Annotated in this window: 80 protein-coding genes, 1 tRNA gene and 1 riboswitch; of the genes, 41 read left to right on the forward strand and 40 right to left on the reverse strand. The window is 61.9% G+C overall.

What is annotated here, in order from left to right; all coding sequences use genetic code 11:
- Together EFD55_RS27535 and EFD55_RS27540 are read left to right on the forward strand one after the other, a co-directional pair.
- Nucleotides 1-555, forward strand: a 555-nt coding sequence (locus EFD55_RS27535) for an electron transfer flavoprotein subunit alpha/FixB family protein (RefSeq protein WP_148102912.1), incomplete at its 5' end; no start/stop codon positions are given.
- Between the two features lie 148 nt (nt 556-703).
- The gene (locus EFD55_RS27540) at nt 704-1,585 is read left to right on the forward strand and encodes a 3-hydroxybutyryl-CoA dehydrogenase (RefSeq protein WP_125849432.1); all 882 of its coding nucleotides are present in this window, start codon (nt 704-706) and stop codon (nt 1,583-1,585) included.
- 451 nt (nt 1,586-2,036) lie between these two features.
- On the opposite strand, the gene tlpA is transcribed toward EFD55_RS27540, so the two are convergent.
- Complete coding sequence (gene tlpA / locus EFD55_RS27555; RefSeq protein WP_125849435.1) at nt 2,037-2,699, reverse strand: thiol:disulfide interchange protein TlpA; 663 nt, start codon at nt 2,697-2,699, stop codon at nt 2,037-2,039.
- Nucleotides 2,700-2,725: 26 nt separating this feature from the next.
- Between tlpA and argH the strand changes: the two genes are divergently transcribed.
- The 4 genes from argH to EFD55_RS27575 all read left to right on the forward strand — a co-directional run bounded on the left by argH (nt 2,726) and on the right by EFD55_RS27575 (nt 8,570).
- Nucleotides 2,726-4,129, forward strand: coding sequence for an argininosuccinate lyase (argH, locus tag EFD55_RS27560; RefSeq protein WP_125849439.1), 1,404 nt, complete (start codon nt 2,726-2,728; stop codon nt 4,127-4,129).
- A gap of 155 nt (nt 4,130-4,284) precedes the next feature.
- On the forward strand, nt 4,285-4,479 hold the full coding sequence (gene lptM, locus EFD55_RS27565) for an LPS translocon maturation chaperone LptM (protein ID WP_125849442.1): 195 nt from the start codon (nt 4,285-4,287) through the stop codon (nt 4,477-4,479).
- A gap of 11 nt (nt 4,480-4,490) precedes the next feature.
- A complete protein-coding gene (lysA, locus tag EFD55_RS27570; RefSeq protein ID WP_125849445.1) occupies nt 4,491-5,759 on the forward strand; it encodes a diaminopimelate decarboxylase in 1,269 nt (422 codons plus the stop codon).
- A gap of 165 nt (nt 5,760-5,924) precedes the next feature.
- Nucleotides 5,925-8,570 (forward strand): TIGR02302 family protein, encoded by a 2,646-nt coding sequence (locus EFD55_RS27575; RefSeq protein WP_125849448.1) that lies wholly within the window; start codon nt 5,925-5,927, stop codon nt 8,568-8,570.
- A 39-nt stretch (nt 8,571-8,609) separates the two neighbouring features.
- Here the strand turns inward: EFD55_RS27575 and EFD55_RS27580 are convergent, their stop codons facing one another.
- The 3 genes from EFD55_RS27580 to EFD55_RS27590 all read right to left on the reverse strand — a co-directional run bounded on the left by EFD55_RS27580 (nt 8,610) and on the right by EFD55_RS27590 (nt 10,424).
- Nucleotides 8,610-8,969 carry a response regulator gene (locus tag EFD55_RS27580; RefSeq protein ID WP_003543311.1) on the reverse strand — a complete coding sequence of 120 codons (360 nt, stop codon included), beginning with the start codon at nt 8,967-8,969 and terminating at the stop codon, nt 8,610-8,612.
- 126 nt (nt 8,970-9,095) lie between these two features.
- Nucleotides 9,096-9,638 carry a hypoxanthine phosphoribosyltransferase gene (gene hpt / locus EFD55_RS27585; protein WP_038691597.1) on the reverse strand — a complete coding sequence of 181 codons (543 nt, stop codon included), beginning with the start codon at nt 9,636-9,638 and terminating at the stop codon, nt 9,096-9,098.
- A gap of 132 nt (nt 9,639-9,770) precedes the next feature.
- Entirely contained in the window at nt 9,771-10,424 is a 654-nt protein-coding gene (locus EFD55_RS27590; RefSeq protein WP_125849451.1) for a hypothetical protein, read from the reverse strand.
- A gap of 206 nt (nt 10,425-10,630) precedes the next feature.
- On the opposite strand from EFD55_RS27590, the gene ftsE reads away from it, so the two are divergent.
- From ftsE to EFD55_RS27610, 4 genes are all read left to right on the forward strand, one after another.
- Nucleotides 10,631-11,290, forward strand: a complete 660-nt coding sequence (gene ftsE / locus EFD55_RS27595) for a cell division ATP-binding protein FtsE (RefSeq protein WP_008527718.1) — start codon at nt 10,631-10,633, stop codon at nt 11,288-11,290.
- Nucleotides 11,283-12,296, forward strand: a complete 1,014-nt coding sequence (locus EFD55_RS27600) for a cell division protein FtsX (RefSeq protein ID WP_125849454.1) — start codon at nt 11,283-11,285, stop codon at nt 12,294-12,296. Before ftsE ends, EFD55_RS27600 begins: the two co-directional genes overlap by 8 nt.
- Nucleotides 12,297-12,364: 68 nt before the next feature.
- On the forward strand, nt 12,365-13,081 hold the full coding sequence (locus tag EFD55_RS27605; protein ID WP_183604869.1) for a YdcF family protein: 717 nt from the start codon (nt 12,365-12,367) through the stop codon (nt 13,079-13,081).
- A gap of 88 nt (nt 13,082-13,169) precedes the next feature.
- Nucleotides 13,170-13,967, forward strand: coding sequence for a lysophospholipid acyltransferase family protein (locus EFD55_RS27610; protein ID WP_125849460.1), 798 nt, complete (start codon nt 13,170-13,172; stop codon nt 13,965-13,967).
- Nucleotides 13,968-13,985: 18 nt separating this feature from the next.
- On the opposite strand, the gene EFD55_RS27615 is transcribed toward EFD55_RS27610, so the two are convergent.
- Nucleotides 13,986-14,516 carry a gamma-glutamylcyclotransferase gene (locus EFD55_RS27615; RefSeq protein ID WP_125849463.1) on the reverse strand — a complete coding sequence of 177 codons (531 nt, stop codon included), beginning with the start codon at nt 14,514-14,516 and terminating at the stop codon, nt 13,986-13,988.
- Between the two features lie 50 nt (nt 14,517-14,566).
- Between EFD55_RS27615 and EFD55_RS27620 the strand changes: the two genes are divergently transcribed.
- Nucleotides 14,567-15,583, forward strand: a complete 1,017-nt coding sequence (locus tag EFD55_RS27620) for a DUF2125 domain-containing protein (RefSeq protein WP_125849466.1) — start codon at nt 14,567-14,569, stop codon at nt 15,581-15,583.
- Nucleotides 15,584-15,610: 27 nt separating this feature from the next.
- Here EFD55_RS27620 and EFD55_RS27625 read toward each other — a convergent pair whose 3' ends face one another.
- The 3 genes from EFD55_RS27625 to EFD55_RS27635 all read right to left on the reverse strand — a co-directional run bounded on the left by EFD55_RS27625 (nt 15,611) and on the right by EFD55_RS27635 (nt 18,500).
- Complete coding sequence (locus EFD55_RS27625) at nt 15,611-16,537, reverse strand: prephenate/arogenate dehydrogenase family protein (RefSeq protein WP_125849468.1); 927 nt, start codon at nt 16,535-16,537, stop codon at nt 15,611-15,613.
- Complete coding sequence (gene hisC, locus EFD55_RS27630; protein ID WP_183736827.1) at nt 16,534-17,631, reverse strand: histidinol-phosphate transaminase; 1,098 nt, start codon at nt 17,629-17,631, stop codon at nt 16,534-16,536. The genes EFD55_RS27625 and hisC overlap by 4 nt, the downstream gene beginning before the upstream one ends.
- Before the next feature lie 92 nt (nt 17,632-17,723).
- Nucleotides 17,724-18,500: a class I SAM-dependent methyltransferase gene (locus tag EFD55_RS27635; RefSeq protein WP_125849472.1), complete on the reverse strand. Its 777-nt coding sequence runs from the start codon at nt 18,498-18,500 to the stop codon at nt 17,724-17,726.
- Between the two features lie 53 nt (nt 18,501-18,553).
- Here EFD55_RS27635 and gloB point away from each other — a divergent pair, with 53 nt between their 5' ends.
- Nucleotides 18,554-19,324 carry a hydroxyacylglutathione hydrolase gene (gene gloB / locus EFD55_RS27640; RefSeq protein WP_125849475.1) on the forward strand — a complete coding sequence of 257 codons (771 nt, stop codon included), beginning with the start codon at nt 18,554-18,556 and terminating at the stop codon, nt 19,322-19,324.
- The gene (locus EFD55_RS27645) at nt 19,324-19,746 is read left to right on the forward strand and encodes a cupin domain-containing protein (protein WP_125849477.1); all 423 of its coding nucleotides are present in this window, start codon (nt 19,324-19,326) and stop codon (nt 19,744-19,746) included. The genes gloB and EFD55_RS27645 overlap by 1 nt, the downstream gene beginning before the upstream one ends.
- Nucleotides 19,747-19,750: 4 nt before the next feature.
- Here EFD55_RS27645 and yddG read toward each other — a convergent pair whose 3' ends face one another.
- On the reverse strand, nt 19,751-20,641 hold the full coding sequence (yddG, locus tag EFD55_RS27650; protein WP_125849480.1) for an aromatic amino acid exporter YddG: 891 nt from the start codon (nt 20,639-20,641) through the stop codon (nt 19,751-19,753).
- 30 nt (nt 20,642-20,671) lie between these two features.
- On the reverse strand, nt 20,672-21,451 hold the full coding sequence (locus EFD55_RS27655) for a DUF3108 domain-containing protein (RefSeq protein ID WP_125849482.1): 780 nt from the start codon (nt 21,449-21,451) through the stop codon (nt 20,672-20,674).
- A gap of 241 nt (nt 21,452-21,692) precedes the next feature.
- Between EFD55_RS27655 and rpmB the strand changes: the two genes are divergently transcribed.
- Together rpmB and EFD55_RS27665 are read left to right on the forward strand one after the other, a co-directional pair.
- Entirely contained in the window at nt 21,693-21,992 is a 300-nt protein-coding gene (rpmB, locus tag EFD55_RS27660) for a 50S ribosomal protein L28 (RefSeq protein ID WP_125849484.1), read from the forward strand.
- Between the two features lie 112 nt (nt 21,993-22,104).
- A complete protein-coding gene (locus EFD55_RS27665; protein ID WP_125849486.1) occupies nt 22,105-22,740 on the forward strand; it encodes a VUT family protein in 636 nt (211 codons plus the stop codon).
- Nucleotides 22,741-22,754: 14 nt separating this feature from the next.
- Here EFD55_RS27665 and EFD55_RS27670 read toward each other — a convergent pair whose 3' ends face one another.
- The 5 genes from EFD55_RS27670 to EFD55_RS27690 all read right to left on the reverse strand — a co-directional run bounded on the left by EFD55_RS27670 (nt 22,755) and on the right by EFD55_RS27690 (nt 28,270).
- A complete protein-coding gene (locus tag EFD55_RS27670; RefSeq protein WP_125849488.1) occupies nt 22,755-23,321 on the reverse strand; it encodes an ATP-binding protein in 567 nt (188 codons plus the stop codon).
- Between the two features lie 90 nt (nt 23,322-23,411).
- Complete coding sequence (locus tag EFD55_RS27675; protein ID WP_125849490.1) at nt 23,412-24,410, reverse strand: esterase-like activity of phytase family protein; 999 nt, start codon at nt 24,408-24,410, stop codon at nt 23,412-23,414.
- A gap of 24 nt (nt 24,411-24,434) precedes the next feature.
- The gene (cobT, locus tag EFD55_RS27680) at nt 24,435-26,336 is read right to left on the reverse strand and encodes a cobaltochelatase subunit CobT (protein WP_125849492.1); all 1,902 of its coding nucleotides are present in this window, start codon (nt 26,334-26,336) and stop codon (nt 24,435-24,437) included.
- A gap of 12 nt (nt 26,337-26,348) precedes the next feature.
- Nucleotides 26,349-27,341 (reverse strand): cobaltochelatase subunit CobS, encoded by a 993-nt coding sequence (gene cobS / locus EFD55_RS27685; RefSeq protein ID WP_125849495.1) that lies wholly within the window; start codon nt 27,339-27,341, stop codon nt 26,349-26,351.
- 308 nt (nt 27,342-27,649) lie between these two features.
- Nucleotides 27,650-28,270, reverse strand: a complete 621-nt coding sequence (locus tag EFD55_RS27690) for a J domain-containing protein (protein ID WP_125849497.1) — start codon at nt 28,268-28,270, stop codon at nt 27,650-27,652.
- 102 nt (nt 28,271-28,372) lie between these two features.
- Here EFD55_RS27690 and EFD55_RS27695 point away from each other — a divergent pair, with 102 nt between their 5' ends.
- Nucleotides 28,373-28,657 (forward strand): BolA family protein, encoded by a 285-nt coding sequence (locus EFD55_RS27695; protein ID WP_183736825.1) that lies wholly within the window; start codon nt 28,373-28,375, stop codon nt 28,655-28,657.
- A 46-nt stretch (nt 28,658-28,703) separates the two neighbouring features.
- On the opposite strand, the gene EFD55_RS27700 is transcribed toward EFD55_RS27695, so the two are convergent.
- The 3 genes from EFD55_RS27700 to EFD55_RS27710 are packed head-to-tail and all read right to left on the reverse strand — an operon-like array spanning nt 28,704 to nt 31,731.
- Nucleotides 28,704-30,017 (reverse strand): HlyC/CorC family transporter, encoded by a 1,314-nt coding sequence (locus tag EFD55_RS27700; protein ID WP_125849499.1) that lies wholly within the window; start codon nt 30,015-30,017, stop codon nt 28,704-28,706.
- A complete protein-coding gene (gene aroB / locus EFD55_RS27705) occupies nt 30,014-31,144 on the reverse strand; it encodes a 3-dehydroquinate synthase (protein ID WP_125849501.1) in 1,131 nt (376 codons plus the stop codon). Before aroB ends, EFD55_RS27700 begins: the two co-directional genes overlap by 4 nt.
- Nucleotides 31,141-31,731, reverse strand: a complete 591-nt coding sequence (locus EFD55_RS27710) for a shikimate kinase (RefSeq protein WP_125849503.1) — start codon at nt 31,729-31,731, stop codon at nt 31,141-31,143. Before EFD55_RS27710 ends, aroB begins: the two co-directional genes overlap by 4 nt.
- 132 nt (nt 31,732-31,863) lie before the next feature.
- Between EFD55_RS27710 and EFD55_RS27715 the strand changes: the two genes are divergently transcribed.
- The 5 genes from EFD55_RS27715 (at nt 31,864) to EFD55_RS27735 (ending at nt 35,687) form a co-directional block, all read left to right on the forward strand.
- Nucleotides 31,864-32,058, forward strand: a complete 195-nt coding sequence (locus tag EFD55_RS27715; RefSeq protein ID WP_125849505.1) for a hypothetical protein — start codon at nt 31,864-31,866, stop codon at nt 32,056-32,058.
- 4 nt (nt 32,059-32,062) lie between these two features.
- Nucleotides 32,063-33,016, forward strand: coding sequence for a site-specific tyrosine recombinase XerD (gene xerD, locus EFD55_RS27720; RefSeq protein WP_125849507.1), 954 nt, complete (start codon nt 32,063-32,065; stop codon nt 33,014-33,016).
- Nucleotides 33,017-33,079: 63 nt separating this feature from the next.
- Nucleotides 33,080-34,033, forward strand: a complete 954-nt coding sequence (locus tag EFD55_RS27725) for an acetyl-CoA carboxylase carboxyltransferase subunit alpha (protein WP_125849509.1) — start codon at nt 33,080-33,082, stop codon at nt 34,031-34,033.
- A 197-nt stretch (nt 34,034-34,230) separates the two neighbouring features.
- The gene (locus EFD55_RS27730) at nt 34,231-35,457 is read left to right on the forward strand and encodes a L,D-transpeptidase family protein (RefSeq protein ID WP_125849511.1); all 1,227 of its coding nucleotides are present in this window, start codon (nt 34,231-34,233) and stop codon (nt 35,455-35,457) included.
- A 5-nt stretch (nt 35,458-35,462) separates the two neighbouring features.
- Nucleotides 35,463-35,687, forward strand: a complete 225-nt coding sequence (locus EFD55_RS27735) for a sulfurtransferase TusA family protein (protein ID WP_125849513.1) — start codon at nt 35,463-35,465, stop codon at nt 35,685-35,687.
- Here the strand turns inward: EFD55_RS27735 and EFD55_RS27740 are convergent.
- Together EFD55_RS27740 and EFD55_RS27745 are read right to left on the reverse strand one after the other, a co-directional pair.
- Nucleotides 35,684-36,856, reverse strand: a complete 1,173-nt coding sequence (locus EFD55_RS27740) for a CobW family GTP-binding protein (RefSeq protein WP_125849515.1) — start codon at nt 36,854-36,856, stop codon at nt 35,684-35,686. The two genes, EFD55_RS27735 and EFD55_RS27740, sit on opposite strands and share 4 nt — an antisense overlap.
- 11 nt (nt 36,857-36,867) lie before the next feature.
- A complete protein-coding gene (locus tag EFD55_RS27745; RefSeq protein WP_125849517.1) occupies nt 36,868-38,004 on the reverse strand; it encodes a D-alanyl-D-alanine carboxypeptidase family protein in 1,137 nt (378 codons plus the stop codon).
- Between the two features lie 156 nt (nt 38,005-38,160).
- On the opposite strand from EFD55_RS27745, the gene EFD55_RS27750 reads away from it, so the two are divergent.
- The 3 genes from EFD55_RS27750 to EFD55_RS27760 all read left to right on the forward strand — a co-directional run bounded on the left by EFD55_RS27750 (nt 38,161) and on the right by EFD55_RS27760 (nt 39,973).
- Nucleotides 38,161-39,324 (forward strand): M20 aminoacylase family protein, encoded by a 1,164-nt coding sequence (locus tag EFD55_RS27750; RefSeq protein WP_125849519.1) that lies wholly within the window; start codon nt 38,161-38,163, stop codon nt 39,322-39,324.
- 54 nt (nt 39,325-39,378) lie between these two features.
- Nucleotides 39,379-39,455: transfer RNA gene (locus tag EFD55_RS27755), tRNA-Arg, on the forward strand.
- Nucleotides 39,456-39,709: 254 nt separating this feature from the next.
- Nucleotides 39,710-39,973 (forward strand): DUF982 domain-containing protein, encoded by a 264-nt coding sequence (locus tag EFD55_RS27760; RefSeq protein ID WP_125849521.1) that lies wholly within the window; start codon nt 39,710-39,712, stop codon nt 39,971-39,973.
- A gap of 167 nt (nt 39,974-40,140) precedes the next feature.
- On the opposite strand, the gene EFD55_RS27765 is transcribed toward EFD55_RS27760, so the two are convergent.
- Nucleotides 40,141-40,659 (reverse strand): DUF2937 family protein, encoded by a 519-nt coding sequence (locus tag EFD55_RS27765; RefSeq protein ID WP_125849523.1) that lies wholly within the window; start codon nt 40,657-40,659, stop codon nt 40,141-40,143.
- Between the two features lie 145 nt (nt 40,660-40,804).
- On the opposite strand from EFD55_RS27765, the gene EFD55_RS27770 reads away from it, so the two are divergent.
- Nucleotides 40,805-41,074 carry a hypothetical protein gene (locus EFD55_RS27770; protein WP_125849525.1) on the forward strand — a complete coding sequence of 90 codons (270 nt, stop codon included), beginning with the start codon at nt 40,805-40,807 and terminating at the stop codon, nt 41,072-41,074.
- A 116-nt stretch (nt 41,075-41,190) separates the two neighbouring features.
- A complete protein-coding gene (locus EFD55_RS33350; protein ID WP_164737547.1) occupies nt 41,191-41,343 on the forward strand; it encodes a hypothetical protein in 153 nt (50 codons plus the stop codon).
- Between the two features lie 45 nt (nt 41,344-41,388).
- Here the strand turns inward: EFD55_RS33350 and EFD55_RS27775 are convergent, their stop codons facing one another.
- Together EFD55_RS27775 and EFD55_RS27780 are read right to left on the reverse strand one after the other, a co-directional pair.
- The gene (locus tag EFD55_RS27775) at nt 41,389-41,679 is read right to left on the reverse strand and encodes a BON domain-containing protein (protein ID WP_125849527.1); all 291 of its coding nucleotides are present in this window, start codon (nt 41,677-41,679) and stop codon (nt 41,389-41,391) included.
- Between the two features lie 112 nt (nt 41,680-41,791).
- On the reverse strand, nt 41,792-42,442 hold the full coding sequence (locus EFD55_RS27780; RefSeq protein WP_125849530.1) for a hypothetical protein: 651 nt from the start codon (nt 42,440-42,442) through the stop codon (nt 41,792-41,794).
- Nucleotides 42,443-42,825: 383 nt separating this feature from the next.
- Between EFD55_RS27780 and dxr the strand changes: the two genes are divergently transcribed.
- Nucleotides 42,826-44,016: a 1-deoxy-D-xylulose-5-phosphate reductoisomerase gene (gene dxr / locus EFD55_RS27785; RefSeq protein WP_125849532.1), complete on the forward strand. Its 1,191-nt coding sequence runs from the start codon at nt 42,826-42,828 to the stop codon at nt 44,014-44,016.
- 20 nt (nt 44,017-44,036) lie between these two features.
- On the opposite strand, the gene EFD55_RS27790 is transcribed toward dxr, so the two are convergent.
- From EFD55_RS27790 to hemA, 7 genes are all read right to left on the reverse strand, one after another.
- Entirely contained in the window at nt 44,037-45,122 is a 1,086-nt protein-coding gene (locus EFD55_RS27790) for an ABC transporter ATP-binding protein (protein ID WP_125849534.1), read from the reverse strand.
- 11 nt (nt 45,123-45,133) lie between these two features.
- The gene (locus EFD55_RS27795) at nt 45,134-47,056 is read right to left on the reverse strand and encodes a glycoside hydrolase family 127 protein (RefSeq protein ID WP_125849536.1); all 1,923 of its coding nucleotides are present in this window, start codon (nt 47,054-47,056) and stop codon (nt 45,134-45,136) included.
- Between the two features lie 21 nt (nt 47,057-47,077).
- Nucleotides 47,078-47,941, reverse strand: a complete 864-nt coding sequence (locus EFD55_RS27800; RefSeq protein WP_125849538.1) for a carbohydrate ABC transporter permease — start codon at nt 47,939-47,941, stop codon at nt 47,078-47,080.
- Complete coding sequence (locus EFD55_RS27805) at nt 47,938-48,855, reverse strand: carbohydrate ABC transporter permease (protein WP_125849540.1); 918 nt, start codon at nt 48,853-48,855, stop codon at nt 47,938-47,940. Before EFD55_RS27805 ends, EFD55_RS27800 begins: the two co-directional genes overlap by 4 nt.
- 74 nt (nt 48,856-48,929) lie before the next feature.
- On the reverse strand, nt 48,930-50,168 hold the full coding sequence (locus EFD55_RS27810) for an ABC transporter substrate-binding protein (protein ID WP_125849542.1): 1,239 nt from the start codon (nt 50,166-50,168) through the stop codon (nt 48,930-48,932).
- A 54-nt stretch (nt 50,169-50,222) separates the two neighbouring features.
- Nucleotides 50,223-51,200, reverse strand: a complete 978-nt coding sequence (locus EFD55_RS27815) for a LacI family DNA-binding transcriptional regulator (RefSeq protein WP_125849590.1) — start codon at nt 51,198-51,200, stop codon at nt 50,223-50,225.
- A 360-nt stretch (nt 51,201-51,560) separates the two neighbouring features.
- A complete protein-coding gene (gene hemA / locus EFD55_RS27820) occupies nt 51,561-52,775 on the reverse strand; it encodes a 5-aminolevulinate synthase (protein WP_125849592.1) in 1,215 nt (404 codons plus the stop codon).
- Nucleotides 52,776-53,099: 324 nt separating this feature from the next.
- Between hemA and EFD55_RS27825 the strand changes: the two genes are divergently transcribed.
- The 3 genes from EFD55_RS27825 (at nt 53,100) to EFD55_RS27835 (ending at nt 61,623) form a co-directional block, all read left to right on the forward strand.
- Nucleotides 53,100-53,357, forward strand: a complete 258-nt coding sequence (locus EFD55_RS27825; RefSeq protein ID WP_003582726.1) for a YMGG-like glycine zipper-containing protein — start codon at nt 53,100-53,102, stop codon at nt 53,355-53,357.
- A 169-nt stretch (nt 53,358-53,526) separates the two neighbouring features.
- Nucleotides 53,527-55,455 (forward strand): autotransporter assembly complex protein TamA, encoded by a 1,929-nt coding sequence (locus tag EFD55_RS27830; RefSeq protein ID WP_183736823.1) that lies wholly within the window; start codon nt 53,527-53,529, stop codon nt 55,453-55,455.
- A gap of 66 nt (nt 55,456-55,521) precedes the next feature.
- Entirely contained in the window at nt 55,522-61,623 is a 6,102-nt protein-coding gene (locus tag EFD55_RS27835; RefSeq protein ID WP_125849596.1) for a translocation/assembly module TamB domain-containing protein, read from the forward strand.
- A 64-nt stretch (nt 61,624-61,687) separates the two neighbouring features.
- On the opposite strand, the gene EFD55_RS27840 is transcribed toward EFD55_RS27835, so the two are convergent.
- Nucleotides 61,688-62,125 (reverse strand): Lrp/AsnC family transcriptional regulator, encoded by a 438-nt coding sequence (locus EFD55_RS27840; RefSeq protein ID WP_170960055.1) that lies wholly within the window; start codon nt 62,123-62,125, stop codon nt 61,688-61,690.
- Between the two features lie 124 nt (nt 62,126-62,249).
- Here EFD55_RS27840 and rocF point away from each other — a divergent pair, with 124 nt between their 5' ends.
- The 4 genes from rocF (at nt 62,250) to EFD55_RS27860 (ending at nt 67,190) form a co-directional block, all read left to right on the forward strand.
- Nucleotides 62,250-63,185 (forward strand): arginase, encoded by a 936-nt coding sequence (gene rocF / locus EFD55_RS27845; RefSeq protein WP_125849544.1) that lies wholly within the window; start codon nt 62,250-62,252, stop codon nt 63,183-63,185.
- A gap of 75 nt (nt 63,186-63,260) precedes the next feature.
- Complete coding sequence (gene rocD / locus EFD55_RS27850) at nt 63,261-64,460, forward strand: ornithine--oxo-acid transaminase (RefSeq protein ID WP_125849546.1); 1,200 nt, start codon at nt 63,261-63,263, stop codon at nt 64,458-64,460.
- A gap of 196 nt (nt 64,461-64,656) precedes the next feature.
- Nucleotides 64,657-65,133 carry a chemotaxis protein CheW gene (locus tag EFD55_RS27855; protein WP_125849548.1) on the forward strand — a complete coding sequence of 159 codons (477 nt, stop codon included), beginning with the start codon at nt 64,657-64,659 and terminating at the stop codon, nt 65,131-65,133.
- A gap of 302 nt (nt 65,134-65,435) precedes the next feature.
- The gene (locus EFD55_RS27860) at nt 65,436-67,190 is read left to right on the forward strand and encodes a methyl-accepting chemotaxis protein (protein WP_125849550.1); all 1,755 of its coding nucleotides are present in this window, start codon (nt 65,436-65,438) and stop codon (nt 67,188-67,190) included.
- Nucleotides 67,191-67,300: 110 nt separating this feature from the next.
- On the opposite strand, the gene EFD55_RS27865 is transcribed toward EFD55_RS27860, so the two are convergent.
- The 9 genes from EFD55_RS27865 to soxR form a co-directional block, all read right to left on the reverse strand.
- A complete protein-coding gene (locus EFD55_RS27865) occupies nt 67,301-67,546 on the reverse strand; it encodes a formate dehydrogenase subunit delta (RefSeq protein ID WP_125849552.1) in 246 nt (81 codons plus the stop codon).
- Nucleotides 67,536-68,360 (reverse strand): formate dehydrogenase accessory sulfurtransferase FdhD, encoded by an 825-nt coding sequence (fdhD, locus tag EFD55_RS27870; RefSeq protein ID WP_125849555.1) that lies wholly within the window; start codon nt 68,358-68,360, stop codon nt 67,536-67,538. The genes EFD55_RS27865 and fdhD overlap by 11 nt, the downstream gene beginning before the upstream one ends.
- A gap of 34 nt (nt 68,361-68,394) precedes the next feature.
- Nucleotides 68,395-71,274 (reverse strand): formate dehydrogenase subunit alpha, encoded by a 2,880-nt coding sequence (fdhF, locus tag EFD55_RS27875; protein ID WP_125849557.1) that lies wholly within the window; start codon nt 71,272-71,274, stop codon nt 68,395-68,397.
- A gap of 54 nt (nt 71,275-71,328) precedes the next feature.
- A complete protein-coding gene (locus EFD55_RS27880; RefSeq protein ID WP_125849559.1) occupies nt 71,329-72,885 on the reverse strand; it encodes a formate dehydrogenase beta subunit in 1,557 nt (518 codons plus the stop codon).
- On the reverse strand, nt 72,882-73,361 hold the full coding sequence (locus EFD55_RS27885; protein ID WP_125849561.1) for a formate dehydrogenase subunit gamma: 480 nt from the start codon (nt 73,359-73,361) through the stop codon (nt 72,882-72,884). The genes EFD55_RS27880 and EFD55_RS27885 overlap by 4 nt, the downstream gene beginning before the upstream one ends.
- Nucleotides 73,362-73,496: 135 nt before the next feature.
- A complete protein-coding gene (locus EFD55_RS27890; protein ID WP_125849563.1) occupies nt 73,497-74,390 on the reverse strand; it encodes a LysR family transcriptional regulator in 894 nt (297 codons plus the stop codon).
- Between the two features lie 71 nt (nt 74,391-74,461).
- Nucleotides 74,462-74,803: an ArsR/SmtB family transcription factor gene (locus EFD55_RS27895; RefSeq protein WP_125849565.1), complete on the reverse strand. Its 342-nt coding sequence runs from the start codon at nt 74,801-74,803 to the stop codon at nt 74,462-74,464.
- Between the two features lie 103 nt (nt 74,804-74,906).
- Nucleotides 74,907-75,677, reverse strand: a complete 771-nt coding sequence (locus EFD55_RS27900) for an SDR family NAD(P)-dependent oxidoreductase (RefSeq protein WP_125849567.1) — start codon at nt 75,675-75,677, stop codon at nt 74,907-74,909.
- A gap of 130 nt (nt 75,678-75,807) precedes the next feature.
- Entirely contained in the window at nt 75,808-76,272 is a 465-nt protein-coding gene (soxR, locus tag EFD55_RS27905) for a redox-sensitive transcriptional activator SoxR (RefSeq protein ID WP_125849569.1), read from the reverse strand.
- An 83-nt stretch (nt 76,273-76,355) separates the two neighbouring features.
- On the opposite strand from soxR, the gene EFD55_RS27910 reads away from it, so the two are divergent.
- The 7 genes from EFD55_RS27910 (at nt 76,356) to EFD55_RS27945 (ending at nt 82,698) form a co-directional block, all read left to right on the forward strand.
- Complete coding sequence (locus tag EFD55_RS27910; protein WP_125849571.1) at nt 76,356-76,931, forward strand: NADPH-dependent FMN reductase; 576 nt, start codon at nt 76,356-76,358, stop codon at nt 76,929-76,931.
- A 161-nt stretch (nt 76,932-77,092) separates the two neighbouring features.
- Nucleotides 77,093-77,206, forward strand: a riboswitch (TPP riboswitch).
- The gene (locus EFD55_RS27915) at nt 77,197-77,817 is read left to right on the forward strand and encodes a YkoF family thiamine/hydroxymethylpyrimidine-binding protein (RefSeq protein WP_125849573.1); all 621 of its coding nucleotides are present in this window, start codon (nt 77,197-77,199) and stop codon (nt 77,815-77,817) included. Its footprint overlaps the riboswitch before it by 10 nt.
- Complete coding sequence (locus EFD55_RS27920) at nt 77,817-78,623, forward strand: ABC transporter permease (protein WP_125849575.1); 807 nt, start codon at nt 77,817-77,819, stop codon at nt 78,621-78,623. Before EFD55_RS27915 ends, EFD55_RS27920 begins: the two co-directional genes overlap by 1 nt.
- Nucleotides 78,620-79,378, forward strand: coding sequence for an ABC transporter ATP-binding protein (locus EFD55_RS27925; RefSeq protein ID WP_125849577.1), 759 nt, complete (start codon nt 78,620-78,622; stop codon nt 79,376-79,378). The genes EFD55_RS27920 and EFD55_RS27925 overlap by 4 nt, the downstream gene beginning before the upstream one ends.
- Nucleotides 79,379-79,388: 10 nt before the next feature.
- Nucleotides 79,389-80,399 carry an ABC transporter substrate-binding protein gene (locus tag EFD55_RS27930; protein ID WP_125849579.1) on the forward strand — a complete coding sequence of 337 codons (1,011 nt, stop codon included), beginning with the start codon at nt 79,389-79,391 and terminating at the stop codon, nt 80,397-80,399.
- 170 nt (nt 80,400-80,569) lie between these two features.
- Nucleotides 80,570-81,793 (forward strand): acyltransferase family protein, encoded by a 1,224-nt coding sequence (locus EFD55_RS27940; protein WP_125849583.1) that lies wholly within the window; start codon nt 80,570-80,572, stop codon nt 81,791-81,793.
- 167 nt (nt 81,794-81,960) lie between these two features.
- Nucleotides 81,961-82,698, forward strand: a complete 738-nt coding sequence (locus EFD55_RS27945) for a sugar transferase (RefSeq protein ID WP_125849585.1) — start codon at nt 81,961-81,963, stop codon at nt 82,696-82,698.
- The last annotated feature ends 248 nt before the right edge of the window (nt 82,699-82,946 follow it).

Raw genomic sequence — 82,946 nt, forward strand, 5'->3', positions numbered from 1 at the left:
CCGATCTATGCCGGTAACGCCATCCAGACGGTGCAGTCGACGGATGCCAGACGAGTGATCACCGTGCGCACCGCCTCCTTCGCCTCCGCAGCGGAAGGTGGTTCGGCGACCGTCGAGGCGATCCCGGCGATTTCAGATCCGGGTCTGTCGCGCTTTGTCTCCGATGCGCTGTCGGCTTCCGACCGTCCGGAACTGACCTCGGCGAAGATCATCATCTCCGGCGGCCGGGCACTCGGCTCTGCCGAAAAGTTCAAGGAAGTCATCCTGCCGCTCGCTGACAAACTCGGGGCTGCCGTCGGCGCAAGCCGTGCGGCCGTCGATGCCGGTTATGCGCCGAACGACTGGCAGGTCGGCCAGACCGGCAAGGTGGTGGCGCCGCAGCTCTATATCGCCTGCGGCATCTCGGGCGCCATCCAGCATCTGGCCGGCATGAAGGATTCGAAGGTGATCGTCGCCATCAACAAGGACGAGGAAGCGCCGATCTTCCAGGTCGCCGACTACGGCCTCGTCGGTGATCTCTTCGACATCCTGCCGGAATTCGAAAAGGCGCTCTGACTGGGCCAAATGCTTTTCTTTCGCACGTGCGAATGACTGGAAATTTGTCTTTTATCGGGCTACTACTGCTGCCGGGCGATCCTTCGCCCGGCAGTATTGCTAAAATAATGCGGCAACGCGGGGGCGAGTGCCGAGCGGGGGTTTGGAGATGAATGCGGTGTTGAAGAATATTGGGATTATCGGTGCCGGCCAGATGGGCTGCGGCATCGCGCATGTTTCGGCCGCCGCAGGTTACAGGGTTCACATCTACGATCTCTCGCAGGACCGCATCGAATCCGGCCTTGCCACCATCAACGGCAACCTCGCCCGGCTGGTGACGAACGGCAAGATGACCGATGAGGAACGTAAATCGACCTTGTCGCGCATATCAGGTTCCGCCGACGTCAACGATCTTGCTCCGTCGGATCTCGTCATCGAGGCCGCGACCGAGGACGAAAGCGTCAAGCGCAAGATCTACACGCAGGTCTGCCCGGTGCTGAAGCCGGAGGCGCTGCTTGCCACCAACACGTCTTCCCTTTCCATCACCCGGCTGGCCGCCGCCACCGACCGCCCCGAACGCTTCATGGGCATACATTTCATGAACCCGGTGCCTGTCATGAAGCTGGTCGAACTGGTGCGCGGCATCGCGACCGACGAGAAAACCTTCTCCGCCGCCAAGGAATTCGTCGGCACGCTGGAAAAGACCATCACCGTTGCCGAGGACTTTCCGGCTTTCATCGTCAACCGCATCCTGCTGCCGATGATCAACGAGGCGATCTACACGCTCTATGAAGGCGTCGGTACGGTCGATGCCATCGATACGGCGATGAAGCTTGGCGCCAATCATCCCATGGGGCCGCTCCAGCTTGCCGATTTCATCGGCCTCGACACCTGCCTCTCGATCATGCAGGTGCTCCATGACGGCCTGGCCGACTCGAAATACCGTCCCTGTCCGCTGCTGGTGAAATATGTCGAAGCCGGCTGGCTCGGACGCAAATCCGGTCGCGGCTTCTACGACTATCGCGGCGAAGTGCCGGTCCCCACCCGCTAAAACGGATCATCGCCAGAACAGGCGAATGGAACAAATGCCGGCGAAATGCTTTCCTTGCCATGAAGGGGAGGAAACACCATGTCGACCGAAACACCCATGTTCCTGCTGCAATGCTTCGTCCTTATCGGACTTGCGGGTGTGTTCCTCATCAAAGGGGACGGAGATTCCTGACCAGCGTCCTTAGAGCCTTTCCGGGTTAGATTGAAGCATTCTGCCGGAGCAGGTTTTCGTCAGGGCAAAGGCGATTGGCGAAGGGCATACCCCTTGGTACGTCCGAGCCGATCGCCTTTGATCCTGGCGGAAATATGCCCGGCCCTTCGGGTTGGCTGAAACGGGCCGTCTGATCGACCGGCCGGCTTGGCCGTAGAGCTGGGCTACGACGCGCACCGGCCGATCGACCATCCGACTCCGTTTGAGCCAACAGAATGCTTCAATCTAACCCGGAAAGGCTCTAGGACCCGATCGCCCCCTTGATCAGCGCCTTGGCATCCTCGCTGTCCCAGGCGGCGGGGCCGTTCATGGCGGAGATCAGGCAGCCCTTATCGTCGAGCAGCAGCGTGACCGGCAGACCGAATGCGAGGCCTTCCTTCTTCAGGCTGTTGAAGACGCCGATCGTATTGTCGCGGTAAAGCTGTAGCGCATCGACGCCGATTTCGCTCAAGAAAGCCTTCGGCTTCTCATCGTCGCCGGTATCGATATTGACCGGCACGACCTGGAACTTGTCGCTTCCCATATTCTTTTCCAGCGCGTTCAGAGCCGGCATCTCCTCGCGGCAGGGCACGCACCAGGTGGCCCAGAGATTGAGAAGCACGGTCTTGCCGGCGAAATGATCGAGCGTCATCGGTTTGCCGTCCGGGCCATTGAAGGAAACCGCGGTCAGCTTGCGCGGCTCGTTGGCGGCAACCATGGCGGCAACCTGCCCCTTCATGAGCGGCGTCAGATTGGCAGCACGCTCCTTCGTCAGCGGGCATTCGGCCGAAGCGCTATCGCCGATACCATTGCCAATCCCTGTCTCCTTCACGTATACCGCTGCCGCACCGGCAACGACGCCTGCAACGGCGGCGATTGCGATCAGTTTTACGGACGGCAGGCCGAAGGGTTTTTTCGTCGTCATTTCATTCTCCAGGACGGGCATTTTCCATGGCCGAGAACAACACGGACACCAAATCCTCCAACCAGATGTGGGGTGGGCGCTTCGCTTCCGGCCCGGACGCGATCATGGAGGAGATAAATGCCTCGATCGGTTTCGACAAGAAGCTATTCGCGCAGGATATCCGTGGCTCGGTCGCCCATGCGACGATGCTCGCCCATCAGGGGATCATTTCCGCCGAGGATAAGGACAAGATCGTTCACGGGCTAAACACGATCCTGTCAGAAATCGAAAGCGGCAACTTCGAATTTTCGCGTCGGCTCGAAGACATCCACATGAATGTCGAGGCGCGGCTGGCGACGCTGATCGGACCAGCCGCCGGCCGGCTGCATACCGCCCGCTCGCGCAACGACCAGGTGGCACTCGACTTCCGCCTCTGGGTGAAGGAAGAGCTTGAGAAGACCGAACGGATGCTGACCGGCCTGATCGCCGCCTTCCTCGACCGCGCCGAAGAACATGCCGAAAGCGTCATGCCGGGCTTCACCCATCTGCAGACCGCCCAGCCCGTCACCTTCGGCCATCATTGCATGGCCTATGTCGAAATGTTCGGCCGCGACCGCTCGCGCGTGCGCCACGCCATCGAGCATCTGGACGAAAGCCCGATCGGCGCCGCCGCCCTTGCCGGCACCGGCTATCCGATCGACCGCCACATGACGGCCAAGGCGCTCGGCTTCCGTGAGCCGACCCGCAATTCGATCGATACGGTTTCCGACCGCGACTTCGCCATCGAATTCCTCGCAATTGCCGCGATCTCAGCCATGCATCTGTCGCGCCTTGCCGAGGAGATCGTCATCTGGTCGACCCCGCAATTCGGCTTCGTGCGCCTCTCCGACGCCTTCTCGACCGGCTCCTCGATCATGCCGCAGAAGAAAAACCCTGACGCGGCCGAGCTGGTGCGCGCCAAGACCGGCCGCATCAACGGCTCGCTGATCGCGCTGCTGACGATCATGAAGGGCCTGCCACTCGCCTATTCCAAGGACATGCAGGAAGACAAGGAACAGGTCTTCGACGCGGCCGAGAGCCTGGAACTGGCGATCGCCGCCATGACAGGCATGGTGCGCAACATGACCGTCAACACCACACGCATGAAGGCGGCGGCCGGCTCCGGTTTTTCGACGGCGACCGACCTTGCCGATTGGCTGGTGCGCGAAGCAGGCCTCCCCTTCCGCGATGCCCATCACGTCACCGGCCGCGCCGTGGCGCTGGCCGAAAGCAAGGGCTGCGATCTTGCCGAACTGCCGCTCGCCGACCTGCAGGCGATCCATCCCGATATCACCGACAAGGTCTACGACGTCCTAACGGTGGAGGCCTCGGTTGCCAGCCGCAAGAGCTTCGGCGGTACGGCGCCCTCCGAGGTGCGCAAGCAGATCGCCTTCTGGCGCGCCCGCAACTGAGAGATATCGGGCGGGCGAAAACTCGCCCCGCCCTTCCCGCCTGCGCGGGAAAACCGCCCAACAATCAGGGTGCACAAGGCTGTTAAACTTCGCTATGAAGATGTCCATCGTCCCATAGGAATGATGTCCGTCATATGCCGCACAAGAGGATATCCATGCAGAAGAGCTTGCCGCACCTCATCCGCCTGACGGCGGTGCTCGCCGTCATCGGCCTTGCCGTTGCCGGATGCGGGCGCAAAGGCGATCTCGATCCGCCGAGCGCAGCGGCAACCAAGGAAGGCGACTCTTCCAAGCCGACGAAGCAGCCCGGCACCGTCGACAAGCCCTTCCTTCTCGATCCCCTTCTTTAAGGCGCGCACTCGTGAACCACTTCGAATACCGCGACGGCATCCTCCACGCTGAGAACGTTCCCGTTCCCGAAATCGCCAAGGCGGTCGGCACGCCCTTCTACGTCTACTCCACCGCGACGCTGGAGCGCCACTACCGCGTCTTCTCCGAAGCCTTCGCCGATGTCGACTCCATGGTCTGCTATGCGATGAAGGCGAATTCGAACCAGGCGGTGCTGAAGACGCTGGGCCGCCTCGGCGCTGGCATCGACGTCGTCTCGGAAGGCGAGCTGCGCCGCGCGCTTACGGCCGGCATTCCGGCGAGCCGCATCATGTTTTCGGGCGTCGGCAAGACGCCGCAGGAAATGGATTTCGCTCTCGAGGCCGGCATCTACTGCTTCAACGTCGAATCCGAGCCGGAACTTGAAATCCTCAACCAGCGCGCCGTCAAGGCTGGCAAGAAGGCGCCGGTTTCCTTCCGGATCAACCCGGATGTCGATGCGAAAACGCATGCGAAGATCTCGACCGGCAAGAAGGAAAACAAGTTCGGCATCTCCTGGGAGCGCGCCCGCGCGATCTATGCCCATGCCGCGAAGCTCCCGGGCATCGAAGTCACCGGCATCGACATGCATATCGGCAGCCAGATCACCGAGCTGCAGCCCTTCGACGACGCCTTCAAGCTGCTGCGCGACCTTGTCGCGACGCTGCGCGCCGACGGTCACACCATCCATCACGTCGATATCGGCGGCGGCCTCGGCGTCCCCTACAAGGACGACAACAATCCGCCGCCGCTGCCCGATGCCTATGCGGCAATCGTCAAGAACCAGCTGCGCGGCCTGGACTGCAAGATCGTCACCGAGCCCGGCCGCCTGATCGTCGGCAATGCCGGCATCCTCGTGACCGAAGTCCTCTATGTGAAGGACGGCGGCGAAAAGACCTTCGTCATCGTTGATGGCGCGATGAACGATCTCATTCGCCCGACGCTTTACGAGGCCTATCATGAGATCCGCCCGGTGACGATTTCAGCGGCGAACGCCCCGCGCATCCGCGCCGACGTGGTCGGCCCCGTCTGCGAGACCGGCGATTATCTGGCGCTCGACCGCGAAATGGCGATGCCGAAGCCCGGCGACCTCATGGCGGTCAGCACCGCCGGCGCCTATGGCGCGGTTCAGGCAGGCACCTATAACAGCCGTCTGCTCGTGCCCGAGGTTCTCGTCAAGGGCGGTGATTTCCATGTGATTCGCCCGCGCAGAACTTATGCCGAGCTGATCAGCCTTGACTCGGTTCCAGCCTGGCTCGACTGAACCGCCCATCACTTTTTGGCGAATAAACGTGAAAAGCCGGCATTACCGGCCGCTCGCCCTCGCCTTCGCCACAAAGAGTGTTATCCTTTCGTTCATGAGCGTATTGCCCCGCAATCGCCGGAAGCGCCCTCTGTACCAGAACGCCAGATCGCGGAGACCGGACTGATGACCAGCCCCTCAAGGCAGAAGAAAGGTGCATTTGCGCTCCGCCCTTCGCTCGCCCGGCTGGTGACGACGAAACGCATGCTGGCGCGCATGGTGCTCTTCTTCGAGCAGTTGCTGCCGCCTCTGATGCCGGTCTTGTCTGTCATTGCCTTCTATCTCTGCGCTTCCTGGTTCGGTCTCTTCCGCAGCGTGCCTGACTGGCTGCGCATCCTGCTGCTGTTAGCCTTTGCCGGCGCCTTCCTTGTCTCGCTCCTCCCCTTCCGCAATCTGCGCTGGCCTGATGTCGCTGACGCCGACCGCATGCTGGAAGAGCGCAACGGCCTGCCGCATCAGCCGGTCACAGTCCAGGAAGACGAGCCGGCCTTCGACTCGCGCTTTGCGCACGTGCTTTGGCGCGAGCACCAGGCGCGCATGGCCGAAAAGATCGCAGCCCTCGAGGCCGGCATGCCGAGGCCTGATATCGCCGCGCATGACCGCTTCGCCCTTCGCGCCATCCCTGCGTTGCTGCTCGTCACCGCCTTCGGCTATTCGCTGTCGATCAACGGCGGCTCGATCGGTGACGCGTTGCAGGCGGCGCCCGAGCAGGTAACGGTCGATCCGGCGGTGCGTATCGACGCCTGGGTGACACCGCCATCCTATACCGGCCGAGCGCCGGTCTATCTGACAGCAGACGGCAGCGAGCAGGCGCCGATCGGCATTCCGCAGTTTTCGGGCCTCACCGTTCGCGTCAGCGGTGGGAAAACGGCCGAGAAAGTCGTGTTCCGCAAGGCGAATGGCGAGGCGCAGGATATTGCGGTGCAGGCGGACACAAAACCGCAACAACCGCCGGCAGCAGCCGGAGGGCAGCCGGATGGCACGCCCGCCAACCAGGCTCTCATCGCCCAGACGCATGTGATGAAGCTCGAGGAAAACGGCGCGCTTGAAGTCAACGGCCGCCGCTGGAGTTTCAACGTTCTGCCCGACAAGGCGCCGGAGATCGCCTTCGATGGCATGCCGAAGCCAAGCGTCAACGGAGCCCTCGAAATCGGCTTCACCGTCAAGGATGATTACGGGGTCCAGGAGGGACATGCAGAGATCGTTCCCGTTGAAACCGATCCGGCCGCAACACCGCTCTATCCGCTGCCGGAATACCGGCTGGATATTCCCCGCCGCAACGCCCGCGACGCCAAGGGCGTCACCAGCCGGAACCTGACCGAACATCCGCTTTCCGGCAAACGCGTGCGCATCACCCTCGTCGCCAAGGATGCCGCCGGCCAGACCGGCCGCAGTCCGCCCCATGAGATGACGTTGCCGTCGCGGCCCTTCAATGAGCCGCTTGCCGCCGCCGTCGCCGAGGAGCGGCAGGTTTTCGCGCTCGACACGCGCAAGATGCCGCAAGCGATCGCGCTGAACGAGGCGCTGACCATTCGTCCGGAGGAGACGATCCCCAAGCTCACCAACTACCTGCTCCTGGAATCCGCCCTGGCGCGGATGAAGCTCGCAAGGGGCGAGGATGCGCTGAAGGATACGGCCCAGTATCTCTGGGAGATCGCGCTCGGCATGGAGGACGGCGATCTTTCGCTTGCCGAACGCAAGCTGCGCGAAGCCCAGCAGAAGCTTGCCGATGCGTTGAACCGCAACGCATCCGACGAGGAGATCAAGAAGCTGATGGATGAGCTGCGCAAGGCGATGCAGGATTACCTGACGGAGCTTGCGGAGCGCATGCAGAACGCGCCGATGCAGCCGAACCAGAATGCGCAGAACATCCTGCGCCAGCAGGATCTGGAACGGATGATGGACCAGATCGAGAATCTCGCCCGCTCGGGCAATCGTGATGCGGCCCAGCAGATGCTGTCGGACTTGCAGCGCATGATGAACAACCTGCAGGCGGGCCGCCCGCAGCGGGGCCAGCAGGGCCAGGAAAACAGCGAAGCCCGCAAGCAGATCGATAAGCTCGGCGAGATCCTACGCGACCAGCAGAAGCTGATGGAACAGACCTTCCGCCTGGATCAGCAGCTCAAGGACCGAATGCAGCGCGGCGACCCGGATATGGGCGAGAACGACCCGCTGCTCGACGAAATGAACCCGGGAGAAAACGGCGAGCCGCAGGATAAGCAGCAAGGCCAGCAGGGCCAGAACCCCTCCGACCAGATGACTGCTGAGCAGCTCAAGGAAGCGCTGAAACAGTTGCGCGCCCAGCAGGATGCGCTCGGCAAGCAGCTCGGTGAACTGCAGAAAAACCTGGGCGATATGGGCATGAAGCCCGGCCCGGGCTTCGGCCAAGCCCAACGCGAGATGGACGGCGCCGGCCGCGAACTCGGCCAGGGCCGCGGCGACACGGCCGTCGAAAACCAGGGTCGCGCGCTGGAAGCCCTTCGCCAGGGCGCCCGCGACATGATGAACCAGATGATGCAGGCACAACGGGGCCAGCAGGGTCAGGGCCTGGACGGTCAGGTTGGCCAGGGCGAGCAGAACGGCCGCGACCCGCTCGGACGGCTGCGGCGTGCCGAGGGCCCGGATTTCGGCGACAACAAGGTGAAGGTTCCCGACGAAATCGACGTTCAGCGCGCCCGGGAAATCCTCGACGCGATCCGCGAGAAGCTCAGCAACAATCCGCCGCAGGAGATGGAACGGCGGTATCTCGAACGTCTTCTGGACATCCAGTAAGCCTCACACCGCCGTGCAATGATCAGGAGGCGCTCGCTTTTAAGCGACGAGCGCCCGGGCAACTGCCTTGCGGATATCAGGAAGCGCGAATGGCTTGGCGACGACGTCGATGATCTTTTCGGCAAGGTCGTCGGCCCGTTCGCGCTGCTCGGCATAGCCGGTCATCAGCAGGATCTTCAGGCCTGGAAAGGCGTCTTTTGCCTGATGGGCGAGTTCGATACCGTCCATCACCGGCATACGGATATCCGAAAGCAGCAGATCGTAGACCCCGTCCTTCAGCTTCTCTAGCCCCTCGGCGCCGTCGGCCGCCTCATCGGTCTCATGACCGTCGAGCCGCAAGGCTCGGGCTACGAAAGACCGCAGGGAGTCCTCGTCTTCCGTAATCAGAATTCTTGCCATATGTGCATTGCTCCGTCTTCAGCCCCGCGACGGAAATCACCAGACTTTCCTTTTCGATCGGTAAAGATGACGAAGCGATGAGCGGAATGGTTAACAACCCGTCTTGATCACCAAACCGCGGGATGCTCAGGCATCTCCGGTAACGACACCGACGAAGGGCAATTCGCGAAAGGCATAGGCGACATCCATGCCGTAGCCGACGACGAAGTAGTCAGGGCATTCGAAGCCGACATAATCGGCCTCCAGCTTTTCCTTGCGCTTGACGCGCTTGTCGAGCAGCACGGCGATCGTGACATTGCGCGCGCCACGCTCGAAAAGCAGCTCCTTGGCAAAGAGCAATGTGCGGCCGGATTCGAGGATATCGTCGATCAGCAGTACATCGCGGCCGTGCACGTCGCTGTCGATATCCTTGACGATGCGCACGCCCTGCGAAACCGTGCCGCTGCCATAGCTCGACAGCGTGATGAATTCGACCTCCGGGGCAAGCCCGGTGTCATGCAGGGCGCGAATCAGGTCGGCGGCGAAAATGAACGACCCCTTGAGCACGGCGATGACGAGCAGGTCCTTGGTAGGACCGTTGGCGATCTCCCGCGCCATCGAATGATTGCGCTCGGCGATCTGCTCGGCGGTGAAGAGCGGCTCGATGTTTTTTCCGCGCACGACAGGCATAAGGGCTTGCTCCATGAAAAGAAGGGTAAGCCGTTAGCACAAATGCGGATCTGAAACAGCCTCGCCGACCATGAAATTAACGCGATTGGCGTGACCCGTGGCGGGAAAGTCGACCATTTTACGTCTCAAGCTCTACGGCAGAAATGAGAGGCGGACCTCCGGCATCTTACCTCCGGCATGCTGGACACGCGCCGAAAAGCCTCGACTCTGGCCGCTGTAGATGACATCGACAGGCGGATCGATGACGATGCTTGCGGTGAGCCGTTCATCGGTCACGAAATCGGCGCGAATCGGATGCACCGTCTGCGTCGTGCCGCTCTCGTTTTCGACGATGCCATTGATGACGAGCACGCGCATGCCGTTCGCATCGCGCGGCGTCACCGTCACATGGGTGAAGTGCAGCGGCGCTCCCGAAGAGGCCCGCTCGCCGGAAAGACCGGAAAAACCGCCTGCAAGCCCGAAGACGAGCACGGCGAGCGCCAGCACCAGCGCCGCGAAACTGCGCATCGAGGCGCGCTGCAGCCAGGATTCCGCCACCCGCAGGGCGGAAGTGGCCGCCGCCAGCATGAATGGCGGCTGCGCGACGCTTGCAGCGGCCATACGACTGCGATTGTCGTTGTGGGTTCTGGCGTTGAATTCCTGCGACCGGACTTTGCCGACCGTCACGAATTCGGCGTCGGAAATATCGGCGGGCCGCGCCCTGCGGTATTGGTGACGTGCGGGTTCCGGCGGCAGGAAATCATATGCCTGGCCCGGCGTCCTGCGGCTGAAGGAGGATGCTTCCATGATGGCTGCCTCGCAGATGTCCACATGGTTTCGATGCCAGGGGAAATCTTGGCATTGAAACGAATCCCGCTCAGTCGTAAATTTTAATGGTTAATGCTTCGCAAAGATTGCCATCAAACGGGCGTCTTTCCGGCAAAATTTACCGGCTGTTAACGGTGTTGGTTAACAAGTCACGCGGTGAAACCCACAACAGACTGAGCTGCCCGTTGATCCACTTCGAGAATGTCGGTTTGCGCTATGGCATGGGCCCGGAAATCCTCCGGGACCTGACCTTCGACATTCCGAAGAAATCCTTTCAGTTCCTGACAGGCCCCTCGGGCGCCGGCAAGACCTCGCTGCTGCGGCTGCTGTTCATGTCGCTGCAGCCGACGCGCGGCCTGATCCGCATGTTTGGGCGCGATATTTCCGAAATTCCCCGTCCCGAGCTGCCGCTGCTGCGCCGCCGCGTCGGCATCGTCTTCCAGGATTTCCGTCTCCTCGACCATTTGACCACCTATGAGAACGTCGCCCTGCCGCTGCGGGTGCGCGGCAAGGAGGAGAGTTCCTACAAGACCGATGTCCTGGAGCTTTTGAAATGGGTCGGCCTCGGCGAGCGCATCAACGTGCTGCCGCCGGTGCTTTCAGGGGGTGAGAAACAGCGCGCCGCAATTGCCCGGGCTCTGATGGACCGGCCCGAAGTGCTGCTCGCCGACGAACCGACGGGCAACGTCGACCCGCCCATGGCCAGGCGCCTGCTCAATCTCTTCCTCGAGCTGAACCGTCTCGGCACCGCCGTCGTGATCGCGACGCACGACCTGGCGCTGATGGAGCAGGTGGAAGCCCGCCGCATGATCCTTTCGGGGGGGCATCTCGATATCTATGACTGAGCCCCCATCCAAAAGCCGGGAGAAGACGCCTGATAAGGCGGAGCAGAAGCGGCCCGAAATGCGCGTGCGCCCGACCGCGCCAATCCTGCCGCCCTCCAACATCCAGGGCAATGCCCTGATGGTGGTCATCGCGATCATGGCCTTTCTCGCCTGCCTGACGCTCGGCGGCGTCAGCATGGTGCGCTCGACGGCAGCAAGCTGGGAGAGCCAGATCTCCCGCGAGATCACCATCCAGATCAAGCCGGACGACAATCTCGACATGGAAAAGGCGCTGACGCAGGCGCGCGACCTGGCCATGACCTTCGTCGGCACCAAGAGCGGCCAGATCGTCGACGAGGCTGCGACCGCCCGCCTGCTCGAACCCTGGCTCGGCCCCGGCCTCGATCTCAAGGACCTGCCCGTTCCCCGCCTCATCGTCGTCACCATCGACGAAAGCAATCCGCCGGATTTCGACGCGATGCGGTCGCTCCTCAAGGACAGCATCCCGCAGGCGAGCCTCGACGATCACCGCACCTGGGTCGATCGGCTGGTGTCCATGGCGCACACGACTGTCATGATCGGCACCGGCATCCTGCTCCTGGTCTTCACGGCAATGGTGCTCACCGTCGTTTTCGCCACGCGTGGCGCGCTGTCGGGCAACCGGCACGTCGTCGAAGTGCTGCATTTCGTCGGCGCCGAGAGCTCCTTCGTCGCCACCGAATTCCAAAAACATTTCCTGAAAATCAGCCTCAAGGGATCGGCGATCGGCAGTGCGCTTGCCGCACTTTTCTTCGCCACGGCCGGCTTCTGGCAGAGCCGCACCCTCGCAACCCCGGAAACGGACCAGGCGACCGCGCTCTTCGGCACCTTTTCCGTCGGCGTGCTCGGTTATGCCGGCATCTTCGCGACGATGATCGTCATCGCACTGCTGACAACCTTCACAGCGCGGCTGACTGTCATGCGGACGATCTACGAAATCGATACGCTGCGGTCGGATCCGACGCGCACCGACGGCATCGCAAGTTGATCGCAACCATGCCGTATTGTCATGAAAAGCGTCTGTTCTGCGCCGCAATCAGCGTATAATCACGATTCATGACCATGGGCCATACGACACACAATTCGACTCGGCAGGACCCGGAGCTTCATCGCCCGGCGGGTCTGCCGCCGCGGCGTGGGCCGGTCCGCCGCCTGCTGCGCTGGGGCGGCTTTGCCTGCGTGCTGGCGATTGCCCTGGTGTTCGGCGGCTTCCTGCGTTTCGCCGATTCCGTGACGACGCTGAAGCCTCCGGCCGAACCGAAGGCGGATGCGATCGTGGTGCTGACCGGCGGCTACCAGCGCATCGACCAGGCCGTGGAGCTGCTGCAGAAGGGCGCCGGCAAGCGGCTGCTGATCTCCGGTGTCCACCCGACGACGACGCCGAGGCAGATCCGCAAGATGACGCAGGGTTCGGCCGATCTCTTTTCCTGCTGCGTCGATATCGGCCATGACGCCATAGACACGATCGGCAACGCCGAAGAGACCTCCAACTGGATCCATGCCAACGGATACAGGAGCGTCATCGTCGTCACCAACAACTATCATATGCCGCGGAGCCTCGCCGAACTCTCCTACGTCGATCCCGACATCGAGTTCATCCCCTATCCGGTGGTCAATTCCGATTTGAAGACCCGCAACTGGTTCACCGACCCGAACGCGATGCGCGTCATGCTCGCCGAATATGTGAAGGTGCTGCTGGCCGGCGCCCGCAACGTCACCGGCTTCGGGCGCCACACCGGGCTGCGCTCGGCAAGCGTTTCCGCCTCGGACTGAGGCTTTTGCACCAGGGCGTCATCAAACGCTTTTTCTGGCGGGCAATATCGTGTAGGCCGGTCGCGTGAGCATGCCTCGGGAAAGTTTCATGATCGCCCTGCGTTCCATTCTCTTCAACACGATCTTCTATGCCAATCTCATCATCCGGATGATCGTGCTCTCGCCCTATTATTTCGTGGTGCCGCGCCTGACGGCCTATGCGATCCCGAAGAACTGGGCACGCTCCAATCACTGGCTGATGCGCATCATCGTCGGCACGACCTTCGAGATCGAAGGTCTGGAAAACCTGCCTGATGGTAGCTACATCCTCGCGCCGAAGCACCAGTCCTTCTGGGATACCTATGCACTGCTGCCCAGGCTCAAGGACCCGGTCTATATCCTGAAGCGTGAGCTGATGTGGATTCCGCTCTTCGGCTGGTATGCGAAGAAGCAGCGCATGATCCCGGTCGACCGTGGCGCCCGCGGCAAGGTGATGGTCGAAGTGCTGAAACGCACGAAGGAAGAGCTTTCGACCGGCCGCCAGCTCATCATCTATCCCGAGGGTACTCGCCGACCGCCGGGGGCCGAGCCGGTCTATAAATTCGGCATTGCCCGCATGTACCGCGATCTCGGCATTCCCGTCGTGCCGGTCGCCATGCATCCCGGTCTTTTCTGGCCGCGGCGGAGTTTCCGGCGCTATCCCGGTCATTTCAAGGTGAAGATCCTGCCGCCAATCATGCCGGGAATGGATCCGGATGCCTTCTTCGCCCATCTGATCGAGGTGACGGAGCGGGCAAGCGACGAGCTCCTCATCGATACGGTCGAGCGCAATCCGCATCTGCCATTGCCGCCGACGGCGGTCGAAAGGCTGACGGAGCTGCGCAGGCTGAAGGCGGCGACGGCCTGAGATCAGAGCCTTTCCCGGTCAGGCGGCCCGCAGTCGCTCCACTTCGCCGGCGACCTGCTCCAGCCAATGGTCGCGAATGCCCATCTGCTTCAGATGTGCAAGGGTGTTGAAGACATAGGCATCGTTCGGGCCGGACTGGCCTTTGGCGACGTTCACCACCTGTGCCGCCTCAACCGCATCAAGGCTCCCCGCATATTGCTCATGATCGCGATCGACGATGTAGGAGACCGCTTCGACCCTGCGGCCGCCCACGAATTGCAGCCGCACCCGGCGCTCCAGATACACGTTGGTGACGAGCTCGCGGGCGCGGAGATAATCGATCACCTCGTCCCATTTTTCCGGCGAAATGCGAAACGCCATGCCGCGGCAGGCCCCGCCCCTGTCGAGGCCGAGAACGAGGCCGGGATTGTCGCGGGTGCCGCGGTGGACGAAAGAGCGAACGCAGAGCGAACGCCTGTAGCCATGCACCCGAGCTTCTGCCCGCTCCAAGAACTCGAAGCCCGGATTCCACATCAGTGAGCCGTAGCCAAATACCCAAAATTCGTCCATATCGCACGCCAGACCGGAATCACATTTGCGACTCACCATTGGAGAACATCATGGCAGCGTCAAGCCGATCCGGCAGCGGCGAATCCAGCAGCAGCAAGAAATTCTGGTTGCTGGGCGGCGGCATCCTCCTGGTAATCGCGCTTTATACCGGCGGCTGGTTCTATGCGGCCTCGGCGCTGAAGACCACAGTGCTGAAAGCGATCGCCCCGCGCGATCAGGCAGGCGTCAGCGGCGAATGCTCCGATATCGAATTCCGCGGCTATCCCTTCCGCATCGGCCTGTTCTGCTCCAAGATCGATGTCGACGACAATGTCAACGGCGTCTCGGCCAGCTTCGGCGCGCTACGCTCAGCGGCGCAGGTCTATGCCCCCGGCCATATCGTCTGGGAGCTCGATTCGCCGGCGGAAATCCGCACCAGCAACGGTCTCTCGATCTCGGCCCAATGGGCGAACCTGCAATCGAGCCTCGTGACCAGGCTGCAAGGCATTGACCGCAGCTCGACCGTCATCGAGGGCCTGAAAGCCACGGCGGTCTCCTCCTTCACCGGCCAGACCATCAGCTTCGATGCCGCCCACACCGAAATTCATCTCCGCCAGAACGGAGCAGATCTCGACGGCGCGATCTCCGTGCAGGATGCAAACACGGCGATCAAGGACTGGCCGCAGATCTTCCCGAAACTCTCCGCCAACATCGATCTCACCCTCGCCGGCAAGGCCGGCCTGATCGACGGCAGCGATCGGAACGGCCTCAACGGCGCCGCCGGCGAGTTGCGCCGCGTCGTCGCCGATATCGGTGACGGCAAGGTGATGACGCTGACCGGTCCCTTCTCCTTCGACGAGCAGGGTTTTCTCTCCGGAAAATTCAAGCTGGAGATCGAACAGCTCGGCCCCTGGGGCGACAGCCTGAAACAGGCCTTCCCGGACATCGCCTCGACCGTCAACACGGCGACGAAGCTGTTGAAGTCGCTGGCCGGAGGCAGCAACAAGGTCTCGGTCGATCTCGTCGTCGATCGCGGCCACGCCACCGTCAGCGGCTTTATCCCGCTCGGCCGGATTCCGCCGATCTAACCGGTCCCGCCTCTCAAGCGCTGGCGGCTACTTCTTATCAAGCGCGTGAGGGCGGCCGAAATCGGGTGCGTCGACATCCTGGCCGGCCTGAATGATCGAGCGGCGGATGGTGCGGGTGCGGGTGAAGAGTTCGAAAATCTTGTCGCCCTCGCCCCAGCGGATCGCGCGCTGCAGATAGGCGAGATCTTCGGAGAAGCGCGCCAGCATTTCGAGGATCGCATCGCGGTTGTGCAGGCAGACGTCGCGCCACATCGTCGGGTCGGAAGCGGCAAGCCGGGTGAAATCGCGAAAGCCGGAGGCCGAATATTTGATGACCTCGGACTCCGTCACCGTCTCCAGATCGTCGGCGGTGCCGACGATGTTATAGGCGATGATATGGGGCAGATGCGAGACGATCGCGAGCACCTTGTCATGGTGCTCGGCATCCATCTCGTCGACCTTCGAACCGAGCGCCTCCCAGAAGCCGCGCAGCCGCTTCAGCGCCGTTTCGTCAGTACCCGCGACCGGCGTGAAGATGCACCAGCGGCCTTCGAAGAGGCCGGGAAAGCCGGCATCCGGCCCGGATTTTTCCGTGCCGGCCAGCGGATGGCCGGGGATGAAATGCACATTGTCAGGCATATGCGGCTGCATCTGCGCGATCACCGAGGCCTTGGTGGAGCCGACATCGGTGACAATAGCCCCCGGCTTCAAGCTTCCCGCGATCTCCTTGGCCACGCTTTCCGAAGCACCGACCGGCACCGAAACGATGATGAGATCAGCATCCCTGACAGCCTCCGCCGAAGACGTCGTGTAGCGGTCGCCGAGGCCGAGCTCTTCGGCCCGCTTCAGCGTATCGGCGCTGCGTGTCGCAACGACGATCTCTTTCGCAAGGCCGAGCCGCCTTATGTCGTAGGCCAGCGAAGAGCCGATCAGGCCGATGCCGATCAGCGCGATGCGATCGAATTGCACGCTCATGCCCGACGTCCCATGAATTCGCCGAGCGCGGCGATGACGCCGCGATTGGCCTCTTCAGGGCCGACGCTCAAGCGCAGCGCGTTGGCGAAACCGTAGCCGCGCATGGCGCGCAGGATGTAACCGCGGCTCATCAGGAACTCGTCGGCATCCGGTGCGCGCTTGCCGTCGATATCGGGGAAATGGATGAGGACGAAATTGGCGACGGAGGGCGTGACTTTCAACCCGATCGCTTCGAGGGCCTCTGTGAGCGTCTCCACCCACATCTGATTGAAAGAGACGGCCTGCTGGACGAAGGCCTGGTCGCGGATGGCCGCGGCACCGGCGGCGATTGCCGCTGCATTCAGGTTGAACGGCGCGCGCACGCGGTTCACCGCATCGACAATGTCGGCGGGCGCATACATCCAGCCGACACGCAGTGCCGCAAGACCGTAGGCCTTCGAAAAGGTGCGGGTCATCACCACATTGGCGTTGGAGGACACGACCTCGATCCCGGCTTCGTAATCGTTGCGGCGCACATATTCGGCGTAAGCCGCATCGAGCACGAGCACGACGTGTTTCGGCAGCCCGGCCTGCAGGCGGCGGATTTCGCTGACGGGAACATAGGTGCCTGTGGGGTTGCCCGGATTGGCGATGAAGACGATCTTTGTCCTTTCGGTCACCGCGGCAAGAATCGCGTCGACATCGACGGTGTGGTTCTTTTCCCTAACGACGACGGGGGTCGCGCCCGCACCCAGGATCTGGATCTTGTAGACGAGGAAGCCGTGCTCGGTGATGATGCCTTCGTCGCCGGCGCCGAGATAGACGTGGCAAAGCAGGCCGAGCAGTTCGTCGGAACCGTTACCGCAGAGGATGTTTGCCGGATTGAGGCCGTGCACGGCGGCGATCGCCTCGCGCAGTTCGATCGCCTGCCCGTCGGGATAACGCCCGAGATTATCGGCAGCCGCCTTGAAGGCTTCGATCGCTTTCGGGCTCGCGCCGAGCGGCGTTTCATTGGACGAAAGCTTGTAGACGCGGGCAACGCCCGGCGCATGTTCCTTGCCCGGCACATAGGCTGCGATATCGAGAATACCGGGACGCGGAACGGGCTTGCTCATCTCAACGCTCATGGGTCGACCTTGGATTTTCCGGAAAATGACCAAGTGGCATTAAAGCGGAATGCGGTTCTTGTCGAGAGCCGGGACCGCGCTCACCGGCTGCGCGTCGTCGGCACGCCGTGGGGTGCGAGAACCGGCACGAAGACACGGCGGGAGGCGCGCGCGGCGACCGGCAGCCCCTGATAGAGCCGCTTCTGCGCCTCGACGATGATGACGCCAGAGAAGGCGGGCCACAGCGTTCGGCCAATCCGCTCGAAGGCGCGGCGAAGACGCAGGATGGCTCTCAGCTTGGAAGGTGGGAAAAACAGCGCCTCGGCCGTGGCCCCCGGCGTGAAATTCGTCTCGCGCAGCAGATGCGTCAGCTGGCCGCGCGAATAGGGCCGGCCGGAGCCGAAGGGCGTATGCTCCATGCGTGCCCAGACCCCGCGCCGGTTCGGCACGACGATAACCAGCCGCCCGCCCGGCGCGAGCACCCGCCAGAGCTCCTTCAGCGTCTCGCGCGGGCTCTCGGCAAATTCCAACGAATGCACCATCAGCACCCGGTCGATCGAGGAGTCCGGTAGCGGCAGTTCCTCGTCAAACACCAGCGTCGTCGACGAAAGCGAGCCCATCGGCCAGTTCACCGCGCCCTGCCCGGCCGGCATGAAGGCGAAGGTTCGCTCGGTATCGGCCTGGAAGCGGTCGAGGAAGGGCACGGCATAGCCGAGGCCGACCAGGCGCTCTTGCGGCAGCCGCACCCAGAGCGACGACAGCGCCATGGCGATCGACTGCTCGGCAAGGCGTCCGAGTTCGGAGTGATAGAACTGACGTAGGTCGACAATATCGGCGTGCATTGCGATAAATGTTATCAGCGGGCTGTTGGACTTCAAGGCCGGACTCTCTACATTCCCGCGAGAGTCGTGGGACAAGGGATTAGTTGAAGATGAAACCTTTGGAATTAGACGTTTTTCTCTGCCGCACCGACAATTTCGGCGTTCTGGTGCACGACGCGGAGACAGGCTTTACCGCGGCGATCGACGCGCCGGAGGAAGCGCCGATTCTGGAAGCGGCGACGCGCCGCGGCTGGAAGATCACCCATATCTTCACCACCCATCACCACACCGATCACGTCGCCGCCAACCTGGCGCTGAAGGAGCGGTTCGGCTGCGAAATCATCGGCCCGATCAACGAGGCGGTCGCCATTCCCGGACTCGACCGGGCGATGGCCGGTGGCGACAGCTTCCTGTTCGGCGATCACACGGTCAACGTCATCGAAACGCCCGGCCATACCGCCGGACACATCTGCTATCACTTCGTCGACGACAAGCTGCTCTTTGCCGCCGACACTTTGTTTGCGCTCGGCTGCGGCCGCCTGTTCGAACGCCCCGCCGCCGATATGTGGCACTCGCTGCAGAAACTCGCCGTGCTCCCGGATGAGACGGCGGTCTATTTCGGCCACGAATATACGCTTTCCAACGCCCGTTTCGCACTGACGGTCGATCCCGACAATGAGCGCCTGAAGCGCCGCGCCGCCGAGATCGAAGCCCTGCGCGCCGAAGGCAAATTCACCATTCCGACGACGCTCGGCTTGGAAAAGGAAACCAATCCGTTCCTGCGCGCCGCCGATCCGGTGATCCGCCGCAATCTGGTCATGGAAGGCAAGACGAACGAGGAGGTCTTTGCCGAGATCCGCAAGCGCAAGGACAATTTTTGATGTCGCCGGAAGAGATCATCCGCGCGCTCGGCATGCAGCCGCATCCTGAAGGCGGCTGGTACATCCAGACCTTCCGCGACACGGCAGGCGGAGAACGGGGCCACTCGACGGCAATCTATTATCTCCTGACCAGGGGACAACGCTCCCACTGGCACCGCGTCCATGACGCAGCCGAGGTCTGGCATCATTACGCCGGCGCGCCGCTGGCGCTGCACCGTTCGGAAGACGGAAGAGCAAGCGAGACCCTGACCCTCGGAACCAATCTTGCTACTGGCGAGCGGCCGCAGGCGGTCATTCCCGCCAATTGGTGGCAATCGGCAGAAACCCTGGGAAATTTCACCCTGGTCGGCTGCACCGTTTCGCCCGGCTTCGAATTTTCGAGCTTCGAGATGGCCCCGCCGGATTGGAAGCCCGGCGGCTGAGAGCCTACTCTGCTGCCGCAGACTGCGCCGGAATTTTGCGGCGGAACATTTCCTGGGCGGCCAGCACCGCTCCGCCGGTAACGAACAGGCAGGCAAGGACAATTCGCCAGCTCGGCTCGGCAAATCCGAACAGCGTCAGGATCAGCGTCGAAAGCAGCGGCGCGGCATAACTTGCCGCGCCGAGGATCTGGATATCGCCGTTCTTGACGCCGTAATCCCAGGCATAGAAGGCAGCCCCGACAGGAAAGAGACCGAGCCCGATGACAGCGCCCCATTCGAAGCTGGTTTCCGGCCAGACGGTCACCTCCAGGCCGAGATGGCTGAAGAGGGACAGGATGGACGTCGCAAGGCAGAACCCGGTGACGACATCCGTGGAGACGGCCTCGAAACGCCGCGTCAGCAGTGAATAGCCCGACCATGTGAAGGCACAGAGGAAGGCGGCGCCATAACCGATCGCATAAGCCCCGTCGAAATCGATGCCGTTGCGGCCGACGATCAGGAAGGTGCCGCAAAGCCCGGCAAGCGCGCCCGCCACGTGATACCAGCGCAGCCGCTCTCCCGGCAGCAGCGCCGAGCCGACCACGATCAGCAGCGGCCAGAGATAGGAGATCAACCCGGCCTCCACCGCCGGCGCGTTGCGAAGCGCGGTGAAATAGAGGAAGTGATAGCCGAAGAGACCCGCAATGCCGGTGACCCAAACCCGGGCAGGCTGCTTCAGCAGTGCCAACCGCGCAGGGTTGAGAACAAGCACGATGAGGCCCGGAATGCTACCGATCGCAAAGCAGATGGCCGAAAGCTGGAATGGCGGCACCTTGCCGGAAGCGGCCGTCAGGAGTGCCAGGAATGACCACATCAGAATGGCCGTAAAACCGATCGCCGTCGCGCGAAGCTTCATCTGTCCCCCTTCACGGAGGCGAAAGCTCCGTCAGCCGACACTGCCGTATTTGACGGCAGTGATCGTCACCATTCCATATTCAGTCGGAATGCGCACATAGACAGGAGCATATACATTTGCCGCGTCCGACTTGGCAAACCAGATTTCCATGCGGTTGCTCTTGCTGAGATAGTCGATGTCCTTGCGGCCCTTCTTGTAGCCGGACCGCGGCACGAAGCGCACGCCGCAGACGACCGCCTTGCCCTTGAAGCCGTCGGTCGAAAAATCCTCGTCGCCCTTCGGCGACAGCACCAGGTCCATACGCGTCTCGCCGTCGAAAATCGGCAGCGTCTGCGAGCAGACGTTGGTATCCCCGGTGAAGACCAGGCCGGAAATCGGATCGAGCACGGAGAGCATGTCGCGCGGCGTGACGTCGATCCAGTTCTTCGGGCGCTTCGGCGGCGGTGTCGTCGTTGCCGAGATAATGTCGCCGTTGCGGTAGCTGACCTCGTAGACACGGGCCTTCTTGCCGCTCTTGTAATAGAGCGAATATTTCAGTGCCTGCAGCTTGTCGTTCCGCACGACGCCGGTGACGCTGGTCTTCGCCGAGATCGTCGTGACGAGGTCGGCAAGGCCGGCGGAATTGATGTCGCCGGCGATCTTGTAGCTGTGATCGTCCTCGATCTGCGTCAGGAACGCGGCGCGCGCGATCGGCAGGCCGGCGAGCGCCACCCGATATTCCGTCCGATGCTGGATTTCGGCCGCCGATGCCGGTATGGCAAGAAGCGCAGCGATGGCCGAAATGAAAATCCGTCTGCCCGAATGAGCCATGAGTGAAGCCTTGTTTTGCCGGGCGCAGGCAGCCCTTGCTGAGCGCTCTATACTCCCGCCGTGAAGGGAAGAAAACAGCAGCTTTTTGACAGAATTGCGGGAAAGGCCAAGGTTTGGCTTGACGGGCGCGGCCTGTCTGACTATAGAACCGCAACTTTCCAATCATGCCTGTTGGATTGCGCGCCTGGTTTTGCCGGGATTGGCAATTCGATGGCCCGAGAAAAACAAGAATAGGTGTTCCATGTCCCGCGTGTGCGAATTGACCGGCAAGGCCGTCCTGACTGGTAACAATGTCAGCCATGCCAACAACAAGACCAAGCGCCGGTTCCTGCCGAACCTGTGCCAGGTTACGCTGATCTCAGACGCTCTCAACCAGCGTTACCGTCTTCGCGTTTCGGCTGCCGCTCTTCGCTCCGTCGAGCACCGTGGCGGTCTCGATGCCTTCCTGCTGAAGGCCAGCGAAAACGACCTCTCGATGCGCGCGCGTCTGCTGCGCCGTCAGATCGTCAAGAAGACCGCCGAAGCCGCTGTTGCAGCGTAAGCTTCTGCCCTTCTTTCATACGGCTTCAAAAGGCTTGAACGGATAATACCGGACAAGCCTTTTGCTTTGCCGGTCTGTCTCTTCAACTGGTGGCATCACCCAGGATAAAAAAATGCTGAAGACCCGCTATACCCTTGCCTATGTCGCCCTGATGACGCTCGTCGTCGTCGCTTCCAACTTCCTCGTCCAGTTTCCGCTGAACGCCGAAGTCGCCGGCATCAACCTTGCCGATATCCTGACCTGGGGCGCCTTCTCCTATCCGGTCGCCTTCCTGATCACCGACCTGACCAACCGCCAGTTCGGCCCGCAGGCCGCCCGCAAGGTCGTCTTTGCCGGTTTCGTCGTCGGCGTTAGCCTCTCCTTCTTCACCTCGGTGCCGCGCATAGCGATCGCCTCCGGCTCGGCCTACCTCGCCGGACAGCTGCTCGATATCGCCGTCTTCAACCGTCTTCGCCGCCAGGCCTGGTGGCGCGCGCCGCTCGTCGGCTCGCTGATCGGCTCGGCGCTCGATACGGTGATGTTCTTCTCGCTTTCCTTTGCCGCATTTTTCGTCTTCCTCGGCCCGAACGAGCCTTTCGCGCTCGAATCGGCTCCGATCCTCGGCGTGTTGGCCGCCGAAGCCCCGCGCTGGATTTCCTGGGCGCTCGGCGATTTCGCCGTGAAGATGATCGTCGGCCTCGTCATGCTGCTTCCTTACGGCGCGCTGATGAACGTGCTGCGGCCGATGCAGCCTGCGCGCGCCGGCTGAGAATCGCCCCGAAATTACCGCCGCCGTCGGACCGCACTGGCAGCGATGGCAGGATGCAGGAGAACTTCTGCGACGAGATCATCGATGTCTCGCGATGAATCGAGCCGCAATACTGGCGCCGTCTGCGTTTCCAGCCATTGCTCATGCGCAGCAAGACTGCGGCGTTCGGGACCGGCCGTATCGTAACTGGCCGCCCATTCCATGAATTCCCCGCTCTTGACTTCCATATCGCCGCCAGGCCCGATCCTTTTTCCGTATCGGGCGATCTCGCGCGCACGGATCCGCGCCATTCGAAGCTCCGGCTCGATCCTGAGAAACACGATCAGATCATAGAGCGGCTCGATCGGCCTCCCCCATTTCAGCGCCGAGCCGGAAAGGACCCAGCCGTCATGGCGCGCCGCCTCGTCGAGCAGCAGCCGGATGCGCTCGTCGGCATCCCTCGGCCTCGTGAACGGCGGATCGGTCGGCAGCCAGAAAAAGTCGTCGGTGTCGAGATGGGCGATATCGAGCTTTTCGGCGAGCGCACGGCCGAGCGATGTCGTGCCGGAACCGGACGCGCCCATGACATGGACATGCACCATGACTTCCCTCCGAATGTTGCTTCCTGATGCCGCAGATCGGCCGATTGCGGCTCATTCCGATAGCCAAGGCATATGACAGCCGTCTGAAGCCTAATCGGAGAGGCGGAATTCCAGCATCAGATTGCGCTGCAGGATCGAATGATTGTCGTCCGACACCAGAATGATATGGGTCGTGCCGTCGGCCGCCTGGAAGGCGTCGAGGCCTTCCATGTTGTCGATCTGCGAGTTGAAATTGCCTTCGAGCAGAAGTTCGCCGTCAACGACGGCGCCCGGCCGGATGTCGGCGCCCTTGATACGCCGAAGGCGCATGCCGATGCCTTCGGCCATGTTGAAGCGGCGCTCCAGCAGCAGCAGATCGCCATTCGGCAGGAAGGCGCCGTCGGTGACATCAAAGGCACCGTCGCGCTCGACCGAGAAACGCCCCTTCAGCGGCCCGCTGAGAATGGCCGCCATCCGGTTGCCCTCACTGTCGAGACCGCGCTCGGAGACGACGACCACGCCCCCTTGCAGCGGGCTGGATGCGGGCGCCACGGTAATGGTCTCGATGCCGCGATTGTCGCTCAGCATCTTGAGCGGAATGAGGATCGGCAGAGTGGCGATCGCACCCGACTCGGCAAAACCGGGATCGGGATAGACATCGACACGATGATCCTGCTCGAAGGAGACCAGCACCCGGTCGCCATCGAGCGCCAGGCCCTCGGCATCCATATGCCCCTTGCCCTCGAAGCTGCGGCCCGAGCGGTTCTTCATCGGCGTGATCTCGACATCCGAAAGACCCGAAAGCCTGCCCTTGGCATCGCGTTCGATGCTGCCGGTCAACCACTGGCCAGTGTCAAGTACGACGACGAAATGCTTTTGGTCCGGCCGGAAGCGAATGGAGGAGAGCGAGCCGAACAGCGCCCTGCTGGAAACCATTTCCAGCCCGCCGAGAAATTCCAGCGAGCCGAATTTCGTCTCCGACGAGCCGATCCTGAAATCCGAAATTTGCCGGCTAATGACCGGCACCTCGGCGCCCGCCCATGCCGGCGAAGCGCCGGCTGCGATGCAGAGGGCGGTCGCAGCCGCGCGGCAAAGGCGCTTGAGCGTCATGCCGGGCGGTTTCCGGGAACGGCGTCAGCCGGCACGGCGTAGCCGGCCGCCGCGCGGCTGGGCGGATTGATCTTCGAAGAGCGAGGCAAGCTGCTCGGTCATCGCGCCGGCAAGCTCGTCCGCATCGACGATCGTCACGGCGCGGCGATAGTAGCGCGTCACGTCATGACCGATGCCGATTGCCAGCAGTTCCACTGGCGAGCGCGTCTCGATCTGCTCGATGACGGCGCGAAGGTGTCGCTCGAGATAATTGCCCGGATTGACCGACAGCGTCGAATCGTCGACCGGCGCGCCGTCCGAGATCATCATCAGGATACGGCGCTGCTCGCGGCGTGCGAGCAGGCGATTGTGCGCCCAGATCAGCGCCTCGCCGTCGATATTTTCCTTGAGCAGGCCCTCACGCATCATCAGCCCGAGATTGGAGCGTGCCCGCCGCCACGGCGCGTCCGCCGACTTGTAGATGATGTGGCGCAGGTCGTTGAGGCGGCCCGGCGTCTGCGGCTTGCCGCCGGCAAGCCAGCTTTCGCGCGCCTGCCCGCCCTTCCACGCCTTCGTCGTGAAGCCGAGGATTTCGACCTTGACGCCGCAGCGCTCCAGCGTGCGGGCAAGAATGTCGGCGCAGGTGGCGGCAACCGTGATCGGTCGGCCGCGCATCGAACCGGAATTGTCGATGAGCAGGGTGACAACAGTGTCGCGGAATTGCGTGTCGCGCTCCATCTTGAAGGAGAGCGCCTGCATCGGATCGATGATGATGCGCTGCAGCCGGGCCGAATCGAGATAGCCCTCTTCCAGATCGAAATCCCAGGCGCGATTCTGTTGCGCCATCAGGCGGCGCTGCAGCCGGTTGGCGAGCCGCCCGACCGCGCCTTGCAGATGCGCCAGCTGCTTGTCGAGGAAGGCGCGCAGGCGCTCCAGCTCAGCGGCATCGCAGAGTTCCTCGGCCGTGATGATCTCGTCGAACTCTTCGGTAAAGACGTGATAATCGACCTTCTCGTTGAAATCGGCGAAAGGCGTGTTCGGGCGGCGGGTCTCGCCGGGTGTTTCCGAATCGTCCTCGCCCTCTTCCATCATGTCGTCGTCAGAGATTTCGGCGCCTTCGGTCTCGCCGTCCTCCATCTGCTCGTCGGCGACCTCGCTGTCCTCGACAGGCGCGGCGTCGGTGCCGGCATCCTCGTCGACGTCGTCCTGGTCCTGCTCGTCGCCGCTCGGCTGGTCTTCCTGGTCCGACTGGTCGTTATCGTCGGCCTGGCTGTCGTCGTCACCGTATTCCTCGGCCATTTCCATGGCCGACAACATGTTGCGGACGACCTTGGCGAAGGCCTGCTGGTCGTTGATCGCCTCCGAAAGGTTGTCGAGTTCCGATCCCGCCTTGTCCTCGATGAAGCCGCGCCAGAGATCGAGCACCTTGCCGGCCGAGGCCGGTGGGCGGTGGCCGGTCAGCTTCTCGCGCACCATCATCGCCACGGCTTCACCGATCGGCGCGTCTTCCTGACGCTCTATGCCGGTGAAATTGGCCTTGGAATATTTCTCCTCCGTCATGGAGCGCAGATTCGCAGCCATGCCCTCCATGCGCAGCGCGCCGATCGACTCGACACGCGCCTGCTCGACGGCATCGAAGATCACCCGGGCGTCCGAGCCCTGCGGCGCCATCGTCGCATGCAGCTTCTCGTCATGGCAGGCAAGGCGCAGCGCCATGGAATCGCCGAGCCCGCGGGTCACCGCCAGCTCGTGCGCCGTCGGCCGCTTGGAAAGCTCCGGCAGCCGAATGCGCTCGCCGGTCATCCCCGGCCGTTCGTTGGCGAAGGTCACCTCGATATCGCCGTCGCCGGCGATCGAGCGCACGCAGCCCGATATCGCCCGGCGCAATGGCTCGACGTCGACAGGAGCGCCGGGCTTTGCTTTCGAATTGTCACCGCGAGATGCCATGATCGGTCGGTCTCAGGCTCCGAGAACGATGTTGGCGGCACTTTCCTTCAGCTCGACGCCGAAGGCGCGCTGATAGTGCTCGGCAACCAGCGGACGTTCCAGCTCGTCGCACTTGTTGAGGAAGGTGACGCGGAAGGCGAAGGCGAGATCGCCGAAGATCTCGGCGTTTTCAGCCCAGGTGATGACCGTGCGCGGGCTCATGACGGTGGAGAGATCGCCGTTCATGAAGGCAGCGCGCGTCAGGTCGGCAACGCGAACCATCTTCGATACGGTCTCGCGGCCGTTCTTGTCCTTGCCGAAGCTCTTCACCTTGGCGGCGACGATATTCACTTCGTGATCATGCGGCAGGTAGTTCAGCGTCGTCACGATCGACCAGCGGTCCATCTGCGCCTGGTTGATCTGCTGCGTGCCGTGATAGAGGCCGGTCGTGTCGCCGAGGCCGATCGTATTGGCGGTTGCAAACAGGCGGAAAGCCGGATGCGGCCGAATGACGCGGCTCTGATCGAGCAAGGTCAGGCGACCGGAGGATTCCAGCACGCGCTGGATGACGAACATCACGTCGGGGCGGCCGGCATCGTATTCGTCGAAGACGAGCGCGACATTGTGCTGATAGGCCCAGGGCAGAATGCCGTCCTTGAATTCGGTCACCTGCAGCCCGTCCTTGACGACAATCGCATCCTTGCCGACGAGATCGATACGGCTGACATGGCTGTCGAGGTTGATGCGCACGCAGGGCCAGTTGAGCCGCGCCGCCACCTGCTCGATATGCGAGGACTTGCCCGTGCCGTGATAGCCGGAGATCATCACGCGGCGGTTATGCGCGAAGCCTGCGAGAATGGCGAGCGTCGTGTCACGGTCGAACAGGTAATCGGGGTCGAGATCAGGCACATAGGCGTCGCCCTTGCTGTAGGCGGGAACGCGGATGTCGGATTCAATACCGAAGGTCTCGCGGACCGAAACGGTGGTGTCGGGCAGTTCTGATATATCGAGGTCGATCTTGCTCATCATGTCTCCAAGGCGGGTGAAGCCACCCGGCCATACTGTCTCAGGCCATGTCGCAACCGTGACGCCGCGATTTTGTCCGCGCCCGTCCAGGTCGGAACGTCGGCGATACTTCTCCGGGACTGAAACGAAACCTCGGCGGGATAATGACCGCTTGCGAGCATTCTTGAAAGAGTCCCGGACAAGAAACGCCGCGTCCGGAAGGTCGGCGGAGGCGATGTCAGGAAAACGCGCAAATATATGCCGCGTTTGCCTGCGGCCTCAGCCGATTTGGACCATACCCGATTGAAGCCCAAGAGCAAGGACGGGAATTAACAAAAACCGTTCTGCTTCAACAATTGATAGGCCTGGATGACGGCGCGGAAACGCTCCTCCGAGCCACGATCGCCGCCATTGGCATCCGGATGGTGCTTCTTGACCAGTTCCTTGTAGCGGCTCTTGATTTCAGCCGACGTCGCGTTGGCGTGAAGGCCCATCGTGTCGAAAGCTTTGCTTTCCAGCGATTTCAGCTTGCGCGCCTGGGGAAAACGCGGCCCGCTGCCCTTACCGCCGCCTTCCTTGACGAAGCCGAATGGATCGCGAACGCGGGTGTAGGCGCCGGAGCGGACCTCCGAATGCAACGGGCTGTCTTTCGCCGCCTTGTTGACGCCGACGGTCCATGTCGGCCGGTGGCCGGTGATCGCCTCTTTCTGATAGCGCGCGATCTCGCCGTCCGAGAGCCCGGAGAAATAATTGTAGCCCTTGTTGTATTCCTTGACGTGCTCGAAGCAGAACAAAAAGAACTGGCCCTCCGCATTGCGTCCCACGGGAGCGCGATGCGAGCCCTTCTTGTCACAGCCGTCCCACTGACAGGTAGGCGGCGCCTGCTCTGCCTCCTGCTCGCGTTTGCGACGTGTTCGGATGCGGTCGAAATATTTGGAATCAAGTCTCATGACGGCGCTAATTATGGGGCTGCCGCGAGGCGACAACAAGAATTGACAAATGGGAATGTTGCTGGCTTGGTGGGAACCCTTTTCGCGAAGCAGCAAGACCGGATGATGACCCTGCGGACCCGCATCGAAGAAAAACTTGTCGAAGCCTTCGCGCCCGAACGCCTGAGCGTCATCGACGAGAGCCATCTGCATGCCGGCCATCAGCCCGACATCACAGGCACCGGCGAAACCCACATGCGGGTGAGGATCGTTTCGGCACAATTCGCCGGCATGTCGCGGCTGGCGCGCCACCGGGCGATCACCGACCTGTTGAAACCGGAACTCGATGCCGGATTGCACGCGCTCGCCGTCGAACCGGCGGCACCCGGTGAACCGACCCGCTGGTAGCGGCACAGCCTATATGGATATCCGCCGCCCGCAATCCAAGCGGGGATCAGCCGGGTTTCGTGTCGTCTTCCTGCGCGGGACGGATGCGCAGCTTGGTGATCCGGTTCTTCTCCCGCTTCATGACGATGAAACGCTTGCCGTGGAAGGTAAAAGCCTGGCGCTCTTCCGGGATAGTCATGGATTCGTGAATGACCAGGCCCGCGATCGTCGTTGCCTCCTCGTCTGGCAGGTTCCAGTCGAGCGCGCGGTTCAGGTCGCGGATCGGCACGCCGCCGTCGACGACGACGGAACCGTCCGCCTCCTGGCGCACGCCCTGCATCTCGATATCGTGTTCGTCGGAAATGTCGCCGACGATTTCCTCCAGAATATCCTCCAGCGTGACGATGCCCTGCACCTCGCCATATTCGTCGACGACGACGGCGAAATGCTGCTTGCGGCGCAAGAAGGCATTGAGCTGGTCTTCGAGGTTCGTGCTGTCAGGCACGAACCACGGCTTCTGCGCGATCTTCACGATATCGAGGTTCTGCGGCTCCATGTTGGGCTCGGCAAGCGCCCGCAAGAGATCCTTGGCATGGACGACGCCGATGATGTTGTCGATCGTGCCGCGCCACAGCGGCATGCGCGTGTAAGGGCTTTCAAGAATGGCGCGCACCACCGCTTCCGGCGAATCGTCGGCATTGATCGCCCGCATCGCGGTGCGATGGACCATGATGTCGGAGAGTTCCAGCTCGCTGAGATCAAGTACGCCGCCAAGGCGGTCGCGGTCTGCCTTTACGACCGATCCCTCGCGGTGCAGGAGATCGACGGCGCCGCGCAGTTCCTCATGCGCCGTCAACATCGAGACCTCCCGTGAGAGATTGATGCCGAACAGCGAAAGAATCCATCGCACGATGGCGTTGACAAAGGAGGAAACCGGGCCGACGACGGCAACGAAGAGCTTGGCTGGAAATGCCACGGCAAGGGCGAAGCGATCGGGCGTCGAAATCGCCCAGCTCTTCGGCAGCACCTCCGCAAAGATGACCAGGATGACGGTCATCGCCAGCGTCGCCAGCGCCACGCCGGAATTGCCGAACAGTCCGAGAAAAAGGCTGGTGGCGATCGAGGACGACAGGATGTTGGCGAGATTGTTGCCGATGAGCAGCGCGCCGATCAGCCGGTCGCGACGTTCGATCAGTTGCCTAACGAGGCCGGCGCGCTCGTCGCCGTTTGCCTCCAGCGTATGGATGCGGCTGCGCGAAACGGCCGTCAGCGCAGTCTCCGAGCCGGAAAAGAAGGCAGACATGAGCACGAGCGCCGCAATCGAAAGGATTTCCGGCCAATACGCCACGAGAAATGCAAGAGCGCCTTCGACCGCGGTCAAGGGTGTTTTTCCCGGAGAAAGCTGATCACTTCGGAGGCGGGAATGTCGTCGGCGACGAAGGACTGGCCGATGCCGCGCGTCAGGATGAAGGTGAGCTTACCGCTCTTGACCTTCTTGTCCTGGGCAATCGCGTCCATCAGTGTTTCGGCCGGCGGCAGTTCGCCAGGAATCTCAGACATGCGGGTCGGCAGGCCAACCTCTCTCAGGTGTCGCTCGACACGGCGCGCATCGTCGGGGCTTGCAAGGTTCATCCGCGCGGAGAATTCATGCGCCAGCACCATGCCGATCGAAACGCCCTCGCCATGCACGAGGCGGCTGCTGTCATAGGCCGTCGCCGCTTCCAGCGCATGGCCGAAAGTGTGGCCGAGATTAAGCAGCGCCCGCTGCCCGTTTTCCCGCTCGTCGGCGACGACGACGTCGGCCTTTGCCTGGCAACTGGTGGCAATCGCCTCGATGCGCGCGGACCCACCTGTAAAAACCGCCTTCCAGTTGGCTTCCAGCCAGGCGAAAAAGTCAGGCTTGTCGATCAGCCCGTATTTTGCGACCTCGGCGTAACCGGCGCGGAATTCGCGTTCGCTCAGCGTGTTCAGCACATCCGTATCGGCCAGAACCAGATCCGGCTGATGGAAGACGCCGATCAGATTCTTGCCGTGGCGGGAATTGATGCCGGTCTTGCCGCCGACGGAGGAATCGACCTGCGCCAGCAGCGAAGTCGGCACCTGCACGAAGCGCACGCCGCGCCTGATGATGCCGGCCGCAAATCCCGAGAGGTCGCCGATGACGCCGCCGCCGAGCGCGATGACGCAGTCGTTGCGTTCGACACGGGCCTCGAGCACCTTGTCGCAGACCGTGATCAGATGTTCGAAGCTCTTCGTCTTCTCGCCGGCCGGCAGGACCACCTTGGCCGCGACGATACCCGCCGCATCGAGGCTTGCCACGAGCGCTTCGAGATAGAGCGGCGCCACATGCTCGTCGGTGACGATGGCCGCCTTGCGGCCCTTGAGGCGGGAGGAGATCTCGGCGCCGGCCCGTGCGATCAGCCCCGGCCCGATCAGGATATCATAGGCCCGCTCGCCGAGCGGCACATGCACCGTCTGGACGGCGGGAGCGGAGGTTATCGCATTCATGACGCTGCACTTTCTTTTTGAGCTTCGACCACGGCCTTCAGCACTTCGTCGGCCATGATTTCCTTGCGCACGTCGCGCGAGAGCACGGTGAGGTCAGCCAGCGCATAGATCGGATAACGCGCGTTCATCAGGTTTTCGAGCGTCTGCTTCGGATTTTCGGTCTTGAGCAGCGGTCGCGTGTCGCGCTTGTTGACCCGCTCCCAGAGCACATCGAGATCCGCCTTCAGCCAAACGGAAAGTCCGCCCTTCTTGATATGCCGGCGCGTCCGTTCGTTGACGAAGGCGCCGCCGCCGGTGGAGACCACACGCGGCCCGTTTTTCAGGAGCCGTTTGATGACCCGCGTTTCCAGCGCCCGGAACTCTTCCTCGCCATAGGCTGCAAAAAGTTCGGCGATCGTCATGCGCGAAACGCGCTCGATTTCGTGATCGCTGTCGATGAAGGGAATGCCGAGCTGGCTGGCGAGGATGCGCCCGACGGAAGATTTTCCAGCACCCATCAGGCCGACGAGGATCAGATTGCGTGAACCGAGCGCGGCGCGAGCTCTGTCTTTCAGGCTGTCAGCAACGGTCAGCAGTGGGTCACTCATCGGTCCATTCACACTTTGTTTGCAAACCGTATCGACAAATGCAGGTGGAGCGTCAAGTCGCGGACAAGGGAATCGTGGCTTGAATAGCGCTTCTTGCACTTGCGAATATGCTTCTTATAACAGAAGCAGAGCATGAAGGAGTTGCCGGATATGCCGACCTTGTTCCGTTTCCTGTTCTTCTGCGCGATCCTCGCCGGGACGGTCTACGGAGCGATGTGGGCGCTTGTGACCTTCGTGGAGCCGCAGCAGCGCGACGTAACGATCCGCATTCCGTCCGAGCGGGTCAACCCGCCTGCGACGGGCACGATCGATGCGACCAGGAAGTGAGGACATGAGGGATCTCGGCCGCGTCCATGTGGAATCCTTCCTGGAAATGATGAGCGCCGAACGGGGTGCTGCCGCCAACACGCTGCAATCCTATGAGCGCGACCTCGAAGACGTCCTCTCCTTCCTGAACGGCCGCAGCATCCGGCTCATCGAAGCCGCCTCCGCCGATCTTGCTGCCTATCTCTCTTCGCTCGCCGGCCAGGGCTTCAAGCCCTCTTCGCAGGCGCGCCGGCTTGCGGCCATGCGCCAGTTCTACAAGTTCCTCTACGCCGAAGGCATTCGCACCGACGACCCCACAGGTATCCTGGACGCGCCGAAGAACGGACGCCCCCTGCCGAAGACGATGGGCGTCGAAGAGGTGAGCCAGCTGCTTTCTCAGGCGCAGGCCGAGGCCGATGATCCGGCACCCGGCCAATTGCAGCGCCTGCGTATGCTGGCACTCCTGGAACTGCTCTACGCCACAGGCATGCGCGTCAGCGAGCTCGTCTCGCTTCCCGCCCGCGTGCTCGACCAGGAGGGCCGCTTCCTGATGATCCGCGGCAAGGGCAACAAGGAGCGGCTGGTGCCGCTCTCGCATTCGGCGATAACGGCGCTCAAATCCTACGGGCGCCTGCTGGCGGCCGAAAACGCCGCCGCCAAGGAGCCGCAGGAAAGCCCCTGGCTGTTTCCTGCCGCCTCCAGGGAAGGCTACCTGCCGCGCCAGGTTTTTGCCCGCGACCTGAAGAACCTGGCGATCCGCGCCGGCCTGACGCCGTCGCTGATTTCACCGCATGTCATGCGCCACGCCTTTGCGAGCCACCTGCTTGCCAATGGCGCGGATCTGCGCGTCGTGCAGGAACTCCTCGGCCATTCGGACATTTCGACCACGCAGATCTACACCCATGTCCTCGAAGAGAGGCTGCAGCAGCTTGTCCAGACGCATCACCCCCTTGCCAAACAGGCGAAAAAGCACGAATAGGACCGGCGACAAGGGGCGGAGCCAGGAAAACGCCCCGAGGCACAAGGAACGGAAACGCACCTCATGCACAATTATCTCGACTTCGAAAAGCCGATCTCCGACCTCGAAGGCAAGATCATCGAGCTGAAGAAGCTCGCAACGGAAGACGAGAGTATCGACACCACCGATGAGATCGGCAGGCTGGAGGTTCGCGTCCGTGAGGCGATCGTTGAAATCTATTCCAAGCTGAACCCCTGGCAGAAGACGCAGGTCGCCCGCCATCCGCAGCGCCCGCATTTCGTCGACTACGCCAAGACGCTGTTTCAGGAATTCACGCCGCTCGCCGGCGACCGCAAGTTTTCCGAGGACGCCGCGATCCAGGCGGGTCTTGCCCGCTTCCGCGGCCAGCCCGTCGCCGTCATCGGCCAGGAAAAGGGCAACGACACCAAAAGCAGACTGAAGCACAATTTCGGCAGCCCGCGGCCGGAAGGCTACCGTAAGGCGATCCGCATCCTTGAAATGGCCGATCGTTTCGGCCTGCCCGTCATTTCGCTGGTGGATACAGCAGGCGCCTATCCCGGCGTCGGTGCCGAAGAGCGCGGCCAGGCCGAGGCGATCGCCCGTTCGACGGAAATGTGTCTCGGGGTCAAGGTTCCCCTCGTTTCCGTCGTCATCGGCGAAGGCGGCTCAGGTGGCGCGATTGCGATCGCTACCGGCAACCGGGTCTATATGCTCGAGCATTCGATCTACAGCGTCATCTCGCCGGAAGGGGCAGCCTCCATCCTCTGGCGCGATTCCACCCGCGCCCGGGAAGCGGCGACCAACATGAAGATCACCGCCGAGGACCTGAAATCGCTCGGCGTCATCGACGGCATCATTTCCGAGCCGCTCGGCGGCGCGCATCGCGACCCCGACAGTGTGATAGCGGCAACCGGCGATGTGATCGCCAATGCGCTCGGCGAAATGGCATCGCGTTCCGGCGAACAGCTGCGCAACGAGCGGCGGCAGAAATTCCTGAATATGGGCCGCAATCTTTAGGGTAAGACCTCGACCGTTGAGGATTGAGGCCAAACCTTGGCCACATTAATGTTATCTGTGACATTTGCGCTTGCGGGGGTGTTCCGGGCAAGTCATAGGCTGTTAAGAATTTGTGAAGTATAAGCCACTTATGATTCCGCTTCGTGCCCGGACTCCATAGGCGGACCGGGACGCATTATCTTTATGGGCTAGTTTGGATGCGCATACGTCATTTTGCCTATGTTTCCCTCATGGCGCTGGCTCTGGCCGGCTGCAATGACGCGTTGGAAACCGCGCAGGTCGATCTTTCCACGGTCAAGAACAAGGTCGAGCAGCCGCTTCCCTCTCACATCCTTACCGCCATGGCCGCCAAGGGCATGGACCGCAATTCGCCGATCATGATCCGCATCTTCAAGGAGGAAGGTGCGATGGAGATCTGGAAGGCCAAGACCGACAACCGTTTCGACAAGATCGCCGATTACAAGATCTGCGCCTGGTCCGGCCGTCTCGGTCCGAAGGTCAAGACCGGCGACCGGCAGGCGCCGGAAGGCTTCTACGAGCTGACGCGCGCCAACCTCAACCCCAACTCGAAATATTATCTGGCCATCAACACCGGCTTCCCGAACCGCTACGACGCGGTGAACGGCCGCACCGGCTCCGATCTGATGATCCATGGCGCCTGCTCGTCGTCGGGCTGCTATTCGATGACCGACCAGCAGGTGCTCGAGATCTACGCCTTTGCTCGCGACGCCTTCAAGGGCGGCCAGTCGACGGTGCAGCTGCAGGCCTTCCCCTTCCGCATGACGGCGGAAAACATGGTCAAGCATCGCCTCGACACGAACTACGACTTCTGGAAGATGCTGAAGGTCGGCTACGACAATTTCGAAGTGACGAAGCGCCCGCCCGAGGTGAACGTCTGCGAGAAGAAATACGTCTTCAACCAGCAGGCAACCGATGGCGGCGCCTTCAACGCCGCCGGCAAATGCCCTGCCATGTCGACGCCGCCGGCGCTGACGGCTGCCCTTGCCTCCTACGGTAAGACCTATGACGCCGACTATGCCAAGGCGATGAGCAAATTTGACGGCATGGCCTGGTACGATCCGTCCGAGGCCGAGCGGAAGGCCGTGGTCGCCAAGCTGCGCAAAGGCCGCGAGCTCGCTTTTGCACCGACCGGCACATCGCTCGAAGCCGGACGCATGGTCAAGGTCGCAGAACTCGAAGACATGATGGCCAAGCGCACCGCCCAGAGCCTCACCGCCAAGACCGCGACCGGCGCCACGCCTGCGACACCTGCCCCATTGCAGCCAACGGCAGTCGCCGAAGCAGTACCTGCAGTCGTACCGGTGCCGATGCAGAATCCGCTGGCCTTTGCCGCGCCCGAACCGCAGGAGACGGCGGAAGTCGCGGCAAAGAAGCCGTTCTGGAAATTCTGGGCGAGGAACTGAACGGCTTGAACCCCGTTCTTTACGATCTTCGTGGCCTGAAATGCCCGTTCCCCGTGATCAAGACACGCAAGAAGCTCGCCGCCATGGCAAGCGGGGCGCTCATTCAGGTCGACACGACAGACCCGCTTGCCGTGATCGACATGCCGCACTTCTGCAATGAGGACGGCCACGAATTGATCGAGACCGAAAAGACCGAAACCGGTCACCGCTTCCTGATCCGCAAAGGCTAAATTCGTAGTCCGGGAATGGCGAGCGGATTGTCGGACAGCGCCGCACGGTCCGGCATGTCGATGCGCGGCTTGCCAAGGAAGGCGTCGAAGAGATCCTTGACGAAAGCCTCCGGCAGATCCCGGGTGATCAATACCATGCGTGTGCGCCGGTCTTCCCCCGGCCAGGCGGGAAGCCGCACCGGCGGATGGAATATGCTCTGCACGCCGTGCAGCACCAGAGGCCGATCCGGCCGGTCGGAGACGGAAACGATCGCCTTCATCCTCAGCAGCTTCTCGCCATGGGCCGAGCGCAGGAGATCAATGAACATGTCGAGCGCCATCGGATCGATCGGCTTCTCCTCGACGATGGAGAAGGACCGGATCGAGGCATCGTGACGGTTGACGTCGTGCGGGTCCTGATCCGCGTGACCGTGATGATGGTGGTGATGGCCATGATGATCGCCATTATGATCATGATTGTGATTGTGATCGTGATCATGATGATGATGCGCCTCGTGTGCATCCTCGTCCTGCAGCCAGCGGCCGACATCGGCGATCTTTGTCGTGGGGTCGTAGAGGCCGTTCACCAGCACCGCGGCACTGCCCGCCTCGGCGCTGTCGGCATTCATCATCGCGGCGCGCGGATTGAGCATCCTGAGGCGCTTTTCCAAGGCATCCGCTTGCTCGGTCATCGACTTTTTCGAGATGATCAGCCGGTCGGCGACCGCCACCTGCTTGCGCGCTTCCTCGTGATTGTCGAGCGTTTGCAGCCCGTTCACCGCATCGACGACGGTCACGACGCCGTCGAGCTCGAAATTCTGGGCGATAACAGGATTTCCCATGATCGCCTGCATCACGGGCGCGGGATCGGCAAGGCCGGTCGTCTCGATGACGACGCGCTTCACCGGCTTGACGCGGCCCGTCTGCACGGCATCCATCAGGTTCGCCAGCGTATCCACAAGTTCGCCGCGCACGGTACAGCAGAGGCATCCATCCGATAGCTCGATGATCGAATCGCCGGAGCTTTCGACCAGAAGATGGTCGATGCCGACATCGCCGAACTCGTTGATGATGACGGCCGCATCCTTCATGACGGCATCTCTAAGGATGCGGTTGAGCAGCGTCGATTTTCCGGCGCCGAGAAAGCCCGTCAGGATGGTGACCGGAATCCTGTCGTTGAGCGCGCTCATGTCGATTGTCCCTAGAAAGCCGTCGGGCGCGGCAGTGGCACCGGCACGTTGGCGATCGTTCCCGCCGTATCGCCGCCCGCCACTTTTTCCGGCTGCGGAGCCGGCTGTTGATCCTGGCCTGGAATGAGGCCGGCAAAGACGAATTGCGGCTCGTGGTCCATTTCCTGGATGTAGGGCGACTGCACCTTCATGCGGCCGACCTCGTCACGCGTTTCGCTGCGTATCTTGGCGCCCTTGGCGCTGCAGATATCGGCGGTAATGTCGGCGACCTGATCCCGGCCCTGCCCGTAAGGCTTCAGCGAACCCAGCGTATCACTGGCGGGAAGCTGGGCGGTGAAGCCTTTCTGCAGAAGGTTCGCCGTCGCATCGGCGCGCGCCGCAAGGCTATCCGTGCCGAGCACGACTGAGACGAGCGTGCGCCCGTTGCGCGTCGCCGAGCCGATCTGGTTGAAACCCGAGGCGCAGATGAAACCGGTCTTCATGCCGTCAGCACCGGCGAACCGGCCGATCAGCAGATTGAGGCTCGGCACGTTCTGTTGGCCTGTCGTGAAGCCCTCCAGCGAGAAATAGCCGGCATATTGCGGAAAATCGCGGCGCAGCGCCACCGTGAGCACCGCGAGGTCGCGTGCCGTCGTGTACTGACCCTTGCCAGGCAGGCCGTTCGGATTGATGAAATGCGAATCCGTCATGCCGAGCTTCAGCGCCGCGCCGTTCATCCGCGTCACGAAGGCTTCCTGGGTGCCGCCGACGGCTTCGGCGACAGCGACCGCAATGTCGTTGGCCGATTTTACCATCAGGATCTTCAGCGCGCTGTCGAGCGTCAGCTTCTGGCCCGGCTTGAAATACATCTTGGCGGGCGGCTGCGCGGCGGCGCGCTTGCTCATGACGATCGGCGTGTCGAGGCTGATCTGACCGGCGCGGATCGCATCGAACACCGTATAGACGGTCATCAGCTTGGTGAGCGAGGCCGGATACCATTTGCGGAAGGCTTCTTCATGGTCCAGCACGCGACCGCTCTGCACGTCGACGAGAATACGCGGGTTGGCCTCGGCGAGCGGAACGGAGGCAAGAAAACCGGCAGTCGCGGCAACTATGAAGCTAAGCTGCCGCAAGGAGGCGGCAAATAAACTAAAGTGGCTCGTCGACACGGCTCATCCTTCAGATATCAGGAAATCTCGAAAGCTTCATCTATCTAGCCTATATGGCTATGACATGGCAAAGGTCATTGACGAAGCAATTTGCACAGCTTCACACCCTTGTGAAGCGATGAACGATCGCCGGGATTTCATAACAGGAACGCCAATATGCCGATTTTGAACAGAGCCGCCGAACTGCAGGACGAAGTCGCCGAATGGCGCCGCCATATTCACGCGCGGCCCGAACTCCTCTTCGCTGTGGAAAACACGGCCGCTTTCGTCGCCGAAAAACTCAAGGAATTCGGCGTCGACGAGATCGTCACCGGCATCGGCCGCACAGGCGTTGTCGGCCTGATCAAGGGCAAGGGCGAAGGCGGCCGCACGGTGGGCCTGCGCGCCGACATGGACGCCCTGCCGCTGACGGAGATCACCGGCAAGCCCTGGGCGTCGAAGACCCCGGGCAAGATGCATGCCTGCGGCCATGACGGCCACACCGCCATGCTGCTCGGCGCTGCGAAATATCTGGCCGAAACCCGCAATTTCAACGGCAATGTCGCCGTCATCTTCCAGCCCGCCGAAGAAGGCGGCGGCGGCGGCAACCTGATGGTCAAGGACGGCATGATGGAGCGCTTCGAGATCGAAGAAGTCTACGGCATGCACAACCTGCCGGGCCTGCCTGTGGGACAGTTCGCCATCCGCAAGGGCGCGATCATGGCGGCAACCGACGAATTCACCGTCACCATCAAGGGCCGCGGCGGCCACGCCGCCCAGCCGCACCGGACGATCGACCCGATCGCCATCGGCGCCCAGATCGTTTCGAACCTGCAGATGATCGCTTCGCGCACCACCGATCCGCTGCGCTCAGTCGTCGTCTCCGTGACCAAGTTCAATGCCGGTTTCGCCCATAACGTCATTCCGAACGATGCGACCTTCGCCGGCACGGTCCGCACCCTCGACCCCGAGATACGCACGCTGGCCGAGACCCGGTTCCGGCAGATCGTCGAGGGACTGGTCGCCGCCCACGGCGCCGAGGCCGAGATCAGCTTCCATCGCAATTATCCCGTCACCGTCAACCACCCTGATGAGACCGAGCATGCCATCACTGTCGCCAGCGCCATTGCCGGCGAAGGCAACGTCAATCCCGAGATCGATCCGATGATGGGCGGCGAGGACTTCTCCTACATGCTGAACGCCCGCCCCGGCGCCTTCATCTTCATCGGTAACGGCGACAGCGCCGGCCTCCACAACCCGGCCTACGACTTCAACGACGACGCCATCGCCCATGGCATCTCCTACTGGGTCCGCCTCGCCGAACAACGCCTCGGCCTCTGACAACAATTAAGGCTTGGCTTCCCGCCAAGCCTTTTGTATGCATGGCATCCAAGTGGTCCCGTAGCTCAGCAGGATAGAGCACCAGATTCCTAATCTGGGGGTCACGCGTTCGAATCGCGTCGGGATCACCATTTTTTCAATAAGTTAGTTGATATAAATTCGCGTTTCATGTCGCAAATATGTTGCACATGCCTCCCTTGATTTCCAAGCGTTTCAACGGGGTAGCGTCAGCCAGGATGCCGACGGACTGCTTCAGGTCGCTGGCGCCTCACAGATAGAGAAATAAGCCGAGCCGCCAAGCATTGCGGCAAATGCAAACCATCGCGAGCATTGGCACGCCTCTTGCACCGTTAAGATTACACTATCCCATCTGGAGTATTGTGTAATGGAATGGGACACCACGATCGAATTTGCTCCTGTGATCCTTCTGTTTAAGGATCCCGACAGGCTATTTTCCGTCAGGACGGCCATTGGGGCTGCCAACATGCTCATAAAAGAGTTCCCCTCCGATGACGGAGAGGAGTTTCTTGCGGCGATCGAAATCTGTCTCGATGTAGTGAAGGGCAACACTGACCCAGAGCAACTCAGAGCAGCGATTATTCGCGCTGCAGACGAGGCTGGCGTTACGGCTATCACTGTTCTCCACTGACGGCTTTAGTTCATCTGCGGCAGCGTCCGTTACCTTCAGCTACGGGCCTCTGTCGTCCCTCAGATCCGAGGGTTAGTCGCTCGGCCGCCACAGGGTTCGCATTCTCCATCGAATACCCGCAATCATTTATGCGCCCCTGCCCGGCCAGGCTGCGTTCGCGGTTTGGCTCACGGCATCTGACGGTGGACCCTTCGTGTCCTCACGGTCCGCCGCACTCCCAATCCCAGCAGTGCCGCGATAACCCAGCCACCGATAAAACCAATCGCTCCCCAGACAAGACCCGCAAAGCTTACTGGAACGCCGGGCACAAAATCACGCCAGGTGTTGGCGAGAACGCCTTGATCCGCGTCCCGCAGCAGCACGAAGGGTTTGGCGACGGGCGCAGCGGTGCCGAGGTTCAGTTGCTGCGACAGCAGCGTTTCGTAGCGCGAGATCGTACTCTGCATAGAGACGCCGCGGTCGCGCAGGAAATCGTCGGATGATAGCGCATAGGCGTTCAGCGCCTGCTGGCGGTCGAGATGGTGCGCGGCGGCCTGCTCGCTGAAATCCTCGACGATGACCCGCAGCTCGTCGATCGCGCCGCCGATCCGCTGGCGGTATTGCTGTGCAAATTCCGGCGCCTGTGAGAAAACCGTACCGCCCGCAAGCCCGGCGACGATGGCGACTATTCTTGCAATCGGTCCCATGATCGATGCCTCCGGCTGTCCATCTGCGCTAACGAGCCGGCGTGGCAAAGGTTTCCCCTTCGATACAATCGGTAACGCTATGTGATTGAACCGACACCGCTTCGGGCGAGTTGAGATTCTGACAACTCAGAAAGAGAGGTTCGTCATGAAACAGATCATTCTCGCCTGCACGCTCGCAGCCGCGTCCGTCTTTTCCGCAATGCCGTCCCAGGCGGCAAGCCTGACCATCACCACGGATAACGCGCGTCCCTATTACGGCGACTACGGCGATTCGGAACGTCCCTATTATCGCCACCGCCCTTATTACCGTCATCACATGATGACGCGCCGCGTCTCCGAGGATTGCTTCACCAAGACGGAAAGGATCTACCGACACGGCCATACGATCATCAAGGAAACCCGGATCTGCCGATAAGGCAGCCCATGTATGAAAGGCTCGACCGGTTCTTCCCGGCCGGGCTTTCCGTCTGATTTCGCCATGAGGAACTTCGCAGTATCAGCCGCGTTTATCGCGAAACAGGAGTATTCATCATGCGCACCAAGATGACTCTTTTGGCGATCGCCTATGTTGCCGTCAGCGCCCTGCTGCTTGTCATCGCGTATCACCCGCAGGGGCCGGTTGCCACGGGGAAGACGGATCGCCTGGCGGGCTCGTCCTTCCTGGTCGAGCGCTTCGCCGGTTGATGAGCGCGCATGCCGTTCGCATTTTCCGGAACCGCGCTCCAGCGGTCAATGCATGTCGCCAACCCCGGGTCCGCCAAGCAGAATCCGGTTCTGCACCGATTGCACGCCTTCGACGGCCCTGGCGACCACGGTTGCCCGTTCGATTTCGCCGACCGTGCCGACGGTGCTGGTCAGCACGATCCGGCCCTCGTCCATCGTCACCTCGACATCCGACGCATCGATCCCGCCGGCAATCGCCAGCGCATTGGCAACGGCAGCCTCGACCGATGCGCGATTGGCGATTTCCGCGTCTATTTCAGGCTCGAGCCCATGAAATGTCTGCTCTTTGAAAACCATGGTCCATTCCTCCGTGAAACCTGCAAGTCGCGCAAAACTGTGCAGCGGTCTGAAAGATCGCGATGCGCTTCGGGAAGGAAACGCCACCGGCCGGGATTTGGTTTCAGCGCGGCTACCAGTTAAGGCGATAGCGAAGATTGACCCTGCCGGCCTCATCAGCCGAAAATGGATCGCTCACCGAAGCGTCGAGATCGAGATTCGGCAGAATCGCCTGGTTGACGCCCACCGTGCTCGAGAAGTCGCCGCTGGCATTGCTGACGCCGGCGGCGGCCGACAACGAAGTTCCCGTCCAGGGATGGATGAGTTTCAGCGCCTGCGATGCCGTCACCGAGGCCTGTCTGATCTCGACCGGGTCGTAACCGATGCTGACGGAGCGGCTCGATTGCATGTCGAGCGAGTCCGACAGGATCCAGCTGCGCGAGCGGCTGAGCGTCAGCGCGCCGCCGCGGCGCAGCGTATCGACGCTGACCCTCGCCCCCAGCTGCGATTGGCCAGCCGGGGTGACGGTCGTCTTGCTGATCCTTCCCCAGAGCATCATCTGTTCGGAATCGGGCAGCGGCGCCCCGCCTTTGGTCGAGGCAAGGCCGATATCGGCACCGGCGCTCGTTTCCCATTCCGCCGGCAGGCGAAATCCCATCGTCGCCTTGTAGGATCGGTCGGAAAGCTTGGCCGGCGACCAGATCAACAGGTCGTCAGCCTTTGCGGCTGCCGCAGCCGAAGGCAGGACGGCGAAAACAATGCATGCTGTTTTGAATATCGTCATGAGATCCGATCGTTCTGACCTGACACGAGCTGCGGCGCCAAAAACCAGCGCGACCGCCTATATGAAAGCGTCCACAGCACACATGGGCGGGATAGCGGCCAAGCCGTCCATCCCGGTTTCATCCTCGATTTAATATCTGGCCGAAGGCCTGCGGCACTGACGTGCCAGTTCTTCAACGGACGCCGCAGCGCCGGCGAATATCCCTACGACCGTGAATGGCCGCGACAGGATCTCGAATCCTTCAGGAATGTCATAAGGATCACATCCAGCCCGCGCTCTGTAAACCCCTTAGGGGTTGAAATCTGCTGCACCGCACACTTGCCGCTCCCTCCAAACCCTTGTAGAGCCTGAGCCGACGAGAGAAATATTTCGCGAAATTCCATATGATGACCGGCAACACCGCGCCGCGGCGCCTCAGCATCTTCGGTTCGACCGGCTCGATCGGCCGCAACACACTCAATGTCGTCGAACATCTGGGCGGACGGGAGAGCTTCGAAATCTCCGTGCTGACAGGCAACGGCAATGTCGAGCTGCTCGCCCGTCAGGCCAAATCCTTTGGCGCTGGGATGGCGGTGACGGCGAGCGACCGGCATTACGAAGCATTGAAGAGCGAACTTTCCGGCAGCGGCATCGAAGTCGCATCGGGAAAGTCCGGCCTCATGGAGGCGGCTGACCGCGAAGCCGACTGGGTGATGGCGGCTATCGTCGGCACCGCCGGCCTGGTGCCGACGCTTGCCGCCGCCCGCCGCGGCGCCGACATCGCCCTTGCCAACAAGGAATGCCTGGTCTCGGCAGGCGATCTCTTCATCAAGGCGATCCACAAAGGCGGCGGCAAGCTGCTTCCCGTCGACAGCGAGCACAACGCGATTTTTCAGGTGCTGGAGGAAAACCAGCGTCACGCCATCGAGCGTGTCATCCTGACGGCATCAGGCGGCCCCTTCCGCACCGCCTCGTTGGAGGAAATGGCCGGCGTGACTGTGGAAACCGCGCGCGCCCATCCGAATTGGTCGATGGGATTGAAGATCTCGATCGACAGCGCCTCGATGTTCAACAAGGCGCTCGAGATGATCGAAGCGCGGCACCTTTTCGGGCTGAAACCCGAACAGATCGAGGTCATATTCCACCCCCAATCGATCATCCACTCCATGGTCGGCTATACAGATGGTTCGGTGCTGGCGCAGCTCGGCGCGCCCGATATGCGCACCGCCATCGGTTACGCGCTGGCCTTTCCGCGCCGGCCGAACCTGCCGGTCGAGCGACTGGATTTCGCCAAGCTCGCGCGGCTGGATTTCGAGGCGCCGGACGAGCGGCGGTTTCCGGCATTGCGGCTCGCGCGGCTTGCAATGACTCGCGGCGGCGTTCAGGGCGCGGTTCTGAACGGCGCCAAGGAAGTGGCGCTTGAAGCCTTCATCGAGAGGCGGCTATCCTTCCTCGCCATGGCCGACATCACCGAAAGGGTCATGGACGATCTGGCCGGCCTGCCACCGGCTGAAGGCATGGACGATGTCTTCGCCGCCGATAGGCAGGCCCGGCAAAGGGCTGCCGAGCTGATGAGGCTGGATGCCGCCGGCTGAAGGTCCGCGGCGAGCGGCGATTACCGCAATCGCTTGCCGCCTTCATCAAACAATCTGCAATCCGATGGATCGAACAACACGCTGACCTCTTCGCCTGCCGTGATGCTGATCGGCGAACGATGCTCGACGGTGAGCGACTGACCGTCGGCAAGCTGGCAATAGAGATATTGCGTTCCCCCGAGATACTCCGAGAAATCAACGGTCGCCGTCAGGCTGCCCGACTGGCCGGTTGCCACCTTCAGATGCTCCGGCCGCAACCCAAGCGTCACCGCCGCTCCAGCCGGCCTGTCTGCCGGCGACAGACCGCTTGCGATCAGGGCGCTGGCGACCTCGACCAGGCCTTTCTCGCCCCAACGGGCATTCAGCAGGTTCATCCGGGGCGAGCCGATAAAGCCCGCCACGAAAGTATTGGCGGGATCCTCGTAGATTTCCCGCGGCGTTCCTGCCTGCTCGACACGGCCGTCGCGCAGCACGACGATCTTGTCGGCGAGCGTCATCGCCTCCGTCTGGTCGTGCGTGACATAGATCATCGTATTGCCGAGTTCGCGGTGAAGGCGGGCGATCTCGATGCGCATGGAAACACGCAGTTCCGCATCGAGATTGGACAGCGGCTCGTCGAACAGGAACACGTCAGGCTTGCGCACGATTGCCCGTCCGATCGCCACACGCTGGCGCTGACCGCCCGAGAGCTGGCCCGGCCGCCGATCGAGAAGATGATCGATCTTCAGGATCGCGGAAGCGGCCTTGACCCGCGTCTCAATGTCGGCAGCATTCGTGCGCGCCATCTTCAACCCGAAGGCCAAGTTGTCGCGCACGCTCATATGCGGGTAGAGCGCATAGGACTGGAAGACCATGGCGATGCCACGCTCGGACGGATCGAGATCGGTGACGAGGCGTCCCTTGATCTCGATCTCTCCGTCGGTCACGTCCTCGAGACCGGCGATCATGCGAAGCAGCGTCGACTTTCCGCACCCGGACGGGCCGACGAAGACAACGAATTCACCTTCCGCAATCGTCAGGTCGATCCCGTGGACCACCGGCAGACTGCCATAGCTTTTTCGCACGTCCTGGAGCACGACGCTCTTGTTGCCCATATCGTTCGTCATCCCCAAACGGCCTATTTGTCCGACTGGACCCAGACGAGCATCTCTCCGGGCGCGCGGTTGTCCCAGAGATGATAGGGTACGAAACGCGCCGTGGCGACCTGCCTTTCGGCCGGTGCCTTGCGGTAGAGCGATGTGCCCCAGTTCGACGTCTGCTCGCGCTCGACCTTGAGATCGAGTGCGACGGCATCGTTGAGGTCCTTCAGCACCGTGGTTTCGGCCATCGGCAGCTCGCGGGGCAAAATGATGGCATTGAGGTCTTCGCCATTGTCCGTCGTCTCGACGCAATAGACGAGCGGGCCGCGCATCAACGCGACGCGGCCGGCATCCTGGCGCACTTTCGGATTGGCATATTGCGGGCGAAGCGCCAGCGGCAAATAGAGGGCGACACGGTCACCATCCGCCCACTCACGATCGATCCTCGCATATCCGTTACGGATAGCGGCGCTGAGATCGAGCATTTCTCCGTTGACGCTGAGGGTTGCGCCCTCCGCCCAGTCCGGAATGCGCAGCGACAGTGCGAATTTCGCCGGCTTTTCCAGTTTGGTCGTGAATGCGACTGCACCATCCCACGGATAGTTGGTGGTCTGCTCCAGCTCCACTTCGGCGCCGTTGGCAAGCTTCAGCCGAGCGGCGCTTTCGCCATAGAGATGCACCGCGATCTCATCGTCGGAAACGGCGTACATGTATGAGCCGATTGAGGTCACCAGGCGGGCGATATTCGGCGGGCAGCAGGGGCAATGGTGCCATTTCCAGCGGTGGTGCTTGCCGGCACTTTCGAGCGGATTGTCATAGAAGAAGGTTTTGCCGTCTGTGGAAAGACCGGGCAGCGCGCCATTGTAGAGCGCCTGCTCCATGATATCGGCATAGCGCCGGTCCGGCCCGCGCCCGAGCATGCGGCTTGCCCAGAAGACCAGGCCGACGGACGCGCAGGTTTCCGCATAGGCGGTGGCGTTAGGCAGGTCGTAATAATCGGTGAAGCCTTCATTGGATGCAGCCGGACCGATGCCGCCGGTGATATAAATCTGTTTGGTCGTCAAATCGTCCCAGAGCGTTTCCAGCGCCGCCGTCAGGCTGTCGTCGTTATATTCGGTGGCGATGTCTGCCATGCCGGAATAGAGGTACATGGCGCGCACCGCATGACCGACGACCTTTGTCTGCTCGCGCACCGGCTGGTGCGCCTGCGAATATTCGTAGGTCTTCTGATGATACTCGGAGAGCGCGCGGCCGTCGCGCGAGGCCTCCGCCGTGAAGAAATGCGGCTCGGTGCCGCGTTCGTCGATGAAGAATTTCGACAGTTCGAGATATTTCTTCTCGCCGGTGACGCGGGCAAGCTTGACTAGCGCGAGTTCAACTTCCTCGTGGCCGCAATAGCCCGGGATCTGGCCTTCGCCATGGCCGAAAATCCTGATCATGTAATCGGCATAGCGGCACATGATGTCGAGCAGCTTGCGCTTGCCGGTCGCCTGATAATAGGCGACCGCGGCCTCCATCAAATGGCCGGCGCAGTAGAGCTCGTGATGGTCGCGCAGGTTGGTCCAGCGGCGGCTCGGCTCCACGCGCTGGAACCAGGCGTTCAGATAGCCGTCCTCGTCCTGCATCCTCTCATACATGTCGATGATCTCGTCGGCGCGCGCCTCCAGCTTCGGATTGGGCCGGCGATAGAGCGAATAGGCGATCGTCTCGATCGATTTGCCGAGATCGGAATCCCAGAACATCTGCGTCGTCCCGCCCCAAGGCTGAACGGGAATGACGACGCCGGGGCTGGGCTGGCTGACGTCGATCGCCTTGAGCATGCCGGCCTCGACGCAGCGGTCCAGCAGGGTCTCGGCGGTGGAATTGCAGACGGCATCCTGCCATTTGCCCCAGAATCCGCCGAGTTCCACATCGGGAACGGCGACAGGGCGGAACTGGCGGTCATTGCTTGGCTTGGTCATGGGGCTTCGCTTTCTCTCAGATCATTTCACCGCGCCGGCCATCAGCCCGCGCATGTAGTAGCGTTGCAGGAGCAGGAAGACGATCAGGCATGGGATCGTCATGACGACGACGCCGGCCTGCACCGCTCCCCAGTTGACGGCGCCGAGCCGTCCGGCGCGCACCGCCGTCATCAGCACAGGCAGGGTGTATTTCTCATTGCTGGAGAGCAGCACGAGCGCGGCGAGGAACTCGTTCCAGGCATTGAGGAAGGCAAAGATTGCGACCGTCGCCACGCCGGGAAGCACCAGCGGCAGGAGAACGCGTGCCAGGAGCCTCAGATCGCGCGCGCCGTCGATGCGTGCGGCCTCTTCGATTTCCTTCGGCACGGCGTCGAAGGCGTTGCGCATCATGAAGACGGAGAAGGGCAATTGCAGCGTCACATAGACGAGCGTCAGCCCGAGCAGCGAATTGTTGAGGCCGAGCTTTGCGAGGATGATGAAGAGCGGCGTCAGGATCGACTGGAACGGGATCATCAGCGTGGCGATGATCAGCACGAAGAGCGCATTCTTCATCGGGAACCGGTACCGTGAGAAACCGTAGCCGGCGAGCAGGCTGACGACCACAGTGAGCACGACCGTAGCGGCGGAAACGAACAGCGAATTGATCATGTGCCGCCAGATGCCGGCGCCGAACGTATCGAGCAGCGCATAGGCATCGAAGCTGACGCCCGATGTCGGCCATGGCGGCAGGGGCGGCAGGCTGGCTTCAGTGCCCCGCCGGAAGGATGCGAGCAGCGTGATCGCGAAGGGGGCGAGGAAGAAGATCGAAATGGCGATGCCGGTGAGATGATAGGCCGACTTCACGCGGATCGCCTTGCGCGCGCGCCGCTCCCTTGAGGTGCTCATGGACGCTCCTCCCCGACGCGAAGCAGCCAGAGCTGCACGATGCTGATGGCGACGAGGATGGCGAGAAGCGCAATCGAGAGCGCCGCGCCATAACCGAGATTGAAGGACACGAAGGACTGGTTGAAGATGTAGTAGACCACCGAGATCATTTTGTTCTGCGGGCCGCCCGATGTCATGATGTAGAACTGGTCGAAGGCGAGGATCGAACCGGTGACGGAGACGATCAGCGCCAGCGCGATCGTCTTGCGCATCAGCGGCAGCGTCAGGTGCCGGAAACGCTGCCAGCGGCCGGCGCCGTCGATGCGGGCTGCCTCCGTCAAATCGGACGGAATGGCCTGAAGCCCGGTCAGTAGAATGATCATGGTAAAGCCCGCGATCTTCCAGACGACCATCACCACGATTGTCAGAAAAGCGGTGTCGAAGGTCGCAAGCAGATTGGGGCTCTTCTCAACAAGACCGAGCGCCTTCAGGGCCGGGCCTATGAAACCGCTATCGACATTGGCGAGCCAGACCCAGAGCAGCGAGGCTGTGGCAAGGCCGACGACGACGGGCAGGAAGATGATCGTGCGGTAGGCGCTGACGAACTGCCGTTCCTTTTCGACGAAGATCGCCAGCGGAAAGGCGACGGCGAAGATCGCGATCGTGACGATCACGGTATAATAGGCCGTGAAATTCAGCGCCGCCATGAAGCGGGTGTCGTTGAACATGCGAAAATAATTGTTGAAACCGATCCAACGCGATGCCCCCATCAGCGGCCAGTTGTGAAGGCTCATCCATCCCGTGAACAGAACCGGCATCACGAAGAAGACGATCACCAGCGCCATAGCCGGCGCGATGTAGAGAAGGCCGCGCCAATTCGATCTGCGTCGTCGCTTGCGTCGAGGCAATAGGGTCGTCGAACCGGAACCGGTCATCGAAACGCTCCGCATATGTCACTTGAAATTGGCCGGGAAGCTGCCACCGCTCCCCGGCCGCGGCCTTGGGAGAGTTATTGGCCGCTATCGATGATCGATTGCATTTCCGACTGGGCGCTCGAGAATGCGCTGTCGACATCGTCGCCGAAGATCGCGGCGTTGGTGAAGCTTGCCCAGGGGCCGTTGGCGCTGTTGATCAGGTCGTTGAACTGCAGCGTATATGGCGTCTTGGCGACGCTGATCGCCTTGAGGCCGATCCGCATACGCGGGTCGAGGCCTTCCAGCACCTTGTCGGCAATATCGCCGCGTGTCGGCAGGCTGCCGTATTTTGCCATGATCTTCTGGCCATCCATCGAATAGATATATTCGAGGAACTCCTTCACCGCGTCGATCTTCTTCGAGCCCTTGGTGATGACGAAATTGTCGCCGCCGGCAAAGGACGACGGCTTGCCGTCGACGCCGGGAATGAGCGTCACGCCGAAGTTGATATCGGGATGCTGGGTCACCAACGTTCCGATGGCAAAGGCGCCGAGGCTTTGCTGGCCGATCTTGCCGTTGGTGAAACTCAGGAAGTTCGCACCATTGTCGCTGGCGGCGCCGGACGGCACGAGGTCCTTCTTGACCATGTTGCGGTAGATATCGACGGCCTTGCGCATCTGGGGCGTATCGAGTGTCGCCGTCTTGCTGTCGGCCGACAGGATATCGGCGCCCGCACCCCAGACGAGCGGCGTGAAGGTGAAGATCATGCAGCCGCCGCAGCCGCCGCCGGAGAAATAAAAGCCGTAGGTGTCATCGCTCAGCGCCCGGATCTTCTGCGCATTGGCGGTAATTTCATCCCAACTCGCCGGCGCCTTCTCGGGATCGAGACCGGCTTTCTTGTAGAGATCCTTGTTCCAGGCGAAGACCGATGTTTCCACAGAAAGCGGCAGTCCATAAATCCGGTCCTGATACGTGCCGAGACGAACATGCGATGGCGAAAGCGAGTTGAAATAGGGCAGCGACTTCGCCCAGTCCGTCAGGTCTTCCAGCTGGCCGGCCGCGGCAAAGGCCGGGTTGTAGATCAGGTCCATCGACAGGGCGTCCGGCGCCTGTCCGCCGGCGATTGCCGTCGCATATTTCTGCACGAGTTCTGAGTACGGCACCTCCGTCACCACGACCTTGTTGTCGTGACCGGAATTATAGGCCTCGACCACCTTCTTGAAGGAGTCGCCGATTCCCGTACGAACCCACATTTCGACATTCTCGGCGGCCGACGCGGCCGAAAACAGACACAAGGTAGCGATGCTGGTCGCCGCCAATAGACGCTTGATCATGACACTCCTCCCGATACGGCGCATCTCCCTGCGCCTTTGCTCATTCCCTTATGCTCATTCCCTTGGGGGCTTACCCCCGCATGACTGCCGGACGATCAGCCGGCAGGGCAATTTCCTCACTCCCGGTTCGACGGGCCGGCCTTCCGCGAGCGCAAGTACCGTCAGTCCGGCTTGCCGCCCGAGTTCCTTCAGTTCCATATCCACCGTCGTCAGCGGCGGCCGCGTCTGGGCCGCGACAATCTCCCAATTGTCGAAGCCGATCACCGAGACGTCCAGCGGCACCTTGATGCCGCGCTCGCGCAACGCATCCACCGCGCCGCGGGCGATCTGGTCGTTGCCGCAGAAAAGCGCGTCCGGCTTTTCTCCGGGCCTCTTCCAAAGCTCTTCGATCGCTTCATGGCCCCAGCTCTCCGACCAGACGCCGTAGAGCACCGGCTCACGGTGACCCGCCACCTGATGATAGGCGCCGGCTCGCTCCCTCACCGAAAAGAAGTCTTCCGGTCCGGTGATATGCGCAATCCGCCGCCGTCCGATCTTCACGAGCCATTCGACGGCCAGTCTCGCACCCTGTTCGTCGTCAGACCGGAATGTAACGCTGTTCTGCGTTCCCTCCGTGAAGGCGTAGACCACGGGCACATGCAAATTCGACAGGTCGACGGGTAGACGCCTGTCCAGGCGTTTGCCCGTCGCGATGATGCCGTCGACCTGCTTGTCCAGCATCGCGTCGACATGGATCTGCGCGAGATCAGGATCGTCTTCGATGGCGCACAGGAAAACCGAAACCCCATGATCGACGAGAGCGTCGGAAATGCCCGCCATGACAGGCAGCGTGAAGCGGCCATAGGTGTCGTTCGTCAGCAGCCCGATGGTGAAGCTGCGCTTGCTGAGAAGACCTCTCGCCAGCGCATTCGGCCGATACCCGATTTCGCCGGCAATCCGCTTCACGCGCTCGCGCGTTTCCGCTCCCATCCGGCCCGTGTCGTTGAGAGCTTTCGACGCCGTCGAAATGCTCACCCCGGCAGCCGACGCCACCTCATGGATGGTGATCCTGCCTCTTTTTCCTCCCGATATATTCAGACCTTCCTCCTCCTGAAGTGGCCTGAGAAAAGCTTTTACCAACTCTTGTGTCAAGTGAGAAAAGGTTTTCTCAGTTCAATTCGGAAATTGGCCGAAGCAGTGCGGCTTGCAGGGAAAGGCGTGGGAAAAGATCGATGCGAAGCAGTCGGAGCGGATTGCGATATCGACCCCTCGAACCGGCGCAGGTCTCAATTTGTCAGCGCGGAACGACTTCATCCGGGCGGAGGAAGATTTTCGGGAGCAAAACCAAACGCCATCAGGACCTCCGATGGAGGTCCTGATTCAGGGGTTCAAACCCAAGCGATCATCGAAGGATCAGGCGACGTGCCTTGCAAGGGCGCAGCGCGACCAGAGCGAATGCAGGGCCTCGACCAGATGGGCGATATCGGCATCGGAATGCAGCGGCGTCGGCGTGATGCGCAGGCGCTCGGTCTTCTTCGGCACGGTGGGATAATTGATCGGCTGGACGTAGACGCCGCAATTGTCGAGCAGCAGGTCGGATATCCACTTGCATTTGGCCGCATCGCCGACCAGCACCGGCACGATATGGCTCGGATTGGCCATATGCGGAATGCCGTTCTGGTCGAGCAGTGCCCGGAGCTTGCGCACGCGGTCCTGGTGGCGGGCGCGCTCGAACTGGCTGACCTTCAGGTGCTGGATCGAAGCGACCGCACCAGCGGCCAGCGCCGGCGGCAGCGCGGTGGTGAAGATGAAGCCGGAGGCGAACGAGCGGATGAAATCGCAAAGTGCTGATGAAGCCGCGATATAGCCGCCCATCACCCCGAAGGCCTTTCCGAGCGTGCCCTCGATGACGGTCAGACGGTCCATCAGCCCCTCGCGTTCGGCAATGCCGCCGCCGCGCGGGCCATACATGCCGACGCCATGCACTTCATCGAGATAAGTCATCGCGCCGTATTTGTCGGCGAGATCGCAGATCTCCTTGATCGGTGCGATATCGCCATCCATCGAATAGACGCTCTCGAAGGCGATCAGCTTCGGCGCCTTTGGATCGGCCGCCTTGAGCTTAGCTTCAAGATCGGCGACGTCATTGTGTTTCCAGATCACCTTGTCGCATTTGGCGTAACGGATGCCCTCGATCATCGAGGCATGGTTCAGCGCATCGGAGAAGATGATGAGGCCGGGGATTTTCGCGCCGAGCGTGCCGAGTGCCGCCCAGTTGGACACATAACCCGATGTGAAGATCAGCGCTGATTCCTTGCCGTGCAGGTCGGCAAGCTCACGCTCGAGCATGACATGATGGTGGTTGGTGCCAGAAATATTCCGGGTGCCTCCCGCACCCGCGCCACAGTGGTCGATGGCGTTCTTCATCGCCTCAATCACTTTCGGATGCTGACCCATGCCGAGATAGTCGTTGGAGCACCAGACCGTGACTTCCTTTTCGCCATCGGCCGTATGGCGCGTCGCGCGCGGAAAATTGCCGCGGTGACGTTCGAGATCGGCAAAAACGCGGTAACGGCCCTCAGCATGAAGCCCGTCCAGCTCGTTTTTGAAAAACGCTTCGAAATCCATCATATGCTCCAGTATCACGCGGCCGTTCTTGCTGACCGAACGTCCGCGCGTCAATCCTTACCCTTTGCTTTAACATCAACTGCGGCAAAAGGCCCAGATTTTTGAATGATTCCAGATAAAAAATATGCGCGCCGCGATCAATGAATCTGATCCGGCAGAATGCGGCGGAATTTCCCAAAGATGCGCAAGGCGACGACAGCCGCCTCGCAAAAAATCACTGTAGCGGATGGACAACCCTTTCTTCCGACATAGTTTTCGGTCTAGCCTGACAAAAAACAATAGGGACGGCCTATGCCCATTGGGCGACAACCCAGGAGAAACGAAATGAAGAAAGCTGTCATACTCGCACTGATCGGCCTGTCGATCGCAAGCTGCACGCCGACCCAGCAGGGCGCAGGCATCGGCGCTGCATCCGGCGCTGTGATCGGCGGTGCAGTCACCGGCAACGTTCGTGGTGCCGCCGTCGGCGCCGCTATCGGCGGCGTGTCCGGCGCCCTCATTGGCAGCGTCGCCGAACAGCCCGGCCAGTGCTACTATCGCGACCGCTACGGCCGCCGCTACATCGATACCTGCCCGCGCTGAGGGTGGTCGCAAACGGCAAAATCAGGAAATCCCGGACACATCTCCGGGATTTTTTGTGCTAAATTAGTGCGTTGGCAATTTAAAATGGTACACCCCGCGCGATTTTGCCGCTAAGCTGTTCACGGCTGGGCAACGAAGCTTCATTGTAGGCGTAAACCAAAAGCGGCGGATGCGGATCAGAGGGACAAGCCCGAAAACAGGTATTGCGTATCGGCGAACAGGCACCATGATGGTGGTTGCAGCGGCGGCTGCATTCTCACCGGTCCTGATCGGCGATGCTTACGCCTTCAAGCTTTTCGGCATTACCATCTTCGGCAAGGATAAAGACGAAGGCGAACAGGTGCCCGATCCTGTGCGCTATCAAGTCGACCTCAAAGCAGATACCGCCGATCCCGACCTGAAAGAAGCGCTGGAAAACAGTTCCCGCCTCGTCAGCGACCAAGCGCAGCCGGTTTCCGGCGATCTCGGCATTGTCGTCAAGGCGCGCGACGACCGCGAACGGCTGATCGCCGCCTTGTACGAAAAGGCCCGTTATGGCGGCGTGGTTACGATCACCATCGACGGCAGGGATATCGACGACCTACCGCCCAATCCGACATTCGACCGGTCCGGACCGATTCCCGTCACCGTGACCGTCGCACCCGGTCCCGTCTTCACGGTCAACGAAGTGCAGTTCGGCGGGGACGCCGCAAACCGCAATCCCGCCGATTACGATCTCGCCCCAGGCGCCGAGGCCGGCTCGCTCGCCATCATCAAGGCCGGCGACAAAATAGTCGAACAATTGAAGAGCGAAGGCCGCCCCTTCGCCAAACTGACGGAGCGCAAGGTCGTCGCCGATCACAAGAGCAACACCGTCGACATCGTGCTTGCTGCCGAAGGTGGCCCTATCGCCCCGATCGGCGATGTCGGCGTCACTGGCGAAAAGACCGTCAAACCCGGTTTTATCCAGCGTTATTCGCGGCTGAACAAGGGCGAGGCCTACTCTCCGGAAGCGCTGAAGAAAGCCGGCGAACGGCTCCGCGCCCTCGGCGTCTTTTCGAGCGTCACCATTCACCAGGGCGATGCGCTGGCGCCGGATGGTACCTTGCCGATGACGATCGAGGTTTCCGAAGGCAAGAGGCGCTACTTCGGCGTCGGCGCGCAATATTCCACCACCGACGGCTTCGGCATCCAGGGCTATTGGGGCCATCGCAATCTGTTCGGCGAGGCCGAGACGCTGAGGATCGAGGGATCTGTTTCGCGGCTTGGCGAAACGACCGATGTCGGCAACCTCGACTATTCGGCCGGCATCCTCTTCACCAAGCCGGGCGCCTTCTTCCCCGCTGCCACGCTGAAGGCCGGCATCGTCGCCAAGACGGTCAATCCGGATGCCTACAACGCGACGCTCGTCACCGCCTCGCTCGGCCTTTCCTACGAACTGACCGACAAGGACACGATCTCTGCGAGCGGCGAGGTCAGCTGGGAGCGCGACGACGATGCCTTCGGCGAGAACGACTATCTCACCGTCACTCTGCCGATCCAATATGACCGCGACGAGCGCGACGACAAGTTCAACCCGACAGAGGGCTATCGCGCCACACTCTCGGCAAAGCCCGGCTACGAGATCTTCAACGCCACGCCCTATGCGGCGTTCGAAGGCTCGATCTCCGGCTATCTGCCGTTCGGCGCCGAGGATGGAGTGGTGCTTGCCGGCAAGGTTGCCACCGGTGTCTTGATTGGCGGCGACGGCATCGAGAACATTCCCGCCACCCAGCGCTTCTTTGCCGGCGGAGGCGGCTCCGTGCGCGGATACAGCTATCAGGAAATCTCGCCCTATAACGACAATGGCGATGCCACCGGCGGCCGCTCCTATGTGACCGGTTCGCTGGAGGCCCGCATCAAGATCACCGACACGATCGGCATCGTGCCCTTCATCGATGTCGGCACGGTATCGGGCAGCACCTTCCCTGGTTTTTCCGATATCCGCGCCGGCGCCGGCGCGGGAATACGATATGCGACGCCTTTCGGCCCGCTGCGGCTTGATTTTGCCGTGCCGCTGAACAAGTACGAGAATGGCACAGATTACGGAATTTACGCCGGCATAGGCCAGTCCTTCTAGGGTGGCCGATTCCGCTTTGTTTTCCGATCTGTGGGCCGTCATGAAAACGGAGTAGTGTCCGCGCCGATGCAAACGCTGGCAAAAATCGTCACTTGGATCCTGCGGCTCACCGGCTATGCCCTGGGCGTTACTTTGATTCTCGCTGTCGCGGCGCTTGCGATCTTCGGCTTTACTGCCTTCGGCGCCCGCATCGTCACCGAGAAGATCGCGTCCACGCTTTCCAACCGTGACATGACGATCGAGGTTCGCGAACCGGAAGGCCTTTTGACGGGCGGGCTTCGTGCCGCCGAGATCACCATCTCCGATACCAGGGGCGTCTTTGCCGAAATCCATGGAATCGCGGTCGATTGGAATCCGCTCGTGCTGCTGACGGGGACTTTCCACGCCAAACGCTTCGAGATCGATGCAATCAACGTGCTGCGCAAGCCGGTGCGCACCCTGCCCTCGCGGCCTGGAGCCGAAAAATCCGGCGGGTTCAGTCTTCCCCTCAAGGTCGACATCGACCGCGTCGCGCTGCCCGATATCAAGCTTGCCGAACCTTTTGCCGGCCGCGCTTTTGCGCTCGCCGCCGAGGGGAGCCTTTCGGCGAACGGCGACGGCGGCGAAGCCGTCGTCAATGTCAGCCGTCACGAGGTACCGGATGCGCGGCTTGCCGCCGACATCGCCTTTGCTCCGGCCGAAAACCGGCTGCGGCTGAAGGCTGAGCTTTCCGAGCCGAAGGGCGGACTGCTGGCAGGCTTTCTCGGCCTGCCCGATAGTCCCGCCGTCAACATCGATCTCGACGGAGAGGGGCCGATATCCGATTGGAAGGGCAAATTGCAGGCCGCCCTCGACGGACAGCAGCGTGCCGCAATCGAAGCCCGACATGCCATCACCGCGGACGGGTTGCACCATCTCGACCTCAAGGGCGGCGGCGACCTGAGCTCGCTGCTTCCATCGGCATTCCGGCCGCTTTTTGCCGGCCAGACCAATATCGATCTCGCCGCCACCTTCGACAACCGCGGCAAGATTGATATCCAGACCGGCAATCTCGCCACCGGCAGCGTCGTGATCGCCGCATCGGGCACGCTCGACCCGGCCGGCAACAACAGCCTGAACGCCAATCTGCTCGGCACGTCAGGCCCTGTCGATTTCCGCTGGCCCCTCCCCGAAGGCGAAGCACGGTTCCTGATCTCGGGGCTCAACCTGGCCCTGACGGGCGATGCGCGGGCGGCCCGGCTGAACGTCAGCGGCTCGCTCGACACTGCGACCCTTCCGGAGGCCGATATCCGCAACGTCAAGCTGACGGCAAAAAGCGACGCCTTCAATCTCGCCGCCCGTTCCGGCAGTGTCCAGCTGCGCCTCGTGGCCGGCGATATGACTTTTGCCGACCCGAACCTCAACCGCGCGGTCCAGGGGCCGGTCACCATCGCCGCGCCCCTGCAGATCTCGCAGGACGGCATCGGCTTCAACGGTACCACCGTCGAAAGCGCCAATATCAGCGGTGGTCTCAACGGCTCCTATCGCCTGGTGGATGCGGCGCTGACCGGCAACGTCAAGCTCGCCATCGAGCCGGCAGCCCTGCCGGCCGCTTTGGCGGGCAAGTTCGACGGGCCGATCTCGCTCGAAAGCCAGGTCGCCGGCACCATCCCGTCGAAGTTCGCGTTTTCCAATATCGTCGTGAAATCAGGCACGCTCGAAGCCGCCGGCAATGTCGCGCTCGACGGCTCGGCGTTGAATGCCGATCTCTCCGGCCGGCTGCCCGATATCGGCAAGCTCGTGACAGGTACCAGCGGCGGGGTAGGTTACGCATTAAGGATCGGGGGAGAACTCCCGGCAATTTCCGTGACGGCCAATCTCAAGGCAGCCAGCCTTGAGATGGCTGACCGCGTGCTCGCCAATCTCAATGTCGACCTGTCGGGCCTCGCCGATCCCAAGGCGCCGCAGGGCAAGATCGCCGCCACCGGCACGATCGACGGCCAACCGATCGGCATCAACGGCGACATCCGCTCCGAAAACGGCAAGATGAGCATTCCCGCGCTGAGCGCCGACATCGGCGGCAACCGGCTGACCGGCAATCTCGAATTCTCGGCCTCGCTCCAACCGACCGGCGCATTGACCTTCGATTTCCCCAATGTCGGCCTGCTCGCGGCACTCGGCGGACAGAAAGCGGAAGGCGATCTCAAGGGTTCGCTCGGCATCAGCAGCGACGGCGGCAAAATTGCGCTCAAGCTGCTTGCAAAAGGTGGCTCGATCCGCCGTGATACGCTTGCGATCGTCAAGCCGGATATCGATGTCACGGTCAGCGATCTCTATGCCCTTGCCGCGAACGGCACGGTCAAGACCGCGGAAGTGAGCGTCGGAACGAACAAGCTTGCCGGCCTTTCGCTCAGGTTTGCCAAGGAGCAGAACAACACCCGCTTCGATCTCGATGCCGCCTATGACGGCAACCCCGTGCTGGCGGCCGGCAATGTCGAGGCGGCGGGCGGCACGGTCGACTTGAACCTCGATCGTTTCTCGGCAAGCCCCCGCAATATCCCGATCGAACTTGCCGCACCGACGCTGATCACGATCGGCGGCGGGAGCGCCAATCTGAATGGATTGACGCTGAAAACCGGCGCCGGCTCGGTGAGTGTCACCGGCTCGGCCGGCGACACGCTGAAGCTCGATGCCGAGATCAAGGAACTACCGGCAGCACTCGCCAACGGTTTCGTGCCGAACCTTACGGCAGGCGGCACGATTTCGGGAACGATTGCGGTAACGGGCACGCCCGCCGCGCCCGTGGCCGACTTCAAGCTCGATTGGAAAGATGCGACGACGGGCCAGACCAAGGGAGCGGGTCTCGCGCCGCTCGGCATCATCGCAGGCGGTAAATTCGCCGACAAGAAACTCGATTTCGATACGATGGTGAGCGGCAATGACGGCCTGTCGCTCCGGGCCGCCGGAAACGTGGCGCTCGCCGACCCGGCAGCCCCGATCCTCGATGTCAAAGCCGATATCCTCAACCTGCCGGCCCGCATCGCCAATGGTTTCGTCCCAGATCTCGCTGCCGAAGGCACGATAACGGGAAGAGTGACGGCCTCGGGCTCGCTTGACGCTCCGACCGCCGATTTCGATCTCGATTGGAAAAATGCCGCGACGAGCCACACCAAGCGGGCCGGCCTTGCCGATCTCGCCGTGAAGGCTTCCGGAAAATTTGCCGACAGCAAGCTCGATTTCGAAACAGCGATTGCAGGCGCAGGCAATCTCTCGCTCAAGGCAAACGGCAATGCCGCCATCACGGGCACGACGATCGGCAACGTCAAGGTCGACGCCGTGCTGGCCGATATCCCGGCAAGCATCGCAAACAGCTTCGTCGCCGATCTCGCCGCCGAAGGCGCTATCTCCGGACAGCTCTCCGCCACCGGTTCGCTTTCCGCCCCGTCGGCGAATTTCAATCTCGATTGGAAAGGGGCGGCGACAAGCCACACGAAGCGCGCCGGCCTTGCCGCGCTCAGCCTCACCGCGTCGGGAAAATTCGCCGAAAACAAGCTTGATTTCAACGCCGCAGCCAGCGGCGACAAAGGCCTCTCGTTGAAGGCCATGGGCAATGTCGCCCTCGCCGGCACGGCGATCGATAACGTCAAGATCGATGCTGAGATCGCCAATGTTCCGGCGAGCCTCGCAAACGCCTTCGTTCCGGACCTCGCCGCCGGCGGCACGATCTCAGGCACACTCTCCGCCGCCGGAACACCCGCCGCGCCGAAGGCCGACTTCAAGCTCGACTGGACGGATGTCGCAACCAGCCACACCAGAAGCGCCCATCTCTTGGGCCTTACGCTTGCCGCATCGGGGCGCTTCGCCGATAACCGGCTTAACTTCGATGCCGATCTCGACGGTGAGGGCGGCCTCTCGCTGAAAGCCGCCGGCAATGTCGCAATCGAGGGCACCTCGGTCCGCAATCTCGACGTCAAAGCCGATCTTGCCAACCTGCCCGCGAGCCTCGCCAATGGTTTTGTGCCGGGCCTCGCCGCAGAAGGCACAGTGTCGGGAACGGCATCAGCCTTCGGGACGCTTCCGAAACCGGCGGTCGATTTCAAGCTCGACTGGAAGAACGCCGCAACCGCCCAGACCCGAAGCAGCGGCCTCTCTGGCCTCAGCGCCGCAGCATCCGGCAAGTTCGCCAATGACAGGGTCGATTTCGACGCCAACCTCGCCGGCAGGGATGGCGTGCTGGCCAAAGCGACGGGCGGCGTGACGATCGCGGGAACGGCCATCCGCGACCTTTCGATCAATGCCGATATCCCGGCGCTGCCGGCAAATATCGCAAATGCCTTCGTTCCCGGCCTCGGTGCAGAAGGCACGCTTTCGGCAAACGCCGTGACCTCGGGAACGCCGGCCAATCCGATCGTCGATTTCAAGCTCGGCTGGAAGGACGCCGCGACCAGCCATACCAAGGCTGCCGGCATCTCCCACCTCACGCTGGCGGCGACAGGAAAATATGCCGGTGACAGGCTCAATTTCGATGCCGACCTTAGCGGCAGCGGCGGCATCGCGCTGAAAGCCTCCGGCAATCTCACCCTCGCGGGCACATCGATCCGGTCAGTCGATGTGACAGCCAATGCCAACGGCCTTCCCGCAGGCATCGCCAACGGCTTTGTGCCCGGTCTTGCCGCCGAGGGCGCGGTTTCGGCGACCGTAAAGGCCACCGGCACGCCGTCGGCGCCCTCCGTCGATTTCAAGGTCGACTGGAAGAACGCAGCCACCAGCCAGACGAAGGGCGCCGGCCTCTCGCCGTTCACCATCGGCGCATCCGGCAAGCTTGCCGAAAACAGGCTGACGGTCGACACCAGCCTGACCGGTGACGCCGGCATGTCGCTGAGGGGCGGCGGCAGCGTGGTCATATCAGGCGACCGCGCCCTCGACATGCACTTCAACGGCAATCTTCCCTTCGCCGTGCTCGGCGCACCGCTTGCGGAGCAGGGCCTCGTTGCCGATGGTGTCGCCACCGTCGATCTGCGGATCGGTGGAACAGCCGCGGCACCCGTCATCAATGGCACCGTCGTAACCAATGGCGCAAAACTCGTCGACGTCCGGCGCAATCTTGCCGTCAACAATGTCGCGGCGACCGTCAGCTTCAACGGCAGCCAGGCCGTAATCTCGCGTCTCAACGGCAGCCTCGGCGGCGGCGGCACGATTTCGGCGAGCGGCACTATCGGCATCCAGCCGGCCGGCGGCTTCCCCGCCGACATTTCGATCAAGCTCGACAAAGCGGCCTATGTCGATGGAACCCTCGTCGTCTCGACCGTCAGCGGGACGCTCGGCCTGCGCGGACCGATCATGAATGCGACGCTGAACGGCAAGCTTCAGCTGGAAAAGACCTCGATCACGGTCCCTGAAAAATTGCCGACCTCGCTGCGCGAAATCGACATCCGCCATGTCAATGCGCCTCGGGCGGTGCTTGCGCAGCTGCGGGACGACCGCGAGCGGAAACCGGGGGAGAAATCCTCGGTCCTCGCTCTGGATCTCGAAATCGATGCGCCCTCGCATATCTTCGTGCGCGGCCGCGGCATCGATGCCGAACTCGGCGGCCAAGTGACGATCCGCGGAACGGCGGCAGTGCCTGTTGTGACTGGCGGTTTCACCATGCGCCGCGGCCGGCTGACCATTCTCAATCGCCGGCTAGATTTCTCCAACAAGAGCAGGATCACCTTTGCTGGCGACCTGACGCCGGCACTCGATATGGAAGCGACGTCGGCTTCCGGCACAACGACACTGACCGTCGATGTCGCGGGCCTCGCCACCGATCCCTCGATCACCTTTTCCTCCTCTCCCCAGCTGCCGCAGGACGAGGTGTTGGCACAGCTGATCTTCGGCCAGTCGATGTCGAAGCTCTCGCCGGTGCAGATCGCCCAGCTCGCGGACGCTGTCAGCCAGCTGGCCGGAAACCGTTCCACCTCGCTTTTCGAAGGCCTGCGTAATCAGCTCGGCGTCGACGATTTCGACGTCAGCACCGATTCCAAGGGCCAGACGAGCGTCAGCGTCGGCCGCTATCTCAACGACCGCACCTATTTCGAACTGCAGCAGGGCGGCGCGGCCGGCGCCAAGGCCATCATCAACCTCGATGTCGGCCGCGGCGTCAAACTGCGGGGAGGGGCCGGCGGCAACGGCGAAGGTGAAGCAGGTATCGTCTACGAACGCGAATATTGAACCTGCCTGACTTCTGTTTTGAACAATTCTGGCAAGACCGCTTCGCGCGCTGCCTGGAATTGCTCTAGAAACCTGTCTTGCTCGTCTTGAGGAGAATGTTAGTCTCGGTCGAGTTGATGCCGTTGATCAACCGGATGCGGCGCAGCGTCTCGTCGAAAGAGGCAAGATCGCGATCCTCGAGTTCGGCGACGAAATCCCATTTGCCGTTGGTGCTGTGGAGTGCCCGCACCTGCGGCAGGCCCCTTAGCTGATCGGCCACTCTGTCGGCGAGCTTGCCGAGCACCTCGATCATGACGATGGCACGCACGCCGGCAGAGCGCGTCTCGTGACTGGTGCGGATGGTGAAGCCGACGATGGTGCCGCTGGCGACCAGCCGGTCGATACGGGCGGCGACCGTCGCCCGCGACGCGCCCGTCATCGCCGCAAGCGAGGAGACGGAAATCCGGGCATTGTGGCGAAGGGCGCTCAGAAGTTCGGTGTCGAGATCGTCCACGCTGATCACTTTGTCAAAATAGCTTTATCAATCTGCGCGATCATAGTCCATTTCTGGCACTTTTCCATCTTTTTGCCGCCAGCCCTTTATCCCACTATCCGGCCGAAACAGGCCTCAACACGGAGCCCTCGAAATGAATGCCCAATCACGATCCGTCACCCTCATCGGCGCCCCGTTGGAAGAAGGCTCCGGCCGCAGAGGCGCGGCCATGGGTCCTGCGGCGCTCCGCATTGCCGGCGTCGACCAGACGCTGATCGAGCTCGGCCATGACGTCGCCGATATCGGCGATCTCAGGATTGTGCCGGCGATGGACCTGCCGAATCATCCCAAAGCCCACAATCTGAGGATCGTCGGCGCCTTCACCCGCGCGCTCGAAAGCAGTGTCTACGACGTGGCCGCTTCCGGCCGCTTCCCGCTGATCCTCGGTGGCGACCACAGCCTTTCCATGGGCACCGTCTCCGGCATGGCGCGCTATGCCGCGGGCAAAGGTCGCCCGCTCTTCGTGCTCTGGCTCGACGCCCATGCCGATTTCAACTCTCCTGCCACGTCGCCCTCCGGCAATATTCACGGTATGCCCGTCGCCTTCTTCTGCGGCGAGGCCGAGTTCGCCGAGATCCTGCCGAAGGACCGGCCGTTCGTCGATCCGAAGAACGTCTTCCAGGTCGGCATCCGCTCGGTCGACGCGCGCGAGCGCGAGGAAATCCACGAACATGGCGTCTACGTCTTCGATATGCGAGCGATCGACGAGCAGGGCATCGGCGCGATCATGCGCCATATTCTCGATGTCGTCGCCAAGGCGAATGGCTTGCTGCATGTCAGCCTCGACCTCGACTTTCTCGACCCCGAGATCGCCCCCGGCGTCGGCACGACTGTGCCCGGCGGCGCAACCTTCCGCGAGGCGCATCTCGTTATGGAAATGCTTTCGGACAGCGGCCTCGTCTCGTCACTCGATCTCGTCGAGCTCAATCCGTTTCTCGACGATCGCGGCAAGAGCGCCCGCATCCTGGTGGAGCTGACGGCAAGCCTCTTCGGCCGCCGCATCTTCGATCGTCCGACACGCGCCGCATAAAGCATGTCGCGCAAAAGTGTGCAGCGGTTTTGCGATAACGACATGCGTTGAAATAGACTAAAAGGGAGAACGGCCATGAACACTTCGGAAAAACTGATCGCCACGGAACAGCGGCTCGGCGCCCACAATTACAAGCCGCTCGACGTGGTGCTGACACGCGGCGAAGGCGTTTATGTCTGGGATACCGACGGCAATCGCTATCTCGATTGCCTCTCGGCCTATTCGGCCGTCAACCAGGGCCATTGCCATCCGAAGATCCTCGCCGCCATGGTCGAGCAGGCGGGGAGATTGACGCTCACCTCCCGCGCCTTTCGCAACGACCAGCTCGCCTATCTCTACGAGGAACTGGCGGCCCTCACCGGCTCGCACAAGATCCTGCCGATGAACTCGGGCGCCGAAGCTGTGGAAACCGCCATCAAGGCGGTGCGTAAATGGGGATACGAGGTCAAGGGCGTGCCGGAAGGCAAGGCGGAGATCATCGTCTGCGCCGATAACTTCCATGGCCGGACGCTGAGCATCGTCAGTTTCTCCACGGATCCCGACGCCCGCACCGGCTTCGGCCCCTATACGCCAGGCTTCCGCACCGTTCCTTTCGGTGATGCCGAGGCCTTCGAGGCTGCGATCAACGGCAATACGGTGGCCGCTCTTATCGAGCCGATCCAGGGGGAAGCCGGCGTCATCATCCCGCCGGCCGGTTATTTCACCCGCATCCGCGAGCTCTGCACGGCAAACAACGTCACCCTCATCCTCGACGAAATCCAGACCGGCCTCGGCCGCACCGGCAAGCTGCTGGCGGAAGAGCATGAAGGCATTGAGGCCGATGTGACGCTGATCGGTAAGGCGCTTTCCGGCGGCTTCTATCCCGTATCGGCCGTTCTTTCGAATTCCGAGGTCCTGGGTGTGCTGAAACCCGGCCAGCACGGCTCGACCTTCGGCGGCAATCCGCTCGCCTGCGCGGTGGCGCGCACGGCGCTCAAGGTGCTCGTGGAAGAGGGCATGATCGAGAACGCCGCCGTTATGGGCGACTATTTCCTCGAAGGCCTGAGGTCGATCCGCTCGAATATCGTCCGGGACGTTCGCGGCCGCGGCCTGATGATGGCGATCGAGCTGGAGCCCGAAGCCGGCGGCGCGCGGCAATATTGCCATGCGTTGAAGGAGCGCGGCCTGCTCGCCAAGGATACTCACGACCACACGATTCGCCTCGCCCCGCCATTGGTCATATCGAGGCAGCAGGTCGATTGGGCGGTCTCCGAGATCGAGAAGACGATCAGCTGAAATAAATCGAGGCTGAAAACCTTCGCAATCCCGTTCCCGATTTAGATTTGGGCAACACTCTTCCGTTAATGTCGTCGTCAACCGTAACGATGCTTCGCCAAGCGCAAGCCATCGCGTGGTGTGAAGGCAAAGCTCGTCGGCGCCATGGTGGCGCACCCGCTTCTGCCCTGGCTTTCGACAGTTGGGAAGAATTCTAATGGCCACGATCAATTCCACTAGCTTCAGCGGCGATACGCTCGAGATCATTGCCTTCCGCCTGCATGATCAGGAATTCTGCGTCAAGACCACGACCATCCGCGAAATCCGCGGCTGGGCGCCCTCGACGCCGATCCCCCATGCGCCGGCCGATGTCATCGGCGTCATGAACCTGCGCGGCTCGGTGATCCCGATCATCGACCTCGCCTACAAGCTCGGCATGAAGAGCACCGTCGCCAACGAGCGCAGCGCCATTGTCGTCGCCGAAGTTCACAGCATGGTCATCGGCATGCTCGTCGACCGCGTCTCGGACATTCTCACCATCTCGTCCAGCCAGGTCCAGCCGGTGCCCGAAGTGACCGCCTCCTTCGATCGCGCCTATTGCGAAGGCGTCATCGCTTCGGAAAATGGCATGATCTGCTTCCTGAACCTTGCCAAGATGTTCAAGGAAAACGAGACGGATGAACTGGCGGCCTGATCCGGCCAATACCTCGAATTTCAAGAAACCGCCCGCTTCGGGCGGTTTTTTATTGCGGCAATACACGCCCTTATTGGTTAGCCGTCACTTTTTCAATCTAACGCGAATATAAGCGATGTCTTTTATATCGAAAATTAACCACAGCCTATCATCATGATTGCGAAGCATGAGGGTGATACGCCTTCCGGTAGGCGGGATATGACAAGCGATTAACGGTTGTATCCGCGCGCCGGCGTTCCCCACCCGAACAGCTTCGAGACCACACCGAAGCAGCGGACGCTGTGCATTTCAGAGGGACAGGAATGTTTAGTCTATCCTCCGATTCGAAATACATTCTTGATGCCATTTCCAGATCGCAAGCAATCATCGAATTCGATCTCAAAGGAAATATCCTGACCGCGAACGAGAATTTCTGCAAAGCGCTCGGTTACAGCCTGAGGGAGATTCTCGGCAAGCATCACAGCATGTTCTGCGAGCCGGCCTATACGGCGACCCAGGAGTATCGCGAATTCTGGGCGCGGCTCGGACGTGGCGAATATGATGCCGGCGCCTACAAGCGCTTTGCCAAGGGCAACAAGGAAATATGGATCCAGGCGTCCTACAATCCCGTTTTGAAGGGCGGAAAACCGTTCAAGGTCGTCAAATTTGCGGCCGACATCACCGCTGTAAAGAAGAAGGCGATCGAGGATTCCGGCAAGCTGGAGGCGATCTCGCGCTCGCAGGCGGTCATTGAATTTACACCGACCGGCGAGATCCTGACCGCAAACGAGAATTTCTGCGGCGCCATGGGATATTCGCTCGGCGAGGTCACCGGCAGACACCACAGCATGTTCTGCGATCCTGCCTACGCAAAGACCCAAGACTATACCGACTTTTGGAAGCGACTGGCGCGGGGTGAATTCATCGCCAACGAATTTGTCCGGTTCGGCAAAGGCGGCCGGCAAATCTGGATCCAGGCCGCTTATAACCCGATCGTCGATGCCGACGGCAAGGTCTACAAGGTCGTGAAATTCGCAACCGACGTCACGGAGCGCATGAGCGCCATTTCCCTGCTTGGCACTTCGCTCCGCCTTCTTTCCGAAGGCGATCTGACAAGGACGGTGGATACGCCTTTCGTCCCGTCGATGGAGCAGCTGCGCCACGATTTCAACACCACCATCAAGGGTCTTGCCGAGACGATGAAGACGATCGGCGAGAATGCCGGTGCGATCGCCACCGGCTCGAGCGAGATCGGCGCATCGGCAGATTCCTTCTCCAAGCGGACGGAACAGCAGGCTGCCTCGATTGAAGAGACGGCAGCCGCGCTGGAACAGATCACCACGACGGTCAACGATTCCAGCCGCCGGGCCGGCGAAGCGGGTCGCCTTGTCGCCAAGACCAAGCAGGGCGCTGAGCATTCCGGCACCGTGGTCCGCAATGCGGTCACTGCCATGGATCAGATCGAACAGTCCTCGCGCGAAATCAACAACATCATCGGCGTCATAGACGACATCGCCTTCCAGACCAACCTCCTGGCGCTCAATGCCGGCGTCGAGGCGGCGCGCGCCGGTGAGGCCGGCAAGGGATTTGCGGTCGTCGCCCAGGAGGTTCGCGAACTCGCCCAACGCTCCGCCAAGGCCGCCAAGGAAATCAAGGCGCTCATCACCACGTCGAGCCAGCTCGTCAAGAACGGTGTCGGCCTTGTAGGCGAGACCGGCAAGGCGCTCGAGGAGATCGTCGCGCAGGTCGGCGATATCAACGTCAATGTCGAGGCGATCGTCGAGGCGTCGAGGGAACAGGCAACCGGGCTCAAGGAAATCAATCAGGCGGTCAACACGCTTGATCAGGCAACCCAGCAGAATGCCGCGATGGTCGAGGAGAGCACGGCGGCCAGCCACAGCCTTGCCAGGGAAGCCGAAACGCTGCGCGTCCTGTTGGCAAGGTTCCGCGTGCCGGGCGCAACAACCGCAGCCGTCAGGCAGCAGACGGGCTCACCGGCGCTGCATCTCGTTCCGCGTGTCGCGGGCGCGCGCGGTGCTGCTGCGGCGGCCACGGCCGAGAGCTGGGAAGAATTCTGATTTCCGTCCGCGCCGGACGGAAATGAAGCGCACCAGAACAGCGCGAAGGTTGGGACATATATAAGCGGCCTGCCGCTGACGGTCCCCCAACAAGACGCCTTTATGGTTGGTTACCGGACCTGGCTTGCCTCCGCCTCCGGTTTGCGGATCAGGGGAGCGGCCTGAAGCACGAGCGCATCCAGGCCGTTTTCCTCTTTTTCCAGAATTTCGAACAACTGCCGCCGCATGCGCGGCTCCCAGAATTTGTTGATATGGCCGGCAACTCCCTCCGCGGCCTCGCTGGCCGGCTGGCTCTTGAAGAAAGTGGCGATCTGGTTCGCCATATAGACGAGCTTGGTCTTGGTATCATGCGACATCGGCGATACTTCCGGGCGAGATGCGGTGCGGGTGGGTGAAAATCTCGAAGTCCTCGCCGCGCACCAGCGCAACGAGCGTCATGCCGGCCTCTTCGGCCGTGCGGATGGCGAGAGCGGTCGGCGCTGAAATGGCGATGAGCACGGGGCTGCCGAGGATCGCCGCCTTCTGCACCATCTCGACGGAAAGCCGGCTGGTAACGACGACGGCGCCGTCACCGCCTTTTTCGCCGGAGCGGACGACCGCGCCGCAAAGCTTGTCCAGCGCATTGTGCCGGCCGACATCTTCGCGCACGGCAACCAGTCCGCTGGTGGGAAGATAGAAGCCGGCACCATGCACCGCTCGCGTCTCCCGGTGCAGCGGCTGCGCCTCGTTCAGAAGCGAAACGGCCCGCACGATATCCGCATGCGATAACGCCAGCAGCGATGCCGAGACGTCAGGCACCGGCCGCACCGCCTGCTCGATCGATTCGATGCCGCAGAGCCCGCAGCCGACCGGCCCGGCCATGCTGCGGCGGCGTGCCCGAAGCCGATCGGCGATCTCGTCGGCAAGGCTCACCTGCACGTCGATGCCCTGTTCGCCCTCGACGATCTCGATACCCGAAACCTCCGCCCGTCCGGTGATGATGCCTTCGGTCAGACTGAAACCGAGGGCAAAATCCTCGAGATCATCAGGCGTCGCCATCATCACCGCATGCGTACTGCCGCCATAGGAAAAGGCGACGGGCACCTCTTCCGGCACGATGCGTGAGCCGGACTGCAGGATGCCGTTGCGGCGGGCGGTTTCAGGAGCACGGGCAGTGATGGTGAAGGTCATGGTCCATGCTCTCCCTTGCCAAGCCCCTGCATCATCACTCCGCTGCTTCGAGCTTGCCGTTGATGCGGCGCGACTGCCGCGCCTGCTCGTCATATTCGAGCTGCCAGTCGCTCGGCCCGTTGGAAGGCGAGACCTGCACCGCCGTCACCTTGTACTCGGGACAGTTTGTCGCCCAGTCGGAGTAGTCGGTGGTGATGACGTTCGCCTGCGTACCCGGATGATGGAAGGTTGTGTAGACGACACCGGGCGCGACGCGATCGGTGATCAGAGCCCTGAGCGTGGTATCGCCGGAGCGGCTGACGAGCTTTACCCAGTCGCCGTCGCGAATGCCGCGCTGCTCGGCATCGTGCGAATGAATTTCCAGCCGGTCTTCCGCATGCCAGGTGACATTCTCGGTCCGTCGGGTCTGCGCCCCAACATTGTACTGGCTGAGGATGCGGCCGGTGGTGAGCAGCAGCGGGAAGCGCGGGCCAGTGCGCTCGTCGGTCGCCACATATTCCGTGCGGATGAACTTGCCCTTCCCGCGCACGAAGCCGTCCACATGCATGATCGGCGAGCCGAGCGGGTGCTTCTCGTTGCAGGGCCACTGAACCGAGCCGATCTTGTCGAGATAGTCGTAGGAGACCATCGCGAAACTCGGCGTCGTCGCGGCGATTTCGTCCATGACCTCGGACGGATGGGTATAATTCCAGTCGAGCCCCATCGCCTGGGCAAGCTTTTGCGTCACTTCCCAGTCGCCATAACCGTTGCGCGGCGACATCACCTTGCGCACGCGGTTGATGCGGCGTTCGGCATTGGTGAACGTGCCGTCCTTCTCGAGGAAGGTCGAGCCCGGCAGGAAGACATGGGCGTAGTTGGCGGTCTCGTTGAGGAAGAGGTCCTGCACGACGACGCATTCCATGGCCGCCAGCCCGGCCGCGACGTGTTTCGTATCGGGATCGGATTGGAGAATGTCCTCGCCCTGGATGTAGATGCCCTTGAAGGAACCGTCGACGGCGGCATCCAGCATATTCGGGATGCGCAGGCCCGGCTCGTTGTTGAGCTTCACGCCCCAGAGCTTTTCGAAGATATCGCGCGTCGCATCGTCGGAAATATGCCGGTAACCAGGCAACTCGTGCGGGAACGAACCCATGTCGCACGAACCCTGCACGTTGTTCTGGCCGCGCAGCGGGTTTACCCCCACACCGGGACGGCCGATATTGCCGGTCACCATTGCGAGGTTGGCGATCGCGATGACCGTCGTCGAGCCCTGGCTGTGTTCCGTGACGCCGAGGCCGTAATAGAGCGCGCCGTTGCCGCCCTTGGCATAGAGCCTTGCCGCACCGCGAAGATCGGCCGCCGGCACGCCGGTAAAGATTTCCGTCTCTTCGGGGCTGTGGCGCGGTTCGGTAACGAAGGCCGCCCAGTCCTCGAACTCCGACCAGTCGCAACGCTCGCGGATGAATTTCTCGTCATAGAGCCCTTCAGTGACGATCACATGCGCCAGCGCCGTCATCACCGCGACATTGGTGCCGGGCTTCAGCGGCAGGTGATAGGAGGCCTCGACATGCGGCGACCGGACGATATCGGTGCGGCGCGGATCGATGACGATGAGCTTGGCGCCTTGGCGCAGCCGCTTCTTGAGCCGCGAGGCGAACACCGGATGCCCGTCGGTCGGATTGGCGCCGATGATGACGACGACATCCGAATGTTCGATGCTGTCGAAATTCTGCGTGCCTGCCGAAGTCCCGAATGTCTGGCCGAGACCATAGCCGGTCGGCGAGTGGCAGACGCGGGCGCACGTATCGACGTTGTTGTTGCCAAAGCCGGCGCGGATCAGCTTCTGCACCAGATAGGTTTCCTCGTTGGTGCAGCGTGAGGAGGTGATGCCGCCGATCGCCTCGCGGCCGTATTGGTACTGGATCCGGCGGAACTCCGACGCCACATGCGCGAAGGCCTCGTCCCAGCTCACCTCCCGCCATGGATCGCTGACTTTCTCGCGGATCATCGGGTTGAGGATGCGGTCCTTATGGGTGGAATAACCGTAAGCGAAACGACCCTTGACGCAGGAATGCCCGCGATTGGCCTCGCCGTCCTTCCAGGGCACCATGCGCACCAGCTCCTCGCCACGCATCTCCGCCTTGAAGGAGCAGCCGACGCCGCAATAGGCACAGGTGGTGACGGCCGAATGTTCCGGCTGGCCAATCTGGATGACCGACTTCTCCGTCAGCGTCGCCGTCGGGCAGGCCTGGACGCAGGCCCCGCAGGAGACGCATTCGGAATCGATGAATTGCTCATGCATTCCAGCTGAAACGCGCGAGCCGAAACCACGCCCCTCGATCGTCAGCGCAAAGGTGCCCTGCACTTCCTCACAGGCGCGCACGCAGCGCGAACAGACGATGCATTTGGAGGAATCAAAGGTGAAATAAGGATTGGACTCGTCTTTCGGCATCCATTTCAGATTGAGATCGCCGTTATTGCGGGCTTTGACGTGATTGTCGCCATCGTAGCCGTAGCGCACGTCGCGCAGGCCGACGGCGCCTGCCATGTCCTGCAATTCGCAATCGCCGTTGGCAGCGCAGGTGAGACAGTCGAGCGGATGGTCGGAGATGTAAAGCTCCATCACGCCGCGGCGGATATCCTTGAGCCGCCCCGTCTGCGTGTGCACCACCATGTTTGCCGCCACCGGCGTCGTGCAGGAGGCAGGCGTACCTGCGCGGCCCTCGATCTCGACGAGACAGAGCCTGCAGGAGCCGAAAGCATCCATCATGTCGGTGGCGCAAAGCTTCGGCACCTCGATGCCGGCCTCCATCGAGGCACGCATGATCGAGGTTCCCTCAGGCACGCTGATCTGCCGTCCATCGATGGTGAGCCTCACCATGGCCTCGGATTTCGAAGCGGGAGTTCCATAGTCGATTTCATGAATGAGAGACATGGACGGCTTCCTTTATGGACATGGAATTGAGCAAGTCGGACCGGAGGAATGTCATCACTCGGCCGCCTCCACGATCGGCCCCGGAGAAAAATCCTCCGGGAAATGCGTCATGGCGCTCATGACGGGATAGGGCGTGAAACCGCCCAGCGCGCAGAGCGAGCCGAACTTCATTGTGTTGCAGAGATCGGCAAGCAGCGCCCGGTTTTTCTCCGGTTCGATGCCTTGGGCGATCTTGTCGGCCGTCTCCACGCCGCGCGTCGAGCCGATGCGGCAGGGCGTGCACTTGCCGCAGCTTTCGACGGCGCAGAATTCCATGGCGAAACGCGCCTGCTTCAGCATGTCGGCCGTCTCGTCGAAAACGACGATGCCGGCATGACCGATAAGCCCGTCTTTGGCGGCGAAAGCTTCGTAATCGAAAGGCGTGTCGAACAGCGCCCGCGGGAAATAGGCGCCGAGCGGGCCGCCGACCTGCACGGCCTTGATCGGCCGGCCCGTCGCGGTGCCGCCGCCGATCCTGTCGACGATATCGCCGAGCGAAAGACCGAAGGCAGTCTCATAGAGCCCGCCGTACCGGACATTGCCGGCAATCTGCAGCGGGATCGTTCCGCGCGAGCGGCCCATGCCGAAATCACGGTAGAAGGCGGCGCCCTTTTCCATGATGACGGGGACGGAGGCGAGCGAGATCACGTTGTTAATGACGGTCGGACAGTTAAACAGCCCCTTGTGCGCCGGCAATGGCGGCTTGGCGCGCACGACACCGCGCTGGCCTTCGAGGCTGTTCAGCAGCGCGGTCTCCTCACCGCAGACATAGGCGCCGGCGCCGGTGCGTACCTCCATATCGAAGGCGCGGCCCGAACCGAGCACCGATAGCCCGAGAATACCAGCCTGCCGGGCGATGCCGATGGCCGCCGTCATCGCCGCGATCGCATGCGGATATTCCGAACGCGTATAGACGAAACCCTTGGTCGCCCCGGTCGCGAGCCCTGCAATCGCCATGCCCTCGATCAGCACGAAGGGATCGCCCTCCATGATCATCCTGTCGGCAAAGGTGCCGCTGTCGCCCTCGTCGGCATTGCAGACGATATATTTGCGGTCGCCGGCGGCATCGAGAACCGTCTTCCACTTGATGCCTGTGGGGAAACCCGCACCGCCGCGTCCGCGCAGGCCCGAATCGGTGACTTCCTTGACGATTTCAGCCGATGTGATCGAAACGGCCCGGCGAAGACCGGCAAGGCCGCCATGCGCCTCGTAGTCCGCGAGCGAAAGCGGATCGGTGATGCCGCAGCGGGCAAAGGTCAGCCGGGTCTGTTCTTTCAGGAACGGGAGGTCTTCAACCTCCCCGAGACAGAGCGGATGGTCGCCGCCGCTCATCATCCCGGCGTCGAACAGAACGGGCACGTCCTTGGCCTTCACCGGTCCGTAGCCGATACGTTTGCCGGCGACCTCGACTTCAACAAGCGGCTCCAGCCAGAACATTCCGCGCGAGCCGTTGCGCACGATCTCGGCATCGAAGCCGCGGGCGGCGATCTCCTGGGCAATCGCCTTTGCCACCTTTTCGGCTCCGAGCGCCAGCGCTGCGGCATCGCGCGGAACATAAATCTTGATCGTCATCGGCGTGCCTCCGCGACAAGTTCCGCCGCCGTCTGATCGTCAACCCGGCCATAGACCTCACCGTCAAGCATCGCCGACGGGGCGCAGGCGCAAAGCCCGAGACAATAGACCGGCTCCAGCGTCACGCTGCCATCGAGCGTCGTCTGATGAAAATCGATACCGAGCAACGTCTTGACGCGCTCGGCAACCGCGTCGCCGCCCATCGACTGACAGGCCTCGGCGCGACAGAGCTTCAGCACATGCCGCCCGGCGGGATGGTCGCGGTAGTCGTGATAGAAGGTCATCACGCCATGCACCTCGGCGCGAGAGAGGTTCAATTCCTCTGCGATCACAGGCAGAGCTTCCTGCGGGACGTAGCCGAATTCTGCCTGGACCCCGTGCAAAATGGGAAGAAGCGGTCCTTCGAGGAAGCGCAGATCGGCCACGATGGCACGCGTACGCGCGGCAATATCGCCTTCGGCGATATGAATGGTCATAAGGCAGCCCTCCCGACGGCTTGCTCGTTGCGGAATGGCGGACCTCCCCAGCCGAGTGCTATTCCTTGAGGAACCATCGCAGGCAAGCCGTTGACGATCAATAAAGCTGTTCTGTTGGTCGATAGTTTTTTCCTATCAAAGCTCCTCGTCCTGCACGAGCACTCTCGCTTCATGCAGCAGGGCCGACACCAGCGGCGTGAAGGGTTCGCGGTAGGACGCGACAAGGCCAACCAGATGATGCGCCTCCGGCTCGACGATCGGAATCATGCGGATTTCCACGGGAAATCCGAAGGACTTGGCGACGTTGCGCGGCATGATGCTCGCCCAGCGCCCGGTCCTGACATGCGAAAACAGCACGATCATCGAGTTGGATTCGAGCGTCGGATGCACGGTGGCGCCGGCTTCCGTCAGGTGCCGGTTGATGATGCGGCGATTCTGCATGTCGGCAGTCAATAGACAAAGCCGAAGATCGCCGACCTCCCGCCAGGTCACGTTGTCGCGATCGGACAGCGGGCTGCCTGCGGCCGTGATCAGATTATAGCGCTCCGCATAAAGGGGAACGGTCGTGACGCGGCCGAGCGGCTCGTTTTCGAGATAGGTGATGCCGGCATCGATTTCGAGATTCTCGAGCATGCTCAGCACCTGCAGCGAATTTCGCGAGACGATCGAAAAGGTGACGCCGGGATGCCGTTCCTGAAAGGGCGTGGTGATGCGCGACAGCATGGCAAGCGCCGTCGGAATGGCGGCGAGACGGATATGGCCGGACAGACCGCGACGTGCCGCGCGCATCTCCTCGCGCATGGTGCGGGCGTCGCCGACGATGCGCCGGGCCCATTCGAGCACGCGCTGCCCCTCCGGCGTCAGCCCCTGGAACCTGGAACCGCGCTGCACCAGCATGACGCCGAGCTGATCCTCGAGCTGGCGGATGGCAGCCGAAAGCGTCGGCTGCGAGATCCCGCACTCCTCCGCGGCGCGGCCGAAATGCTTTTCATTGGCAAGGGCGATGAAGAATTCCAGCTTGTCGATCATCCGGGCTCCGGCGACATTTCGCGTCCGGACTTATCTTCGACATAGCAGCCGTGCATCCGCAAGGGTGGATGCTAACTGATTTCCGCAGCCGGAAAAAGATCGAACAGCAATTCGAGGAAAGCAAGCACGCCGACATTGCCGACGCTGTAGTAGACCAGCCTGCCCTCGCGGCGCGTATTGACCAGCCCCTCGAGCCTCAAACGCGCAAGCTGCTGCGAGACCATCGCCTGCTGTATGCCGAGAATATTCTCGATTTCGCTCACCGTCCGCTCTTCACCCGCCAATATGCAGAGGATCAGAAGTCGGGTCTGGTGCGCCAGCGCTTTCAGAAGATGGCTCGCTTCGTGGGCTTTTCCAGCGAGCTTATGCAATTCCTGGCCGGTCATCCCCGGCTCCGGTTTAGGCAACGGCATTCGATATCTCGGAAGGAAGGCGATGAGGTAGATCAGCACGATAGCATATTCGCAGAAGCGAATTGGTCAAAAGTGATGAAATGCCAAAAAAGGTCCAAACAAATCAGCAGATAAGCTGGCCTCCATTGATCTCGATCACCTGGCCGGTAATGTATCCCGAAAGCGACGGAGCAGCCAGGAACAGATAAGCCGGCGCACAATCTTCCGCCGTGCCGAGCCGCTGCAGCGGGATGGATTTTCTGGCCTGCTCCAGCTTTTCGCGGGAGGAATAACGCTCATGGAAGTCGGTTTCGATCGTTCCCGGCGAAACACAATTGACGCGAATTCCGTCCGGCGCAAGCTCGCGGGCAAGCGCCTTGGAATAGGTCGAGACGAAGGCTTTCGAGGCCGAATAGATCGAAGAACCCGGACTGCCGCCGGTCAGTGCTGAAATCGAAACCGTATTGACGATGGCAGCCCCTTCAGCCGCCTTCAATGCCGGCAGCAGTGCCCGCGTCAGCGCCACCACCGATGTCTGATTGAGCCGAACGACCGCCTCATAATCCGCATCGGTCAGCGCATCGGCGGGAAAACGGCCGAGCATGGTGCCGGCATTGTTGACGAGCACATGGACCTTGTCGAAGAAGGCGAGAGCATCTTCGGCAAATTGTGCTGCCCCACCGACCGCGGAGAAATCGGCATGCAGCAACAGCGCCCGTCTTTCGGATTCAGCCGTCAGCAGGAAATCCGGCAGATCCCGTCCGGGCTTGCGCCCGGTATGGACGATCACCTTGGCGCCGCAGTCCAGAAACTGCCGGGCGACTTCGAGGCCGATACCGCGGCCGGCGCCGGTCACGACGACATTGCGATTTTCGAACAGTCTGGGATGAAACACGAAGCCGTCCTCCTCGCGGACAGTGCCGCCGGTTGCGTCATTCGCCCCTTAACATATGAGCGCGCCGCCCGAAAGAAAGGCGCGCATCGATCTTTCCCGGAAGAGGCAGCCAAGTCTCTCTCCGAGAAGGCTAGCTTTCAGTCTCCAGAAGCCGCGCACCCGGCCCCTCCTTGCCAAGCCGGTCGCAGGGATTGCGCAACGGGCAGCTTTCGATCGACAGGCAGCCGCAGCCGATGCAGCCGGTCAGGCGGTCGCGCAGCAGGCTCAGCCGCCTGATTCGCGCCTCGAGATCATCCTTCCAGCGCGCCGACAGCGTCTGCCAATCGGCGACAGTGGGCGTGCGCCCCTGAGGCAGGGACTCGAACGCCGCCTGGATCTCCGAAAGCGGAATGCCGACACGCTGCGCCACCTTGATGATGCCGAGCCGGCGCAGCACATCGCGTCCATAGCGTCGCTGGTTGCCGCGGGAGCGGATGCTCGAGATCAGCCCCTTGGTTTCGTAAAAATGCAGCGCCGAGACGGCAAGGCCGCTGCGCTCCGCCACTTCGCCGACCGTCAGCAGCTTGCCGAGCGGCGCTGCAGAAATTGTATCCATCGACCCTTGACCTCAATATTAGTTGAGGTTTTATAACCCTGGCTCCTGCAATCGTAAAGTACAATCGCAACAAGGAGCGACGCATGAAAACACCCACCAGGCTGGCCGTCATCTACGGAAGCACGAGAGAGGGTCGCATCTGCGACCGGGTGGTCAAATGGCTGGTGCAGGAGCTCGTCCGTTTCCCGCAATTCGATGTCGACGTTATCGACCCAAGGGATTTTGCTCTGCCTGCCGGCCGAGAAATGGGGCACCCTGAAATCGACAGGCTCGCGGGCCGGCTCGGCATGGCCGACGCCTTCATCATCGTCACGCCAGAATACAACCACAGCTTCACCGCCGCGCTGAAGTCGATCATCGATCTCTTCTTCGAACCCTGGCAGGGCAAGCCCGTCGCCTTCGTTTCCTATGGCGGCATATCAGGCGGCCTGCGCGCGGTCGAACAGCTGCGGCTCGTCTTTGCCGAACTCCACGCCGTCACCATCCGGGATTCGGTGAGCTTTGCAGCACCTTGGGACCGCCTCGACGCCGCTGGACGGCTCGACAATCCGAGCGACGCGCTGCGTGCGCTCGATCGGATGATAGCGCGGCTAGAATGGTGGACGCGGGCGCTCGTCGCTGCGCGTAGCGAGCGTCCGTATTCCGGTATCGCCGCCTGAGGCTGAAGGCTCCGGTTCCGTTCCCGGCAGGTACGGAACCTTGGGAACACCCGGGCAGGCCGTCCGCCCGGGTGTTTTCCCGTCTCTCAGGCATATCCCGACAACTGGGAGGGTTGCCAATTTAGCGGTTGCAGGACGAAAACCCCGGTGATAATTTCCGCGCCCATTAACAGGGGAGCTCCGTGTCGCCGGGGCTGAGATGCGAGGCGCGAGCTTCCGGACCCTTCAAAGCTGATCTGGGTAATGCCAGCGGAGCGAGGTCCACATGTTTTCCGGCGCACAAGTGTCACTCTATCCGATGTCCGGCGATTTCGTTGGCATCATCCTTGATGCGGTCAAGGCCCTTGATCCCTATCGCGACCGGCTGCGCATAGAGACCGACGACATCTCCACCCTGCTGGTCGGCCCGCCCGATCTCCTCTTTGACGCCATGCGCGATCTATTCGTCACCGCCGCCCGAACCGGCGAGCATTGTGTGCTGTCCGCCGCCGTCTCGCGCGGCTGCCCCGGCGAGCCCGACGACGCCATCTGCGGCATCAATCCTTCCGCCGGCCGGACGGAACCGCTTGCCGATCGCATATCGGCGGCTCTTGCCGCCGTTGAAGCCACCGCCGAAACAGGACAGCCGACCGCTGCGCAATTCTCGCTCTACGTCATGGGAACCGGCACCCATATGGAGGAGATTTACGGCTGCATCGACTTCTTGAAACGTTCCGGCGTCTTCGACCGCTCCAAGAATTTCTGCACCAGGCTGGGTGGCGATGCCGGCGCCGTCTTCGCGACCATTCGCGAAGCCTTCTACCGCTTCGGCGACGCCGAGGGGCATGTGACCCTCGATATCACGATTTCCGCCAACAGCTCGACGAAGCCTGAAACCAAACGCTGATGAGATCGCCGCCCCCTTCGGATTCGCGCCTTTCGGCGCTCCGCGCCGCCCTATGCCGGGGGGCGCCCGCCTTGCTGGCCGGTTGCGCCTTTCTGGCGGCATGGGAGCTTTATGTCGGTCTTTCCGGCATCAAGCCCGCCATCCTGCCGGCGCCCTCGCGCATCCTCGTCCAGGGCTGGCTCAATCGCGACGCGCTGATATCAAACACCTGGCCGACGCTCGGAGCCACGCTCGGCGGCTTCGCCCTGTCGCTTGCCTTTGCCTTCGTCTCGTCGATCCTCATGGATTTCGTGCCCTTCATGCGCCGGGCATTGCTGCCGATCTTCATTGCCAGCCAGACCCTGCCGCTGGTCGCGATCGCTCCGCTCGTCGTCCTCTGGTTCGGCTTTGGCCTGCTGCCGAAGATCCTGCTGGTGGCGCTCGTCACCTTCTTTCCGCTGCTCGTCGCCCTACTGCAGGGCTATGAATCGACCGACCGCGACATTGCCGAACTGCTGAATTCGATGAAGGCGAGCCGCTGGCGCATTTTCCGCCTGGCCCGGCTTCCCTCCTCGCTGCCCTATTTCTTCGCCGGTCTCAGGATTTCGATCACCTATGCCGTCGTCGGCGCGATCTTTGCCGAATATGCCGGCGCCGCAAGCGGCCTCGGCATCTATATCCTCAACGCGAAGAACAACTTCCGCCCCGATCTCGTGCTTGCCGCCGTCGTCGTCAGCGCCTTGTTGACACTCTCCCTCTTCGGGCTGACGCTCACCATCCAGCGCCTCGTCATGCCCTGGCAGTCATCCAAGGAGGGGCGCCGATGACCGATCGAATGGTGGAACTGCGCAACATCTCTAAATCCTTCGACGGCTTGAAGGTTCTCGGCGATATCTCGCTGAGTGTTGCGAGCGGCGAGTTCGTTTCGATCGTCGGTCCATCCGGCTCGGGAAAATCGACGGTGCTGAGATTGCTGACACAGGCGCTTCGCCCCGATTCCGGCAGCATGCTTTTCAACGGCGCGCCGCTGGAACAGACGCCGCATTCCTTCGCCTTCATGCCGCAGCGCGATGCGCTGATGCCCTGGCGCCGGATCATCGACAATGCAGCACTCGGCCTGGAGGTAAAGGGCATAAGCCGCCGGGCGGCCCGTGCCACTGTGGCACCCCTCTTCGAGCGATTCGGCCTTGCCGGCTTCGAACGCCACTATCCCTCCGAACTGTCAGGCGGCATGCGCCAGCGCGCGGCACTGCTGCGCACCGTCATCCAGAGCCAGGACATGCTGCTGCTCGACGAGCCCTTCGGCGCGCTCGACGCGCTGACGCGCACGCAGATCCAGGAATGGCTGCAGGGCATGTGGACCGAACACCGCTGGACGGCGCTGTTGATCACCCACGATGTGCGCGAGGCCGTGTTCCTTTCCGATCGGATCTACGTGCTCTCGGCCCGTCCGGCGCGCGTCATCCGCGAATTCCGCGTTCCCCTGCCCCGCCCGAGAAGCATAGCCGATCTCGGCTCCCCGGCGGCCCAGGCGATCGAAACTGAAATCCTGCAAACCCTGCTTCACCCGCAAGAGACCTGAGGAGGTCACCATGCTGCTTCTCACCCGCCGTCAGACGATGTTCGCCGCCATCGCGGCAAGCCTGGCCGGCCGCCCCGCTTTCGCCCAATCGGCGCCCGCGAAGGTTCGCATCGCGCTCGACTGGACGCCGAACACCAATCATATCGGCATCTATGTGGCCCAAGCGAAGGGCTTCTATGCCGCCGCCGGCCTCGATGTGCAGATTCTGCCCTTTGCCGACACCAGCGCCGGCACTCTGGTATCGAACGGCGTCGCCGATTTCGGCATCTCCAGCGAGATCGAGGCCCTCATGCAGCGCGCCGCTGGCGGCGACGTGAAGATGGTCTACGGCATCGTCCAGACCGAAACCGCAAGGCTGATCTTCAAGGGCGGCCGCGATGACATCAAGAGCGCAAAAGACCTCGACGGCAAGACCTATGGCGGCTTCGGCGGCACCTGGGAGAGCGCACTGATCTCCTCGATGATCCGCAATGACGGCGGCAAGGGCGAGTTTCATACGGTAACGCTCGGCACTTCCGCCTACGAGGCGCTGGACAACGGCTCGGTCGATTTCACGCTGGAGATCTATACCTGGGAAGGCATTGCCGCCGAACTGGAAAATCGAAAGATTGCCCGCTTCCACTATTCCGACTACGGCGTTCCCGACGAGCAGACGACCGTCATCGTCTCCAGCGACGCCTATCTCTCGGTAAATCGGGAGAACGCCCGCGCCTTCATTCAGGCGACGCGCCAGGGTTATGCATACTCCGTCGACCATGCCGAAGAAGCCTGCGACCTGCTGATATCAGGGAGCAACGGCGCGCTGATGAACACAGAACTGGTGAAGGCCTCGCAGAAAGCATTGATCGACGGCCACTATCTGAGGTCGGAGACCGGTGTGATCGGCACGCTTGACCCGGCGAAGGCCGCCGCCCTCGGCAGTTTCATGGTCGAGAACGGCATTCTGGTCGATGCGAACGGCGCCACGCTCAAGGAGAAGCCGGACTTTTCCACCTATTATACCAACGAACTCCTCGGCTGAGTCTGCCCTTGGTATGTCGCGCAAAACTGCGCAGCGGTTTCGCGATCGCGACATGCGGAAAACCAAAGAGCTGAAGCGCGGCAAGCGAATCTGAAAGATCGCGACGCGCTTCAGCCTTGCCCGCTGCGGCTTTCCGCTGCAAAATCGGTCGGGCAGAGCGGGGAGGCACGATGCGACAAGAGGAGAGACTGGCGGGGGCGGACTTCCTGCGCGCGACAGCCTGTCTTCTGGTACTTGCCCACCATCTCGTGCTCCGGCTGGATATGCGCAGGATCCCCGACGAACTGGCGCCGACCGCGCACGTCGTCCGCTTCGGCAATTTCGGCGTTGCCATCTTCTTCGTGCTGAGCGGCTTCCTTCTTGCCCATCCCTTCTGGCGCGCGCTCGACACCGGCAAAGACATGCCGAGCCTCCGGCATTACACGATCCGCCGGGCCGCGCGCATCGCTCCGGGTTTCTGGTGCGCCGCCACCGTCGGCTTCGTCCTCAGCCTGACGCTGCTTGGCTTACCGCTGACGCCCGAGCTTGTGCTCCGCTACCTCTCCGGGCTGATGTTCATGAGCCAGTGGCATTGGCGCACGCTTTTTCCTGTCGAAGTCGGGGGGCCGCTCTGGTCCATTCCCTTCGAAGTCTCCAGCTATGTGCTCCTGCCGGCCTGCTTTCTCCTGCTGTTTCGTTTGCCGGCGCTCAGACGGCATCCGTTGCTTGCCCGCTTTGCCTGGCTATGTGTTATCGGTGGCGTACTCTTCGCCCATGTGCTGATCGTGGCCTTCTTTGCGCTCGACGACATCGCGCGCGGCTGGGAGTATGGCCTGCAGGGCGGAGCGAAGGAATGGATGCCTAGATTCAATCCGATCGGCTTCTTCGCCGTCTTCGCAATCGGCGCGCTCGCCGCCGGCATCGAGATCATGCTGCGCGCAAGGCGCTCCGCCTGGTTCGATGCCGCGGCACTTCTGGCCCTCGCCGCCGCCGCCTACCGCCTCGTCATATCGTCCGGCGGCACTCCCGAAGCCTATGGCTGGCTCGATGTTCCCTATGGTTTTCCGGCCTTTCCGCTGGCGGTCGCAACGGCGCTCGTTGCGCTCAGCCATTCGCGACGCCTGGGCCGACTGCTGGACAACGCGCCGGTCCGCTACATCGCAAAGATCTCCTTCGGCATCTACATCTGGCAGGAGATCATCCTGATATTGATCCAGAAGCTCGATACCGGCTCGTTCGGCATCTCCTCGGAAAATGTCATGACCGGCTGGCTCCAGTCTTGCGGACTGGCGGTCGCACTCATCCTTCTCGTCGCAAGCCTCAGCTACTACCTTCTGGAAAAACCGGCGATCGGTTTCGGAAACCGTCTGACGAGCCACCGCCTGCCCAATCGGGTTACTCCTTTCAAAGTATAAATTCCTCGACAGCTCAACTAGAGGCATTAAGGTTAACTGAAAATACTCCCATTTTTGGCGTCTTTATGATTACCAATTTATTATGTATACCCATGACAAATCATATTTGAGCATGTATTTGTCTCGATGTGGTTCAATGTCAGGCATAAACTTGTGGGCCTTGCGTAATGAATGCTTTTACTTCGAAGAGGAATTCGCGCTTCGATGCGTCTCAGCGTCAAAACAAAAACAAGGCACTGATTGTAGCGAACTCCAACATTCGCCAGCCGGATAGTTTTCCCGGCGTGGAAAGAAAGATGGCCGTGCGATTGGTCGTGAAGCGGTTGATCGACATCGTCGGCTCGGCCAGCGCCCTCGTCGTGCTGGCACCGGTTTTTCTGGCAATCGCGCTATTCATCAAACTGGATGACGGCGGCCCTGTATTCTTCCGCCAGATCCGCTGGGGGCTGAACGGCCGGAAGATTACCGTCTTCAAGTTCCGGTCGATGCGCGCGGAAGCGTGCGATCCCTCGGGCATCCAACAGACGATCAAGGGCGACATCCGGGTGACGGGCATCGGCGCCGTGCTCCGCAAGACCAATATCGATGAGTTGCCGCAGTTGCTGAATGTCCTCAGAGGCGACATGTCGCTGGTCGGTCCGCGTTGCCATGCCATCAACATGCGGGCGGGCGGCAGGCTCTATGAGGAGCTCGTTCCGAGCTACCATCACCGCCACATCATGCGCCCCGGCATCACCGGGCTTGCCCAGACACGCGGCTGGCGCGGCCCGACGGCACGGCCGCTGGACGCCCGCGCCCGCATTGCCTCCGATATCTACTATGTCCGGAATTTCAGCCTGCTGCTCGACATGAAGATCCTGCTCAACACGCTGGTCATCGAGCTGCGCGGCGGCACCGGCTTCTGAGGCTATCCACCGTCGCCACGGCAAAACGGCCATGACAGGCCGTTTTTCATTTCAAGCCGTATAGAGGCATCATTCTCCGGAACGCACGAAGCCGGAAACAAAAAAGCGGCCGTTAAGGCCGCTTCAGACTGCTGACAAACCCCTGGCACCGTCCAGGGGTTTATGATTCATTGGGACATGTTGAAGAAACCTGCCCCCACCCAGACGGCTCTTGAGATGGTGACGCTCGATAGCCTGGTGCCGAAGGA

The organism is Rhizobium pisi (assembly GCF_003938655.1).
Taxonomy (GTDB): Bacteria; Pseudomonadota; Alphaproteobacteria; order Rhizobiales; family Rhizobiaceae; genus Rhizobium; species Rhizobium pisi.

Bases quoted from the DNA above. Each gene is read 5' to 3' on its own strand.
- EFD55_RS27945 (WP_125849585.1), top strand. From the start codon at position 81,961: ATGAATGCTTTTACTTCGAAGAGGAATTCGCGCTTCGATGCGTCTCAG.
- tlpA (WP_125849435.1), bottom strand. From the start codon at position 2,699: ATGACGACGAAAAAACCCTTCGGCCTGCCGTCCGTAAAACTGATCGCA.
- EFD55_RS27540 (WP_125849432.1), top strand. From the start codon at position 704: ATGAATGCGGTGTTGAAGAATATTGGGATTATCGGTGCCGGCCAGATG.
- EFD55_RS27665 (WP_125849486.1), top strand. From the start codon at position 22,105: ATGCTGAAGACCCGCTATACCCTTGCCTATGTCGCCCTGATGACGCTC.
- rpmB (WP_125849484.1), top strand. From the start codon at position 21,693: ATGTCCCGCGTGTGCGAATTGACCGGCAAGGCCGTCCTGACTGGTAAC.
- argH (WP_125849439.1), top strand. From the start codon at position 2,726: ATGGCCGAGAACAACACGGACACCAAATCCTCCAACCAGATGTGGGGT.
- EFD55_RS27725 (WP_125849509.1), top strand. From the start codon at position 33,080: ATGCACAATTATCTCGACTTCGAAAAGCCGATCTCCGACCTCGAAGGC.
- yddG (WP_125849480.1), bottom strand. From the start codon at position 20,641: ATGAAGCTTCGCGCGACGGCGATCGGTTTTACGGCCATTCTGATGTGG.
- EFD55_RS27920 (WP_125849575.1), top strand. From the start codon at position 77,817: ATGAGATCGCCGCCCCCTTCGGATTCGCGCCTTTCGGCGCTCCGCGCC.
- EFD55_RS27655 (WP_125849482.1), bottom strand. From the start codon at position 21,451: ATGGCTCATTCGGGCAGACGGATTTTCATTTCGGCCATCGCTGCGCTT.
- rocF (WP_125849544.1), top strand. From the start codon at position 62,250: ATGAATGCCCAATCACGATCCGTCACCCTCATCGGCGCCCCGTTGGAA.
- EFD55_RS27600 (WP_125849454.1), top strand. From the start codon at position 11,283: ATGACTGAGCCCCCATCCAAAAGCCGGGAGAAGACGCCTGATAAGGCG.
- EFD55_RS27750 (WP_125849519.1), top strand. From the start codon at position 38,161: ATGCCGATTTTGAACAGAGCCGCCGAACTGCAGGACGAAGTCGCCGAA.
- EFD55_RS27710 (WP_125849503.1), bottom strand. From the start codon at position 31,731: ATGAGTGACCCACTGCTGACCGTTGCTGACAGCCTGAAAGACAGAGCT.
- EFD55_RS27590 (WP_125849451.1), bottom strand. From the start codon at position 10,424: ATGGAAGCATCCTCCTTCAGCCGCAGGACGCCGGGCCAGGCATATGAT.
- EFD55_RS27690 (WP_125849497.1), bottom strand. From the start codon at position 28,270: ATGAGACTTGATTCCAAATATTTCGACCGCATCCGAACACGTCGCAAA.
- EFD55_RS27775 (WP_125849527.1), bottom strand. From the start codon at position 41,679: ATGGTTTTCAAAGAGCAGACATTTCATGGGCTCGAGCCTGAAATAGAC.
- EFD55_RS27940 (WP_125849583.1), top strand. From the start codon at position 80,570: ATGCGACAAGAGGAGAGACTGGCGGGGGCGGACTTCCTGCGCGCGACA.
- hpt (WP_038691597.1), bottom strand. From the start codon at position 9,638: ATGCCTGTCGTGCGCGGAAAAAACATCGAGCCGCTCTTCACCGCCGAG.
- fdhF (WP_125849557.1), bottom strand. From the start codon at position 71,274: ATGTCTCTCATTCATGAAATCGACTATGGAACTCCCGCTTCGAAATCC.
- EFD55_RS27730 (WP_125849511.1), top strand. From the start codon at position 34,231: ATGCGCATACGTCATTTTGCCTATGTTTCCCTCATGGCGCTGGCTCTG.
- EFD55_RS27895 (WP_125849565.1), bottom strand. From the start codon at position 74,803: ATGCCGTTGCCTAAACCGGAGCCGGGGATGACCGGCCAGGAATTGCAT.
- EFD55_RS27830 (WP_183736823.1), top strand. From the start codon at position 53,527: ATGCGGATCAGAGGGACAAGCCCGAAAACAGGTATTGCGTATCGGCGA.
- EFD55_RS27885 (WP_125849561.1), bottom strand. From the start codon at position 73,361: ATGACCATTCATATCGCCGAAGGCGATATTGCCGCGCGTACGCGTGCC.
- EFD55_RS27835 (WP_125849596.1), top strand. From the start codon at position 55,522: ATGCAAACGCTGGCAAAAATCGTCACTTGGATCCTGCGGCTCACCGGC.
- cobT (WP_125849492.1), bottom strand. From the start codon at position 26,336: ATGGCATCTCGCGGTGACAATTCGAAAGCAAAGCCCGGCGCTCCTGTC.
- EFD55_RS27805 (WP_125849540.1), bottom strand. From the start codon at position 48,855: ATGACCGGTTCCGGTTCGACGACCCTATTGCCTCGACGCAAGCGACGA.
- EFD55_RS27765 (WP_125849523.1), bottom strand. From the start codon at position 40,659: ATGGGACCGATTGCAAGAATAGTCGCCATCGTCGCCGGGCTTGCGGGC.
- EFD55_RS27800 (WP_125849538.1), bottom strand. From the start codon at position 47,941: ATGAGCACCTCAAGGGAGCGGCGCGCGCGCAAGGCGATCCGCGTGAAG.
- cobS (WP_125849495.1), bottom strand. From the start codon at position 27,341: ATGAGCAAGATCGACCTCGATATATCAGAACTGCCCGACACCACCGTT.
- EFD55_RS27780 (WP_125849530.1), bottom strand. From the start codon at position 42,442: ATGACGATATTCAAAACAGCATGCATTGTTTTCGCCGTCCTGCCTTCG.
- EFD55_RS33350 (WP_164737547.1), top strand. From the start codon at position 41,191: ATGCGCACCAAGATGACTCTTTTGGCGATCGCCTATGTTGCCGTCAGC.
- EFD55_RS27795 (WP_125849536.1), bottom strand. From the start codon at position 47,056: ATGACCAAGCCAAGCAATGACCGCCAGTTCCGCCCTGTCGCCGTTCCC.
- EFD55_RS27575 (WP_125849448.1), top strand. From the start codon at position 5,925: ATGACCAGCCCCTCAAGGCAGAAGAAAGGTGCATTTGCGCTCCGCCCT.
- EFD55_RS27605 (WP_183604869.1), top strand. From the start codon at position 12,365: ATGACCATGGGCCATACGACACACAATTCGACTCGGCAGGACCCGGAG.
- EFD55_RS27610 (WP_125849460.1), top strand. From the start codon at position 13,170: ATGATCGCCCTGCGTTCCATTCTCTTCAACACGATCTTCTATGCCAAT.
- EFD55_RS27915 (WP_125849573.1), top strand. From the start codon at position 77,197: ATGTTTTCCGGCGCACAAGTGTCACTCTATCCGATGTCCGGCGATTTC.
- EFD55_RS27740 (WP_125849515.1), bottom strand. From the start codon at position 36,856: ATGAGCGCGCTCAACGACAGGATTCCGGTCACCATCCTGACGGGCTTT.
- aroB (WP_125849501.1), bottom strand. From the start codon at position 31,144: ATGAATGCGATAACCTCCGCTCCCGCCGTCCAGACGGTGCATGTGCCG.
- EFD55_RS27855 (WP_125849548.1), top strand. From the start codon at position 64,657: ATGGCCACGATCAATTCCACTAGCTTCAGCGGCGATACGCTCGAGATC.
- EFD55_RS27760 (WP_125849521.1), top strand. From the start codon at position 39,710: ATGGAATGGGACACCACGATCGAATTTGCTCCTGTGATCCTTCTGTTT.
- EFD55_RS27695 (WP_183736825.1), top strand. From the start codon at position 28,373: ATGATGACCCTGCGGACCCGCATCGAAGAAAAACTTGTCGAAGCCTTC.
- EFD55_RS27770 (WP_125849525.1), top strand. From the start codon at position 40,805: ATGAAACAGATCATTCTCGCCTGCACGCTCGCAGCCGCGTCCGTCTTT.
- EFD55_RS27890 (WP_125849563.1), bottom strand. From the start codon at position 74,390: ATGATCGACAAGCTGGAATTCTTCATCGCCCTTGCCAATGAAAAGCAT.
- EFD55_RS27675 (WP_125849490.1), bottom strand. From the start codon at position 24,410: ATGACGCTCAAGCGCCTTTGCCGCGCGGCTGCGACCGCCCTCTGCATC.
- EFD55_RS27860 (WP_125849550.1), top strand. From the start codon at position 65,436: ATGTTTAGTCTATCCTCCGATTCGAAATACATTCTTGATGCCATTTCC.
- EFD55_RS27625 (WP_125849468.1), bottom strand. From the start codon at position 16,537: ATGAGCGTGCAATTCGATCGCATCGCGCTGATCGGCATCGGCCTGATC.
- EFD55_RS27620 (WP_125849466.1), top strand. From the start codon at position 14,567: ATGGCAGCGTCAAGCCGATCCGGCAGCGGCGAATCCAGCAGCAGCAAG.
- gloB (WP_125849475.1), top strand. From the start codon at position 18,554: ATGAAACCTTTGGAATTAGACGTTTTTCTCTGCCGCACCGACAATTTC.
- EFD55_RS27825 (WP_003582726.1), top strand. From the start codon at position 53,100: ATGAAGAAAGCTGTCATACTCGCACTGATCGGCCTGTCGATCGCAAGC.
- hisC (WP_183736827.1), bottom strand. From the start codon at position 17,631: ATGAGCAAGCCCGTTCCGCGTCCCGGTATTCTCGATATCGCAGCCTAT.
- EFD55_RS27615 (WP_125849463.1), bottom strand. From the start codon at position 14,516: ATGGACGAATTTTGGGTATTTGGCTACGGCTCACTGATGTGGAATCCG.
- EFD55_RS27910 (WP_125849571.1), top strand. From the start codon at position 76,356: ATGAAAACACCCACCAGGCTGGCCGTCATCTACGGAAGCACGAGAGAG.
- rocD (WP_125849546.1), top strand. From the start codon at position 63,261: ATGAACACTTCGGAAAAACTGATCGCCACGGAACAGCGGCTCGGCGCC.
- dxr (WP_125849532.1), top strand. From the start codon at position 42,826: ATGATGACCGGCAACACCGCGCCGCGGCGCCTCAGCATCTTCGGTTCG.
- EFD55_RS27810 (WP_125849542.1), bottom strand. From the start codon at position 50,168: ATGATCAAGCGTCTATTGGCGGCGACCAGCATCGCTACCTTGTGTCTG.
- soxR (WP_125849569.1), bottom strand. From the start codon at position 76,272: ATGGATACAATTTCTGCAGCGCCGCTCGGCAAGCTGCTGACGGTCGGC.
- EFD55_RS27790 (WP_125849534.1), bottom strand. From the start codon at position 45,122: ATGACGAACGATATGGGCAACAAGAGCGTCGTGCTCCAGGACGTGCGA.
- EFD55_RS27580 (WP_003543311.1), bottom strand. From the start codon at position 8,969: ATGGCAAGAATTCTGATTACGGAAGACGAGGACTCCCTGCGGTCTTTC.
- EFD55_RS27880 (WP_125849559.1), bottom strand. From the start codon at position 72,885: ATGACGATCAAGATTTATGTTCCGCGCGATGCCGCAGCGCTGGCGCTC.
- EFD55_RS27715 (WP_125849505.1), top strand. From the start codon at position 31,864: ATGAAGGAGTTGCCGGATATGCCGACCTTGTTCCGTTTCCTGTTCTTC.
- EFD55_RS27670 (WP_125849488.1), bottom strand. From the start codon at position 23,321: ATGGTGCATGTCCATGTCATGGGCGCGTCCGGTTCCGGCACGACATCG.
- EFD55_RS27930 (WP_125849579.1), top strand. From the start codon at position 79,389: ATGCTGCTTCTCACCCGCCGTCAGACGATGTTCGCCGCCATCGCGGCA.
- EFD55_RS27925 (WP_125849577.1), top strand. From the start codon at position 78,620: ATGACCGATCGAATGGTGGAACTGCGCAACATCTCTAAATCCTTCGAC.
- EFD55_RS27865 (WP_125849552.1), bottom strand. From the start codon at position 67,546: ATGTCGCATGATACCAAGACCAAGCTCGTCTATATGGCGAACCAGATC.
- EFD55_RS27645 (WP_125849477.1), top strand. From the start codon at position 19,324: ATGTCGCCGGAAGAGATCATCCGCGCGCTCGGCATGCAGCCGCATCCT.
- xerD (WP_125849507.1), top strand. From the start codon at position 32,063: ATGAGGGATCTCGGCCGCGTCCATGTGGAATCCTTCCTGGAAATGATG.
- fdhD (WP_125849555.1), bottom strand. From the start codon at position 68,360: ATGACCTTCACCATCACTGCCCGTGCTCCTGAAACCGCCCGCCGCAAC.
- hemA (WP_125849592.1), bottom strand. From the start codon at position 52,775: ATGGATTTCGAAGCGTTTTTCAAAAACGAGCTGGACGGGCTTCATGCT.
- lptM (WP_125849442.1), top strand. From the start codon at position 4,285: ATGCAGAAGAGCTTGCCGCACCTCATCCGCCTGACGGCGGTGCTCGCC.